This window comes from Comamonas sp. SY3, assembly GCF_041730275.1.
Taxonomy (GTDB): Bacteria; Pseudomonadota; Gammaproteobacteria; order Burkholderiales; family Burkholderiaceae_C; genus Comamonas; species Comamonas sediminis.
On the sequence record NZ_JBGTYN010000001.1, the window covers coordinates 230,687 to 345,197 of the forward strand.

Sequence of the window (114,511 nt, forward strand, 5' to 3'; positions counted from 1 at the left end):
AACGGGCACAAAAAAGCCCGGCTGTGGAGCCGGGCTTCAGTGTGAAGAGGTGCAAGCCATTGCGCGATCAGGAATCCACCCAATTGACCATGCCGCTGAAGGCCGTCACCAGCACGATGATGCCAAACACGATGCGGTACCAGGCAAACGGCACAAAACTGTTGGAGGCGATATAGCGCAGCAGCCAGCGCACGCACAGCCAGGCGCTGATGAAAGAGAAGATGAGACCAGTCGCGAACATGGGGATGTCGGCCATCGACAGCAGTGCGCGCTCCTTGTAAAGGCTGTAGACCCCTGCGCCGATCAAGGTAGGGATCGCGAGGAAGAACGAAAAGTCGGTGGCCGCCTGGCGCGACAGGCCCATCAGCATGCCGCCGATGATGGTCGAGCCGCTGCGGCTGGTGCCGGGGATCATCGCCAGACACTGCACCAGGCCCACCTTGAGCGCATCGAGCGGCGTCATCTCATCGACGGTCTGCACCCGCACATGGGCGGACTGGCGCTTTTCGGCCCAGAGAATGACAAAGCCGCCCAGGATAAAGGTGGTGGCCACCACGACCGGCGTGAACAAATGCGCTTTGATGTACTTGCCAAACAACAGGCCCAGCACCACCGCCGGCAAAAATCCGATGAAGACATTGAGCGCAAACCGCTGCGCCTGGCGGCTCGATGGCAGGGCCACCACGGTGCTGCGGATCTTTTGCCAGTACACCAGGATCACCGCAAAGATGGCACCGGTCTGGATCGCAATGTCGAACACCTTGGCCTTGGCATCGTCGAATCCCAGCAGGCTGCCCGCCAAAATCAAATGCCCTGTCGAGGAGATCGGCAAGAACTCGGTCAGCCCCTCCACCACGCCCATGATGGCGGCTTTGATCAACAGCAAGGTGTCCACAACAGTCTTTCCAAAAAATCGGTGTGCCGATTATCCAGCGGCCCAACACGCGTCACAGCGCTGGCCCCGTAGCGCGCACGAAAATTTACACAATGCAGCGCCCTCCCCTGCCTGCCTGCTATGGCGCCGGCAACGCCACGACCTGCACGGCCCCGCCTGCCGGCAGCAAGGGCTCGTAATGCGCCAGAACCAGGTAGCGGCACTGCGCGGCCAGTGGTGGGGCTGCCGCTTGCAAGGCCTCGCGCAGAAAACTCAGCGCCGGTTTGTCCAGCCCCGACGTAGGCTCATCGAGCAGCACCAGCCGGGCGCCACTGGCCAGGCCCAGCGCGATGACCAGCTTGCGCAGACTGCCGGTGGACAGCGCCAGCAAAGGCTTGGCGCCATGCGGGGCCAGATCAAAGCCCGCTTGCCATTGCCCAAAAAGTGCCTCATCCCAGCCCGGGCAGTCGCGGCGCATCTGCGCGATCCAATCCGCCACCACCGTCGTTCCGGCTGGCATCGTGGCAGGCAGGCGCGGCTCATGCCAGAACACCAGGCCAGCGCTGTTGAGCGCCTGCGCTGTCTGGCCATCGATCCGCAGACTGCCGCCGCTGGCCTGCAACTGCCCGGCCAGCAATTGCAAGGCGGTGGTCTTGCCGGCGCTCAAGCCGTCGACCAGCTGCACCAGGCCGGGGGCGGCCTGCCAGTGCCAGCCGGCCAGCAGCGGGCCCGCTTGCGGGTATGAAAAATCCAGCGCATTCCAATCCAGGCTCATAGGGGTATCCGGCTTGCTTGCTTAACTCCTAAAAACATAGCATAAAATCCCGCCATATCGATGAAAAACCCGCACATGCTCGACTATTTGGACTTTGACACCAGCGATGACGGCGAGGGCATCAGCAGCCTGGATGCGATGGCCTATGCCAAGGCCGCCCAATGGCCCGCGCTGGCGGCTGAAGTCACGCAGTTGCTGGCCTGGTGCAGCGATGCCTTTGGCGCCCCCGGCGCGCTGGAAGAGGGCCATGCCTGGGATCTGGACCTGCAGCTGCAAAACGATGCCGGTGATGCGCTGGCCTTGCACTGGGATGCGCGCCAACGCCAGCTGCTGGCACCCCAGGCCGCGCAGCAGCCCGCACTGCAACTGAGCCTGACCCTCAGCGGCCCCGATCCCTTTGCCCAACAGGTAACCGAGCAGTTTCTGGGCGATAGCGCGTAAATACGCGACGCGGACCTAGGCCGCCAGCATCAGGTCCAGGTTCTGCACCGCCGCACCCGATGCGCCTTTGCCCAGGTTGTCAAAAATAGCCGCCAGCAGCACCTGGCCCTGCGCCTCGTTATGGAAGACGCTGAGCTGCATGGCATTCGTGCCGTTGAGCCGTTGCGGATCCAGCTGCGTGAGCGCTTTGGCCTCGTCCAGCGACAAGACCTGCACATCGGCCGCCTGCGCATAATGCCGCGCCAGGCAGGCCTGCAGCGCAGCGGCATCCACACCGGGCGGCAGCAGGCGCAAGGCCAACGGCACCGTCAGCACAATGCCTTGGCGGTAGGCGCCATAGGCTGGCACAAACAGCGGGCGCGCGGCCAGACCGGCGTGCAGCGCAATCTCCGGCGCATGCTTGTGCGCCAGCTCCAGCCCATAGACCTGGAAGGCCGGTGCCGGGGTATCGCCACCGCCCTCATGCGCCTCCACCCCAGCGCGCCCGCGCCCGGAGTAGCCCGATACCGCATGCACGCTGATGGGGTAGCTGGCAGGCAGCAGCCCGGCCTGCACCAACGGCAGCAGCAGGCCCACCGCGCCGGTCGGGTAGCAGCCCGGGTTGCTGACCCGGCTGGCTTGCGCAATGCGCGCTGACTGCGCTGCCGACATCTCCGGAAAACCATATACCCAATCGGCCTCGGTGCGGTGCGCCGAACTGGCATCGATCACCCGCACGGCAGGGTTGACGATGGACTGCACCGCTTCGCGAGCGGCTGCATCCGGCAGGCAGAGGATGGCGATGTCGCAGGCATTGATGGCTTCGGCCCGGAGCTGGGCGTTCTTGCGCTCCGCTGCAGGCAAGGTCAGCAGGCGGATACCGGAGCGCCCGCGCAGCCGCTCATGGATCTGCAGGCCGGTGGTGCCCTGGTCGCCGTCGATAAAAACAAGAGGAGTGCGCATATGCAGATGACTTCCGTGAATGCGGGCGCTGGCCCATCGATGAAGCCGCTATGTTCCGCCGCGCTCTAGAATAATGAAAGTTGAATTTCATAAACCAGACATTCAGCTTTTCTGAATTTGGAGCCGCGATGCGAGAAATCAGCCTGGACCGTTTGCGCACGTTGGTGGCGATTGCCGACCAGGGATCGTTCATCAAGGCCGCCCACCGCCTGCATTTGGCCCCCCCCACGGTCAGCCTGCATATCGCCGAGTTGGAGGAGCGCATTGGCGCGCCGCTTCTGTCGCGCAAGCGTGGCCAGGTCAGGCCCTCGGCCATTGGGGAGGTGCTGGTCGCACGCGCCCGCCGTCTGCTGGGCGATGCCGAGCAGGCGTTGAGCGACATACAACGCCAGGTGCAAGGGCTGGAAGGGCGGGTGCGGCTGGGCGCCTCGACCGGCGTCATCGCCCATCTGCTGCCGCAGGCGCTCGCCGTGCTGCGCGACCAGCATCCCGGCATTGACGTACAGATCAGCGTCCAGACCTCGGAAGAAACACTGGCGCGGCTGGTCGATGGCAGCCTGGATGTGGGGGTGACGGCCCTGCCCCAGCCGGCCGTGGCTGGCCTGGTGATCAAACCCTGGCGACGCGATCCCGTGATGGCCTTTGTGCCTGCCGATTGGAAAAGCCCAGCCCGCATCACGCCCCAGTGGCTTGCCAGCCAGCCCCTGATCCTCAACGATGCCAGCACACGCCTGTCAGGCCAGACCAGCGAATGGTTTGCCGCCGGCGGCCACCACCCGGTGCCACGCATTGCGCTGAACTACAACGACGCCATCAAGAGCCTGGTCGCCGCCGGCTATGGCGCCACCTTGCTGCCGCACGAGGCCACCGCCCCTGCGCCGGATGCGCGCATCGCCATGCGCCCGCTGCGCCCAGCGCTGTGGCGCCGGCTGGGCATGGCCCACCGCGCCGGCTATGTGGAGCCTTCCACCCAGCATGTGCTGGACGTGCTGTGGGGGCTGCGCCTGGGGTGAGCGGCACACCGGCAAGGCCGGGCTGAAAAGCCAGGCCTGTGCAGCACCCCAGCCGCCAAGTCACTCGCGCGATCAACCGGTCCTTGCACTGCCTGGCGCGATGCGCTTTGGGCGCTGCGCCAGCCGCATGCGGCCCGCATTCATCAGCAGCATCCCGGCAATCGCCGCGCCACCGCCACGCAGCAAGGAAGCTGTGACCGGCTCAGCCAGCCACAGGCTGGACAGCAGCATGCCAAACAAGGGCACCAACGACATATAGGCGGCCGCTGCCCCGGCGCCCAGCTCCTGCACGCCCTTCAGGTACCAGGCATAGGCCAGCGCGGTGGCCCCCAGCGCCAGCGCGACCAGGCTGTACCACACCTCGGCGCGCACATGCACCAGGCCTGCCCAGGCGCTTGGTCCCTCCGCCACCAGACTGGCGCCCAGCAGCAACAGCGCGCCGATACTGGCGGTCGCAGCCGTCGTGGTGAGCGGATCGATGCTGGCCAGCACCAGGCGGCCCAGCAAGGTATAGCCCACCCAACAGGCCGCGCAGCCCAGCAGCAGCCACTCTCCAGCCCCCGCAGCGCTACCCTGGGCCCAGCCCCAATGGCCACCGCTCAGGGCATACAAGGCGCCGCCCACCGCCAGCCCCAGGCCGATAAAAATGGGCAGATTGATGCGTTCACGAAACAGCAGCACCGCCAACAGCATCGTCAGCACCGGATTGAGTGCGACCACCATCGCCGCTTTGCCGGCAGGCACGGTTTTGAGCGCCAGCAAGAAGAACAGCGAGTAGCCCAGCACCCCCACCGCCGACGCAGCCGCCAGCCCGAGCCACTGCCGCCACGCCAGATGCCACAAACGACCCATGCGCCCGGAATGGCCGATCCACAGCAGCAGCACGGCACTGGCCAGCAAAAAACGCAGACTGGCCGCAGCCAGCGGCGGCATGGCCTGCGCCACAACGCGGCCCCAGGGCCAGGATGCGCCCCACAGCGCCGCCATGCCGATAAGACCCAGATGGGTGGAGTATTTGGAGGAGTTCATGCGCTGTTACTATCCGCTAATCACCATTGATGGTCGAATGAGCAAATACTCATAGGCCATGTACCTGGTTTCCGCCATGACCTTCACCCAGCTCCACGTGTTTGCCACCCTGGCCAAGGTGGGCAGTTTTTCCCGCGCCGCAGCGGCGCTCGGCATCTCGCAAAGCGGGGTGAGCCATGCGATCAAGCAGCTCGAGGCTGCTTGGTGCGTCAGCCTGTTCAGCCGCGACGGCGCAGCGGTCAGCCTGACGGAGGTCGGCAGCCGCCTGCTGGTGCGCGCCCAGGACATGCTGCAGCAGCAAGAAGCACTGCTGCAGGAAGCACAGGCTGCGCAGGGCGTGGCACGCGGGCGCCTGCATATCGCGTCGTTTGGCGCGACCTCCTCGCTGCGCCTGCTGCCGCAGTTGCTGGCAGCCTTTCGGCAGGCGCATCCGCTGGTCGAAGTGCATATCGAAGAAGCAGTGGACAGTGTGGTGCTGCAGTGGCTGCTGGAGCGCCGCGTGGAGCTGGGCTTTGTGGTCTTGCCCGATGAGCGTTTTGACACCGTAGCGCTGCTCGAAGACGAGCTGGTGGCCGTGCTGCCTGCGGCGCACCCCCTGGCCCAGAAGGCCAGCATCAGCGCGCTGGATTTCCATGGCCAGCCCTTTATCCGCACCTCCGCAGGCTCGGGGCCCCGGGTCGATGCCTTTCTGGGCGAGGAGGGCTCGGTGCCCAACACCTTGTACCGGTTTGAACAACTCAGCTCGATGATGGGCTTTGTCGCCCAAGGCGATGCGCTGACGATTGCCGCGCGCCTGGCACTGCCTGCGCCACCGGCCGGCGTCGTCTACCGCCCGCTGGCGCCGCGCAACCACCGCCACATCGCGCTGGCAGCGCTGCGCTTTGACCGGCTATCGCCCGCAGCGGCAGCCTTCGTCGAGTCCACCCGAAAAGCCCGCAAGCGCCTGGTGATGGAGTAAGGCGCCTGGGTGCCAGGAGCAGGCCAGTTACTCCCCGCTCAGCGCAATCACCACGGCCGAGGGCTCCACCGTCACCTGCACCGCAGAACGCACACGCAGCGACGATGCCTGGCGGCTGAAACCCACCAGCTGCACGCCGGACTGCAGGCGCACGGCCAGCTCCTGGACCGTGCCACCCCTCGTGGCACGCGTGACGGCGCCCTGCCAGCCATTGCCGCCCGGCGCCAGCGCGGTGGCCCCGGATGCGGCCTGCACCGTCACTGCGGTGGCCTTGCACATGGCCAGCACCGGTAAGCCCTGGCGCAGGCCCAGCAGCTGCGCGCTCTCGTCGGTGATGTGGGATTGCAGACCAAACTGCGCCCCGGCAGCGGCGCCCTGCAGCTGGACCTGAACCAGCGGGCCGCTGCGGCTGAGCTGGGCCACCACGCAGGGCCATTGGTTGCGCATGCTGGTCATCACCTGCAAACGCGCCAAGGTGGTGGCGACGGAGATGCCTGCAGCCCCGGCAGTGCGCACCTGGGGGTCTGCGGCCACAGGCAGTTGCCGCGCATGCTCCAGCTGCACATGCAATTGCTCGCGGGCCTGGCCCATGGCATTGGCCGCTTCGAGCAGCAGCAACGCATCGGCCGTGAGCTGGGCGCCCCCGCCGCCCCTGCCACCCACGCTGCGCTGCACCAGCTCCACGCCTGCCAGGTTGGACAAGGTATCCAAGGCTTGCCAGGCCGCCTTGTAGCTGATGCCCACGCGGCGCGCGGCCTCCGAGATGGAGCCGCAATCCTGGATATGGCGCAGCACGTCGATGCGGCGGTCAGAGCGCTTCTCGGAGAGCGCGGCGGCGAGCGATGCTTGGGGAATCATGGCGCGAATCTTCGCATGCTTTACCACCCGGTGCAGATGCCCATATCGCCACACCAGAAATGCTACTCGCGCAATAGCGTGGCAACGCGGCGGCCTATGCCCCCCACCATTTGGCAGGTCCCCGCAATCTCGTTACACTCGCGCTATTCATTAACAGAATAGCGATTTGATGACTGCCATGACCGCACACCGCCTTGCCCCTCTCGCCCTGTCCCTGTTGGCAGCCTTCGCAACCGGTGCCCATGCCGACGAAGTCTCGGTGGCCGTCGCTGCCAATTTCACCGCGCCGATGCAAAAGATTGCCGCCGCGTTCGAAAAGGACAGCGGCCATAAGGCGGTGCTGTCGTTTGGCGCCACCGGCAAGTTCTATGCGCAGATCAACAACGGTGCGCCATTTGGCATTTTGCTGGCCGCCGACGACACGACACCGGCCAAGCTGGCCCAGGAAGGCAAGGGCGTGGCCGCCAGCCGCTTCACCTACGCGATTGGCCAGTTGGTGCTGTGGAGCAAGCAGGCAGGCTATGTGGACGACACCGGCGCCGTGCTCAAGACTGGCGACTACCGCCACATCGCCATCGCCAACCCCAAGCTGGCCCCCTACGGCCTGGCCGCGATGGAAACGCTCCAACACCTGGGCCTGACCGACGTGGTGACGCCGAAGATCGTGCAAGGCGAGAACATTGGCCAGACCTACCAGTTCGCAGCCAGTGGCAATGCCCAGCTGGGCTTTGTGGCGCTGTCGCAGGTGATGGAAGACGGCAAGCTGCGCGAGGGCTCGGCCTGGATCGTTCCATCGGCCATGCATGAACCCATCCGCCAGGACGCGGTCTTGCTCAACAGCGCCAAGGACAATGCTGCCGCTACTGCCTTGATGCAATACCTCAAGGGTGACAAGGCGCGCGCGATCATCCAATCCTACGGCTACGCGTTTTAAGAGACGGGTGGAGAACGCGGCCCGCCCGCACGCTGGCCGGTCCTGGTCAGCCAGACGGAAGCTGAGCGGCCAGCCCTTATGCCACCCGCGAGCCAGCGGCTTCAGCGCGTGGGCCCGGCTACACATTCCGCTTGCCGCGCCCGCGCTGAGCGTGCACCATGGGCGCAGCGCCCTCCCCCTTGTTGCCACCTTGCTAGCCCCCGCCTGCCGTGAGTACTTCCTTTCTCAGCCCCGACGATTGGGCCGCCATCTGGCTGACGCTTGAGCTCGCCAGCTTCACGACGATCTTGCTGCTGGTGCTGGCCACGCCGCTGGCCTGGTGGCTGGCGCATACGCCATCGCGCTGGCGCGGCCCCATCGGTGCGGTGGTGACATTGCCGCTGGTGCTGCCCCCCACGGTGATTGGCTTCTACCTGCTCATCACGATGGGCCCCAACGGCCCGCTGGGCCAGCTCACCCACGCGCTGGGCCTGGGCTATCTGCCGTTTACCTTTACCGGGCTGGTGGTGGGTTCGCTGGTCTATTCGCTGCCCTTCGCAGTGCAGCCGCTGCAGCGGGCATTCGAGGGCCTGGGCCGCCGCCCATTGGAAGTGGCCGCCACCCTGGGCGCAAGCCGCATCGACAGCTTCTTCAGCGTGGCGCTGCCGCTGGCGCGCCCCGGCTTCATCACCGCTGCCGTACTGACCTTTGCCCATACCGTCGGTGAGTTCGGCATCGTGCTGATGCTGGGCGGCAATATCCCTGGCAAGACGCGCGTGGTTTCGGTACAGATCTATGACCACGTGGAAGCACTGGAATACACCCAGGCGCACTGGCTGGCGGGTGGCATGGTGGTGTTTGCCTTTGTGGTGCTGGTGGCGCTGCAATGGCTGCAACCCCGGGACAAGAACCACGCGAGCCCGCTATGACGCAAGTCCAGAACACTGATAACGGCATTCACGCGCGCCTGCAGCTGCAGCGCGCCTCGTTCCAGCTGCAGGTCGATCTGCAGCTGCCCGGCCAGGGTGTCACCGCGCTGTTTGGCCCCTCGGGCTGCGGCAAGACCAGTTGCCTGCGCGCCATCGCCGGGCTGGAACGCGCCCAGGGCGAGGTCTCTGTCAATGGCGAGCGCTGGCAGGACGACGACAGCCACCACTGGCTGCCCACGCACCAACGCGCGCTGGGCTATGTCTTTCAGGAGGCGAGCCTGTTCCCGCACCTGAGCGCCCATGACAACATCCGCTACGGCCTGCGCCGCACACCGGCGGCGCGCCAGCGCGTGCAACTGGAGCGGCTGGTGGAACTGCTGGGCATTGGCCCGCTGCTGGCGCGCAAGCCCGCGACCTTGTCGGGTGGTGAGCGCCAGCGGGTGGCCATTGCCCGTGCGCTGGCCACCAGCCCGCGCGTGCTGCTGATGGACGAGCCGCTGGCCGCGCTGGATGCCGAGCGCAAGGCCGAGGTGCTGCCCTACCTCGACCAGCTCAGCGCGCAGCTCCAACTGCCGATTCTTTATGTCAGCCACTCGATCGACGAAGTGGGCCGCCTGGCCGACCAGGTGGTGCTGCTGCAGGCGGGCCGTGTGGTCGCACAAGGGCCGGTGGCAGAGCTGCTGAGCCAGCTCGATACACCGCTTGCGAAAACCTTGCCCGATGCACAGCAGGCCAGCATCCTGGAAGGCCTGGTCTGCGGCCACGATACGCAGGACCACCTGTGGTCGATGCAGATACCGGGCACCCCCCCACAGCAATTGCACTGGACGCAGGCCGATGCCCACTACCAGCAAGGTGAGCGCCTGCGTCTGCGGGTCATGGCACGCGATGTCAGCCTGTCGTTGATGCCACAGGCGGGCAGTTCCATCCTCAACAGCCTGCCGGCCGTGGTGACGGCAATGCAGGCCAGCAGCCCGGGCCAGGTGCTGGTGCAGTTGCGCCTGGCGCCCGGTGGCGCGGACGGCGCGCCCCATCTGCTGGCACTGGTGTCTGCCCGCTCGGCGCGCCTGTTGCAGCTGACGCCGGGCCTGCTCGTGCATGCCCAGCTCAAGGGCGTCGCGGTCTTGCGCTGACCGCAAGAGCCTCTGGCGCCTGGCGCCAACAACAAAAAAAGCCCGGACGCATCCGGGCTTTATCGTTCCAGGTGGGGCCGTTTAAGGGGCCAGCACCACTTCCACGCGGCGGGCTTGGGCATTGTTGCCAGCGTTTTCCACCGCTTCGGGCTTCTTCAGCTCCAGCTTGTCTTCGGTCACGCCCAGGGCCAGCAGCGCGTCACGCACGGCAAAGGCGCGTTGCTTGGCCAGCTCGGCGTTCTTGTCAGCGTCGCCGGTGGCATCGGTGTAGCCCGAGATAACCGCACGTTGACCGGCTTTGACGCCAGCGATCACGTCCACCAGCGCTTCGTTGGCGCCCGCAGCCAGCTCGGCCTTGGCCGTGGCGAAGTAGAACTTGACCACACCGTTTTCGATGACCACGGCGGCGGCGTCGTCGGCAACCACGGCAGAGCCGTTGGCAGCAGCAGCGCCAGCCGCGCCAGCGGCATTGGCCGCCTCAGCAGCACGTGCGGCAGCCACGGCTGGTACGGTACCGCCCAGCACCGCACCGCGCTTGGCGCCATCGGCCGTGGCGGTCACGGCGGCGTTGCCGGACTTGGCACCATGGATGCCCTTGTAAGCACCGAACCACACGACACCCAACACCACCAAAATGATCAGGGCAAAAACCAGGCCCAAGGCAAAGCGCTCATCACCGTCATTATTTTGCGAAGAACTCACGGTCAGACTCCAGGCACCCGTAGTGCGTAAAAAGACAGAAAAAGAAAATGTTTTGGCAGCAGGCCAAGCCCCCAAGAGCTCCGCCGCTGCTGCCAGGTACGCGCGAGATTGTACATGGCAGCACCGCGCCTGCGTGTCGAACCGGCAGCGATGGCGAACGCCCCCGGCGACCGCGATCTACGGGTCTGACCGGTGGCGAGTACATGCTGGTCGCTTGAAAATAGATAGCAGCACATGCCGACACCATGCCGCCCCACTAGTAGTTACCCTTGATTTTGCGGCAGGCGCACAAAAAAATTTTCTTCCTTGCTCCTGTTCGCAACATCGGCGCGTCAATTTGTAGGGCAAAAGGCATAGTTATTCGTAAAATCAGTGCTTTTCGAAAAAGTGCATTTGCTTACCAGCATTGAGCACTTATTACAGGACTAGCCAACCATTGGAGACACCATGCAGGCTTTACTCGCCCTATCCAGGGCCATAGACAGGCTCAACGCCTTCGTCGGCAAATATTCGATATGGCTGATCTTTGCCGCCACCTTCATCAGCGCGGCCAATGCCATTGTCCGCAAGGCCTTTGACGCCAGTTCCAACGCTTTTCTGGAAGTGCAGTGGTACCTGTTCGCGTGGTCCTTTCTGCTGGCCGCCGGCTACACCTTGCTGCACCGGGAGCATGTCCGCATCGATGTGATCAACTCGCGCCTGTCCAAGACCAAGCAGGTCTGGATCGACATCATCGGCTTTGCGCTGTTCCTGACGCCGCTGTGCCTGACCATTCTGTGGCTGAGCATGCCCGTGGTCATTCAGATGTACCAGTCCGGTGAAATGTCCGGCAACCCGGGCGGCCTGATCCGCTGGCCCGTATGGGCCGCCATTCCTGTCGGGATCACCTTGCTGATGCTGCAGGGCCTGTCCGAGCTGGTCAAGCGCATCGCCTTTTTGACCGGCGACGGCCCCGATCCAATGGGCAAGCTCAGCGACAAGAGCGCCGAGGAAGAGCTGGCAGAGGCACTGCGTGCCGAAGCTGAAATCAAGCAGGCGCAGGCCGCCGCAGCCCAAGCTGCCGCGCGCCAGGTCTAAGGCCGGCCAGAGGACCTCACATGGACTTTATCGTTACCAACTACGCCCCGATCATGTTCGCGGGCCTGATCGTCTTCCTGCTGCTCGGCTTCCCGGTGGCGTTCAGCCTGGGCGCTGCCGGCCTGATGTTCGGCTTTATCGGCATCGAGCTCAATGTCTTCCCCTCGTCGGTGATGGCCTGGCTGCCCCAGCGCCTGATCGGCATCATGGCGAACGACACCTTGCTGGCCGTGCCCTTTTTCACTTTGATGGGTTTGATACTGGAGCGCAGCGGCATGGCCGAGGACTTGCTCGACACGGTGGGCCAGGTTTTTGGCCCGATCCGGGGCGGTCTGGCGCTCGCCGTGATCTTTGTCGGCGCACTGCTGGCCGCCACCACCGGCGTGGTGGCCGCATCGGTCATCTCGATGGGCCTGATCTCGCTGCCCATCATGCTGCGCTATGGCTATGACCGGCGCCTGGCCTCGGGCGTGATTGCCGCCTCGGGCACGCTGGCCCAGATCATTCCCCCATCGCTGGTGCTGATCCTGATGGCCGACCAACTGGGCAAGAGCGTGGGCGACATGTACAAGGGCGCCTTCATCCCCGGCTTCATGCTGATGGGTCTGTATGTGCTGTGGGTGGCCTTTCTGGCGATCTTCAAGCCCAAGCTGGTGCCGGCGCTGCCCGTTGAAGCCCGCATCTACCGCGAAGCCAATGGCAACGCCGGCTACACCTCGCTGATCGTCGTGATGGGCCTGTCGACCATTGTGGCGATCTTCCTGGCCAACCATATGGCCGACATCCACACCTGGTGGGAAGGCAAGCTGGTCACCGATGTGGCCACCGACGAAAAGATCGTGACGGCCATGTGCGGCGGTACGTTCATTGCCTTCGTGATCGCGTCGATCAACCGCATCTTCAAGCTGGGGCTGCTGTCCAAGCTGGCCGAGCGCGTGACCTTTGTGCTGATCCCGCCACTGCTGCTGATCTTCCTGGTGCTGGGCACCATCTTCCTGGGCATCGCCACCCCTACCGAAGGCGGCGCGATGGGTGCGATGGCTGCCCTGATCATGGGCTTTGCCCGCAAGCGCCTGAACATGAACCTGCTCAAGCAGGCGCTGGGCTCAACCACCAAGCTCGCCAGCTTTGTGATGTTCATCATGATTGGCGCGACGACCTTCAGCCTGGTGTTCCAGGCCGCTGACGGCCCCAAGTGGGTGGAACATCTGCTGACCAGCCTGCCAGGCGGCCAGACCGGCTTCCTGATCGTGGTCAACATCATGATCTTCTTCCTGGCGTTCTTCCTGGACTACTTCGAGCTGTCCTTCATCGTTGTGCCGCTGCTCGGACCGGTGGCCGACAAAATGGGCATCGACCTGATCTGGTTCGGTGTGCTGCTGGCGGTCAACATGCAGACTTCGTTCATGCACCCGCCATTCGGCTTTGCACTGTTCTTCCTGCGCTCGGTGGCGCCGGACAAGCAGTATGTGGACCGTGTCACGCATAAGGTCATCGAGCCGGTGACCACGATGCAGATCTACAAGGGCGCCGTGCCATTTGTGCTGATCCAGCTGGTCATGGTGGGTGTGCTGATCGCATTCCCCGGCATCGTCACCGGCGCGCTCGACAAACCGGTGGTCGTCGACATGCAGAAGATCGACGCGCAGATGCTGGACCAGCTGGGCGGCCACGATGGCGGCTACGGCGCAGACAACCCGTTTGCGACCCCGGATGCCCCCGCTGACGCGGGTGCAGCGGGCGCAGCCCCTGCGCCAGCGGCAGAAGGCTATGGCTCGGACGACCCGGCCAAGGCCTTGCAGGACTCGCTGGGAGCCGCCCCGGCTGAAAGCAAATAAGGGCATTGGCCCCACACCCTTGGAACCCTGGCTTGCCAGGGTTTTTTTATGGCCGTCTCGGGCTGTGCATGGCTTCCATGTGCCGCACCGTGCCGGCTCCTGCGGCATGCAGAACATCCGGCACGAAGAACTGCTCCCGCTTGCTGTGCACCACACGGAGGCGGCCATGCCTTCCCGCCACAGACGCAAAAAAGCCGCAGCAAGCTGCGGCTCTCACCTTGCACTGCCAAGCCTCTAGAGGCCCGGCGCCAGCGGCTATCAGGGCAGTTTGACCTGGGCCATGTACTGGTTGAATGGGTACTCGGAGAAGCGGTTCCACAGGATCTGGTCCTTCTGGAAGGCGCGCATGTCCTGGTGGATCTTCTTGAACTCGGGCGAGCGGGCCTCATGCTCGGCAAAGGTTTCCATCGAGGCCTTGAAGCCGGCGTCCATCAACTCCTTCGAGAAAGGCTTGAGCTGGGTCTTGTTGGCGACCAGGTTCTTCAGCGCGATGGGGTTGAGCACCTGGTACTTGGCGGTCATGTCGGCCGCTGCCACGCGGGTGGCGGCATCCAGAATAGCCTTGTTCTCGGGCGACAGCGCGTTGTACTTCTTGATGTTGATGAAGAACTCCAGATCGGCCGAGCCTTCCCACCAACCGGGGTAGTAGTAGAACGGCGCGACCTTGTTGAAGCCCAGCTTTTCATCGTCGTAAGGACCGACGAATTCCACGGCGTCCAGGGTGCCCTTTTCCAGCGCCTGGTAGACGTCGCCGGCAGGCATGTTCTGCGCCACCACGCCCAGCTTGGCCATGGCCTCGCCGAACACGCCGCCGCCCATGCGCATCTTCAGGCCCTTCAAGTCGGCCACGGTCTTGATTTCCTTGCGGTACCAGCCGCCCATCTGGGTGGTGGTGTTGCCGGCCGATGCGGTCTTGAAGTTGTACTTTTCAAAGAACGCGTCGAGCAGCTTGCGGCCGTTGCCGTGGTCCTTCCAGCCCGCCATCTGCAGGGTGGTCAGGCCAAAGGGCACCGCGCAGCTGAATGCGAAGATCGGGTCCTTGCCGGTGAAGTAGTAGGCGGCCGTCTGGGCCATGTCGATGGTGTCGCCCTGCAGCGCATCAACCACGCCGAACGCGGGCATCAGCTCGCCTGCGGGGTGGACCGAGATTTCAAACTTGCCGCCCGACATGGCCTTGACGGCCGAGGACAGCTTTTCAGCAGAACCGAAGATGGTGTCAAGCGACTTGGGGAAGCTCGACGCCAGGCGCCAGCGCACTGCCGCCTGCGCATGCACCGCCGGCGCTACGCCAGCAGCCAGCACGCCAGCAATACCGGCATTTTTGATAAGCGAACGACGATCCATGTATGTCTCCAAGTATTTGTAGAAAGTAAAGGTAGCTATCCTGCCATAGGCGCATGCCGCTTTTAGCTTTGCAAATTGTAGAAATGGTTGCAGAAGTGACTTCAGCGGGTTTTCCCCAGCGTAGGACCTGGATTTTGTCCGCATTGCGCCACAAGCGAGGCAGACCCAGCGGCGGCGCCGGCGCACCGCTTTCGCAGGCAACAAAAAGCCCGGTACACCATGACCGGGCTTGCCGCTATGCGCCAGGCGCGGGCCTGGCGGCAGATCAGGCCGCAGCGGTCTGGCCGGATGCGGCCTGCGGCACCGCAAAGCGCTCGCGAATGCTGCGCTCGATACCGGCGGCATCAAGGCCCTGCATGGCCATCAGCTTGACGGGGTCGCCATGCTCGATAAAGACATCAGGCAGACCCAGCTGCAGCACCGGCACATCGATGTGCAGTTGCTGCAGCGCCTCGAGCACGGCGCTGCCGGCACCGCCCATCAGGCAGCCATCCTCGACGGTGACCAGGGCCTCATGGCTTTGCGCCACCTGCTGCAGCAGCTCGGTATCGAGCGGCTTGGCCCAGCGCATGTTCACCACGCTGGCGTTCAGCGCCTCACCCGCCTGCAAGGCCGGGTAGAGCAAGCTGCCAAAGGCCAGGATGGCGATGCGCGGACGGCCCGCCACAGCAGGCTGGGCCTGGCGGCGGATCTCGCCCTTGCCAAAGGGCAGGCCTTCCAGTGATTCGAGCGGGGCCACACCGGCCCCGGAGCCGCGCGGGTAGCGCACCGTCACCGGGTGGTTCTGAGCAAAAGCGGTGCTCAGCAGCTGGCGGCATTCGCGCTCATCGGCCGGGCAGGCCACGCTCATGTTGGGAATGGCGCGGGTAAAGGCGATGTCGTAATTGCCGGCATGGGTGGCGCCATCGGCACCCACCAGGCCGGCACGGTCCAGCGCAAACACCACGGGCAGGTTTTGCAGTGCCACATCGTGGATCAGCTGGTCATAGCCGCGCTGCAGGAAAGTCGAGTAGATGGCAACCACGGGCTTGAGCCCTTCGCAGGCCAGACCGGCGGCGAAGGTGACGCTGTGCTGCTCGGCGATGCCGACATCGAAATAGCGCTTGGGAAAGCGTTTTTCAAACTCGACCATGCCCGAGCCTTCGCGCATCGCCGGCGTGATCGACACCAGGCGCTCGTCCTGCGCTGCCATGTCACACAGCCAGTGGCCAAACACCTGGGTGAAGGTCGGCTTGGGTGGCGTCGCGGGCTTGACCAGGCCGATGGCCGGGTCGAACTTGCCTGGGCCGTGGTAGGCCACCGGATCGGCCTCGGCCAGCTTGTAGCCCTGGCCTTTTTTGGTGACCACATGCAGAAACTGCGGGCCCTTGAGCTGGCGAATGTTTTCCAATGTCGGGATCAGCGAATCGAGGTCATGGCCATCGATGGGGCCGATGTAGTTGAAGCCGAAGTTCTCGAACAACGTGGCAGGCACCACCATGCCCTTGGCCTGCTGCTCCAGGCGCTTGGCCAGCTCCAAGAGCGGCGGTACCTGCTTGAGCACGCTCTTGCCCACGTCGCGCGCCTTGGCATAGAACTGGCCGCTCATCAGTTGCGCCAGGTAGCGGTTGAGCGCGCCCACCGGCGGGCTGATGCTCATGTCGTTGTCGTTGAGGATCACCAGCAAGTTCGCATCACTGACCCCGGCGTTGTTCAGCGCCTCGAAGGCCATACCGGCGGTCATCGCCCCATCCCCAATGATGGCGACGGCCTGGTGATCGCTGCCCTTGATCTTGAAGGCCTCGGCCATGCCCAGTGCCGCCGAGATGCTGGTCGACGAGTGGGCCGTGCCGAACGCGTCGTATTCACTTTCGCTGCGCAGCGGGAACCCCGAGATGCCACCCCACTGGCGCAGACCCTGCATGCGGTCGCGCCGGCCCGTCAGGATCTTGTGCGGGTAGGTCTGGTGGCCCACATCCCAGACAAAGCGGTCGTGGGGCGTGTCATAGACGGCATGCAACGCGATCGTCAGCTCCACCGTGCCCAGGTTGGAGCTCAGGTGCCCCCCGGTCTTGGACACGCTCTCGAGCACAAACTCCCGCAGCTCACGCGCCAGCGTCTTGAGTTCGGCGCGCGACATCTTGCGCAGATCCGCCGGATCGTTGACGGTGGCTAGCAGGGGAAAGGTCTTCGTGGACATACTATGGTTTGGTCACTTGCTACGCATACCTCGGAAGCATCCGCGCAGTTTTTTTACTGGAATGGCAAGGGGCTATGTTAGCGCCTTGACGCCGGTTAAGCGGTCACAGGCGCATTTGGCCTACTCAATGGCTGCGGCGCACCACCATGTCGGCGAGCGCCGCCAGCGCAGCCGTCTGCGGCAGGCCGCTGCCCGCCAGCGCCTGCTGGGCCTCGGCCAGCAACTCATGGGCGTAGTCACGGGCAGCCTGCAAGCCCATCAGCGACACATAGGTGGGTTTGCCGTGGTCGGCATCCTTGCCGGCCGTTTTGCCCAGCGTCGCAGAGTCGGCCACCACATCGAGCACATCGTCGATCACCTGGAAGGCCAGCCCCAGCGCGGCGCCGTATTGCTGCAGCGCGACCAGGGCCGCGCCCTGGATACCTGCGCAGGTAGCGCCCATTTCGACGCTGGCCTGGAGCAGCGCACCTGTCTTGAGCTTGTGCATCTGCTGGAGCTGCTCGCGGCTGAGCTGCTTGCCGACGCTGGCCAGGTCGATCGCCTGGCCACCAGCCATGCCGTTGTAGCCTGCCGCCAGCGCCAGCTGCCGGCACAGGCGCGCCTGCACTGCATCGGGGATGGCACTGCCTTCGGGCACCAGCAGTTCAAAAGCCAGCGCCTGCAATGCGTCGCCGGCCAGCAGTGCCTGGGCCTGGCCGAACTGCACATGGACCGTTGGCTTGCCTCGGCGCAGCACATCATCGTCCATGCAGGGCATGTCGTCATGCACCAGCGAGTAGGCATGGATCAACTCTACCGCACAGCCAGCGCGCAAGGCCGCCTCGGCGGGGCCTGCGGCCAGGCTGCCAGCGGCCTGGGCCGCTGCCAGCACCAGCAGCGGGCGCAGGCGCTTGCCGCCATCGAGCACAGCGTAGCGCATCGGCTCGCCCAGGTTGGCCGGGGCATCGGCAGCAATCCACAGTGTGAGGGCATCCTCCACGCGGGCAAGTTCCTGGCTGCACCAGAGTGCAAAATTATCGTGCGGTGATGTCATTGTTAGCGCTTATTCCTCGCTGGTCCAGGGCTTGAGCTGGCCCTCATCCAGTACTTTGATCTGGTCCTGCACCGCTTCGAGCTTGCCCCGGCAAAAGGCCAGCAGCACAGCGCCCCGCTGGTAGGCGGCCAGCATGTCGCCCAATGGCAGCTGACCCGATTCGATGCGGGCGACCAGGCCTTCGAGCTCCTGCAGCGCACTTTCGTAGTTGTCGGGTTCGGGCAGGTCCGGCGTGGCAGACGTCTTGGGAGCAGTGGCCTTGGGCATGGGCAAAGAGGGCAAACAGCTTGCCCTGGTGCATGGATGTAAAGGCTCGATTTTAGGCGCAGCAGAAGCACACGCGGGCGCAGCCGCCGCCGCCCGCCTGACGGCGGACCCCAGGCCGGGGCCAATTCCCACAAAAGATCCCGGCGATCTATTGTGAAATATGAGGCCACAGCTATCAATTTGATAATATTGCCAGCCTGTCGATGGGAGGATGAAACGTGGCCGACCCAGGTCGCCATGGCTCAATTCACGCATGGACGGAACGGGAATAACCCCACTGGGTATAATCCCATTTTTCGCGAAACCGGCCATCCCTTGTTGTTGCTGCCGGTTTTATTTTTTCTCAGCGTGCGCACACGCACCCTCCCTGTGGGGAGTCTTTAGGTCAGGTCACCCATGTCTGATTTAAGTCTTCAACTGCAGCAGGCCGCAAGCCAACTTCCAGTTTCAAGCTACTTTGATCAAGCGCTGTTCGAGCGCGAGATGCAAACCATCTTCCAGAACGGTCCCAAGTATGTGGGCCACCAGCTGGCGATTCCCGAGATTGGCGACTACTACGCCCTGCCCCATGAGAAGGAAGGGCGCGCGCTGGTGCGCAATGCTGCGGGCCAGGCCGAGCTGATCTCCAACGTCTGCCGCCACCGCCAGGCGGTGATGCTAAAGGGCCGTGGCTCGCTCAATCACCAGCAAAAAGGCAGCGCCGGCGGCAACATCGTCTGCCCGCTGCACCGCTGGACCTACAGCCCCAGCGGCGAGCTGCTGGGCGCGCCGCATTTTGCCCAGGACCCCTGTCTCAACCTGAACAACTACAAGTTGCAGGAATGGAATGGCTTGCTGTTCGAGGACAACGGCCGCAACATCCAGGCAGACCTTGCCAACATGGGCCCGGCCGCTGCACTGAATTTTGACGGCTTTGTACTCAACCATGTCGAGATGCATGAGTGCAACTACAACTGGAAGACCTTCATCGAGGTCTATCTGGAGGACTACCATGTCGGCCCCTTCCACCCCGGACTGGGCAATTTCGTCACCTGCGACGACCTGAGATGGGAGTTTGCCAAGGAGTACTCGGTGCAGACGGTGGGCGTGGCGCCCACCTTTGCGAAGCCCGGCTCGGATATCTACAAGACCTGGCACGAGGTGCTGCTGAACTACCGTGACGGGAAAATGCCCGAACACGGCGCAATCTGGCTGACTTACTACCCGCACATCATGGTGGAGTGGTACCCGCATGTGCTCACGGTCTCGACCCTGCACCCGCTGAGCGTGGACCGAACCCTGAATGTCGTGGAGTTCTACTACCCCGAGGAAATCAGCGCCTTCGAGCCTGAGTTCGTGCAGGCCCAGCGCGCCGCCTATATGGAAACCGCCATCGAGGATGACGAGATTGGCGAGCGCATGGATGCCGGCCGCAAGGCCTTGTATGAGCGCGGCGACAACGAAGTGGGCCCCTACCAGAGTCCTATGGAAGACGGCATGCAGCACTTCCACGAGTGGTATCGGGGTATGATGCAGGCCGCTGTTCCAGACAAGTAATCTGCCACAGCCAGGCACTCCCAACTATCTAGACCGCTCTAGACCTATATAGCTGTCAGGGACGCTTTGCATAACCCTCGCCAAGCGGGATGGATGCGGATCGGGATGAGACGCTAGGCGTCTTTTGCAGTCAATAGCCGTAGCTATTGACAAGAAAGACAACGCAGCGGATCGCCCGAGACCGCGTTCAGACCACGGCAGGGAGTTTTGCAGAGGGTCCCTTCCGCTTTGCGATAGCAGCTTTTTTATTTAGAAGTTTCCCATGCAAGCCCTTTGGATGGTGGCCGCTGCGTTCATGTTTGCACTCATGGGCGTGTGCATCAAGTTCGCCTCTGTGTATTTCAACGCGGCCGAGATCGTGTTCTACCGGGGGCTCATCAGCATGGCACTGATCTGGTGGCTCACCCGGCGCCAGAATATCTCCCTGACCACCCGCTACCCCCGGATGCATGCCTGGCGCAGCTGCATCGGCGTCACGTCGATGGGCATGTGGTTCTATGCGATCGGCAAGCTCCCGCTGGCCACCGCGATGACCCTGAACTATATGAGCAGCCTCTGGGTAGCGGCCTTTGTCGTGGGCAGCGCCCTGCTCACCTGGCGCCCCAAGGGCGAGGGCGACCAGCCCGCGCTGAATATTCCACTGGTGCTGACGGTGATCAGTGGCTTTTGCGGCGTCATCCTGATGCTGCGCCCCAATATCGAGGCCGACCAGATGTTTGCCGGTCTGGTGGGGCTGATGTCCGGGCTGATTTCGGCCTTTGCCTATATGCAGGTGGTGGCCTTGTCGCGCATGGGCGAGCCCGAGCAGCGCGTGGTGTTCTACTTTGCCGTGGGTTCGGCCATCGCTGGTGGCCTGGCCACCTTGTTTGTCGGCACCTCCAGCTTCCCCGGCTGGCCCGCGCTGTGGCTGATCCCCGTCGGCATCCTGGCCGCCGGTGCGCAACTGGCGATGACGCGCGCCTACGGATCGGCCACGACGCGCCGCGCCACCCTGGTCGTCGCCAACCTGCAGTATTCAGGCATCGTGTTTGCGGGCCTGTTCAGCATCGTCGTCTTTGGCGACCAGATTCCGGCCATCGGCTGGATGGGCATGGCCTTGATCGTCGGCAGCGGCATCGTCGCGACGGTACTGCGCAAGCGCTGATCCGGGTCGGCAACCTGGGCTGCAGTGGCGCCGCCCGCGTTGGCTGCAGCGGGTGCGGCGCTGCCACATAATGTTTGCAAGATTCTTCCTGGAGCTCTGCCATGGCCACCACACCCCTTACCGCTGCCTACACCACCCTGATCACGGTCACCCAGCTGCAGGCGCTGCAGCAGTCCAGCCCGCAGCAGGTGATGGTGTTTGACTGCAGCTTTGACCTGACCAAGCCAACCGCTGGCGCCGAGCAGTTTGCCCAGGCCCATATTGCGGGCGCCGTCTACGCCAATCTCGACAAGGACCTGAGCGCCCCGCATGGCGCCCTGAGCCACGGCCAAAGCATTGCGGCCACCGACCTGGGCCCGCCAGCCTCCGGCGGCCGCCATCCGCTGCCCAGCCGGGAGCGCTTTGCGGTGTGGCTGTCGCAGGTCGGCTTTCGCAACGACATGCAGGCGGTCGTCTACGACCGCAATGGCGTGAACTATGCTGGCCGCCTGTGGTGGATGCTCAAATGGGCCGGCCACGATGCCGTGGCCGTGCTCGACGGCGGCCTGCAGGCCTGGCAGGCGGCGGGTGGTGCGGTGGAGGCGGGCGAGCCTGCCAGCCATTTTCAAAGCAATTTTGAACTGCGCCCGGCGCTGCGCACGCTCAAGACTGCCAGCGAGGTGCAGCAGGCGCTGGGCGCACAGCAGACTGTGATCGATGCGCGTGCGCCGGCGCGTTACCGCGGGGAAGTCGAACCGCTGGACCCGGTGGCCGGCCACATTCCTGGCGCGCTCAACCGCCCGTTCACAACGAACATCGGACCTGACGGCCGCTTCAAACCTGCTGCCGAGCTGCGTGCCGAGTTCGAGGCACTGCTGGCCGGGCACGATCCGCAGACGGTGGTGCACCAGTGCGGCAGCGGGGTCAGCGCATTGCCCAATTTGATGGCGATGGAGATTGCCGGCTACGCGCCGACGGCGCTGTTCGCCGGCAGCTGGAGCGAATGGTGCAGCGACCCATCGCGCCCCGTCGAGCGAGGCTGATGAATCGCTGCTGATTCCCAGCCTTGACCACCCTCCAGCCGGCGGTCAGGCGCGGTCGGTGCAGCCGCCTTACTGGCTGCCCCAGACGTAGTAGGCCACGCCCTCGAACCTGAACTGTGGATAGGTCCGCTCCACAAAATCACGCTCTGCGCTATTGGTGGTGTAGAAGTGCGCACCGGTGAGGGTATTGTTGAAACGGTACATGGGCACCGAGCCCTCTCCCGCTGCCTGGCGCGCATACCAGGCCTCCCCTTCTGCATTGAACTGCGGATAGTTCGCGATCACAAACGCCCGCTCGTCGGCGTTGATGGTATAGAAGTGCGAGCCCGAGAGGGTGTTGTAGAAGCGATAGACCGCCTGTGGCGCTGCAGCCGTCTGCGTGGACGCATAGAAGCCGATATTTTCATACTGGAAGCTCGGGGCACCTTGGATCAAGGCGTCACGCTCCTGCGCGTTGGCAGTGAAGAAGTGCGTGCCATTTTGCGTGTTGTAGAAGCGGTAAACCGGAATGCGGCCCGATGCGGGAGGGGTGGTCGCGCCACCACCGGCATCCACCAGCCATTTACGCAAGGCGGGCATCACGCTGTTCAGACTGGGGTAGAAGCTGTAGGCACCGGCACCATTGGCGCGGCAGCTCGCTTCCGATGCGCCGGTCAACACACCGGTCACGGCGCCGTTGTTGAACAGCGGCGAGCCGCTGCTGCCCTGCTGGGTCAGGCCCATGGACCAGGGCACATAGTAGTAGTTGCCGGAATTGGGTGCAGAGGTGCAGAACACACTCTGGCCATCAAGGTGGCAGTCATAGCGCGAGGACATGACCCCCATGCTGATTTTCTGCAAGCCGCCATCGGGGTGGTGCACACCGACCACAGGCGTGTTGTTCGGCACGATGCTGCTGTCCCAGCCCAGGAACACGGCGCCAGCCGGCGGCGTGTCATGGAGTTTGAGCAAGGTGACATCCGGGTTGGCGCTGCTGTAGAGCAGCTGGGCCCCATTGCGCAGGTTCACGCTGCTCGGGGAGAGGCTGTTGCTGGAGCAGCGGGTGGAGGTATAGAACCAGTCGGTCTCCAGCGCCGATGCCAGGGTCTGGGTCGACATGCAGTGCGCCGCCGTCAGGAAATACGGCGTCCTCGAGCTCTGGGCGTCATTGAGCAGGCTGCCGGTGCACAGCCCATAGTAGTAGCTGCCATCGGCCATGCGTTCGGTCACATAGGCCATGCGGGCCACGCCTTTGCGCTCCAGCTGCAGCTGGGGATAGCAGTTGACATCCAGATGGCAATCCACCGGATTGCCCAGCGGCAGGGACTTGGCGTCCTCTTGCACTGCATCCACCTCATCCGTGCCCTGCGGCAGCGACAGGTTCTCGTAGATATGCATGACCTGCGGCAGCGACACCTTGAGCTGCGCTGGCGAGGTGCCTGGAGGCAACTCGATCTCCAGGGTCACCTGCTCGCCCGAGCTGCTGGGTGTCCACCAGGTGCGGCCCGCTTCGCTGCGGTCACCCGCATCCAGGTTGGCCTGCAGGATTTGCATGACGCGCTGGCCTGCGATCTCGAAAACTGCCGAAGGCTGGTGGTCGGTATAGAGGCGCAGCATCGCGCTGCCAGGCAACTGCTCCACCACCAGGCCCAGGCGCATGCCCTGGGCACCGCCAGAGCGCACGCTCAAGGCCGCCACGGCGCCGCCGTTGGCCGATGTGCGCCATTGCAGCAGCTGCGCCGTCTGCGTGGCCGACTGGGCTTGCGGCACGGTGCGCGAGGCACCCATGATCCGCACAGGTAACTCAGGGGTGGATTTCAGGCCTGCCCACTCACCCAGGTCAATCGCGACGGGCTGGATGGCCAGACCGGCCTCCATGCTCTTGGTACGCACAAACTCCTGCGGCACACCCGCTGGCTGCTCCAGCGCCGGCACCTTGAAGACCTGATCGGTCTGGCCCGGCGAACCCGCCGCAGCAGCCAATCCCGCCATCGCGCCCCAGCTGACCAGACTGGCCGCCCCCATTTTTGCCATCCACCCCATGCCGGTACCCCTTCAGTGCTATCGATACAAAACCAAGCATTCTAAGATTTATTTTAGAAATCGCTAATGAAGTTTGCGAGTCAATAGCTGCGGCCAACGTATCCATGGACACCAAGCATCAATGCCCTGCCGACTTCGAGAACAGGTTGATCACCAGCACCCCGGTAATGATCAAGCCCATGCCCGCCATCGCTCCGGCATCGAGCTTTTGCCCATGCAAGGCCCAGGCGATCAGCGAGATCGCCACAATCCCCACGCCCGACCAGATCGCATAGGCAATGCCGGTGGGCACCGTCTTCAAGGTCTGCGCCAGCAGGTAGAACGACAGCACATAGCCAATGCCGCAAATCAGGCTGGGCACCAGGCGGGTAAAGCCCTCGGAGGACTTCATCGCGGTGGTGGCCATCACTTCCAGCGCAATGGCCCCACCCAGGTAGACATAGGCATTCATCACGATTCCTTTTTCGTTTCTCTTTCTGGTGGGCAGCTGCGCTGCAAAGGCAGACAAGCCAGCCGCCCCGTCAAAATAACAAAGGCCCCGGCGTGCCGCCAGGGCCTCGTCACGCTGGGGCAGACGCTTGCCAATGGCAAGGTGCCCCGCCCGGATCACCTCAACCGGTATTGCGCAGCGCAGCGGCAATGCCGTTGATGGAGATATGGATACCGGTCTTCACCCGCTCATTGTCCTCGCCATTGCGCCAGCGGCGGATCAGCTCGACCTGCAGGTGGTGCAGAGGATCGATGTAGGGAAAGCGGTGGCGGATCGAGCGCTCGAGCGCCGGGTTGTTGGCCAGGCGGTTGGCCTCCCCGGTGATCAGCGCCAGCGCTTCGGCGGTGCTCTTCCATTCGGCCTCGATGGCCTGGAACACGCGCTTGCGCAAACGCGTATCTGCCACCAGTTCGCTGTAGCGCAACGCCAGCGCCATGTCGCTCTTGGCCAGCACCATGTCCATATTGGACAGCAGGGTGCGGAAGAAGGGCCACTGCCGGTACATCTTCTGCAGCAAGGCCCATTGCAGCTTGGCGGTCTTGCCCTCCTGGCTGACAAAGGCCTGCACGGCCGAGCCAAAGCCATACCAGCCCGGCAAGGTCAGGCGGCACTGGCCCCAGCTGAAGCCCCAGGGAATGGCGCGCAAATCCTCGATGCGCTGGCTGGCCTTGCGCGATGCAGGGCGCGAGCCGATATTGAGCTCGGCAATCTCGCGGATCGGCGTGGAGCTGAAGAAATAACTCTCGAAGCCCTTGGTGCCGTACACCAGATCGCGGTAGGCAGCCATGCTGGCGGCCGACAGATCAGCGGCCGCATCCAGAAATGCCTGGCTGGCAGGCTTGGTGGGCTGCAGCAACGTGGCCTCCAACGTGGCGGCCACGAGCGTCTCCAGATTGCGCCGGCCGATCTCGGGGTTGGCGTACTTGGAGGCAATCACCTCGCCCTGCTCGGTCAGGCGGATCTGGCCGCGCACGGTGCCTGGCGGCTGGGCCAGGATCGCCTGGTAGCTGGGGCCGCCGCCACGCCCGACGGTACCGCCCCGGCCATGGAACAGGCGCAGCTGCACCGGGTTGGGCTGGCTCAGCTCGTCAAACAGCGCCACCAGCGCCAGCTCGGCCTGGTACAGCTCCCAGTTGCTGGTGAAGATGCCGCCATCCTTGTTGCTGTCGCTGTAGCCCAGCATGATGTCCTGCTCGGCACCACTGCGCTGGATCAGCGCGGCGATATGGGGCAGCGCATAGTACTCGCGCATGATGGTGGCCGCATGGCGCAGGTCGTCGATGGTCTCGAACAGCGGACTCACGATCAAGGTCGCGCGCGACTGGCCATCGTTGATGCGCCCACTCAGCAAGCCCACCTCTTTTTGCAGCAGCAGCACCTCAAGCAGGTCGCTGACCGACTCGGTGTGGCTGATGATGTAGTGCCGGATGGCGTCCTGGCCATAGAGCTGCACCGACAGGCGTGCACGCTCGAAGATCGCCATTTCGCTGAGGCAGCGCTCGCTGTAGCTGGCACCCACCACGCGCAGCGGGCGGGCATCGCTGAGCAACTGCAGCAGCAGCTCGCGCTTGGCTGTCTCGTTCAGTTGGCTGTAATCGGCCTGCAGCCCGGCCGTAGCCAGCAGCTCGCTGATCACGGCCTCGTGCTGGTCCGAGCTTTGCCGCAGATCGACCGTCGCCAGGTGGAAGCCGAACACCTGCACCGCACGGATCAGCGGTGACAGCCGCTGCTCGGCCAGTGCGCGGCCATGGTTGTCGCGCAGCGAGTCTTCGATGACGCGCAGATCGGCCAGGAACTCCTCGCTCGCCAGATAGGGGTTTTGCGGCGCCACCGCATGGCGTGCGGCCTCTCCGCCGCTGAGGTTCTTCAAGGTCGCGGCCAGGCGCGCATAGACGCCGATCAGCGCGCGGCGGTAGGGCTCGTCCTCGCGGTGCTGGCTGGTATCGGGGGAGCGTGACGCCAGCGCCTGCAACGCGGCGGTGGTGCCAGCCAGGCGCTGGGACATCGACAGCTCACCGCCCAGGTAGTGCACCTCGGTCAGGTAGTGGCGCAGCACCAGGTCGGACTGGCGGCGCAGCGCCTCCTGCAGGCTCTTGGCGGTGACATTCGGGTTGCCATCGCGGTCGCCACCAATCCACTGGCCCATGCGCAAGAAGGTGGCCAGGTCGCGCTCGCCCAGCTCGCGCTCCAGCGCGGCGTAGAGCTTGGGGATCTCGGTCAGGAACGTGGCCTGGTAGTAGCTCAGCGCGTTGTCGATCTCGTCCTCGACCGTCAGCTTGGAGTAGCGCAGCAGCCGCGTCTGCCACAGCTGGGTGACCTGCGCGCTCAGTTGCAGCTCGTTGTCGGCCAGCTGGCGCGGCGTCAACGTATCCTTGCTGCTGTTGAAGAGCTGGGCGCGCTGGGCAATATCATCGCGCTCCACCAGCAACGCGGCAATCGCACGCTCGGCATCCAGAATGCTCTTGCGCTGCACCTCGGTCGGGTGGGCGGTGAGTACAGGCGAGATCAGGCTGTGCGCCAGTGTCTGTGATACCGCCTTGACGGGAATGCCCGCCCAGCGCAGACGCGCCAACGCCACCTCGATGCTGCCTTCTTGCGTGTTACCGGCGCGCTCATGGATCTCGCGCCGGCGGATGTGGTGGCGGTCTTCGGCCAGGTTGGCCAGGTGCGAGAAATAGGTGAACGCGCGGATCACGCTGACCGTCTGGTCGCCTGACAGGCCTTTGAGCAGCGATTTGAGCGATTTCTCCGCATCCTGGTCGTCATTGCGGCGGTAGGCCACCGACAGCTGGCGCACCTGCTCGATCAGATCGAAGGCGGCCTGGCCCTCCTGCTCACGGATGACATCGCCCAGAATCCGGCCCAAAAGCCGGATGTCGTCCATCAAGGGCTGGTCCTTGTCGGCGCGGCGGGTGATGGCCTGGGTGGCGGCAGTGCTGCCCGCCTTGGTTTTGCGCGCCGGGGGCTTGGCGACTGCAGGGGTGTCTTTTTTGCTGGCAGTGGTCATGGGCGAAGAAGCAAAGGGCTGAAAGATCCACGCCGCCCCAAAGTCGCACTGCGCCAAAGAGCGGCGCTGCACATGCTAGCATCAGCCGCCTGTTGTGAACCGCTTGTTGACCACGTATCGTGCCCGCCGCCTGTAAAGCGCAGACCGGCCAGGCGTGGCGCCCCATCCCATGAGCTCCTTGTCCCTGACCATCGCCACCCGCGAAAGCCAGCTTGCCCTGTGGCAGGCTGAACATGTGCAACATATCCTGCAACGCCTGGGCCACCAGGTCGGCCTGCTGGGGATGACCACCCTGGGCGACCAGATTCTGGACCGCACCCTGTCCAAGGTCGGCGGCAAGGGCCTGTTCGTCAAGGAGCTGGAGACGGCGCTGGAGACCGGCCGCGCCGATCTGGCCGTGCACTCGCTCAAGGATGTGCCGATGGAGCTGCCCCCGGGTTTTGCGCTGGCCGCCGTGCTCAAACGCGAAGACCCGCGTGATGCCTGGGTCTCCAACCACTACGCCAGCCTGCAGGATCTGCCCCAGGGTGCGGTCGTCGGCACCTCCAGCCTGCGCCGCCAGGTGCTGCTGCGCGCGCTGCGGCCTGACCTCGATGTCCAGCCGCTGCGCGGCAACGTCAACACCCGCTTGCGCAAGCTCGACGAAGGCCAGTACGACGGTATCGTGTTGGCGGCGGCCGGCCTCAAGCGCCTGGCGCTGGATGGACGCATCCGCCACGCTTTCGGCACCGACACCATGCTGCCGGCCGCCGGCCAGGGCGCGCTGGGCATTGAGGTGCGCAGCGACCGGCAGGATCTGCTGGACCTGTTTGCCGGTCTGGCCGACCAGGCCACCTGGCAGACGGTGACGGCCGAGCGCGCCGTCAGCCGCTGCATGGGCGGCAGCTGCTCCATGCCGTTGGCGGCACACGGCGAATGGAAAGGCGAACAGCTGTGGCTGCGCGCCGCCTGGGGGGATGAAATCAACCCGAATGCGCCGCTGGTGTCTGCCCAGGCCAGCGCCGCCGTGACCGACCTGGCCAACGCCGATGCACTGGGCCAGCATGTGGCGTCCCTGCTGCAGCAAGCAGGTGCGCAGGTGCGCCGCTGAGCGCTGGCCCCGATTGCCATGGGTCAGCCGCAGCGCCGCATCATCATCACCCGCCCGCAGCCTGAAGCGGAAGGTTGGGTGGCCCAGCTGCGCCAGCGCGGATGGGCGGCTGACGCGCTGCCGCTGATCGACATTGCTGCGGCCGACAGCCCGGCCCACAAGGCAGCCCGCATGGATGCGCGTCAGCACTGGGCACGCTATGGCGCGCTGATGCTGGTCAGCACCAATGCAGCCCGTTTTTTTCTGGATCCGGCGCTGGTGCAGGCGCTGGCCGGGCAGCCGCGCAGCGCCTCCGCTACCCGGCTGTGGTGCCCCGGGCCCGGTACGGCACGCGCAGCCCAGGCACTGGGCATTCCCAGCGCGCTGATCGACCAGCCAGCGACCGATGCGCCGCAGTTCGACTCTGAATCGCTATGGGCCGAGGTGGGGCCCCAAGCCACCGCGATGGCGGCATCGGGCCGGCGCGTGCTGGTGGTGCGGGGTGCCAGTGCGGGCACTGCCATCGACCAACTGGTCACCGGCTCGGGCCGCGAATGGCTTGCCCGCCAATTGCAGAAGGCCGGTATCGGCGTGGATTTTGTTGGCGTGTACCAGCGCCAGGCGCCCGCGTGGACAGCGGCACAGCTGGCACTGGCCACCCAGGCGTTGGCCGATGGCAGCATCTGGCTGTTCAGCAGTTCCGAGGCAGTGATGCATTTACGCAACAGATTCGGCGCTGCCGCTCTGGCACCTGCCCAGGCGCTCGCCACCCATGCACGCATCGCCCAAGCCACCCGCGCGGCAGGATTTGTCCACATTCAGCAGTGCAGGCCTTCGTTGGAAGACGTGGTGGCGTCGTTAGAATCTGCGCTATGACGCTGCCCGAGCACGCACTGAACCCCACGCCTTCCCCAACGACCCCCGCCCCCAGCCCGGTCAGCCCTGCTGGTACCCGCCTGCCGCAAGCCTGGGTCTGGACGTCCGTGGCCCTGGGCGTTGCTGCAGCGATAGCGATCATCAGTGCGGCCATGCTCTGGCAACGGCTCAACAATATCCAGCAGCAGCTGGCACTGCAAAGCGCCGACTCACGCTCCCAGGCGGTGGAAGCCCGCACCCTGGCCCGCCAGGCTGATGACGTCTCACGCGATACCGCCTCACGCATGTCGGTGATGGAAGCGCGTGTCGGCGAAGTGGCGCTGCAGCGCGGCCAGCTGGAAGAGCTGGTGCAAAGCCTCTCGCGCAACCGCGATGACACGATGGTCGGCGACATCGAAAGTGCCGTGCGCTTTGCGATGCAGCAAAGCCAATTGAGCGGCAGCCCCGACCCGCTCGTCAGCGCGCTGAAGATCGCCCAGCAACGCGTGAGCGTCTCCGCACAACCAAGGCTGGCCCCGTTGCAGCGCGCCATTGCGCGGGACCTGGACCGCATCGCCACCAGCAAATCGCTCGACACCGCCGGTCTGCTTGCCCGCATGGATGATGTGCTGCGCCAGATCGATGATTTGCCGCTGCAAAACGATGTGCTGGATAAGAACGCGCGCCGTTCCGCACCTGCCCGGGGCCGGACGGGCCAGCCAGCGCCCGCCGCAGCCGCGACGGCCTCTGCCAGCGCCAATGCGACCGCGGACGATCCCGCCGCGCCTAGCTGGTGGCTTTCTGCGCTGTCCACCGCATGGGGCGTGGTGCATGAGGAAGCCCGCAGCCTGGTGCGCGTGCGCCGCATCGACTACCCCGATGCCGTGCTGCTCTCGCCTACCCAGGCATTCTTTGTCCGCGAAAACCTCAAACTTCGCATCATGAATGCCCGCATGGCCTTGCTGGGCCGCCAGATGAATGCGTCGCGCAATGACCTGGCCGCTGCCGCCGATGCAGTGCACAAGTATTTCGATGTCTCGTCACGACGTGGCCAGCAGGCGGCCCAGCAGATCAACCAGCTCCAGCAGGCGATGCAGGATGTGGAAGTGCCCCGCGCCAATGACACCCTCGCGGCGCTGGCCACCGCTGCCGCAGGACGTTAAGCGATGAGAGCCGCAATTTGGTTGATCGGTTTGTTTGCCGTTGCAGTGGCGGCGGCGCTGTTTGCCGGCAGCAACCAGGGCAGCGTCACCCTGCACTGGCCGCCCTACCGCATAGACTTCTCGCTGAACCTGGTCGTTGTGCTGCTGCTGCTGGCCTTTGTACTGGTCTATGGCGCGCTGCGCGGCGTCAGCGCGATGTTCGAGCTGCCGCGCCAGGCCAAGCGCTGGCGCATCCAGCAAAAGGAGCGGGCGATGCATGGCGCCGCGCTCGATGCCGTCACCCAGTTGCAGGCGGGCCGCTTTGTGCGGGCCCGCAAGGCCGCACTGTCGGCGCTGGCCCAGGAGCAAGCCTTGCAGGACAGCGGCGCCGCGATCCCCCATGGCCTGCAGCTGCGTGTGCTGGGCCATGTGCTGGCTGCCGAAAGCTCACACGCGTTGCAAGACCAGGCCCAGCGCGACCAGCACTGGGAGATGGCGATGCAGGAAGCCACCGCCCCCCGCGCCAGCCACCTGCCTGAGCTGGCCGAAGGCACCCAGCTGCGCGCCGCCCAGTGGGCGCTGGATGACCACAACGCCCACAGCGCGATCGAACAACTGGCGCGCCTGCCGCAGGGTGCAGCGCGCCGCACCCTGGCGTTGCGCCTCAAGCTCAAGGCCGCGCGCCAGCTGCGCCAAGCCTTGACCGCGCTGGACACCGCCCGGCTGCTGGCCAAGCACCGCGCTTTTTCTGCGGCTGCAGCGCAAAGCATCATCAAGGGCCTGGCTACCGAGCTGATCAACGACGCCCATGACCCCGAGCAGCTGATGCAGGCCTGGCGCAGCCTGGACACCGCCGAGCGCAATCTGCCTGAAGTTGGCATCCATGCGGCGCGGCGCCTGCAGCAACTGGGTGGCGACCCGCAGCAGATGCGCGAATGGCTGCTGCCGGCCTGGGAGCGTTACACCAACAGCAACAACGGCCTGCCCAGCCTGCAGGCCGAGCGTCTGGTGCGGGTGCTCGAAGACAGCATGGGTGCGCTCGATGCCAGTTGGCTGGCCCGCATCGAAGCGGCCCAGCAGCGCCGCCCGCACGATGCGTATCTGCAATACCTGGCCGGATGCGCCTGCCTGCAGCGCCAGCTCTGGGGCAAGGCGCAGCAATGGCTGCAGCAGGCAGCGCCTTCGCTGCAGGAGGAGTCGCTGCGCCGCCGCGCCTGGCAGCATCTGGCCCGGCAGGCCGAATACCGCGGCGATGCGGCGGCCGCCGCCCAGGCCTGGAAGCAGGCGGCACTAGCGGGCGAGCAAAGCTGAGGCACCGATCCTGCCGGGGCCGGTTTGCGCCGGCCGATGTACAAGGCGATACAAACTACCCGGTCTTAACTGTTGTAAGTACCGCGTTGAGAACTGCCTGTTTTTGCCTGCTCAGCATATGCTTATGAGGATTGGTTCTGGAACCATCCAGGACAAGGTCGATCAATTCAATTAATTTGAACTTCGCCATCAATCGGGCTGAACTTCTGCCGGTTGATCCGCTCCTACACTCGCTTCAAACAATTCCGCTGCATCCTTCGCTGCAGCGTTTTTTATGGCTACCACGACCAATAACACCCGCTATACCGGCACCGCGATTGCACTGCACTGGATTTTGGCCCTGGCCCTGATTGGCATCTTCGCCTTTGGCCTGTACATGACCAGCCTGCCCTTCTCCCCCACGCGCCTCAAATACTTCAATTGGCACAAATGGGCCGGCATGACGATCCTGATCCTGTCAGCCGTGCGCATTCTGTGGCGCTTTACCCACCGCCCACCAGCTCTGCCCGAAGCGACCGCCCGCGCGATGCCCGCCTGGCAACATGTCGCCCACCACGGCGTTCACCACCTGATGTATGCGCTGTTCTTTGCCGTACCGCTGGTCGGCTGGATCTACAGCTCTGCAGCCGGCTTTCCGATCGTGCTGTTTGGGGTGATGCCGCTGCCGGACCTGGTGAGCAAGAGCCCGGAACTCGCCGAGACACTCAAGCCCTGGCATGCTTACCTGGCCTACACGTTGGCGGCGCTGGTGGTCATGCATGTGGCTGCGCTGCTCAAGCACCAGCTGATCGACCGAGACGGCCTGCTCTCCCGCATGCTGCCCGGCCGCGCTTCTTGATTCGTACCGTTTTTTTACTGGAGTCTGATCCGATGTCCAAGCTCTCCCCAACCGCCCTGTTCGCTGCCGCGCTGACTGCGGCTGCCTTTGCCGCCCCGGTGATGGCCCAGCAAGCGCTGGTGCCTGCGCAAAGCGCCGTGAATTTCGAAGCCAAGCAAATGGGTGTGCCGATTAAAGGCCACTTCCAGAAGTTTGATGCCAAGATCGCGTTCGACACCGCCAAGCCCGAAGCCAGCAAGATCCATTTCTCGGTCGATACCGGCAGCGCCACGATGGGCGTCAAGGAAACCGATGCCGAGCTGCCCAAGGCAGAATGGTTCAATGTCGCCAAGTTCCCGCAAGCGACCTTTGACTCCACTGCCGTCAAGGCACTGGGCGGCGGCAAGTACCAGGTCGATGGCAACCTGACGATCAAGGGCAACGTCCAGAAGGTCAGCCTGCCCGTTACGCTGACCCAGTCGGGCACGACCACGACGGCCGCCGGCACCTTGCCGCTGAAGCGCCTGACCTATGCCATCGGTGATGGCGACTGGAAGGACACCTCGATGGTGGCCGATGAAGTGCAGGTGCAGTTCAAGCTCGCGCTGACCGGTGTTGGCAAGCTCTAAGCTTTTTTGTGTTTCCCTGTTCCTTTACCCCTTTAGGAGAAATCTGATGCGCACATCCCTGTTGGCCCTGGCCGCTGCTTCCCTGTTTGCCGGTGCTGTGCACGCGGCTCCAGCCACCTACGCGATCGACCCTACGCACACTTTTGCGACCTTCGAAATCGACCACAACGGCGCCACCACCAACCGTGCACGCTTCGACAAAAAAGAAGGCACCCTGACCTTGGACCGCGAAGGCAAGACCGGCTCCGTCGATATCAGCATCGACATCGCCTCGGTCAACTCCGGCACGCCCGGCTTTGACAAGCACCTGCAAAGCAAGGACATCTTCAACGTGGCCGAGCATCCCAAGGCGCGTTTCCAGTCCACCAAGTTCGTGTTTGACGGCGACAAGCTGGCATCGGTGGAAGGCAACCTGACCCTGCTGGGCAAGACCCAGCCCATCACCTTCAAGGCGAGCAAGTTCAACTGCTACCCCAACAAGATGCTGCAAGACCGCGAAGTCTGCGGTGGCGATTTCGACACCACGTTTGACCGCACCGCCTTCGGTCTGGACTACGGTGTGAACTGGGGCGCTGCGAAGAATGTGCGCCTGGTGGTACAGATCGAAGCGGTGAAGCAGTAAGCACGACGCGCGCGCACCCCTGTGCGCCACCGCATAGACTGCCAGCAGCCGATGGACGGCGGCTGGCAGTTTTTTTATGGGCGCGCCAGAGGCGCGGGCGGCGGAGATCGGTGCGACAAGCCCTCGCAGGCCAGTCATCGCTGCAGCCGGGCTAAAATCAGCTTATTCATTCCAAGCTATTCAACGGCATCCCGATCTGTGGTGCCGTTTTCCATTGATCACACCATGAGCGACACCAACAGCCAACCGATTTCCCAACCAGGTCTCGATAGCCTGTCCAAGTCTTTTGAGCCTTCGGCCATCGAGGCCCAGTGGGGCCCGGAATGGGAAAAGCGCGGCTACGGCAACGCCGGCTATCGCGGCACCGGTGCGCCCAATGCAGAATCGGTGGCCGCACACCGGAACTTCTCGATCCAGCTGCCGCCCCCCAATGTGACCGGCACCTTGCACATGGGCCATGCGTTCAACCAGACGATCATGGATTCGCTGACACGCTACCACCGCATGAAGGGCTACAACACGGCCTGGATTCCGGGCACCGACCACGCCGGTATCGCCACGCAGATCGTGGTGGAGCGCCAGCTGCAGGCCGCCGGCCAAAGCCGTTATGACCTGGGCCGCGAGAACTTTGTCGCCAAGGTCTGGGAGTGGAAGGAACAGTCGGGCAACACCATCACCACGCAGATGCGCCGCATGGGCGATACCGTGGACTGGAGCCGCGAGTACTTCACGATGGACGACAAGCTCTCCAAGGTGGTGACCGATACCTTCGTCAAGCTCTACCAGCAAGGCCTGATCTACCGAGGCAAACGCCTGGTGAACTGGGACCCGGTGCTGCAATCTGCAGTGTCCGACCTCGAAGTGGAAAACCAGGAAAAAGACGGTTCGCTGTGGCACATCGCCTACCCGCTGACCAGCGGTGAAGGCCAGCTGGTGGTGGCCACCACCCGCCCCGAGACCATGCTGGGCGACGTGGCCGTGATGGTGCACCCCGAAGACACGCGCTACCAGCACCTGATCGGCCAGACGGTGACCCTGCCGCTGGTGGGCCGCGAGATCCCGATCATTGCCGACGACTATGTGGACCGCGAGTTCGGCACCGGCGTGGTCAAGGTCACACCTGCGCATGACCAGAATGACTACCAGGTGGGCCAGCGCCACAAGCTGCCGATGATCGTGGTGCTGACCCTGGAGGCGAAGATCAACGACGAGGCGCCAGAAAAATACCGTGGCATGGACCGCTTTGTTGCGCGCAAGGCCATCGTAGCCGACCTGGAAGCCCAGGGCCTGCTGGTCGAGACCAAGAAGCACAAGCTGATGGTGCCCATCTGCGACCGTACCGGCCAGGTGATCGAGCCCATGCTGACGGACCAGTGGTTCATCGCGATGAGCAAGGTCAGCGACCAGGATCCCACAGGCAAGAGCATTGCACAAAAGGCCATCGATGCCGTGGCGTCGGGCCAGGTGCAGTTTGTGCCCGAGAACTGGGTCAACACCTACAACCAGTGGATGAACAACATCCAGGACTGGTGCATCTCGCGCCAGCTGTGGTGGGGCCACCAGATTCCCGCCTGGTACGACGAGGAAGGCAACATCTATGTCGCCAAGAGCGAAGCCGAAGCCCAGGCCCAGGCGCCGGGCAAGACGCTGCGCCGCGATGCGGACGTGCTCGACACCTGGTACTCCTCGGCCATGGTGCCGTTCAGCACGATGGGCTGGCCCGACCAGACGGACGCCGCCGATGACAACTACAACCTGTACCTGCCCTCGTCGGTGCTCGTGACCGGCTACGACATCATCTTCTTCTGGGTCGCCCGGATGATCATGATGACCACGCACTTCACCGGCCGCGTGCCGTTCACACATGTCTACATGCATGGCCTGGTGCGCGATGCGCAGGGCAAGAAGATGTCCAAGTCCGAGGGCAATGTGCTGGACCCTGTCGATCTGATTGACGGTATTGCACTGGAGCCACTGCTGGACAAGCGCACCGTGGGCCTGCGCAAGCCGGAGACCGCGCCGCAGGTGCGCAAGAACACGCAAAAGGAATTCCCCGAAGGCATTCCCGCCTATGGCGCCGATGCGCTGCGCTTTACCTTTGCCGCGCTGGCATCGCTGGGCCGCTCGATCAACTTTGACAGCAAGCGCTGCGAAGGCTACCGCAATTTCTGCAACAAGCTGTGGAACGCCTCGCGCTTTGTGCTGATGAACTGCGAAGGCCATGACTGCGGCCTGCTCGAGCACAGCAAGGACCAATGCGCCGCTGGCGACTACCTGCAGTTCAGCCAGCCGGACCGCTGGATCGTCTCGCAGCTGCAAAAGGCCGAGGCCGACGTGGCCAAGGGCTTTGCCGAGTTCCGCCTGGACAACGTGGCCAACACGATCTATGACTTCGTCTGGAACGAGTTCTGCGACTGGTACCTGGAAATCGCCAAGGTACAGATCCAGACTGGCAACGAAGCCCAGCAACGCGGCACGCGCCGTACCCTGATCCGCACCCTGGAAACCATTCTGCGCCTGGCCCACCCGATCATCCCGTTCGTGACCGAAGCACTGTGGCAAAAGGTCGCCCCGGTGGCCGGCCGCGAAGGCGCATCGATTGCGATTGCCGCCTATCCGCAAGCCCAGCCTGAAAAGATCGACAACGAGGCCATCGCCTATGTCGAACGCATCAAGCAGATGGTGGACGCCTGCCGTGCGCTGCGCGGTGAAATGGCTGTCTCGCCTGCCCAGCGTCTGCCTTTGCTGACGGTGGCCGGCACTGCCGATGGCGCTGCCTTCCTGCGCGCCAACGCCGATGTGCTCAAGAACCTGGCCAAGCTGAGCGAAGTCAAGGTGTTTGACGACGAGGCCACCTGGGCGGCAGAAGCCCAGCATGCACCGGTATCGGTGGTGGGCGATGCACGCCTGGCACTGTTTGTCGAAGTGGATGTGGAAGCCGAGAAGCTGCGCCTGAGCAAGGAGATCAAGCGCCTGGAAGGCGAGATCACCAAGGCCAACGCCAAGCTGTCCAACGAGGCTTTCTGCGCCAAGGCACCGGCTGCCGTGCTGGACCAGGAAAAAAAGCGCGTGGCAGACTTTGGCGCTTCGCTGGGCAAGCTGCAAGAGCAGCTCCAGCGCCTGGGCTGAAACGGCCGGGGCCGTGCAAAAATCAGCACATAATGCCCCTTGGCCCTGCACACAAAGGCGCAGCTTGCTGCGCCTTTGTCACATCCAAGTCCTGGAACCCAAGTATTTATGACTACACCGACCCGTGTCCGCAAAGCAGTTTTCCCAGTCGCTGGCCTGGGCACCCGTTTTTTGCCAGCCACCAAGGCATCTCCCAAGGAGATGCTGCCCGTGGTGGACAAGCCACTGATCCAGTACGCGGTGGAAGAGGCCTACGAGGCCGGTATACGGGACATGATCTTTGTCACCGGGCGTAGCAAGCGCGCGATCGAAGACCACTTCGACACCGCCTACGAGCTGGAAAACGAGTTGGAAAACGCCGGCAAGCAGGCCATGCTGGACCTGGTGCGCAGCGTCAGCCCCGATGACATGAACTGCCTGTTTGTGCGCCAGCCGCGTTCCCTGGGCCTGGGCCATGCGGTGCTGTGCGCCGAGCCGCTGGTAGGCAACGAGCCTTTTGCCGTGCTGCTGGCCGATGACCTGATGACCGGCGCGCCAGGCGGCCCGGGCGTGATGGCCCAGATGACGGCGGCGTTCTCCAAACAAGGCCGCTCGCTGCTGGCCGTGCAAGAGGTGCCGCTGGAACATACCAAGCGCTACGGCATCGTCAAGGGCGAGCCTGCCGGCGGCCCGCTGATGCGCATTGACGAGATCGTCGAAAAGCCCGCTCCGGAAAAAGCCCCGTCGCGCATGGGCGTGGCCGGGCGCTATGTGCTGACCCCCGGCATCTTCGACGAGATCCGCAACCAGCCCAAGGGAGTGGGTGGCGAGATCCAGTTGACCGACGCCATCGAGCGCCTGATGCACAGCGAGACGGTGTACGCCTATCGCTACAGCGGCAAACGCTATGACTGCGGGAGCAAGGAAGGTTTTCTGCAGGCAACGGTGGAGCTGGCGCTGCAGCACCCGGATGTGGGCGACGATTTCCGAGCCTTTCTGAAAGAGCTGCAGATCTGAGTCTGCGCGGAACCTCACGCACTAAAAAGGCCTGCTGATGCAGGCCTTTGTTTGGCAATAGGCGAGCGCCAGGCTAGCGGCGGCGCAGAATATGGATGAACTCCTCACCCACGGTCTGCTGCTCCACCAGCTCATTGCCGGTCTGCTTGGCAAAGGCTTGGAAATCCCGGATCGAGCCGGTATCGGTCGCCACCACCTTGAGCAGTTGCCCGCTCTGCATCGTGGCCAAGGCTTTCTTGGCCTTCAAAATCGGCAGCGGGCAGTTCAGCCCGCGCGTATCCACTTCCTGGTCAATATCCATCGTGCTCATTCGTTGTTGATCGCCAGACTCAGTCCAGGCGGGGTGCCACCACAAAGCGGGCATCCTCTTCCCAGTAGTTCACCGGCCATTTGGCAGGATCGGGATCCGGGTTGGGGTTGTTGGGGCGGAAGGCGCCAAAACGCACCGGCTCGCCCTTGCTCTTGACCCACTCAGCCATTGCATAGCCGGTGCCCGAAGGCCAGCACAGCACGTCCTGCGCGGTCTTCCACTGGTACTCCACGAGTTCGGGCGACAGGCGCACGTCCTCCGGCCGACCTGCCACGCGCACATGGTAGGCAATCAGCACCTGGTTCATGCGCAAAAACTCCCAGCAGCCAATCAGGCGCAGGGCCTTGGTCTGCAAACCGGTTTCCTCGAGCACCTCCCGCGCAATGCCGGCCTCGGGCGATTCACCCGCCTCCATAAAGCCGGTGATCAGGCCAAACATGCCCGGCTGCCACATGGCGTTGCGCGCCAGCAGCACCTGGCCCTGGTCATTCTCGACGACGGCAGCCAGTACCGGCGTGGGGTTGCCCCAGTGGGTCCAGCCGCAGGCGGGGCAGCGCAGCCGGCTGACCTCCCCGCTGTCCTCGGTCATCACTTTCCATTGCAGCGCCGTGGCGCAGTTCACGCAAAATTTCGTTTCGTATTGCATAAGGCTTTCGTGCCGGCACTCGCCGATCGGCGTGCGCGTTAGGCGGGAAATACGCCAGTGGACAGATAACGGTCCCCCCGGTCGCAGACGACGAACACAATGGTAGCGTTGCGTTCACGGCGCGCAATTTCCTGAGCGACATGGCAGGCGCCTGCGGCGGAAATGCCGGCAAAAATGCCTTCTTCGCAGGCGAGGCTGCGGGCCATGTCCTCGGCATCGTTCTGGGTCACGTACACCATCTCATCGACCGCGCTGGGGTCATAGATCTTGGGGAGGTACTCTTCAGGCCACTTGCGGATACCCGGGATGCGCGAGCCCTCGGTCGGCTGGGCACCGATGATGCGCACCGCCGGGTTCTTTTCCTTCAGGTAGCGGGACACACCGGTGATCGTGCCAGTCGTGCCCATCGCACTGACGAAATGGGTAATCTGGCCACCCGTCTGCTCCCAGATCTCGGGGCCGGTGGTCTCATAATGGGCGCGCGGGTTGTCCGGGTTGGCGAACTGGTCCAGCACAATGCCCTTGCCTTCGGCCACCATCTTGTCGGCCAGATCGCGCGCATATTCCATGCCGCCACTCTTGGGCGTCAGGATCAACTGCGCGCCATAGGCCTTCATCGTCTGTGCACGCTCGATGGACAGGTCCTCGGGCATGATCAGCACCATGCGGTAGCCCTTGATGGCGGCAGCCATCGCCAATGCAATACCGGTGTTGCCCGAGGTGGCCTCGATCAAGGTATCACCAGGCTTGATCTCGCCACGCTCCTGGGCGCGCTGGATCATCGACACCGCCGGCCGGTCCTTGACCGAACCGGCCGGGTTGTTGCCCTCGAGCTTGCCCAGCACCACATTGCCATTGGCCTCGTTGTAGTCAACACCAATGCGCTGCAGGGCCACCAGGGGGGTCTTGCCGATCGCATCTTCAATCGTTGGGTATTTATTGGAGCTCATTATTTGTGCCATAATTGCGAGCTGCGATACAGACACAGCCCGGGTGGTGAAATTGGTAGACGCAGGGGACTCAAAATCCCCCGCCGCAAGGCGTGCCGGTTCGATTCCGGCCCCGGGCACCACACTCAAAGCCGTTAAGTTTAAACAACTTAGCGGCTTTTTCTTTGTCTGTTGTGGAGTGCTGCATGGCTAGGCGTTCGCGGTTGAAACAGGTTGCGCTTGTATAAAAACTATAGCAGCCGACATTCTAACCAGAGGGCAAGCCCCTTGTTACGTTGGTGTTGGGGGGTGCGGTCAGCCGCAGCCTTGACACGGCACCAACGGAACCCGCTCTTCCCCTCCGAATCAGTGGGGTCATCGATCTTTGCGCCCCTTCAACGCAAAAAAAGCCTCCCCGGCAGCCGATGGCGCCAGAGAGGCTCTTTGCCTGAGGGATCAAGGGGCAGCGCAGGCTTTGTCGGTATCGTCGCCTCCCAGCCGGCGCTCTGTATTCACCTGACTGCACAGTGCAGCTACTTCCGCATCACGTCGCCTAAGATGGCCTCCGAGTTCTGCGACCACGCCGAGGCCTTGTGCAAGCTGTCGGTCGAGGGCTGCCGCTTTATCTGCAAGATCGCTGCGGGCAGCGGCGTCGGCCTGGGCTTGCGCACGATAAGTGGCGGCTCGGCTGTCGGTGTCGCGGTGCAGGCGCTCAGCGCGGGCAAGCTCAGCGCGCACATCCACATCAATGCCAGTCTTGAAGGCTGCCAGTTGGTCGGCGTTGTAAATCGTATCTTGGGCATGTTTGCTCTCCAGTTGGGCGGTATGGGCTTCGTCTTTGCGTGCAGCCTCGGCCCGCGCCGCCAGCGCTCGCATATGGTCTGCACGCAGCTCTGCAATGCGGGCGCTTGTCTGCCAGCCTTTGGCGATCCAGCCCGTCGAAAAGGCCAGCGCGGCCATGATGGCCGCCAGCAACAGCTTGATCTGCAAGGTCATAAGCCCTCCTCGCAGATCTCGCCGTTGGCATTGCCGCGGCTTTGCAGGCCAGGCAGCACTACCGACACCCCATGGACCGTGCCGCGGTTCCAGCGCAGGTTTTCTCGGCAGGCACCGGCCACATCACCGGCATTGGCCTTGCGCAGCAAGGTCGATCCCGCCAACGCGGCCTCGCCCTTGTTGTGGATGAAGTCGATAAACACCGCTTGCTGCAGCACCGTGTACCGGTCCCAAAAACGAAAAAGCCACTTTGCAGCGGCTTCTGATGCCAGGTAGCGGTTTTTTTCCAGTCCATAGCAGTCCACCGGTGAGTAATAGCGCCCGGCCACCACATCGGGCCCGGTGAGGCCATTGCAGACCGTCAGCGGCGCCCCCTTGCCCAGCCGGTCCACATAGGGCTTGCCGATATGGCGGTAACTGCTTTCGTAAAAACTGCCCATGACCAGAGCAATCTTGATGGCATCCGAGGTGCCCGTGTCGGCCGCAACGGCCTGGATATAGGGGTTTTGCGCAGCCATCGTGTGGGCGGCTACTTGGTCGCGCTCAGCCACCACATAGCCGCCACCACCGGCCAGCAGCACAGCCAAGGCCATCAAGCCGGTGCGCAGCGCATGGGGCACCCGGCTCATGGCTCCATCCTTGGTGTGTCACTCAGGTGCTGGAAGTCGTCGAGGGTCATGGTAACCAAGGGCTTGCGCGGCGCCAGCCACCCCCAGCGCTCGAAAGCGGGGCGCCAGAGCTTTTTCCAAAACCACTCGCAGATCAACAGCGAGGTGTAGAGCGCCGCCACGATCGACGCGATCGCGCCCCAGGGTATTGCATTGACCCAGTGCCAGGTCTGGGCACTGGTGTTGACAGTGGCGGCCTGAACCAGCTTGTCCGCCATGTCCGTTTGTGCTGCGGTGGCCAACGTGACCGCACTGGTCGCCTTGGCCATCGGCATGCTGATGTCTGTGCTTTGCATCAGGCCTCCTAGAAATAAAAAGACCCGCCGAAGCGGGTCATGGGTTGTGCAGCCAGGTCAGACGCGCTTTGCCGCGCGGTCAATGGCTGCGATCAAGCGGGCCGTCAGTCGGTCCGTCGCGTTCTGGCTGCGATGGATATGGTCGTCCTGCAGGTCCCCTTCGCCTTGGTACTCCTCGTCCCAATCAGCATGGATGACACCCTGCGATTCCGCGACATCGCGCATCACTTGCTGAAAGGCCAGAAGATTGGCATCTTGCCCAGGGTCGTAGTAGCCACTGGGGATGGGCACAAGGCCGGTGAACACCGGGACGGCGCCCGCACTGCGAATGACCGCCAGCGCATCCAGCAGTTGCTGCCGGTAGGCCTCCGGCGACAGATAGCCGTAGGAGTCGTTCAAGCCCAGACCAAGCACTATCACCTGAGCCTGGTGCAGGGCATCTTTGAATGCGGGCTGCGGACCTGCGGGATACATGTCGGGTGGCGCACCAGGAAATGGCTCCTGGTAGCCCTGCATGAAGTCCGCCATCCGCAGACCACAGGCATTGCGGTCCGTCAGCGTCCATCGAGGGCGCTGCGCGCGCATCTGCATTGCTGACGTGCTGTCGCAGCCCCAGCCAAACAGAATGCTGTCCCCGTTCAGTTCTACCGACAAGGGACAGCAACGAACGCAAAATTTGCGCAGGATTTTGCAGAGAAGTTCTTGGATTGTCATATTCTTTTCGTATTGGGCTCCTAGGAGGCCAGATGGCATGAGAGATGGGTACGGCAGCCCAGCCAAGCGATGCGGCAAACCGGTGCACCTTGGTATGAGGTCGGGTTCAGCACCCAATGCCATCAACGCCTTGGACAGTCGTCATCGAGCTACTTGACGATTACAGGTATGTTCACTTCACATCAACCTCAAAAAAGAACGCTTCTGGCGGGCCGTATCGGCTGTAACACCAGCCACTACAGTCCCCGTGCGGCGCGGAAAGCATGCTCCACCTTGGCTGGCGTATCCCAACCAATGCAAGCACCAAAGGCAAGTACATACCGGTGGTCGCTATCCCAGGTTGCAGAGCGAAAGTACAAGGTAGCCTCGTATCTGGTGTCTTCGTCTGCCAACGACTCCATCTGAATTTCCATATCCGCCTCAGTCACCCGCAACATGCGATAGATATAGATCAAACCTTGGGTGCGCGAAATCGTTATCCGATTTGAATCTAATGCGGTCTGCTCAGCAGCCAGGCGCTCGGCCTGAAGATGTGCAAGCTCCTTTTCATCCAGCTGCACGACCTGCCACTGCTGCAGATAGCCGCGCTCACTCCACAAAGGCTGCTGCTCCACTGCCTTGTGAGTCGCTGCGTCAAAAAAAGGCTGGGGTTGATCCGCCACCTGCGCGTATTGCTCAAGAGGGGAAAATGGATCAGGGAAAACTGTTAACGGGTGACGCTGCATGATTGCAGCTGGGGTCAGGCCCCATTCATTGGTAGTTGTGTCGATATACATGTCGATCCTCAGTTTGCTGCGTTACCTAGACGGGTGCCTTCTACGATCCAGGTGACGAAGCTAGCTCCGTCAACGTAAAGGCCTGCGGGTTGTCCCTGGCTGGGCTGGTAGACCTGAATCAAGGTGTAGTTCCCGCTCGCACTGCCATTAGAGCCAATGGACCCTGCCTGACCGAGGGAGCCGCCATATCCACCTCTGCCGCCGTAAGAAACACCAAGCGAGCCTGTTGATGGCCCCCCTAACTGTTGCGAGCTGCCACTGAACCCCGATTGCGCGTTGCTCATGGTCACCACACCCGAAGAACTGAACCCGGCGCCGTTGCCACCCGAGCCGCCATTGCCCGATGCCCGATAGCTCGAAGAATTGGGGTTCTGAATAAGGTATGACCCGCCGCCACCGCCAAGCCCACCTCCCCCAAATACCGTTCCGCTGGTGTTGTCGATGCGAATGCGAGTGCGTGTGTAAAGGGCGTTGCCGCCGTTGAGGACGCCACCAATGCGGCCCCGGTTGATGATCGTCAGGCAATCGTGGGGAATCCCCGAAATGCTGAGGGTGGCAATATCGACCCCTGAATTGATCGTGCAAATGATCGGGCTATAGCCATTCCACCCCCGCGCGCGGGCCAGGGCAGCAATGTCAGGGCTTCGCACGGTAGCTGCAAATGTGATCGAGGTGCTGCCGCCGCTCATTAGGAGGTTGCGCATCATCATGATTCATGCACCCCTGCAATAAACATGTCCCACACACCGATGTCATACCGTGGGATGAAGGTGAGCATCAATCTCTGCCAGGCAGCAACTGTCGGCAATGCTCCCCCCACAGGCAACCGCACCGGCACTCCCGCAAAACTCGCGGTAAACGCCCCGGTTGGCAAAACTTCAATAGTCAGCTGGTCGCCGATATCTCTGGGCACTGGCATGACGATGCTGGTGTTTTGATACAGAACCACAGTCTGAATCGATCCGTTTTTCTGATCGATGGGGGTGGTTGCGGATCTCGCATCAACAATGACCCGCTTCTCGATGACGGACCTGTCACCTATCACGCGCTGCCAAGGCCCCCAGGTAGTGTCGCGCTGACGCTCGTAAACCCAGCCCTGATATGCAGTAGCCAATGTCTGCGATGCGCGCTGCGTTACTTGGCCCAATTCCTCGCTGCCGAACGTAAAAACATTCCACCAATTGGTGTTTGGATGGGCAGGCGGCCAATCGGCCCCTACGCCAGTGTGGTCGTAGAACGCTGCCCACTGCCCTATCGGAGCATTAGCCATCAGCTGCGACTTGTTGCGCGTTGCGCCGATGCCAGCCTCGACCAATCCCGTGACGACACCAGTACGACCCATCACCGAGGCTACAGGACCGACTTGTATGGCATCCATCGCGTTACGAACGTCTTGAACAGCTATATCTACAGCTTGACGACTCGCGTCAGCTGCGGCAGCCGACTGGCCCGCAGCAGTGGCAGCATTCTGAGCGTCCAGCGATTTGGCCTGCGCCCATTCAGAATTAGTGTAGACCTGGCTGATTGCGGTATTAAATGCCACCCGCTGCGGCTCATAAGAAGCCGCCAGCGCAAAGGCCTTGGTGCTGAAGCTGACACGGTCATCCGTGGGCTGTGGCGCAGGGGGATAGGCGGGAATGGGGGTTGGAACGACTAAAGGCATCACACCTCCTCAAGTTGAATTGCAAACATCGAGTAGTCGTGGTACTCGATCGCGACGGACCAATCCTTGGCAATCCCAAACACGTTCAGGGCCTCAATGTCTTGAGAGCCTAGAAACAGGATGGGCTTGGCCCGGTTTTTGGTCATATAGTTTTTGATGGCCATGATTTCCGTGCGCCGGATGGGCACGGACATATCTGCCCATCCGATGTAGGTGCGCTCAACCAGCACGCGGTTGCCGAACTCATCGAGCTCCTTGCGGGAAAAGTCCTGGATGCCCACCGACGCACCGATCTCGACACCCAGGCCCCACTCCTTGGCATTGCCCAGAATCAGGTTCCCGACCTCCATGCCGGTCGTACCGACGAAGTCCACCAGCACATCCGCTTGCGGGAATGCCGGCAGCCCGGTAAAGAGCCCCAGCACACCTGTTGGCGTCCACTCGCCAAAGTGCCATTCCCACCAATCGGCAGTCTCTGGCGCAAGGCCGACCGTGAGCGCCTTGTCATAGACAGTGCCGTAAGTCGGGTCCAACACACGCACCCGCACGGAATGCACATCGGCCATACCTATGGCACACACCGCATCCACCGCGCGTCCAAATCGGAACCGGTAGGATGCCGTCGCATTGAACTTGGAGCTCTGCGACGTGCGCCCATTAAAAAGGGCCCACGTATTGGTGGGCCCGACCTTGATCCAGAGCGTTGGGTTGTCCGGCGGCGGAATGCTGTCGTTGACATCGGCACCCGCCTGGTAGACGAGGTGCTGGTAGCGCACCCTGGCCCCTCTGGGCCAGGCCCCCGCCACCCAGACAGCCGCCGTGTCCTCCACAGGCGGCTGCGCAACGATCACGCCATCGCTGATCTCCAGCGGGCTGACGGTTCTCAATCCTGTCATGCGTTTTGCTCCTGTTTTCGCGTTGCAGGCATTCCATCGGCGTCCCACATGCGCAGCGTCTTGTTGAGTTGCTGCACCGCAGGCACGACCACTGTCGCCTCAGCCTTGCGGTTGGCGTCATGGTTGTCCAGCGACAAGCGCAGGGCTCGCACTTCCGCCACCAGTACCGGGTTGTCAGTCGATGCCTGCAGCGCGCTCAGCAAAGCGGTGTTGCCACTCGCCTGAACCACACGCCCGGCAGTGGCAGCGCCCACCTCTGCGGTTTTCACATCGCCGATATCGACGCCGTATTTATGGGCGAGGAAGTTTCTCGTGTCCGCCAGCGATGCCAGCCAGGCTGACTGCTTGAGCAAGACATCGGCCTGGGACGTTGCACTGGCTTTTGCAAGCGCTTCCAGTGCCTGGATGATCGAGGGCAGCTCGTCAGCCGCGTCCTGATTGCCAGATCGGGCCTGGGCCGTCTTGATGGCAAAAAGAGACTCGTAGTAAGCCGCTCCCTGGTCCGGGCCAGAGCCCAGCAACTGCCCGCGCAGCCGCTTCATTTCATTGGCCATGGCGTCAATGGTTTTGGACCACTGGTCAGCCAACTTCTTGGCAGCATCAGCCGCAGAGTTAGCAGCCTTGGCTGACGAGTCGTATGAGCTACCCAAATTGGATACGCCTCCCTGGTAGCTGCGCATCTTGGGAACGCTCACGCCAATCGAGTTGCCCAACGATTTGACCGAGACCTTGAGCTTCTCCATGCCCTCCACGAACTCGGTGCTGGTGAGCAACGTGTTCAACGCCTGGATCGCCGCATTGGCATTGGAAATCATGTTGTCTATGGCTGCACCACTTACCGCATCCGCCACATTGGCTCCAGTAAGTGCCGCAGTCAGCATCGGCGTGATCATCCCATCGATCATGGACGACAGAATGGTGTTGATCGCCTGTTCGTACACGGCCTGTTCAAAGCCTGCCGAGATTTGGTTGGCCAACCAGCTGCCGGCTTCTGCACCCCGTCCCTCGTTGATCTCATTGATAAATCCATCAACCAGGCCGTCCATGGACAGCCCCAACGTCGACAGCGTCTCCTCACGGATCTGCTGAATCTCTTGCAGCTTCGCGGCAAGCGCGTTAGTTCCGTCTTCCAAGCTGGCAGTGACGGCATCAACCCCATTGGCAAAGTCATCCGCAAACTGCAACAGCCAGGCGAGCAGCTCCTCGTCCCTGTCAGCGATGGCTTTGTCTACCAGGGCGCGGTATTTCTTCTTCGCATCGACATCGCCGACACGCAGATCCAGCCCGCGCTCTTCCATACCATCATTGGCCACCTTGCTCGCACGGCTACGCTTCTCGTCATCGCTGTAATACAGATCGTAATAAGTGCTTGCGGCCTGTGTCAGCGCATCCATGCTGCCGACTGCATCCACCAGCTTGCTGGCCCAGTCACCAGCCGAAAGCGAGCCTTCGAGCAATGTGGAGCCAAACAGCTCAAAGATCTGATTGACACCCACCAGGCTGGAGGACATGCGGGTCAAGGCATCCACGGCCTTCTCACCTGTGCGCACATACTCGCTCATCACGAAGATCTGCTCAGTGACCGTCTCCGTCACCTGGCGGCCGACACGAGCCCATTGCTCGGTGTCACTGTCGCCAGCAACTTGCACGTTGTCCCATACCATGCGGGTCACTTCGCGCGTCTGCTCCTGCCAGCTGCCGAGCACACTGCGTGCCAGCTCCTCATTGGCTTGCGCGAGCGCCTGCTGGATCTTGGCCGATGCTTCCTCCTGCGACAGGCCCGTCAACTGCAAGCCCTTGCCACCCGTATCCGGATGGATCTCATCGAGCCCCAGCGCCACCTTCATGGCACGGATGGCGTCTCCATTCAGGCCCAGGGTATCCGCCTTTTTGGCCGTATCCTCCCGCATGTCCTTGAAGGCATCCTGCAGCACCTTAATGGGGCCTTTGGAGCCTTCAATCGCCGTGCCATAGTTCTCCTGGAGCATCTCGACGCGCGAATACAGCTGCTGCAGCTGGCGCTCACGGTAGCCATTTTCCTTGGCCTCCGGGTTCGCCGCGATCTGGCCTTGGAGCGTTTCGATCTGCGCATTGGCGTTCTCGATCTCCTTCTCCGCCGCCAGATACCGGTACTTCGGCCCCCCAAACAAGCTGCCGCTTTCGCGCATCAGCTGGTAGCCGTACATGTCTCCGCCGAGCTCGCCCATCAGGCCGCTGCCGACCTGCTTTTCTTCTTTAAACATGCCGCCTAGGTAAGCCGCGATGATTGGGATGCTCATCACCCAACCGCCGCCGGAAAACCAACTGCCCACCCCAGATCCGCCAGCTCCCGCGGCCTCCGAGCTTGTAGCCAGAAATCCAAGAGGGTCGCCGCCGGCCATACCTATTGCGTTTGCTGAGTTGATGGTATGTGCCGAAAAAGTCGAAGTACTACCCCAGCCAAGCATGCTGCCTACATAGCGAGAAGTCTGCCCCAGCAATCCTTCCCCGGTATAGAGGCTATAAGCATTTAACCCACCGCTCAGCAAGCTCATGGCGCCATCGCCTGAACCACCAAGGCCCGAGCTTCCACCAAACAAGCCAGAAAGCCACCCCACTCCGCTAGTAATCATCCCCGTGATATTCGCGCCAATGTTCATCACAAACTTCTGCGCGAATGCTTTGTACAAAGCATCCGAAATCGAAGTCAGTACCGTCGTCTTCAAAGACTTGCCCAAGTTCTTCAAACCCTGAGCACCGTTATTGAGAAAGTCGGCGAATCCCTGGCGGACGACATCTCCATACTTGCTCGCTTGCTGCGTAACGTATTGGTCCTGAATGCGCGCCAGCTCAGTCTGTAGCTTCGTCTCTGCAGTGAGTCGCGCCTGGGCGATCAAATCAGCTTCTTTGGTCGCGTTCTTTTCGCTGTTGGAATCGTAAGAACTCTTTTTGATCTGTTCAATCTCTCGCGCCAGCTGCAGCTCTGCCTTGCGCACAGCCAGCAACTTCTGGCGCTGGGTTTCTTCCACGCCCAGCAGCGACATGCTGTACTGCTGCAGTTCATATTCCTCTTTGGCGGCTTTCAACTGCTCTGCATACTTGCTGCTGGCCTCAATGTACGCACCTTCTTTCAGCGATTGCACATAGCGCTCATGCTGCTCGGCAATCTTGGCCAAACCTTCGCTGACCTCAGGTCTCCAAGGCACTCCGCTGGCATTGTTGGCTTCGGACCGGGCTTTCTCCATCGCCATTTCGGCAATGGCTATCTTGGACTTTCCAAAGTTGGCGTTGGCAGCCTCCTGCTTGTCTGCCATATCGCCAATCGCACTTGCTGACTTTTTCAGGTCGTCGATATATTTGAGATAGCTCTTTCTAGCTTCTTCCTGAGCCTGGATTTGCTTTTCCAGCTCAATACGACCTTGTTGGGTTGTTTGGTAGCGCTGGGCTTCAACCAGTTGTCCCTGTAGATTGGCTTTGGTGCGCTGATCGGTTGCTTCACTGATTTCCGTTTCCAGCTTCTTGACGAGCCGGTCCGATTCCGTCCTGCTGTCTGTCGCAGTGCCTCGCTCCTTGAGGCGATCAATCAAATCTTCTTCGGCCGCGATCCTCAACCTGATGCCGGAAATGGCGCTGTCCTGATCGCTCCCACCTGATTCGCGCCGGACATTGTTTGCCGAAGGGTTACCTGCAGAAGGCACTTGCCTGGGCATGAGCTTTGGTGTCTGCACGTTGACCGAGGGAAGCTCAACCGTGGGAGGCTGCATGGACGCCGTGATGCGTTGCATATTCGCAAGGTCAGCACGCATCGCGTCATAGTATTTCTGAGCTTCCTCTCTCCAGCGCTTGTTGCCAGGCTCAGCTTCTGCCAAGTCCTTAGCCTCCTCATACTTCTTCTTGTTCCATTCCAGGTTGGTACTGGCAGTCTTGTGTGAGGTCTCCTTGCGGCTTAGCGAGGCGGCATTGGCCAGCTGCCCAAGCGCGCTGATACCTTTGACGGCAAGCTCCACGACTTCAGCAATCGCGCCAATCACCGTCTGAAAGCCTGCGCGCGTCGCTTCGGAAGACAAGGTTTCGTTCAATGACTCAATGCTCTCGCGCATCCCTTGCAGGCTGCCGCTGTCACCTGTCATTGCGGTCGCAAAGCTGTTCTGCAGCGCCTCCAAGGCACCACCCAGCGTATCCCTTGCAGCAACCGCCGCACCACCATACGAGGTTTGCAGCGCATCCAGGATAACGGCCTGCGCCGCACCGACCTGGCCGGTTGCTTCCAACTGCGCAACCATCTCCTTTTGCTGGTCGGTGAATTGCACCCCCTTGTCCGCCAGCGCCTTGAGCCCTTCGGAAGGGGAATTCAACGCCTGCCCGATGGTCTCCGCAGAGCTGGTCACCGATGTGCCCATGCGCGACGACATATCCACCACGGCCTGCATGGCCTGCGGGAACTGTTGCCCCACGACATTGGAGTAAGTCAGCAGCTGCGTTTGTGCCTGGGTGATCTCCCCCGACGAGAACACGCTCGACTTCGACAGCGATGCGGCCATGCCGTTGAGCCGCTCCTGCGACCAACCCGCAGCCTCGCCGGTGGACTTCAACATGGCGGAGAGCTGGGCCTGCTGCTTCTCGGCGTTGATGGTTTCCGTAATGAATTTGCCAAAGAACGCAGGCGCCCCTTGCGCCAGGAGGCCGAACACCACCTTGGTGGACTCCACCCAACGCTTGGCAGCGCCGTTCGCGTTTTCTTGCTCTTTCTGCACCGTCGCCAGATCCCGGGTGTAGGAGGTGAGGGCAACCTGGCTCGTTTGCTGCACCTGAACAAAGGTTTCGGAGAAGCGCTGGGTATCCCGGATGCCCACCTGGATCACCGATGACTGGCTCTGAAACGCCGAGGTCATCATCTCGAACGATTGTGCGGAATTTCTGGAGCCGGCCTCGACCGAACTCCAGAAGCCCTGAATGCTGTTGATGGCCTCATGGACACCCAACTGGAGGTCCGAGAGGTCAACACCAATCTTGATATTTTTTTCTAGATCAGCCATAGCAGCACCAATAGAAATGGCCCGCCGAGGCGAGCATAGAAAAAGGAAAGCCCACCGAAGTGGGCTATTTCTGGCGGGATCGATCCTGCGCTTCCCTGCGCGCCTGCAGTGCTTCGAGCGCGCCGCGCTCCAGCAGGCCCACTTCGCGCAGCACCTGGTTGCGTTTGCGCTTGTTGATGCCCTCGGCATCCAGCCAGCGGTAGATCACGTTGTAGTCCAGGGCATAGATACCGCCCATGCCTGCTCGCCACTGGCTGGCGTTGTCGATGAAGCAGCGGTAGGCCAGCTCGTGGTCGGGGTAGCACACCAGGGGCTCGCGTTCCTTGATCATCTCGGCAGGAAAGCCCATGGCCACCAGTTGTTGGGGACTGGACCGTTCGCCAAACAGCGCCCGGCCCAGCTCCATCAGTTTTTTGTCTTGGCGCCCGAATGAGCCTGAAAGAAGCCAGTCACGATCGCACCGAAAGCGAACGCATGGGTCACAAAGAACTGCGTGATGTTCTCGACGCTGAACTCATCGGTGAACTCCCAGGCAGACACGATTTTCATCACCAGCTTGGCCTGGTCGGTACGCATGTCCTTTTCTTGCTCATCGCTGAGAGGGGCCTCGGCCGTCGCCTTGTACTTGTCCTGCAAGGCGGTGAACTCGGCGGACAGCGCCTTCATCGCTTCGGTATCGTGGAAGCGGAAGGTCAGGCCCAGAGGCTGCGGGCCCTTGCCGGCGACGGGCACATCGGCAGCGCCTTTGAAAGTGGGAGTGGGTGCAAACGATGCGAGAGACTTCGCCATGGTGGATATCCTTCTTCTGAAACAAAAAAACCCGTGCAGGTGCTACCTGCCGGGCATGGAAAACCCGCCTTGGGTCAACCAAGGCGGGCGTGGCGACCTTTACTTGTAGGTCTTGATGGGGCGCAGCATGGACAAGGTCAGCTTGCCGGTGGTCACGGCGTTGGAGGCCACCACAGGGGTCTCCTGCACGCTGATGTAGCCGTAGGCATAGCTGATCGAGCCACCGTTGGGCAGGGCCATGCGAATCGCCACCAGCCGGTTGGCACGCGATGCCTGGACAGCGGCCTTGTAGCCTGGCAGGGTGGGATCCCAGCCAAAGGTCAGCTCCCAACTCATCGCCGAGCGGGTCGTCGGGATCTTGATGCCGTACTTTTGCGACAGGGGCGCGAACTCCGCGTACTGCTGTTCGCCGCCGGTAGGGCTGATTTCGCTGACCTGCTGCAGCTCGGTCCAGCCAGTGATGGGGCGGACCGTGCCGGCGCTCGAACCGCTGGGGAACTGGATCAGGTCGGTGGTGTCCTCGTCTTCCAACGTAATGGCACCCGTGGTCGCCGAGCCAACCCGCAGGATGGAGTCGTTCATGTCTTCCCAGCCGGTATTGAGCAGGAAGGGGTCTTTGGCGCTCAGGCCATGGGCTGCCGCTGCGATCACGGGAGGTGCCGCATTGGAGATGGTGGTCACGGAGACGGGAGCGCCAAAACCGGTCGAGATTGCAAAACGGGTGCCGGTCGATACTTCATAAGCCATGGTTGGGCCTTTCAAAAAAAAGAAAATCCGCCTGCGTTGAGCCAAGGCGGATCGGTTTCGCCCTCGTCGGGCACAAAAAAACCGCCTCTCGGCGGAATGCAATGGTTGAAAAAGTCACAGCTGCTGGCGGCGTAGTGCACACCGGCAATCTGTGCTCTCTCCTCAAGGGCTGCGGGGCCGGAGCTCCAGCGGCATGGGTACGCATGCGCGCCGAACCTGCCCTGCAGTCACTGACCAGGACAGCGCAAACACTGGCCTTCAGATCCATGCCCCATCAGACAACCCAAGCGGGCTGGGGCTGCTGTTCGCTTCTGCAAGCACTGGGAAGCTCTCAGCAGGAGATACCGCACCGTCAAACCACTCGGGTGCGGACTGCGCTTGCTGCAGCTGATATGCCAAAGCCCGCATGCAGCGGGCATCGACGTTGGAAAAAAGCCTGCACTGGCATGCGCCAGCAGGCAAGCGCAACTGCAGTTATGGCTGACGTGACGCCACCACCTGATGGCAGCGCGCACAGCACGGAGGCCAACCTGCCCGGACATACCCCCGGCATGTTGACCCGCGCCAGAAACGCAAAAGCCCCGCACGGGGCGAGGCTTGAAAAGGCTGGTGGCATAGCTCTGCCATCAAAGGCCTTGCGCTGCCACAACAGCAGCGCAAGTGATTCATGGTTAAGGACATGGGCGGGCTTGCTTTCGCACCCTTCTCATCAATGTCTCAACGATTACGAGAATACCACACTTTTAGTCGGTTCGCAACAACTTATTCAAGTTATTGCTGTGCGTTCTTTTGCAGTCCATCACATAGTCGATCAGGAGCTGCACGTCCTTTCGGCTGGGCTCCTGGGCCAGCATCGCACCCTTGCATTTGAGGCATTTGTAGGTCTTGCCCTCCTTGGCCGTCAGGCCTGTTCCTTGGCATGGCTTGCATTTCTGGTCCAGCAACCAGGCCATGGCCTCCAACGCAGCATCCTGGGGGTCTGCCAGGTGTCCGGCCACTCCGTACTGGACCAAGGCGTTGTACATCCGCTCCATATCCACCCTGCTGGGCTTGGTGATGATCCGCAGGTAGTGCAAGGCCACATTGGCTTTGCTCATCCCGCTGGCCTTGATCAGGTCCACCTGTCCCACGCGGTGCGACTCATCGGACAGATCGCGGGCGCTCAACGCGACCATGTATCGCTCTGCTGTCATGCTCATGCTTGCTCCTTCAATGCCTTTGTGCCGGCAGGATTCCGTTGTCTGTGTCTGTCCGCGTACCACCGCATGCCGTCACGCCTAACCGGTCCGTCCTGGGTGGCATGCAACCGGCCATTGCTTTTGCCCCCATGTTGACGGCGAGCTGGTGCATCCCCAAAGGACCGGCATCAAGCAGAACGCCTCGCCCCTTGCGTCTTGGCAGCAGCATGCTCATACCGCCTCCCATACCCGGTAGCCGTCGCGCAGCAGATCCGCCCCCTCAAACTGCACCACCTGCGCGAGGCCGGTGCGCGCCAACTCGGGCAGGCGGCGGCAGATTTGCTCGACCGTCATGCCCGTGCATTCGGCCATCTCGCCCGCCGTCAGCGATTTCTCATCGTGCAGGGCCGCGAGAATGCGAGATGCATGTCCGCCTGCAAGCCGGGCCGAATGCTCCGGGGCACCGTAGCTGCTCAGAGGGTCACAGGTGCGGGCAAAGTTCATCGCAGTGTTCCTTTCAAAATACGTTGGGTTTTGTCGTGGGAAGCCTGTGCCTGTGTCCCACTTTCGATGACGTAGCCGAGATACCGGGGATGGCGCTCCGTGCTCCGGGATATCCGCTGCGGACCGAACTGAGACGCAATGGATTGCACCGGACGGCTAAATGCATTGGGTGGCTGCCCGTTGCTCTGAGGCGCAGCGAACGCGAGCCGATGGCTGGGGGCCCCGCCAACGCGCTCCGCCCTGCCTTCGTGGCTGCCCATGTTCGAACCCGCCGCCGGGCTTGCCACATCTGGCAGTGCCGCAGCGTCGAGAGCGCTCAGACCGGGGCTGGGTTGTGACTTTCGTATGAACATGCAATAATTAAACCATAGTTCAGACCAAAAAGCAACTATAGTTATCAAAATTTCCGCGAGAATTTAAACCATGGTTGAATACAAAGACCGCCTGGTTCAGGCGATGACGGCAGCAGAGATGAAAACCGCGGACCTGGCCGACCGGCTGGGGCTGTCCTACCAAGCCATCAAGAAGGTGGTGGACGGAAATACCAAGGCATTGACGGCAGAGAACAGCGCGCGCGCGGCGCAGTTGCTCAATGTGTCTTCGGACTGGCTGGCCCTGGGGGAAGGAACCATGGCGCGCTCCAGTACCGTGATGCCCTACAGCGACCTGTCCCCTGCACCCATTCCGGGGCGCCCCTCGATCGCAGTACCCGTGTTGTCCAACAGCGCATCGATGGGATCAGGGGCCGAGCTGCTGGAGCACGACGTGCTGACCGGCGATCTGAAGCTGTCGCAGGAATGGGTCACACAGCGGGTCAAACCCTCCAACGTCCAGGCGCTGCGCTTCATCCATGCCTATGGCGATTCGATGAAGGGCACTTTCAATGATGGCGATATCTTGCTGGTTGACACCGGCATCCGCCTGGTCGACATCGACGGCGTCTATGTGCTGTGCGCACATGACCGGCTCTTTGTAAAACGCGTGCGCCAGCGCTGGGATGGGCAGTTCGAGATCAGCAGCGACAACCCCAGCATCAAGACCTCTGACCTGCTCGATGGACGAGAGCAACTGGATGTCCGAGGCCGGGTCCTCTGGGCCTGGAACGGCCAGAAGCTCTGACGCCCTTCCGGGTCATCTGCAGTGAGGGCACGCGGGCCGGCGCAGGCATCTATCACTACGTTAACGACAGCATCATCCTGGAAGCAACAGGACGCGACGCCCTGCGCGAACCGGGATGCTTCAAGGTTGCGGATATGAAGATAAGTTCAGCCTTCAACCTAAACCATAGTTATATACCCATCTTAACTATGATTTAAGTGGATGCAGTGGACAGGTTACAAGGCGGAGCAGCGCAGCCACTTCACCGCCGACTGTGCTACAGGGGGGCAGCAATCACAGACTCAGCTGCAAATCCGTAGCCCAAGCGGGCCCGCTGGGCTTTCGCCCATGGGTCATTGGGCGGACCTGATGACACAGCGAAGATATCGTAAATGATCTTTTAATCATTTTTGATATCTACAGTACTCATCAAACACCAAACCCCAAGCGTCGATAGGTTTTCACCCGCTAGAACCCGGGATTTTGCGGGCACGCCGCAGCCGCGCATCCCGTTCAGCAACGGGCTATGCAGAGGGAGACCTTCCATCCATCCGAAGCGGTAAAGGCGTGGCGATGCATACCCCAGCGCCGGCTAGGAAACATAACGTCACATCAACAGACGCAATCTGTTAGTAGAAGTTTCTTTTTACACGTGCACTGCTGTGCATCGCTCCACGGATACCTGCCCATTTCCAACTGGGCTTTCATGGAGCCTGACAAGCAACAACACAGGCGGTGCCTATGCTGCTCCGCTTGACCCTTGAGAGCGCATGCGTGTGCGCCCGCCCCCCGATAGCAATACCCCCACACCACCCTCGGAGTTGCCTGCCCGCGCGTACCGATCTGCGCGTGCTCCGCATGCGCATCTCAATTCAGTACCGGTGTTTGCCAGGTAAGCAAGCCAAGCCGCATCAGAACAGGCGCTGCATTATCTCTGTGCAGGCTGCGAGCCATCAGATCCGGCCCGAATTACTCATTATCGGCAGGTTTGGAGCGTCCACCCATTTGCTCCTCATAGAACTGCCCCAGACCCAGGCTACCTACATCACGTCGCAATTGAATATCGTAGATGAATATCTTGTTGAATACCCGGTCCAGACGCACATACTGGTAGGTCGCCACCGTCGCTTCATTCACAACCAGCTTGATGGGATCGGTTCGGTACACACCAAAATGGCTGGTTGGCCTCAGTTTGATCTTGGAAAAAGGCTCCGACGATAAATACACATAGAAGGGGGTGTACATGGGAATAACTAATGTCCTTGCAAAGTATCGGCGGCCAACCCATTCACCCGAGCATTATCCGCATCGGCCATCAAACCCACTGTGATACAGCGGCCTATTCGATGCACTCCCGTTATTCAATCGCACTCGTACAATGCATGCCGCGCCAAAACTTAGCCATAATTGATAGCTATATCATATTCGATTAAATCTATTTGACCTTGTCAATAATTATTGGTTTGCAGTTGTTTGCTATCTGCGTCGCCGCTGGCTGTTTTTCTTGACAGGGCACGCTGCCCCGCAATGCAGATGCGGATCAGCCACTCGCGAAGCATCGCGACCTGGACGCAGGCATCCGCTGCGCAACTTGTGCCATATTTTTATACAGTACCTGCGATCCAGGCCGCCTCCAGGCATACAGACAGTATCCATCTACACTGCTTGGTGAATAGCTAAAAAATTCATAGCATCCAGCAAGCCACAGGTAGCAATTTGCGCCACAATAGAACGGTTGTTATGCGTGCTGGCTGACGCCGGCGCACCCGGTTGTCAAAGTTCATGGCTTGCCCTCCTTCCCGTTCTGCCAAGCGCTCAGCCCAAAAGAAAAAAGCATCCAAATCAGCCCCCGGCCTGCTGCGTGGGTTGTTGCGCAAGTTGGTAGGCCGGGGCGCACTCGCAGGCTACAGCGCAGTGGCGGCGCTGGGCTCGGCCGCCTATGTGCCCCAGCTGGACCACGTTCGCCAATGGGCCATCCACAGCACCACGCAGTGGCTGCAGCAACAAGACCCCGTCCAGACCGCGCAGCAGTGGTGGGGCGAGCTGCAATCCACTGCCGCAGACTGGCAAGCCCGCTTTGAAGACATTGTCCGGCAAAGCCGAGGCGGTAGCGCAGCGTCAGGCACTGGTCACGCGCCCTCTTCTGCACCGCCCTCGCCTCCAGTTGCAGGCCCGTCCAGCCCAGCCGCTTCGGACAAAGCCAGCCAGAGGTTTGCCGACTGCGCCGAGCAATTGCCGCCGGACGCCCCGCTCAGTGCGGCCAGCGTGGGCCGCAGCTGGATGCCCGTGACCTTGTGTTCCACAGGGTTCGCGGTGCTGTATTCGGGGCTGTCCAAAACGCCCATTGTCACGGTGGAACGCCTCAGCCGCCAGCGGCTGCAAAGTGCTGCCGGACTGCCCCGCACCGACCATTTTTATGCCGATGCGCGCCTGCGCGCTGCCTACAAGGCGGAGCTGTCCGATTACCAGGCCAGCGGCTATGACCGCGGGCACATGGCGCCGGCAGCGGACCAGAGCACCGCCACTGGCATGGCCCAGTCGTTTGCGCTGTCGAACATGGTGCCGCAGGACCCCACCCACAACCGCCAGGTCTGGTCCAAGCTCGAAGCCGATGTGCGCAAATACGCCAAACGCGCGCGCGGCAATGTGTTTGTCTACACCGGCCCGCTGTTCGAAGGCCAGACGCCGACGATTGGCCGCAACCAGGTCTGGGTACCCAGCCATCTGTACAAACTGGTGTTTGACGAACAGCAGCAGCGGGCCTGGGCCTGGGTGCTGCCCAACCAGGCCGACGTGCAACTGGGCGCGCCGATGAGCTATGCGCAGTTTGTGCAGCGGACGGGGCGCAATTTTCTGCCGCATCTGCACTGACGACGCGGGGAGACGTCCTCAGCCCGAAGCCAGAGCCAGGGCCATGTCCAGCCTTCAGGTGCCGGGGTTCATCCAATCGGCATGCCAGCCGCCACCCAACTCCTGGATGAGCTGGGCCGCCGCCAGTTGCTGGTTCAGCTGCAACTGGATCAGCGAGCGGCGTGCTGACAGCGCCGTAGCCTGGGCGGTCACCACATCGGTATAGGGCACCTGTCCTTCCTTGTAGCGGTTGAGCATTTGCTGCTCCACCTTTTCGGCCGAATCCAGGCTTTGCTGCAGCAGCGGCTTTTGGGCATTGAGCGCGGCCACATTGCTCAACACATCTTCGACCGCCTGAAAAGCCGCCAGCACCGACTGGCGGTAACTCGCGGTTCGGGCCGCATGGGCGGCGCGCGCAGAATCGACCTGAGCCGTGGTGGCACCGGCGTTGAAAATGCTCTGGCTCAGCGATGCGCCCAGCGACCACAGCAAACCGGAGGCACTGAACAGGTTGCCCAGGTTCGAGCCGGATCGGCTGAGCGAGCCGCTCAGGCTCAGGCTGGGGTAATAAGCGGCCTGGGCCACACCGATCTGGGCATTGGCCGCAGCCACCGCCCGCTCGGCCGCTGCAATATCGGGCCTGCGCTCGAGCAAGGTCGACGGCACCACCGCCGGGACCTCGGGCACCGTCACATTCCAGGCTGCAGGCGGCAGGTCGAACTGGGCCGGTGCCTGCCCGGTCAGCACCGCAATCGCATGCTCATAGGTCTGGCGCGACTGGCGCAGGGATTCGACACTGGCTTGCGTATTCGTCAACGTCGTCTGCGCCTGCAGCACCGCCGTGCGCGCCTCCACGCCGACGTCGTAGCGGTTCTGGGCAATCTGCAGGCTGCGCTGGTAGCCCTCGATCGACTGCTGCAGGATCTGCATCTCGGCATCGGCCTCGCGCAGCCTGAAGTAGTTCTGCACCAGGCTGCCTACGGCCGACAGGCGCGCGGCGGCCAGATCGGCCTCGCTGGCCTGGGCGCTGCTTTGCGCAGCACTGACCGATTCTCGCAGGCGCCCCCACAGGTCTGCATCCCAGGCGGCACTGATGCCCGGCGAGGCACTGCCATTGCCACTGGATTGGCCGCCACCCTGGCGCGTCTGGCCCAGCGTGCCATTGACGGTCGGCAGCAGGCCGGCCTGCTCCACGCGCAGCGCCGCCTGGGCTTGTTGCACGGCCGCTGCGGCCGCTGCGATGTTCTGGTTGTCCACCTGCACCCGGGCAGCGAGCTGGTTGAGCTGCTCGTCAGCAAACAGGGTCCACCAGTCGCCCCGGTCCACGGCATCGTTGGGTTGGGCGCTTTGCCACAGCGCGCCGGCTTCCTTGAAGCTGGCCGGCGCGGGGGTGCTAGGTACCTGGTAGACGGGGGCCACCGAGCAGGCACTCAACAGCCCGGCGCAGCACAGCGCCAATGCCAGGCTGCGCAGCACAGGCGCCGTCCGGGTCGGACGAAGGGAATGGGAAAAGGCGAGGGTTGGCATCATGGCGTATCAGTGTTCCAGAGTGGGCATGCCGTCGTTGGAGGCACGGCCCAGGTCGCGCTCGTTAGGGGCGCGGCGGCGCAGCTTGTCCAGCAGCACATAGACCACCGGCGTGGTGACCAGGGTCAGCACTTGGCTGGCCAGCAGGCCACCAATGATGGCAATGCCCAGCGGCTGGCGCAGCTCCGAGCCCTGGCCAAAGCCTATGGCCAGCGGCAAGGCGCCCAGCGCGGCGGCCAATGTCGTCATCAGGATGGGGCGGAAGCGCAGCAGGCAGGCCTCGCGCACCGCGTCGATCGCCGACAGGCCGCGTGATCGCTCGGCCTCCAGCGCAAAATCGATGATCAGGATGGCATTCTTCTTCACAATGCCAATGAGCAAAAACACCCCGATGAGCGCAATCACCGTGAACTGCATGTTGAACAGCATCAGCGCGATGACCGCGCCGACACCGGCCGATGGCAGGGTGGACAGCACCGTGATCGGGTGCACCAGGCTTTCATAGAGCATACCCAGCACGATGTAGATCACCACGATCGCGGCGAGGATCAGGTAGAGCTGCTGGTTCTGCGATTTCTGAAAGCTCAGCGCCGTACCCTGGAAGCTGCCGCGCACATTGATGGGCATGGCGATATCGGCCTCTGCCTGGGCAATCACCTGCTGGGCTTCGCTCAGCGCCACGCCATCGTCCAGGTTGAACGAGATCGTCGTTGACAGCTCCCCGTCCTGGTGGTTCACACTGGTGGGCGCGGGGCGCTCCACCACCTTGGCAAAGCTCGACAGCGGCACCATGGTAGCGACGCTGGTACTGATCACGTTGCCGGTCGATGCGCTGCGCTGCGCCGGGTTGGCGGCTGTGCCCTCGGTGCCCGTCAGATTAGATGGCACATAGATATCCTGCAACGCCGGTGGGCCGCGCGTGTACTCCGGCGCCCATTCCATGATCACCGAGTACTGGTTCAGGTCGCTGTAGATGGTGGCCACCGAGCGCTGGCCAAAGGCGTTGTAGAGCGCGTTGTTGATGGACTTGGAGTTCACCCCCAGCCGCGCTGCGGCCTGCTTGTCCACCTCGACATACACCTCTACGCCGCTCTCCGACTGGTCGGTGTCTACGTCCTGCAGCAAGGGCTCCTCTTTGAGGCGCTCGGCCAGGCGCGTGGCCCATTTCTTCATGTCGGCGGTGTTGTCGCTCTTGAGGGTGTACTGGTAGGTCGAATTGGACGAGCGCCCGCCCATGCGCAAGTCCTGCACCGGGTTCAGAAACACGCGCAGACCGGTGATCTGCGATAGCTGGGGGCGCAGGCGCGCGACCACCTGCAGGCTGGTCACATCGCGCTCGCTGACCGGCTTGAGGTTGATGAACACAAAGCCCCCGCCCGAGCGGCTGCCGCCGGCAAAGCCCACCACCGTGTCGATGGCCGGGTCCTGCTGGATGATCGACAAGGCTTCCTTGAGCTTGCCCGCCATGGCGGTCGACGAGATGCTCTGGTCCGCGCGCAGGCCGCCCGCCAGCTGGCCGTTGTCCTGCTGCGGGAAGAAGCCCTTTTGCACATGCATGAACAGATAGCCATTCATGCCGATGACGATCACCAGGATCAGCATCACGACAAGCTTGGCATGCAGCGCCCAATCGAGGCAGCGCTCGTAGACCCTCAGCATCGCGTTGTAGCCGTTCTCCAGCGCGCGGGCAACGCGGCCGCGCGGTGCCGTCTCGATGGCATCCTCGTTGCGCAGAAACCAGGCGCACATCATCGGCGTGGTCGTCAACGAGATGACCAGCGAGATCATCACCGCGACCGACAAGGTCACGGCGAACTCCTTGAACAGGCGGCCAATCTGGCCTTCCATGAAGAGCAGCGGTATGAACACCGCCACCAGGGACAGGCTGATCGACAGCACGGTAAAGCCCACTTCGCGCGCGCCCTGCAGCGCGGCGGCCATCTTGTCCATGCCCTGCTCGATATGGCGGCTGGTGTTTTCCAGCACCACAATCGCGTCATCGACCACGAAGCCGGTGGCCACCGTCAGCGCCATCAGGCTCAGGTTGTTCAGGCTGAAGCCCAGCAGGTACATCACGCCAAAGGTGCCCAGCAAGGACACCACGGTGGCCACGGCCGGAATCACCGTGGCGCGCGCCTTGCGGATAAAGGCGCCCACCACCAGCACCACCAGCACCACCGAGACCATCAACGTGGTCTCGATCTCATGCAGCGACGAGCGGATGGAGTTGGTACTGTCGCTGGCGACCTGGATCTTCACATCCTTGGGCAGCTGGGCCTGCAGCTCCGGCAGCAGCTTGCGGACGTTGTCCACGGTGTTGATGATGTTGGCGCCCGGCTGGCGCGTGATCAGCACCAGGATGGCGGGTTGGCCATTGAACAGGCCCATCGTGTAGACATTGGCCGGCCCGTCGATGACGCGTGCCACATCGCCCAGTTTGACAGCGGCGCCATCGCGCCAGCCCACCACCAGGCCCTGGTACCAGCTGGCCTTGCGCTCGGGCGCCGGGGTGTAGATCAGCAGACGGTTGCCACCACTCTCGATAGCGCCTTTGGGCCGGTTGGCATTGGCGGCCTGGATGGCGGCGCGCACATCCTCGGTCGCAATGCCGTAGTGGCTCAGTGCCTGGGGCAACAGCTCGACCCGCACCGCCGGCAGCGAGCCGCCGCCGATTTCGACATCGCCCACGCCATCAACCTGGGAGATGCGCTGGCTCACCACGTTGGAGACCTCGTCATACAGCTCGCCGGGCGTGCGCGTGGGCGAGGTCATCGCCAAGATGATGATCGGCGAATCCGATGGGTTCATCTTGCGGTAGGTAGGGTTGCTGCGCAGGTCCGACGGCAGGTCACTGCGCGCAGCATTGATGGCCGCCTGCACCTCGCGCGCAGCGCCATTGATGTCGCGGTTCAGGTCGAACTGCAAGGTCACATTGGCCGAGCCGGTCGAACTGCGCGAGGTCATCTCATTGACCCCGGCGATCACGCCCAGATGGCGCTCCAGCGGCGTGGCTACGCTGGAGGCCATGTTCTCCGGGCTCGCACCCGAGAGGCTGGCCGTGACCGAGATGACCGGGTAATCCACCTGCGGCAGTGGTGCGACCGGCAATGCAAAGAACGCAGCAATGCCGGCCAGCGCCATACCGATCGTCAGCAAGACGGTAGCGACCGGGCGTTTGACGAAGGGCTCGGAGAGGTTCATGCCTGCACCTCGGCAGGGCCGCCATTGCCACCCTTATCGCCGTTACTGCCGTTGCCGGGATGGGCGCCACCGTGCCCGGCTTGGCGGCGGCCCAGGCGGGCACCCAGGCGGTCAAACACCAGGTAGATCACCGGCGTGGTGAACAGGGTCAGCAACTGGCTGAGCATCAGCCCGCCAAAAATGGCCAGGCCCAGCGGGCGGCGCAGCTCGGCGCCCTCGCCCCAGCCAAACATCAGCGGCAGTGCAGCAAACAACGCGGCCAGGGTCGTCATCAGGATGGGTCTGAAGCGCAGCAAGGCTGCCTGGTGGATGGCCTCTTGCGGCCCCATGCCCTGGTTGCGCTCGGCATCGATCGCAAAGTCGATCATCATGATCGCGTTCTTCTTGACGATGCCGATCAGCAAGATGATGCCGATGATGCCGATCACACCCAGGTCGTTGCCGCTGATCATCAGCGCCAGCAAGGCGCCCACCCCCGCCGACGGCAAGGTAGACAGAATGGTCATCGGATGCACATAGCTCTCGTACAGCACGCCCAGCACGATGTAGACGCAGACCAGCGCCGCCAGGATCAGGACCAACTGGCTGGTGAGCGAGTTCTGGTAGGCGGCTGCCGCGCCGAGGAACTCCATGGTCAGCGACGCGGGCATGCCGATATCCTTGGCCGCCTGCTTGATGGCATCGACTGCGTGGCCGAGCGATACGCCGGGAGCGGTGTCAAAGCCCAGGGTCGCGGCGGGGTACTGCGACACGCGGGTCACCTGCAGTGGTGCCATCTGCTCCTCGATATTCGCTATGGCTGACAGCGGCGTGGCCCCCGTGCTGCTGGCACTGATGGCCAGGTTGCCCAAGGTCTGCACGCTGTTGAGCTGGTCTTGCTGCGCCTCCAGAATCACGCGGTACTGGTTGGTCTCGGTAAAGATCGTCGAGACAATGCGCTGGCCAAAGGCGCTGTAGAGGCTGTCATCAATGCTGCTGGCGCTGATGCCCAGGCGCGATGCGGTATCGCGGTCCACATTGACATAGGCCGACAGGCCCTTGCGCCCGGCATCGCTGGTGGCATTGCGCACCTCGGCCACGTTCTGCAGCTGGCTGACGAGCTTCTGCGTCCAGTCATTGACCTGGTCGGTGTTCACGCCGCCGATCGACAGGCGGTATTCGGTGGGGCCGGTTTGCGAGTCGATGGTCAGGTCCTGCGAGGGTTGCAGAAAAATGCGAACCCCCGCCACCTGGCTCACCCGCTCGCGCAGGCGCTGCATCACCGCATCCTGCGCATCATGCGGCCGGGTCAGGTTGATCGACAGGCTGCCGGTGTTGAGCATGGTGTTGTTGGCGGCATCCACCCCGACCACCGAGCTGACCGAGGCCACATCCTTGTCCTGCAGAATCGCGCTGACGGCCTGCTGCTGCAGATCGCTCATGCGGGCAAAGGAGACCTCTTGCGCGGCCTCGATCTGCGCCTGCAGCTGGCCGGTGTCCTGCGTCGGGAACAAGCCCTTGGGAATGGCGAGATAGAGCAGACCCGTCAACACCACGGTGGCCACCGCCACGACCAGGGTCAGCGCCTGGTGGCGAAACACCCAGTGCAGGCCACGGTCGTAATGGTGGATCACCTTGTCAAAACCGCGCTGCACCGATGCCGCCCAGCCGCGCGTGTGCGCACTGGTGTCCTCTTGCTTGAGCCAGCGCGCCGACATCATCGGCACCAGGGTGAGCGACACCACGGCCGAGATCAGAATGGTGATGGCCAGGGTCACCGCAAATTCGCGGAACAAACGGCCCACGATATCGCCCATGAACAGCAGCGGAATCAGCACCGCAATCAGCGACACGGTCAGCGAAATGATGGTGAAGCCGATCTGCGCTGCACCCTTCAAGGCAGCCGCCATCGGCGTCTCGCCCTCTTCGATGTAGCGCGCAATGTTCTCGATCATCACGATCGCATCGTCGACGACAAAACCGGTCGCAATCGTCAGCGCCATCAGGCTCAGGTTGTTGAGGCTGTAGCCCAGCAGGTACATGGCCCCGCAGCTGCCGATCAGCGAGATGGGTACGGCCAGGCTGGCGATCACCGTGGCACGCAGGCTGTGCAGGAAGAAGAAGATCACCAGCACCACCATCACCACAGCCAGCGCCAGCTCCATCTGCACATGCTCGACCGAGGCGCGGATGCCGGTGGTGCGGTCGGTCAGCACCTTGACCTCGACCGACGCAGGCAAGGACGCAGTCAGCTCAGGCAGGCGCTGCTTGATCGCATCGACAGTCGCAATCACATTGGCACCGGGCTGGCGCTGCACATTCAGGATGATCGCGGGCGTCTCATCGACCCAGGCGGCGAGCCGGTCGTTCTCGGCGCTGGCCACCACGCGTGCCACGTCCTTCATCAGCACCGGGGCATTGCCCTTCCAGGCCACGACCAGGTTCATGTAGTCATCGGTGGTCAGCAGCTGGTCATTGCTGTTGATCGAGTAGGAGCGCTTGGGTCCATCGAAACTGCCCTTGGCGCTGTTGGAATTGGCGTTGCTGATGGCGGTGCGCAGGCTGCTCAAGGTAATGCCATTGGCCGCCAGCGCCTGGGTGTTGGCCTGGATGCGCATTGCAGGCTTTTGCCCGCCTTCCAGGCTGACCAGACCGACGCCCGAAACCTGGCTGATCTTCTGCGCCAGGCGGGTGTTGACGATGTTCTGCACCTCGGTGAGCGGCAGCTCTTTGGAGGTGATGGCCAGGCTCATCACCGGCGTGTCGGCCGGGTTCACCTTGGCATAGATCGGGGGGGCGGGCAGGTCGGCTGGCAGCAGCGCACTGCTGGCATTGATTGCGGCCTGCACCTCCTGCTCGGCCACATCCAGCGACAGCCCCAGCTGGAACTGCAGGGTCACGATGGACACACCGGCAGCGCTGGTCGAAGACATGCGGTCCAGTCCGGACATCTGGCCGAGCTGGCGCTCCAGCGGTGCACTCACCGTGCGGCTCATCACCTCGGGGCTGGCACCGGGGTAGAGGGTCTGCACCTGGATCGTCGGGTAATCCACCTCGGGCAGCGCCGACAGCGGCAGCAGCCGAAAGCCCACCAGACCGGTCAGCACGATGGCCAGCATCAGCAAGGCCGTCGCCACCGGCCGCTGGATAAAGGGGCGGGAAGGACTCATCGCTCAGCCCGCCTTAATGGTTGGCGCGCTGGGCGGGTTGCACCGTCGTGGCCGCCGGTGCCATGCCCTTGGGTACTTCCTCCGGTTTAATGGCGGGTGCGGTCTGGCCTGAGCCGGTGGAAGGGGTGGACCTGCTCGAGCCACCCGAGCCGCCAGAACCACTGTTGCCAGCGGCAGGCGGCTCCGGGTTCACCGCAGGGGCTGCGGCGCTGGGCTGGCCGGCATTGGGCTCGACCGCTACCCCGCCGCCGCCACCGGCGGGCGCGCCATTGCCGGCCGCAGTTCCGGGTGCCGCCGCACCGGGTGCCGTTGCACCATTGGCCCCCCGGCCTTCGCCGTTGCCACGGCGTCCACCACCCTCGCGCGGGCTGCCCTCACGCGGGCCGCTCTCACGCGCACCGCGCCGGCCACTGCTGGCGCCATGCGCCTGGGTGGGGGTATCGCCTTGCAGCGCCACCACGGCGCCGTCCTTCAAGCGGTCAGCACCCTCGGTCACCACCAGCTCGCCCTCTTTCAGGCCGGAATTGATGGCCACCCATTCGACCGTGCTCATGCCCCGGATGACGGTGCGCTGGGTCACCGTGCGGTCTGCATTGATCACATAGACAAAGTCGCCATTGCCGCCAGTGCGGATGGCGGTGACGGGCACCACCAGCGCGCTTTCGTCCTTCAAGGTCAGGCGGGTGTTCACAAACTGGTTGGGGAAGAGCGCGCCATCGGTATTCTCGAAACGCGCTTTGGCCTTGACGGTGCCGGTGGCCGTGTCCACCAGATTGTCCAAGGTCAGGAACACGCCTTGGGCCAGTGTCTTGCTGCCTGCGCGGTCCAGCGCTGCGACCGGCAGGCGGGGGTCGGCCTTCTGCGCACCCAGCACCGAGGGGATGTGGTCCTGCGGCACGGTGAAGCTCACATCGATCGGTGCGACCTTGGTGATGACGGCGATGCCGGTAGTGCCCCCCGCACTGATGTAGTTGCCCGGGTCCATCGTGCGCAAGCCAATGCGGCCATCGATGGGCGAGGTGATGCTGGCATAACCCAGATTGAGTTGCGCGGTCTGCACCTGGGCCTGGTCGGCAACCACCGTGCCTTCGAGCTGCTTGGCCAAGGCGGCCTGCGTGTCCAGGTCCTGGCGCGCAATCGAATCCTGGTCCCACAAGGTCTGGTAGCGCTTGAGCGTCACGCGCGCTGCATCAAGCTGCGCCTGGTCGCGCGCCAGCTGCCCCTTGGCCTGTTGCAGCGCCTGCTCAAACGGGCGCGGATCGATCTGGGCCAGCTTCTGGCCTTTCTTGACCATCTGCCCCTCGGTGAACAGCACATCGCGCAATATGCCTGAGACCTGGGTGGTCAAGGTCACGGTGGTGGTGGGCACAACGGTGCCCATCGCCGTCAAGGTGACCGGCAAGGTCTGGCGCTTGGCAGCGGCACTGCCGACAGTGACGGCCATCGCGCGCATCGCCCCGGGACCCATGCCGGGAGGACCACCCATGCCCGGCGCACCGCCCGCCATGCCTGCGGGGGTCTTCTTGCTTTGCACCAGGTACCAGGCGCCGCCCGCCAGGGCCGCCACCAACGCAATCGCGATGGTGGAACCCAGCCAACGGCTCCGCCGTTTGGGCGTTGTCGCGGCACGCGCATCAGGCAGCGGTGCGCTGGCAGGCTGGGGGGTGGGACGGGTTGAATTATTGGAGTTATGGTCCATGGCAGCAATCGGTCTGAGGTGTGTTACAGCGGCGGGCTTCAGCGATCGATCACCATCGGGCACCGGCCTGTAAAGAATGACCGCATCCTAGTGCAGCCATGTTGCACCAGGCCTGTACCGACTGCGAAGATAAGTAAAAGCGGCCGCCGCCTGCCCCAGAGTCTACTGAGATTCCGCTGCGTCAGAGGGTTTGCGGGGCAGTTGAGCGCGTAGGCTGTGACGCCAGCTTTTGTTGGCGTCGAAAACCATCGGCCGCAGCATATTGCGTTGTTTTCTTCAGCGAGGTAGCGCCTGCATCTGGACCCGCACCGGGACAGGTAGCTGGGCCGCTGCCTCCATCCGCCGGGCTGCGACTTCCGCTCGCCAACACGCCAAGAGCCTTGTCCCCATTGCACGGGCACAATACTGTGGAAAGCTGTGAAGAATCTTGTAGATAAGCAATTCAAATTACTGATTTATAAGAAAAATTATGAACTTGCTGAAAATTGAGGCATCGCGGGTCCTGACAGGGCATTTGGGCAGCTACAGGCCTGCTCGGCAGCGGATGCGCTGCTGGGCAAGCACAGACAAGCGCCCTCTTTCAGCCCCTCGCACGGTTGTCCCCAGTCCATGGGCACAATCTTGTGGAAAGTTCTGTGCACAGCTGTAGATAAGCACTCCAAGCTATTGAAACCATGGCACAAAGTGATCCATGATGAAAAAAAAGGCAGCCTGCTGGGGCTGCCTGGGTGCGGTGGTCAAACGCGGGCCGGGTTTCAGGCGTCGTCGCGCTTGATCTGCTGCAGGCCTTGCGCGGTAATGGTCATGTAGCCGTCGCGCTCCACCACCATGCCACGCTCCAGCAGGCGCTTGGAGACATGCGCATGGGCAGCATCCTCGAGCGAAATCCTTTCTCCCAGTTCGAGCTTTTTCAGAACAGCCAACTCATCGACCGTAGGTTCAAACACGGGAGCGTGGTAAGCGGTGTGGGTGGTATTGGTAGACAACATGGCAACTCCTTGCATGGTTGCGATACGTGCGTGTAGGCCTCGGGCTTGCTCGGGGTCTGCGCTTGGCGCATCTGGTAAATGAATGCCACGAAGCGTAAGACCGTTTTTCGAAAGCGCCTGTAGGCGAATACCGCCAGCCTATCGCGCTGCACAGGCACATTGCATAACTTTACGACCGCAATGCCCGGTGTTTACAAGCGTTGCAGTTCAGCGCGTCGGCCAGCTGCCCAGTTGGTAGGCACTGTCCCAAAACATCCATTCCAACTCGGCGCTGTAGCGGTAGGCCTCGGCCATCCGCGTGCGGGTAGCAGTGTCAGGGCCTTCGGCCAGCCGGTCGATGGTGGCAATGACAGCGCGCACCGCAGCATGAAACTCCTCGCTGGCATAGGTATCCACCCAGGCCTGGTAGGGATTGCCGGGCTGCGAGCGGGCATGGATATCGCGCCCCACTTCGGCATAGATCCAAAAGCAGGGCAACAGGCCAGCCAGCGCCACCGGGTAGCTTTCCGCCCAGCTGTTGGCCAACAGAAAGCTGGTGTAGTGGTGGCAAGCGGGCGTCAGTGGCGTGGCGGCAAAGTCCTGCGCGCTGATGCCAAAGTCGCGCATGAAGCCATCGTGCAGCTTGCGTTCCTCGACCACGGCCTCGTTCGCCGCATTGGCAAACTGCACCACACCATCGGCATGGTCGGCCTTGGCTGCAGCCACCGCCAGCGCACGGCCATAGGCCACCAGGTAGTGCGCGTCCTGGATCATGTAATGGCGAAAACGCTCGACCGACAAACTGCCAGCCGCCAGTTCGCGGTTGAAGGGATGGTCCAAGGTGCGCTGGTACAGCGCCTGGTTGGCTTGCCACAAGCCCTGGCAAAACGACATGCAAACTCCTCAAGAGTGGGGAACAAGCACTGATTGTCGGCCAGCAACACAAGGCCCGGCGCCATCCGCCCCGATGGCAGCCAGGGCATGCAGCGCAGAACCGGCTACGATCCATCCACTGCATTCTGCGCAATCCCTAGCGAACCTGCCATGCCCATGCCAACTCCCGCACCCATGTTGACCAACGCCCAGCAGCAAGCGCTGCAGGCCGTACAGAGCCGAGGCGGGCCGGTGCGCGAGCTCGCGCCTGCACCCGCATCGATCCATGTGCACTTTCATCCCGACTGGACAGCGCAAGGCCAGCCGCTGCTGGCGCTGCTGTGCCAGCAGGGCCGCTACCAGTCGCAGTTTGAAAGCGGCAGCAGCAATGGCAGCTACAGCCCGCAGCCCCAGGGCGAACGCTGGCAGTGGGAGAACCAGTGGTTTGCGGGCGCTTACAACCAGGCCGCCCCTGCTGAGCGGCCCGTGTACGGCGCGGTGGATCTGGAGCCTTTGGGGTATCCGAGCCACCAAGGTTATGGCGCCGCACCCCGCTTTGGATCGGCGTATCTGCAGTTGCACAACTCTGCCACGGCACGCAGCAGCTTTTGCGACCCCGACAGCTACTGGCAGCCCCGCCATGTGGGCCTGTGGCAGCAAATGGACTGGCAGCAGCTGCAATGCCTGCAACTGGCCGACCCGCTGGACCACTATGTGGAAGCGCAAGTGCATGGCGGCCTGCTGCTGGCGCGCGACGTGGCTGCCCTCTGGCTGGACCCTTGCTACCGCGATACCCCGCTTGCGCAGACCGCACAGAACTCCGGTTGGCCCTTGCGCTTTCACCCCGGTTACCGCTTGCAGGAGAACCAGTTGGCGCAGGCCAGCCAGTACCGGGGCGCCGAGGTGGCCGAGGTGCTGGCCCATATGCTGCAGCTGGCGCCCGGCGGGCTCACGCCAGCCGATCTGGGCCAGGCCCAGGCCTGCCACCGCTACCCGGCACCGCTGCTGAAAAAGGCCTGGCATTGCATCGCCCACCTGGGCAGGCACTGCGTCGGCGAGCCGCATCACCGATAATCGCTGCTTTTGCCGGCGCAGGCACGCCACGCGCTGCCCGCCCATCACCCGGATCCGCATGTCTTCTCCCGCTCCCACCCACCGGTTTGATACCGTCATCCTTGGCGCAGGCGCAGCCGGCCTGTTTTGCGCGGCGCAGGCCGGGCAGCGCGGGCTCAAGGTGCTGCTGATCGACCATGCAGCCAAGGTGGCAGAAAAGATCCGCATCTCGGGCGGCGGGCGCAGCAACTTCACCAACCGCGATCTCGATGTGCGCCAGCCGCACAAGCATTTTGTCGGGCAGAACCCGCAGTTCTGCCGCTCGGCGCTGTCGCGCTTTGGGCCGGCCGATTTTGTGGCGCTGGTCGACAGGCACGGCATCGCCTACCACGAAAAGCACAAGGGCCAGCTGTTTGCCGACCACTCTGCTGAAGACATCATCGCGATGCTGATGGCCGAGTGCCGCGCCGGCCAGGTCAGCCACTGGCAACCCTGCGCCGTCAGCGCTGTCTCGGCGCTCGATACCGATGCCCATGGCCAGCGTTTCCAGGTCAGCACCGCCCAGGGCACGGTGCACTGCCGCCACCTGGTGATTGCTACCGGCGGCCTGTCCATCCCCAAGATTGGTGCCACCGACCTGGGTTACCGCCTGGCCCAGCAGTTTGGGCTGGCGCTGGTGCCGCGTGTGCCAGGCCTGGTGCCGATGACTTTTGATGGCAGCGCCTGGGCACCCTATGCGCAGCTGGCGGGCCTGGCCTTGCCGGTGGTGATCGGCACTGGCAGCAAGAAAACCCGCATGACTTTCAACGAAGACCTGCTGTTCACGCACCGGGGTCTGTCCGGGCCGGCGATCCTGCAGATCTCCAGCTACTGGACACCAGGCACGTCCATCGACATCAACTTGGTGCCCGAGGTGGATGTGGCCGCGCACCTGCTGGCGGCCAAGCAGCGCTCACGCAAACTGATCGCCAATGAGCTGGCCAGCCTCGTGCCCTCTCGCCTGGCCGATGCCTGGGTGGCGCAGGATGCCGATTGGCAGCGCCCGATTGCCGAGGCCAGCGACAAGGCCTTGCTGCGCCTGGCCGAGCGCCTGACGCGCTGGGAGCTGACCCCCACCGGCACCGAAGGCTATAAAAAAGCCGAGGTCACCGTCGGCGGTGTGGACACCAAGGAGCTGTCTCAGCAGACGATGGAAGCCAAGAAAGTGCCGGGTCTCTACTGCATTGGCGAGGTGGTGGACATCACCGGCTGGCTGGGTGGCTACAACTTTCAGTGGGCCTGGGCCAGTGCGGCGGCCTGCGCAGCGGGCATGGCAGACGGTCAGTAACGGACCGCGCACAAAGGCGCATTGAAACAACAGTTCAGGCGCTGGCACCCCGCTCCCGGCCGGCATCCCTATTGCCGTTTGATAAAAACCTGGTTATAATCCCACCTCTTTGCTGGCAAAGCCCTGTCTGCCAATACTAGTCAATATGACAGGGCAAAACCGCCATTCAAGGCTTTGGGGCCCGATCTTCCCCAAAACCCGCTGTTGGCACCAATGGAAACATTAGCTAATGACGACTATCCGTGTAAAAGAAAACGAACCATTTGACGTTGCGCTGCGCCGCTTCAAGCGCACCATCGAAAAGCTGGGCCTGCTGACCGACCTGCGCGCTCGCGAATTCTACGAAAAGCCAACCGCTGAGCGTAAGCGCAAGAAGGCCGCTGCCGTGAAGCGCCACTACAAGCGCGTTCGCAGCATGCAACTGCCCAAGAAGCTGTACTGATCGCAGCTCTCACAGGCCTGACGCACATTGCCCAGGCTGTGACACCACCCGCGCTCGGGACGCCAGGCGCGGGTTTTTTGTTTTCTGGCCATCGCCAGATTTTTTCAGGCAGACCGCTGCTTGCTTGGACGGCCTGCCAACAGGAGCATGTTATGAGCTTGAAAGCACAAATCACCGAAGACATGAAGAACGCGATGCGCGCCAAGGACACGGAACGCCTGGGCACCATCCGCTTGCTGCAAGCTGCGATGAAGCAGAAGGAAGTCGATGAGCGCGTCGAGCTCGACGACGCGATGGTGATCGCCATCGTCGACAAGATGATCAAGCAGCGCAAGGACAGCATCGCCGCCTTTGAAGGCGCAGGCCGCCAGGACCTGGCCGACAAGGAAAAGTCGGAAATCGAGGTCATCAAGGGCTACCTGCCAGAGCGCCTGTCCGCCGAAGAGGTGACGGCCGCCGTCAAGGCCATCGTGGCCGAACTCGGCGCCTCGGGCCCCGGCGATATGGGCAAGGTCATGGGTGCGGTCAAGACCCAGTTGGCAGGCAAGGCGGACATGGGCCTGGTGTCTGCCGCCGTGAAGGCCGCCTTGGCCCCCTGATCGGATCGATCGCACGGGTCCCCATTCCGGGCGCCCGCTGCGGGGGTCCGCGATAAAAAACCACTGCGGCATCGCGCTGCAGTGGTTTTTTTGTGGGTGCGCAGCGCTCAGCGGCGGCTGCGTTCGCGCCTTCTACGCAGTCCCAGTACCGCGGCGCCACCCAGCAGCAGCGACATCAGCCACTGCCCCGCCATCGTGAGCGTGGGCACCGCAACCGGCGCAGGCAACGGGCTGGGGTCAGGATCGGGCGTCGGCTCAGGCGTTGGATCCGGCGTCGGAGGATCCACATCGATGCCATGGCGGTAGACCAGGTCCTCATCCTCACTGCTGCAAGGCGCCGCGCGGCTGCACTGCGCCGCCCCGGTCACGCGGGCCAGGTTGCGAACGCGTGCAGGCGCGACGGCTGTCACTTGGGCCAACACCGCATAATGGATGGACTCGCCGCCCGCCAGCGTAACCCCGGTACAGCCCGCAACGCTGCAGACGCCGGCCACGCTGCCCGCTCCCACGTCGATTGCACGGATGTCCGTCACCTCCACGCCGCTGGGCACATCGTCCCACTGCAGCTGCACCGGCATGCCGCCCTGGTTGCTGAGCGTCACGACATAGCGCGTGGTGCCGCCTTCAGGCAGCTGGTCCACGCCATTGCTTTTGAGCACGGTGATGTGCGCGGGAGCCAGCACCTCGGTACGCGCCTGGGCACAACCATCCGTAGGCAGACAGGCCGCACCCGGCACCGGCGGCTCGCGCCTGCCCTGCGGATCCATCGCCGCATGGTTGGTGATCGCACCTGCCACGGCTGGCGCCATCGTATGCAGGGTAAAGGCGGCGCCAGCACCCTGCTCCAGCGCTGCATCGAGCACCACCTCGCACAGCAAGGGCTCCCCATTGCAGACCACCGAAGCCACGCCAGCACCCGGTGTGGCACCCGTCAAGCGCATCCCCTCGGGCAGAGCCTCGGCCACCGTCAGCGTTTGCCCGGCTGCAACCGCCGTCTGGCCACTGTTGGCAATGCGGAACTGGTAGTCCAGCGCATGGCCCACTTCCACCGTTGCGTCAGCTGTCTTGCTCAAGGTCAGATGCACGGGCGTGCGCAGAGCGTCGGTATCGGTGGCTGTGCAAGGGGCTGCCGGGCTGCAGTTCGCGCCCGTCACCGTTGCCGTATTGCGGACCACCGCATCGGCACGCCCCTCTACCAACGCAATGACACGCGCCAGCACCTGGTAGCTGATGCGGGCATTGGCAGCAACCGTGATGCCGCTGCAGCCGACGGGCGCTTGCAGGCTGCAGTTGCCGGTATCACTGGGAGCGGTAGCCGCCATCGGCGTGATCGCCTCGATCTCCATCCCCTCGGGGCTGTCGAGCCATGCCAGGCCGTTGGCAGGCATGCCGCCGCTGTTGCTGATGGTGACGGTGTAGGTGCTGCGCGCGCCTTCGCTCAGCGCATCCACGCCATTGCTCTTGGAGATGCTGACAGCAGCGGGCAGCACGATGGCATCACGGTCCTCGGCGCTGCAGCTGTTGCCGCCGCTGCAGGCAGCACCCGTGAGAGTCACCGTATTGCGCGCATTGTCCGCGCCGACCTCGCCCGTGACGGTCGCCTGCACCGCATACACAATGGATTCGCCAGCAGCGACTGCGATGTCCGAGCAACCACTGACGGTGCACAGGCCCGCCTCGCTGTTGGCCCCCACTGCCGTTGCGCTGATGCGGTCAATCCGCAAGCCCACCGGGCTCTCGGCCCAGCGCAGACCTGCAGCCGCACTGCCACCGGTATTGCGCAACACCACCTGGTAGACCGTGCTCGCACCCTGCGCCAGCACATCCACCCCATTGCTTTTGCTGATGTGCAGGTTGGCCGCTGTCACCACCAGGTCGGTGTCAGTGCTGGCACAGCCGGTCACCAGTTCGCTGCTGCAGGTGCCGCCCTGCACGACAGCCTTGTTGCTGACCGATGCACCCGCGGTCACGCCAGCGTTGACCTTTGCGCTGACGAGGTAGACGATGGATTGACCGGCAGCCAGCGTGATGCCCACACAGCCCGACGTAGAGCAAGTGCCCGCGACACTGTTGGCACCCACACTGCCGACACGTATGCCAGTGATGCTCAGACCGCTGGGGGTATCGGTCCAGCGCAGACCCGAGAATGCACTGGCCGCGCTGTTGCTCAGCGTCACGCTGTAGGTGGTCTCTGCAGCCACCGCCAGGCGATCCACACCATTGGTCTTGACAATGCTCACCGAGTCGGAGGCCACGATCAGATCCGCATCGGTGCTGGTGCAACTGCTGGGGCTGCCGCCGCTGCAGTTGGCGCCTTCCACCACGGCAGTGTTCGACGCCATGGTGCCTACGCCACCGGTGACCTCCGCCTCAACCTGGTAGCTGATCGACGCACCTGGCGCCAGACGCAGACCTGTGCAGCCCGTGCTGCTGCAGACGCCGGCATCGCTGCCAGCAGTCACTGCAGCCACCGCAATACCCAGCACGCGCAGGCCTTGTGGCCGGTCCAGCCAGGAGACATCGCTGGCCAGCGTACCGCCCGCGTTGCTGACCGTCACCGTGTAGAGCGTGCGTGTGCCTGCAGTCACTGTGGCCTGCGCATTGGTCTTTTGCACACTCAACGCTGCCGGGGTACTCACGGCCTCCTGGTTGTACGCCACGAAGGCAATGTCCGAGTCGCCGCTGAGCGATTGCACAAAACCCGCCACCCGCGCCATGTTCTCGGGCGTGATGCCAAAGTCCGAGAAGTGGTAGGCACGTATGCGCAGATCGCGGCTACCATCGGCCACGCTGGCTTTGGTGTGGTTGGGGTTCCAGAACTGCCAGTTCTGCCGCGCGACGACCGAGACACTGTTGAGCGCGATGGTGACGGAGTTGCCCACCAGCGCGCCGGTGTCGTCGATGAAATAAAACTGGTCCGTCCGGGTTGAAGGCTGCCCCACCTGGGTCACCAGCACATCGGGCACATCATCCGTGGTGGATTCGGGGTTGCCCACGCTGGCGCTGAAACGCAGCGACGTCGCAGGGATATTGAACAGCGCAGTACTCAGGTCCAGACCACGCACGCCATCCGAAAGATAGGACGCACGCGATTTGGAGATGTCATAGCTGCCGCTTTGGGCAATCGCATTGAGCCCGCCAGTGGCCGGCAGCGAGCTGGGGTTGGGCGTGAAGGCCTGGAACACCGCCGGCTGAAAACCCCCGACCAGCGCCGCATCGTTGACGCCTGTCGAGTAGCGAATACCGTTGGCCGTAAAAGCCAGCAAGTCGTTGTGCCCATTGGCCGCTGGCGCGCTGGCCGCATTGCCGGTGTTGGCCGTCCAGCTGTTGTTGTTGAAACTGCCCCAAACGGCGGTCACATCATCGGCGGCATGGGCCGATGCCCACCCGGCCAGACCACCCAGAACCACCATGCCGCGCGCCCATCGAGCAGCGGACGCCCATCTGTTCACTGAACCCATCACACCTTTCCCGTTGTTGTTGGAACACCCAGGCCCACATGCCAACGCCCTGCCTGCTTGCGCAGCCACAGGGCGTGTGTTCCATCGTTTGAATGACAAAAAATATATTAACTTAATCAATTATCAAAATTACGCATTCGAATCCCTGTATTCACGTTGTTTAACAAAGAGTGAAGCCGGGATGCGGAAAAATCTTGACGCACATCAACAAATGTCAAGGCGTTAGATTTGTATCATAACATTTCATAAAATCCATTTCTCTGCACCGGTATATAGTTTCTATCAGGCGTGTAGCTCCGTCCCTGCCCTGCGCAACACCGGCCATGCTGGTCCGACGCATGGCTCTATGTTTTTGGCACTGATGGGACGGCAATGCTCATCCCGTCACCGACTTATGTGGTGCGTACACATACTCTGATCTGCACGGTGGGTAGCCTCACCCTCTTCCGCTAAGACCCCGACTCCCTCGTTGCAATGGGACTTCCGGCCCCATGCCCTCTGCCTTCCTGAGCCATGCACCACACCGACGCCTCCACCGCACCGAACACCCCCCGCCACTCGCCGCCCACGAGCGCTGGATGAGGACCCATACCTGCTGGTCAGCGGTGGTCTCGCACCCGTGCATCTGAGCGATGGCGAGCGCAGGGCAAACGGCGCCCACCAACTTGCTGCCGCGGCGCATGGCAGGCAAACGCCTGGGTGTGCACATGGACCCGCCCCAACCGGGACAGCACACGCAGGAGCTGCTGCGCAGCCTGGGTTATGGCGATGACAGCATTGCCGCCCTGCGGGAGAGCCAGGCCATTGCAGTCTGGGCAAATGCAGCGCCAAATGTGAATATCGATGAACCAGGGCGAATGCGGCAGCCTGTCCTACAAGTCCATGCCCTTCCGCCACCTACGCTGTGGCTCTTTGTCGCAGCAGTTGGGGATAAGCTTGGCCATCCGATGCGGCTTGCCGGCGTTGCTGAAACTTGCAGCCCGCGTGGCACTCCAAGCCCGGTGACCTGGGCTCCCGCCATTTATTGGCAAGCCCTCCGCGACTGTTTTGAAGAAGGAGAATTTGATGAAAAAAATGCGCATGCTGGCGACCGCTGCCCTGATCGCCGCCACCCCTTTTGTAGCTTCCACCGCCATGGCCCAGAACCCCGCCCCCGCCGCTGCCAACATCGACAAGCGCCCCAGCCTGAACCTGGATGCCGAAGCAACCACCCGTGTGCCGGAAGACACGGCCTGGGCCCAGTTCAGCGTCGAGAAGGAATCCAAGGACCAGGCCCAGGCCCAGCAACTGGGCAAGACCGCGCTGGCCGATGTGCTGGCCACCGCCAAGAAGTCCTCGACCTTGCAGGTCACGACCGAGAACCTGTTCACCAGCCCCGTCTACAACAAGGATGGCAAGGTGACCAGCTGGCGCACCCAGTTCAATGTGCAGCTGGAGTCGACCGACACTGCCGCGCTCGGCCAGACGATGGCTGCGCTGATGGACAAGGCCCGGCTGACCGGTTCTGGCTTCCGCCTGTCGGATGCGGCGCGCAACAAGGCGCAGGATCAGCTGATCGCTGAAGCCGTCAAGAACTTCAACGCCAAGGCCAAGGTCACCGCCAATGCAATGGGATACGCACAGTACGAGTACGACACCATCCACCTGAACCAGAGCGGCACGAGCCAGCCGATGCCCCGCATGAACCGCGGCGTGGCCATGATGAGCAAGATGGAGGACAGCAGCGCCCCCGTGGGCTTGGAGCCGGGCTACACCACGGTGTCGGTCAGCATGTCCGGCGCGGTGCGTTTGATCAAGTAAGCCGCGCCTATTGAAACGCAGTGGCCCAGCGGATCAGCGCTGAGCCACACCAGAGCCAGGGAATGCCTTGCATCCTCTGGCTTTTTCACGCCCATGCTCTGGGCTGTCGCGGCTCAGCTCAGCCGCGCCAGAATCAGCACCACGCCGGCAACCGTGAGCAAGGCACCGGCCATCGCGCCCAAGGTGGGCGGTACCTTGGTCTTCCACCACAGCAGCGGCAGCAGCAGAATGGGCGAGACAGAGGACAGCATGCCCACCAGCCCGGCACTGCCGTACTTGAGGGCGGCCAGGATCAGGGTCATGCCCATGGCCATCGACAAAAAGGCACTGCCCGCCAACAGCTGCCAGTCGCGCGGCTCCATCACGGCGGTCAGGCGTGCTGGCTTCCAGCCCACCAGCAGCAGCACCGCATGAAAGCCAAAGCCCGCCGCCATGCGCACGGCCGATGCGGCCACCGGGTCCACATCGGGGCCCATCACCGGCTTGACCACCAAGGTGCCCAATGCCTGGCCCAAGGCGGCTATCAGTCCCAGGCTCACACCCACTGCGAGCCGGCCGCGCGTGGCCTCCAGGCTCGATTCGCTGCCAGCGCGCTTGCCAAAGGCAATGGCGCACATCACGCCGCTCAGCACCAGTGCACAGCCCAGCATCGCCACCGCGCCCATGCGCTCACCCAAAAAGAGCGCCGCCAACACGGCCGACATCATCGAATGCGTAGCAAACAAAATGCCCGATCGGCGTGGACCCAGCCGGTTCATGCAGGCAAACAGCACCGTGTCGCCAATGAAGATGCCGATAAAGCCCGACAACACCAGCACGCTCACCAGCGCCAGGTTCAGGCTGCCCCAGGTGCCCGCCACGGTGGCCCAGCCGCCCAGCATCACGGTGGCAAACACCATGCGCCAGCGGGTAAAGGCAAAGGCGCCCATCTTGCGCGCCACCGGGGCGGAAAACAGCGCGGCCAGCGCCCAGCAGGCGGCGGCCAATACGGCCAGGGATTCAGGGGGGAAAGGAAAAGGCGACACGGCAGGCGGCAAAATGAGGCGCCAGCGGTGCAAGCTGTCTCGCACCATGCTGCGCAGCTGCCCCAACAGCGCTAGGATGCCCATCCAGACATCCCAGCCCCGGCACCAGGTGCGAGGACGAGCGATTGTAGAGCCCAGCGATGGCCTTTGCGAGCGCTGCCAGTCACCCGGGCGGCCACCCTCCCCTTTTGACCAGACATTCAGGACCAGCATGAGCAAGAAACTACGTATCGCGGTATTGGCCGGCGACGGCATCGGCAAGGAAGTGATGCCCGAAGGCATCCGCGTGCTGGAGGCCGCTGCCAAGCGCTTTGACCTGCCGCTGGAGATGCAGCACTTTGACTGGGCGCATTGCGACTACTTTGCCGCGCACGGCCAGATGATGCCCGACGACTGGAAGGCTCAGTTGCAAGGCTTTGACGCCATCCTGTTCGGCGCCGTCGGCTGGCCGGCCACCGTGCCCGACCATGTCTCGCTCTGGGGCTCACTGCTCAAGTTCCGCCGCGAGTTCGACCAGTACATCAACCTGCGCCCGGTGCGCCTGTTTGACGGCGTGCCCTGCCCGCTGGCGGGCCGCAAACCGGGCGATATCGACTACTACGTGGTGCGTGAGAACACCGAGGGCGAATACACCGCGCTGGGCGGCATCATGTTCGAAGGCACGGACCGCGAGATGGTGCTGCAAGAGGCGGTGTTCACCCGCAAGGGCGCCGACCGCCTGCTCAAGTTCGCGTTCGACTTGGCCCAGAGCCGCAGCAAGAAGCATGTGACCCTGGCCACCAAGTCCAACGGCATTGCGATCAGCATGCCCTGGTGGGACAAATGTGCCGAAGCCATGGCCCAGAACTACCCCGACGTGGTGCTGGACAAGCAGCACATCGACATCCTGACTGCCAGCTTTGTGCTGCAGCCCGGCCGCTTCGATGTGGTCGCGGCGACCAACCTGTTTGGCGACATCCTCAGCGACCTGGGCCCGGCCACCACCGGCACCATCGGCCTGGCACCGTCGGCCAACCTGAACCCCGAGCGCAACTTTCCCTCGCTGTTCGAGCCCGTGCATGGTTCGGCGCCCGACATCTATGGCCAGAACATTGCCAACCCGATCGCGATGATCTGGTCGGTGGCGCTGATGCTGGACTTCCTGGGCAACGGCCAGGGTGCCTGGCGCAGCGCCCACGATGCCATCGTCGATGCCATCAGCCAGACCATTCTGAGCGGCCCGCGCACGCCCGACCTGGGCGGCCAGGCCAAGACCCCGGACGTGGGCAAGGCAATTGCACAAGTGCTGGCCTGAACGCCTGCCGCCTCAGGCAGCGCTTGCAGCGCTGGCCAGCGCCTTGCTGGCCTGGGCGCCGCTGGCGCACGCCCGGGGCTATACGCCCCAGGGCCGCTGCGGCGGCTATGAAAAAGTCAGCATCGGCAGCCCGGCCGGCACCTGCGTAGCCCTGGTGGCTGATGAGCGCGAAGGCCTGCGCGCGCCCCGCCGGGTGCTGGAGATCAGCCCCGGACGCCTGTGGATCATCGACATGGGCAGCTGGATGCCGCGCCAGGGCCGGCTGCTGGAGCTGAGCCTGCCGGCGCAGCCGTCTTCCAACCCCGCACAGCGCCCCCAGGTCCAGGTGCTAGCCGACAAACTCGACCGCCCGCTCGCACTGCTGCACGGGCCCGATGCGCAAATCTACATTGGCGAGGCCGGCCGTATCTGGCGCACACCGGTGCCGGCCGCCGGCCAGCCTATCCAGGCCCAGACAGTGCTTGACCAATTGCCTGATGACGGCGCCCACCCGCTCAAGGAAATCAGCTTTGGGCCCGATGGCAGCCTTTATGTCAACATCGGCTCGGCCAGTGACCGTTGCCAGGACGCGCAAGGCGCGCTGCCTTATCCCTGCCCCGAGCGCGGGGCGATGCAGTTCCGGGGCGCGGTATGGCGTGCGGTCCTGCGCAGCCCTGCGGTGCAAGGACAAGCGCCTGTGCAGCAGTTCGCGCCGTTTGCGCTGGGTCTGCGCAACTCCGTGGCCCTGGCCACCCTGCCCGACGGCCCCGCCAAAGGCAGCCTTTGGCAGGCCGAGAACAACATCGACTACCGCGACAGGAACGAGCCGCCCGAAGAACTCAACGAACTGCTGGAAGGCGCCGACTACGGCTGGCCCTATTGCGTGGGCGCACAGCGCCCGGCGCGCGGCTACGAGCAACGCGCGCGCTGCGCCGCCACCAAGCCGCCCCATATGCTCTGGCTCGCGCACACGGCGCCGCTGCACCTGCTGGCCACCCCACAGGCCAGCCCCTTCCAAGGCCAGTTGCTGGCCGCCTGGCATGGGCCGCAAGGCCACCGCGTGGTGGGCTTTGCGCGCCAGAAGGATGGCAAACCCGGCGGTAAGCCGATCGAGTGGCTGGGCAACTGGACGGCAGATGGCAAGACCCGGCCCCTGGGCCGCCCCACCGGCCTGGCACTGAACCATGCCGGCCAGCTGATGGTGGTGGAAGACTACAACCGCACACTGCTGATGCTGCTGCCAGATACCGCCAGCGCCAGCGCCACCGCCGCGCAGCGCTGACCCACGCGCTGGCCCGCCTGCCGCCAGCGCGACATCCAGCCGCGCGCCCCGCTTGCCCTTCCTGCGCCCCGGCCTATCATCGGCCCTACTACATCCCCATGTTGCGCAGGCCTTTTGACGAGCGCCTCGCGGCCACCGCGTCATGACAGCGCTCCCCACCTCTCTGCCTCCGGGCCCCACCCCACCGTCCGGCCTGTATTTCGGCTGGGTGATCGTCGCCGCTTCCACCATCCTCACCTTGCTGACGGTGGGCATGCGCATGGGGATCGGTCCCTTCATCGTGCCGCTGTCGCAGGACCTGGGTTTCAGCCGCAGCCTGCTGTCGTCCATCGTCGCGTTTGGCATGTTGTGCTACGGCCTGGGCATGCCACTGGCCGGCTGGCTCGTGGCGCGCCAGGGCACGCGGCGGGTGCTGCTGCTGGGCACCGTCATCGTGGTGCTGTCCTGCATCTGGGCCGTCAACGCCCGCACGCCATGGCTGTTTTTCTGGTCCTATGGCGTGGCGCTGTCGCTGGGCCTGGCCTTCACAAGCCCGGTGGCAGTCACGCCGATGATCAGCAGCTGGTTCACGCGCCAGCGCGGCATGGCGCTGTTCTTTCTGTCCACCGGCTCCATGGCAGGCATTGCAGTGATGACGCCGGTCTTCACCTTCACGATTGCGCGCTGGGGCTGGCAATACACGCTGCTGGGTTTTGCACTGGTATTTGCGCTGATCGTCACCGCGATGGCGCTGTGGATTGTGCGTGATGACGCGCCCGAGCACACCGACCTGACGCCCGCCGAGCAAGCCGCCCGCCGGGAGCGCCTGCGGACGATGGCGGGCCAGCCCGCTGCGCCCTCGCTGCGCTTTGCCCAGGCAGTGGCCACCGCGCCCTTCTGGCAGATCTTTCTGGGCCTGTTTGCCTGCGGCTTCAGCATGAACCTGCTGGGCACCCATGGCGTGCCCATGCTGATGGACCATGGCTTTGATGCCGGCAGCAGCGCCGGCGGCATTGGCCTGATCGGCCTGGTCGCCATCTTCAGCACCTTGGGCCTGGGCAAGCTGTCGGACATGGTGCCGCGCCGCTACATCCTGGCCGTCATCTACCTGGTGCGGGGCCTGGGCTTTGTCGGGCTGGTGGCCGTCATCCACCATTGGCAGCTCTATGCCGTGGCCGCGCTGGGCGGCATTGTCTGGGCCGGCTCGATCGCCGCATCGTCGGCCATCCTGGGCGATCTCTACGGCATCAAGCTCGTTGGCATGCTCTACGGCTGCGCCTACCTGGGCCACCAGATTGGCGCGATGATCAGCAGCTGGCTGGGCGGCTGGGCCTACGAGCAGTTCGGCACCCACTGGATCGCCTTTGGCGCCGCCGCAGCGCTGCTGGTGCTGGCCGCCGGGGTATCGCTGCTGCTGCCCGCGCGTCTGGCATCCAGCGCGCGCTAAGAACCTGTTCCAACGCAGCCTGGGCCTCAGTCGATCTTCAGGTGGGTGGCCTGCGCCACCTCGCCCCAGCGCTTGATCTCGCTGTTGAAGAAGCGCTGAAAACTGGCGGGTGAATTGGGCGCTGGCGGCAGCATAAAGCCATTGCTCTGGTACTTGGCCCGCACATCGGGGTTGGCATTCAGCGCGCGGTTGATGGCCTTGTTGACGGTCTCCACCACCTGGGCAGGCGTGCCGGCTGGCGCAAACACGCCAAACCAGGCGGCGACCTCAAAGCCGGGCACCCCGGACTCGGCGACGGTCGGAATGTCCGACGCAAAATCGACGCGTTCTGCGGTCGTCACCGCCAGGCCCTTGAGCTTGCCGGCACGGATCTGCGCCAGCAGCGGCGGCAGGTTGTCCATCATCGAGTCCACCTGCCCGCCCAGCAGATCCGACACCGCCGGGCCGCTGCCCCGGTAAGGCACATGCAGGATGCTGGTGCCTGTCTTGAGCTTGAACAGCTCGCAGCCGAGATGGGCCGAAGAACCACTGCCCGGCGATGCGCAGGTCAGCTTGTCCGGATGTTGCTTGCCATAGGCGATGTACTCGGCCACCGAGTTGACCGGCAGCTTGGCGCTCACAGCCAAGATATTGGGCACCACGTTGAGCTGGGCGACCGGCACCAGGTCCTTGCCGGCGTCAAAGGCCAGCTTGGTGTAGAGGCCCTGGTTGATCGCCGTCGAGATGGATCCGACAAACAGCGTGTAGCCATCGGCGGGCGCGCGCACCACATACTCGGCACCGATATTGCTGTTGGCGCCCGGGCGGTTTTCGACGATGAAGGACTGGCCCAGGTCCTTGCCCAGCGCATCGGCGATCAGCCGCGCGCCAATGTCGGTGGCGCCGCCGGGGGCATAGCCCACGACCAGTTTCACGGGCTTGCCGGGGTAGCCCGTGCCTTGGGCCTGTGCGGCGGGCAGCAGCGCCCATGCGGAAGCCACGGCCAGCGCGGCCTTGCTCAGTGTCATCATTTTTTTGTCTCCTTGATTGCAAATAGGTGCAGCGCTTTAGCGCTGACTGGGGGGCAGCGAAAAATCGCCCTGGATGCGCAGGCAGTCCGCCGTCAGCTCCTGCGGGCGGTTGATGCCCAGCAGCGCCAGGTTGGTCATCAGCTCCTGGCGGAACAGCTGCACGGCGTGGGCAATGCCCGCCTCGCCCGCTACCGCCGCGCCAAACAGCTGCGGCCGGCCGGTAAAGACCAGGTCGGCGCCCAGCGCCATCGCCTTGAGCACATCGCTGCCCCGGCGAAAGCCGCCGTCGATGAACACCGGATAGCCGGCAGGCACGGCCTGCCGAATCTCGGGCAGCGCCTGCAGGGGCGAGATGCAGGCATCGAGCTGGCGCCCGCCATGGGTGGAGACGATGACCGCATCGGCGCCATGGGCCACGGCAAGTCGGGCGTCTTCCGGGTGCATGACGCCCTTGAGCACCAGCTTGCCCTTCCAGGCCGCGCGTATCTGGTCTATGCAGTCCCAGTCGAGCTGATCACGCTCGCCCCGAAAGCCATGGGGCGGGTCGGCGGTGATGGCCGGCCCTGCCTCATGTGCCAGGTTGGCAAAGCGGGGCACGCCCTGGCTCAACACGGTGCGCAAAAACACATCGCAGCTCCAGCGCGGGTGGCGCAGGCCGTCGAGCAACAAGGTCCAGCTGGGGCGAAACGGCACGGTAAAGCGCAGGCGCTGCAGGTTCTCGCGGTTGGCGCCCACGCAGGTGTCGATGGTGACCACCAGCACGGGGATCTGGGCACGTTCCAGGCGCTGCAGCAGCGGCAGGATGCGCGCCATATTGCCCGGCAGGTAGGCCTGGTACCAGCAGCGCTGGCCATGCGCGCTTTGCAGCTGTTCCAAGGGCACGGTCGATGCGCCGCTGATGATGAAGGGCAGCGACTGCGCCTGCGCCACCTTGGCCAGCGCCGCGTCGCAGTCCTTCATCACGATGGCGGCAAAGCCGGTGGGCGCAAAGCCCATCGGCATCGCATAGGTCTGGCCCCACAAGGTGGTGGCCGTGCTGCGCTGGGCCACATGGCGCAGGCCGCGCGGCACAAAGCCCAGGCGCGAGAAGGCCTGCAGGCTTTGCTGCAGCGAGACGCCGTCTTCCGTGCCGCCGCAGACATAGCCGCGCACACAGGCGGGCAAGCGTTTGCGGGCAGCGCGCTCCAGGTCGGCAATCGAGAGGTAGTGGTGCAGCGCGGCCATGTGCGCGGTCTCCGTGGTTATTGTTTTTCCAACCACGCATTGTTGACAGCCGCCCGGCCCGGGGCAAACGAAATTAAATGATCGGGCTATTCCAAAATTTCATGCGGATGGCGGGCTGGCATGCGCCTGTGCCAGCACCCAATCGACAAAATGGCGGATCTTGGGCAAGGCCGCGCAGGGGCTGGCATGGGCCACGTAGTAGGCGCCGTCGCTGGGCTGCACAAAGGGCCAGGGCTGCACCAGGCGGCCCTGGGCCAGCGCCTGCTCGGCAAACATGCGCGGCATGATGGCCAGGCCAATGCCCTCTTGTGCGGCCTGCAGGCACATCGAGAAGGTGTCAAAACGCGGGCCCCGGTAGGCATCGGCCGGCACAAAGCCCTGGCAGGCAAACCAGTCGCGCCAGATCTCGGGCCGAAACGAGCACTGGACCATGGGCAACTGTTCCAGCTCAGCGAGCGAGGCCAGGCCCTGGGCAGGCAAGATGTCCGGCGCACAAACCACCGCCACATCGGCCTCGAACAGGCGGTGGCAGTCAGCGCCCGGCAGGCTGCCTTCGCCATAGAACAGCGAGATGTCGATGCGCGACTGCATCAGGTCAAAAGGCCGGGCATCGCCCTTGGTGACGACCTGGATGTGCGGGTAGGCCTGCAGAAACAACCGCAGGCGCGGCACCAGCCAAGTGATGCCAAAGGTGGGCTGCACGGCAATCGTCAGCGTTTCGTCCGCCTCGCCATAGCCCATCACATAGCGGGCCGAGGCATCGACCTGGTTCAGGATGCTGCGCACCTCGCCCAGGTACATGCGCCCGGCCGGGGTGAGCGACAGCCCGCGCGCCGAGCGGTGGAACAGCGCCTGGCAGACGGTGGCTTCCAGCTGCGCAATCTGCTTGCTGATGGCGCTCTGGGTCAAGAACAAATCCTGGGCCGCCAGGGTAAAGCTCATGTGGCGCGCCACGGCCTCAAAGCACTGCAGCGCCATCATCGACGGCATGATGCGTTTTTGCATGTCAGGCGCCCCCCTTGCGCGCCCGCTGCAGCGTCAGCTGCTGGTCCAGAATGCCGCCCAGGTGCTGCAGCAGCACGCGGGCCTGCGCCTCGGGACGGCGCTGGCTGACCAGGATCAGCGGCGCCACCAGGCCGGGCGCACCGCTCAGCCGCCGGTAGGCCAGCCCATCGCTGCGCAGGTGCTGCAGGGAGGCCGGCACAATGCTCAGGCCCAGGCCGGCGGCTACCAGGCTCAACGTGGCAGTCAGGCGCGGGGCCTCTTGCACCACCTGCGGATGAAAGCCCGCGCCCACGCAGGCAGCGACGATGCCATCGTGCAGGCCCGGGCCCGCTGGCCGCCGGTACAGCACCAGCGGTTGGCCCCGCAGCTGCGCCAGCGGCAAGGGGCGGCGCGACTGCATCAGTGCATGGCCCAGCGGCCCGGCCACGACCATCGGCTCGCTCAGCAGATGCCGGCTGCTGAGGCTGGGCTGCGCCTCCCAGGCCGAGCGCACCAGTGCCGCATGCAGGCGTTGCGCCAGCAGGCCGTCCAGCAGCTCGCCCGATCCCGCCTCTTCCAATGTGACCTTCACGCGCGGCCACTGCGCCCTGAAAGCCCGCAGCACCTGTGCCACCAAGGGGTGCAACGCCGCCGAGCTGGTAAAGCCAATGGCCACATGGCCACGCCCGCCCTGGGCGGCATCCTGCACCAGGCCGGCCATGGCCTCCACCCTGGCCAGCACCATGCGCGCCTCCTGCACCAGCGCCAGACCGGCGGCGGTGGGCCGCATGCCTCTGGGCAGCCGCTCCATCAACGGCGTGCCCATCTCGGCCTCCAGTTGCTGCAACAGGCGCGTCAGCGGTGGCTGCTGCATACCCAGTTGCTGGGCAGCGCGGGTCAGGTTGCCACACTCGGCAATGCAGACCAGGGCCCGCAGCTGTCTCAACTCCATCAAGCAATACCTCAAAAGTATGGTTGTGGTTTTTATAGCGTATTTGTCAGCATGGGTAAAGCGCACTACAGTGCCGGGCAAGACAGAAGGAGAACCCCATGACCTGGTCCGCCCAGCAGTACAGCCAGTTTGAAGCCGAACGCACCCGCCCCGTGCGTGATCTGGTAGCCGCCATTCCGAACACCGAGGTGCAGACTGCCATCGACCTGGGCTGCGGCCCTGGCAACTCCACCGAAGTGCTGCAAGCGCGCTACCCCGATGCGGCAGTGACGGGGCTGGACAATGACGAAGACATGCTGCGCGCTGCACGCGAGCGCCTGCCGCAGACGCCGTTTGCGCTGGCCGATATTGGTAACTGGCAGGCCGCACCGGCCGTGGATGTGATTCTGGCCAATGCCAGCCTGCAGTGGCTGCCCGACCATGCCCGCCTCTACCCACAGCTGCTGCAGCAACTGCGCGCCGGCGGCAGCCTGGCGGTGCAGACACCCGACAACCTGCAAGAGCCCGCCCATGTGTTGGCGCGGGAGGTGGCCGCGCAAGGCCCCTGGGCTTCGCGCATCGGCGCGGTGCGCCATCCGGACCGGCACAGCCTTGACTGGTACTACGCGCTGCTGCAGCCGCTGTGCAGCCGGGTCGATGCCTGGCGCACCACCTATATGCACCCACTGGCCAACCACGAGGCGGTGGTCGAATGGTTCAAAGGCTCGGCGCTGCGGCCGTTCTTGGCGCAGCTCGATGCACAGGAGAAGACGCAGTACCTGGCCGACTACCTGGCCGCCATCCGCCAGGCCTACCCGGCGCTGCCCAGCGGCACGGTGCTGCTGCCCTTCCCCCGGATCTTTATCGTCGCCACCCGCTAGGGATCCTCTGCACAACTCCCTGCCGTGGTCTGAACGCGGTCTCGGGCGATCCGCTGCGTTGTCTTCCTTGTCAATAGCTACGGCTATTCACTGCAAAAGACGCCTTGCGTCTCCTCCCGATCCGCGTCCATCCGATTGGGCGAGGGTCATGCAGAGGACCCCTATCCACGCCTTGGCCATCAAGCCTTGGGCAGTTGCGGCGGTGTAACCAGGTCTTCCAGGCTCAGGCCTTTCTCGCGCAGCAGCGCTTCGAGCAGGGGCTTGAGTTGGCCCAGCTTCTCGTCCACTGCCTCACGCACGGTGTCCACCACCACCTGGGTACTGCGCTCGATCTCGATGTTCAGGCGGTCACCGGCGCGCTTGTCGCCAAACACGGTCATGCGCAGCGTCTCGGGGATGAGCCAGACCTCGAACCAGCCTTCCTGGCGGTTGACCTCGGCAACGGTCAGGCTGGCGCCATTGATGGCGATATAGCCCTTGGCGAATACATAGCGGCGAAAGGCCTCGGGCACTGCGACCCGCATCACATGGTTGTTGTCGAACTGGCGCACCTGCACCAAGGTGCCGGTAAAGTCCACATGGCCCGACAGCGGGTGGCCGCCAATCTCGGCGCCATCCTTGGCCGCGCGCTCCACATTCACTGGCGAGCCGAGTTCCAGCCCGCCCAGGGTGGTGATGTTCAGGCTCTGCTGCATCACATCAAAGCGCGCGTGCGTGGGGTCCAGCAGCTCGGTCACCGTCAGGCATACGCCGTCGTGCGACACACTGGCCCCTATCGCCAGGTCATCGCAAAAGCCATCGGGAAAGGCCACGGTAAAGCTCCGCAGCCCCGGTTGGTCGTCAATCGCGCTGATGCGCGCCACTGCCTGAATAATGCCGGTAAACACAGCCCACTCCTTACAGCGCCGGCCCGCTTTGGCCAGCTGCCCAGTCAAAAAATAAAACCCGCCCGCCGCCCCTGGATTGGATGGCTCTGAGCGGGCTGGATGCTATTGAGCGGCGAGGGATCAGGACCCTGCCACCTTCATGCGGTTGATCAGGATACTGCCCAGGGTCTTGGAGCCGGCGTTGTAGGCATCGGCGCCCACGGCCTCGATGCCCTTGAACATGTCCTTGAGGTTGCCGGCAATGGTGATCTCTTCGACCGGAAAGGCGATCTGGCCGTTTTCCACCCAGAAACCACTGGCGCCGCGCGAATAATCGCCGGTGACCGGGTTCACGCCCTGGCCCATCAGCTCGATGACGAACAGACCCGTGCCCAGCTTTTGCAGCATGGCGTTGAGGTCGTCCGAAGGGCGGGTCTTGGTCGAGTAGAAATGCAGGTTGTGGGCGCCGCCGGCATTGCCGGTGGTGCGCATGCTCAGCTTGCGGGCCGAATAGGTGGACAGGAAATAGCCGGCCACCTTGCCGTCCTCGATCACCGAACGCTTGGACACGCGCACGCCTTCGTCGTCATAAGGCGCACTGCCCTTGCCGCCGATGATGAAGGGGTCTTCGACCAGCTGGATGTGCTTGGGGAAGACCTTCTTGCCCAGCGAATGCAGCAAAAAGGAGCTGCGGCGGTAGAGCGCGCCGCCGCTGATGGCCTGCACCAGCGAGCCCACCAGGCCGGCGGCAAGCGGGGCATCGAACAGCACCGGGCATTCGGTCGTGGCAATCTTGCGGGCGCCCAGGCGCGAGAGTGCGCGCTCGGCAGCATACCGGCCTACCACGGCAGGATCGGCCAGGTCGCTGGCGCGGCGCATGCTGCTGTACCAGGCATCGCGCTGCATGTCGGCGCCCTTGCCGGCAATCGGTGCCACCGACAGGCTGTGGCGCGAGCTGGCATAACCGCCGGCAAAACCGTTGGTGTGGGCGCTGTAGAAATGGCTTTGCTGGGCCGACACACCGGCGCCTTCGCTGTTGGTGATGCGCTTGTCGGTGGCAAAGGCCGCCGCCTCGCACTGCAGGGCCAATTGGGCCGCCGCTTCGCTGTCAATGGCCCAAGGATGGAATAGCTCCAGTTCGCGGTGCTCGGCTGCTGGCACAATATCGGCTGCGTCGGGCAGACCTGCGATAGGGTCCTCGGCGGTGAAGCGTGCAATGTCATAGGCCGCCTGCACGGTGCGCTGCACTGCTTCGGCAGAGAAGTCGGACGTGCTGGCATTGCCACGGCGCTTGCCCAGATACACCGTCACTCCCAGTGATTTGTCCCGGTTGCGCTCCACCGTCTCCAGCTCGCCTTTGCGCACACTCACCGACAGACCGGAGCCTTCGGAGGCATCGGCCCCGGCATCGGTCGCACCGAGTTTTTTGGCATGCGAGAGCGCCTGCTCGACGAGATCTTTGAAAAATGCGCGGCTGTAACTGAAGCCGGACTCGGCCTTGGCATCGCCTTGGCTGTTGGAGCTGGATACGGATTTATTCATACTGCCCGCTATGATACTGATAACCGCCATCGCCCAGGCACTGCGCCGGGCGATGGCCTTTTGAACAAAAGCATTTAACCATGTCACGCAAACCCAAAAAAGGCTATTTCGTTCGCGGCAAGTTCGTGGCCGAAGGCAGCGAGCTCGATATCGAACTCAAGGCCGAGCTCAAAGGCACCACCGAGTCGAGCAAGTCCGACCTGAAAAAGGAAATGGATGACCTGCAAGACCTGGGCAAAGAGCTGCTGACCTTGCGCAGCGACCTCTTCAAGCGCCTGGAATTGCCTGAAATCCTGGCCAACGCGCTGGCCGAGGCCAAGCGCATCACCAATTTCGAAGGCAAGCGCCGCCAGATGCAGTACATCGGCAAGCTGATGCGCAAGCTCGAAGACAGCGAAATCGCCGCGATCAAGGCAGCCCTGTCCGAGCAAAAGGAAGGCTCCAGCCTGGAAAAGGCCCTGCTGCATGCCGCCGAGCAGTGGCGCGACCGCATGATCGTCAGCGACGATGCGGTGGCCCAGTGGATCAACGAAGCCCCCGATACCGACATCCAGCAACTGCGCTCCCTGGTGCGCCAGGCCCGCAAGGACATGCCAGGCGCCCACGAAGCCCATGTGCAGGAATCCACCGGCCAGGCGCCCCGCAAGGGCCGTGCCTACCGCGAGCTGTTCCAGCTGGTGCGTGACCATGTGATGGCCGCCCACAGCGCCAGCCGCAGCAGCAGCGATACGGCTGCAGACGGCGAAGACGACGATGACCAGGCCTGATGGCAGCGCAACAGGGCAAGCGATGAGCAGCACCTACGACACCGTCAAGATAGGCCTCGTTTCGATCAGCGACCGCGCCAGCACCGGCGTCTATGAAGACAAGGGCCTGCCTGCCTTGCAGGACTGGCTGGGCCGCGCGCTGCGCAACCCGCTGCAGTACGAGACCCGGCTGATTGCCGACGACGAGGCACTGATCAGCCAGACCCTCATCGAGCTGGTGGACCTTGGCTGCGCGCTGGTGCTGACCACCGGCGGCACGGGCCCTGCACCGCGCGATGTGACGCCCGAAGCAACTCTGGCCATCGCAGATAAGGTAATGCCCGGCTTTGGCGAACAGATGCGCCAGATCAGTCTGCAGTTTGTACCGACCGCGATTCTGTCGCGCCAGGTGGCCGTCATCCGGGGCAGCAGCCTGGTCATCAACCTGCCCGGCCAGCCCAAGGCGATTGCCCAGACCCTGGAAGGCCTGAAGGACGCCGAAGGCCAGCAGCAGGTGCCGGGCATCTTTGCCGCCGTGCCGTACTGTGTGGACCTGATTGGCGGCCCCTATCTGCAAACCGACGAAGCCGTTTGCAAGGCATTTCGCCCCAAGGGCGCCGAGCGGCCCAGCGCGGGCTAGGCGTTCCACACCGCTGATAACCGCCCAGAGCGCGAAATGTGTACACAGTTTCGCGCTCTTTGCATTGCGGGCAGCCAATGTCCCAGCGCGTTTTGGCGGCGCGGGCCGTTGGCACAGGCAGCGGCAATTTTTGGTTAAATGCCTGCTTGCCGCCTTGCCTCTGCCATTTTTGTAGGGCGGTGGTTCTTCATTTCGGCGCCCTCGCCCCACCCGCTTCTTCCTCCATCCAAGCAATAGGCCCGCAGGGCCTAGCAGCGCTTGGTGATCGCGGCCCGGGCAGCGCGCCCAGCGCCCCATGCAAAAGTCACCCGTTACGCTCACCCTGCTGTTTGCCCTGTGCACCATGATTGGTCCGCTGGGCATCGATACCTACCTGCCTTCCTTCCATGCCATCGGGCAGGAGTTTGGCGCCTCACCCATTGCAGTTCAGCAAACCCTGAGCGTCTACGTGTTTGCGATGGCCAGCACCATGCTGTTCTACGGCACGCTCAGCGATACCTTCGGCCGCCGCCGCGTGTTGATGGTCTCGGCCATCGGCTACGGCATCACCTCGCTGGCAGCGGCCTTTGCCGGCTCGATTGAATCGCTGGTGCTGATGCGCCTGGTGCAGGGCCTGTGCGCCGGCTCGGGCATGGTCATCGTGCGCGCGATGGTGCAAGACCAGCACCAGGGTGCCGAGGCGCAGCGCATGATGGCGCTGGTGATGATGGTGTTTGGCCTGGCCCCTGCGCTGGCGCCCGTGCTGGGCGGCTGGCTGCAAAGCCATGGCGGCTGGCGCTACAGCTTCTATTTCCTGTCGGGCTTTGGCGTCTTGCTGGCGCTGCTGATCTGGCGCCAGTTGCCCGAAACCCTGCCGCCCGAGCGCCGCACGCCGCTGAAGCTGCGCATCATTGCCGGCAACTACCTGCAGGCACTGCGCAACCGCAAGTTCCGCACCATGCTGATCGGCCTGGCGCTGATGGCCGGTGCCAACTCGATCTACATCAGCTCAGCCGCCGAGTTTGTGATGACCATCCTCGGCATGGACGAAACCGCGCTGGGCTGGCTGTTCATCCCATTGATTGCCGGCACCATGCTGGGCTCGGCCATCTCCAGCGTGTTTGCCCGCCGCATTCCGCCCGCCGTGCAAAAGCGCATCGGCTACGCCTGCCTGCTGGTCGCCTGCGCCTGCAACCTGCTCTACAACAGCCTGACCCAGCAACCCACCGTCCCCTGGGCCGTCCTGCCGATCACGCTCTACACCTTTGGCATCTCGCAGCTGATGCCCATCCTGACGCTGGAAGCCATGGGCCAGTTCCCCCAGATGCGCGGCCTGGCTTCTTCTTTGCAGGGCTTTAGCCAGATGATGGTCTTCACCATCATCTCCGGCCTCGTGGCGCCGCAGCTCTTCCACAGTGGCCTGCTGCTGGCGCTGGGCCTGGCGGTGACGGTGCTGCTGGGGATGGCGGTGTTCGCCTGGGCATCGCGCATGCCGGATGCACGGGGGGTGGGACAGGTGGCTTGAGTCCGTCCTCAGGGATCAAAAGCTTGCGCTATCACCTCTGCGGATAGGGGTACACGTCATGGGCCAGGCTGATACCCAGCTCGGCCAGCTCTACAAGCAAATCGGGCGGCAACACGATGGCGTAGTTGCGCGCGCTGAAGCTACTGACCTGCAACACCAAGCGCCCACCTTGACCCTGCAACAGAAGCAGAAAGTTCTTGTGCGGACGCAGCAGTTCAAGCACTGCAGAAAGTGCATCCTCAGCAGCATCGTCGGAGGACATATATTCGCCTCGGCTGAATGGGTCCGCACTCCAGTAACTTTCAGCATGAATGCCACCAAGAAGACGCCCCTTGGGCGTTTTGCGGGGTTGCCCCGCCATGCAGAAATGCATCGGCTCCAGCCCCAGTGTTTTGGTGACTATCTGCGGGTCAATGCCTGGATGCCAAATTCGAAAATACAGCCTGAAGGAATAAAGTTGCATCGGATGCCAATCATCGAAATCAATAAGCAATCTAGCCGAATTTGCGATGCATCGGAAGTGCGCTGAAGCACTGCACCATACCTGCGCTTGCAAAAACCGCCAGGGCACCCCAAGGCACCACTGGCGGTCAACTACCTATCCAAGACCATAGCACTAGATCAAACCTGCCCCTCGCGCTTGCGGCGCCAGGCCAGCAGCCCCAGGCCGCCCGACAGCAGCGCGAGTGCTGCATGGCCCAAGGTAGGCACGGGGGTGGCGGTAGCGCCAGGGGTGCCAGGTGTGCCGGGGTCCTCCGCCAGCACGGCCACACCGCCCGGATCGCGGATGACGCCGTTGGCCTGCAGATCGTCATCGCCGGTCTGGCCGTCGGTCAGGGTCAGGACCACCTTGTTGCCGCTGATGCTGGCATTCGGATAGACATACCAGTGGGGCTGGTTGTTGTCGGCGGTCTTGCCGTACTTGTAGTACTTGGCGTTGGCGGGCAAGGCCTGCGGGTAGGTCATCTCCACCGTGGCGCTCTGCCCTGCCTGGCCGCCGGTCAGCTGCAGGCTGACGACGCCAAACGGAAAGCTCACGCCGCTGGGCGCCGCTGCTGCAGGGCTCACGGCCACCGCTTGCCCGGCATCGAAGGCCCAGAGACCGGTGCCGCCGCCGCGCACGGTGGCTTGCATCTCGCCTTGCTTGCCGACAGGCGCCAAGGATGCGCTGGCGGGCTTGGCTTCAAAGTCAAAGCGTAGCTGGCATTGCGCGGAGATCGTGCCGGTGGTGTAGGCCGTTTGATCGGCATTCCATTGGCCTGCCGGGCAGCTGCTGTCTGCAGCCAGGCCCACCAGCTGGTAGCCGGGTTGGGGCACGACCGCGCAGGTGCTGGTCTGGCCGGGCACCGCGCTGCTGCAGCTCACCTGGCCGGCTGCCGGTGCATTGGGGGTGCCTACCACGCCGTCGCTGCCGTCGCCCACCACCAGGGTCACCGGTTGGCCCATGATCACGTAGCTATAGGTGGCATCCATCTGGTGGCGGTAGCCGGGCATGACGATGGCGGTGCCGGCACTGCTGAAGCTGAGCGCCCCATTGCTACCGGGTACCGCGGTCGCAGTGCCGCCCAGGTAGACCAGCTCCGTGGCAACGGCATCGCGCTGTGCGCGCAGCTGGGTGGTCAGGGTCACACCCAGGCTCAGTGGCACATTCAAAGCCAGCGCAGCAGTTTGCGGCTTGGCTGCGATCTCGACCGGGAAGTTGCTGGCCAGGTAGGCATCGTTGGTGGTGATGCCATGGGTTCCCCAGCTGTAGTACTTGTAGAAGGTGGCCGGGTCGTTCACCGTCCAGGGCCAGAAGGTCACGCCACGGTGCTTGGCCGCTTCCATCGTGCTTTGGCGAATGGCGCCGTAGCTGGGATTGAAGGTGGAGGAGTTGGCCTGTGTGGCCTCCAGCACATTGCGCACGCTGGCGGGCACATCGGCGCTGTCGGCAATGCTGTTGAGGAAGCCCCCCGTCAGCTCGGGCATCTGCTCGCCGCTGCGCTTGAGTTGGTCGGCAATGAAGGAGATGGCCACAGACTGGTCCGCCACGCCCTCTTCGGCCATTTCCTTCTTGAGCTGGGCAATGATACGCGGGTTGCTGCTCTTGAGCTCGATCACATGGGTGATGGGATCGTTCTTGAACGCCTGGAAGTACTCACGCATCGTGGGCACCTGGTAGCCCTTGGTCTTGCTGGCAAGGGCCTTGACCTGTGCCAGGGTCATGCTCTCGATGGTGCCCGTGCCATTGGTGGTGCGGTCCACGGTGTCGTCATGCATGATGACCAGGTGGTCGTCGGTGGTGATGTAGATGTCGTTCTCCACGGCATCGGCTCCCACCGCCACCGCCGCCTTGGCGCTCTCCAGCGTGTTCTCGTCCTCGCGGCTGGGCATGCCTCGGTGGCCGATCACCAGCGGCTTGCGCAGCAAGGTGTTGGCAGGCAGCTTGCGCAGCACCTCGGCATAGGCCGCGCTGTTGGCAGAGACGACGCCATTGACACCGCTGACCAGCACCTTCGCCGCTTGCTCAGGCGTTGCAGCCTCGGCATTGGTCCACACCGTGATCAGCAGGCGCTGCAGATGGGCTACGAATGCGCGGTCGGTCAGGCGCTCGGGCAGGATGGCGATCTTGGCGCCTGCCCGGTTGGTATCGCCCACAATGGTCAGCAGATCGGCCTTGGACGTGGTCAGATTGCGCTCGCTGAAATCCACCGCAGTGCGCAGCTTGGGCAACGCGGCACGGGCTTGCTTGAGCAGCGCCACATCGCTGGACAACAAGGTCAGGTCGGCCAGATTGTGCACCTGGTCGGAGAAGGTCACCAACGCGTTCAAGGTGGCCTCGTCCTGGATGCGCAGCAGCGGGATGGTATTGCGCTTGGGCTGGGCAAAGTAGGCGGCGAGCGTGCCCACGTCGGCCCCGCTGGCATCGCGCAGATGCAGGCTGCTGTCCAGCGTCCACAGTGCATTGCTGGCGCCGCTGCCGTCCAGCGATTGCAGGCCTTCTGCGGCCTGCACGAGGGTAGGTGCCATTGCAGCAGGGCTGCCAGCGTCCTGCACCACCACGGGCATGTCCAACTCGGGCAGCGGCGTGATCTGCTCGGTCACCTTGATGCTCTTGACGCGCATGATCAGGCCTGCGGTCTGCATGCCGATCCCGCCCTTGGCCAGGTCTGCGCTCAGCAGGGCATCGTGCAACAGCACGCCATCGAGGTATTGGCGCACGCGCTTGCCATGCACCACCACGCTGGCGACGTAGGTCTTGGTGGCACTGATGGCCTCGGTATAGGGCTTGGTGCCCTGCACCGACCAGCCACCACCACTGCGGTACGCAAACTCCGTGCCGTTGTTGGCAGTGGCGGTCTGGCGGATCGCGAACTGGTAGTAGGGCTCATGCGCCGGCGTCGCGCTGGACGGCGACGTGCGGTACATCACGCTGCCCCAACGGGCCGAGTTGTTCGGCTGCTCGAAGCTGAACGCCATGTCCACACGGTAGTTGGAGAGGTTCTCGAACTCCGCAGGCAGCAGCACGGCAGTCATCGCAGTGCTGTCCGCCTTGCCATTGATCAGCAGATTGCCGGTGCTGGCCTCGATGGAGGCCGTGCCCTTGTTCCATGCAGCGGTGCGCCAGCCCGCAGGCAGGGTGGTCGCAGCCGTGTCGTTGAAGACATGCTCGACGTAGACCTGGCCCTGGGGATCGGCAGCAGCCAGCTTGGCTTCCAGCGCCTGCCGTGCGGGGGTATGGGTGGCCTGGTCGGCCGCTCGCGTAGTGTGTGTCGTGAGGATCAGCAAAGAGGCCATGGCGGCCACAAGGGGTAAGCGTCGCATAGGGTTCCCAAAAGAAAGGCGGAAGTGTTGCAACTGCAGGTGACAGCCTGATGAAAAAACGTGACTTCCCCTCTGCATCTGAGCGTGTCTCCTGGGCCGAAATCTCTGTTTATTATTTGGAATTTGTTTTTATTTATCTATTTATTAAATGCGCTTCGGCGCCACGGGCTCGGTAACGTGGGTGACAGACGCCGTGTGCTTGGGCGGTTTGCCCGCTGTCGCCTGGCAGCATCTGCTCTTAGCATGGGCTTTGCTGAACCCAGGCAAGCCACATAACAAAGGAGTCAACATGCCCCAGCCCTTTTCCCAGCACCGCCGCGTACATGCTTTCAGCGCCTGCGCGCTGGCTTGCAGCGCCATTGCCGGCGTTGCCCATGCACAGGCACCCGCCCCCGTGCGCCTGGGTTTTCTGACCGATATGTCCAGCCAGTATTCGGACGGCGATGGCAAGGGCGGCGTGACCGCCATCCAGATGGCCATCGAGGACTTTGGCGGCAAGCTGCTGGGCCGGCCGATCGAGCTGCTGTCAGCCGACCACCAGAACAAGGCCGATATCGCCTCGACCAAGTCGCGCGAATGGGTCGACACCCAGGATGTGCAGCTGCTGATTGCCGGCACCAACACCGCGACAGCGCTGGCCATGGGCCAGGTGGCCAATGAGAAAAAACGCGTGCTGCTGATCAACGGCGCCTACTCCTCGAACCTGACGGGCAGCCAGTGCTCGCCGTACTGGGTGCACTACAACAGCGACACCACGGCGATTGCGCGCGGCACGGGCCGGGCGGTGTCCGAGCAAGGCGCCAAGACCTGGGCGCTGCTGGTGGCCGATTACACCTTTGGCCACACCTTGGAGGCCGATGTGACCCAGGTGGTGCAGGCCCAGGGCGGCCAGATCGTCAAATCGGTGCGTGCGCCTTTCCATGCGAATGATTTTTCGTCCTACCTCGTGCAGGTGCAGGCCAGCAAGGCCGAGATCCTGGGCCTGGCCAATGCGGGTGGCGACTTCATGAACTCGCTCAAGGCCGCGCGGGAGTTTGGCGTCACGCCCAAGATGAAGCCGGTGGCGCTGATGGTGTTCGCCAACGAGGTCGAGAGCCTGGGCCTCAAGCTCGCCGGTGGCCTGATGTTCACCGACAGCTGGTACTGGGACCGCTCGCCCGAAGCCCGTGCCTGGACCGACCGCTACTACGCCCGCACCAAGAAGATGCCCACCTCGCTGCAGGCCTCCGACTACTCCTCGGCGATGAGCTACTTCAAGGCCGTGGAAAAGGCGCAGAGCCTGGATGCCGACAAGGTGATGCAGACCCTCAAATCGATGCCGCTGAACGACATGTTCGGCAAGGGCAAGATCGAGCCCAACGGCCGCTATGTGCACGACATGTACCTGCTGCAGGTCAAGACGCCCGAAGAGTCCAAGGGCAAGCATGACGCGTTCAAGCTGATCAAGGCCTTGCCGGGCGATACGCTGTTTGCCAGCAAGCAAGAGGCCCAGTGCCCAATCTGGAAGTGAGCCTCTGAACCGAGGAGGCAGCCCGCAGCCGGGCTGCGCCAATCCTTGGCAAGGTCTGAGGGATAAGGGTTAGCCCTATATTGCAGGGCTATCCCGCCTTTGCCAGGGCCTGGGGCGCATGCACGGCGCCCAAGCTGGCAGGACTCTTGCTTGCCCTTTCCCCATGACCCGATACCGCCTCTCCGCCAGCGCAGGCTTTGCGCGCGTGACCCAACTGACCTCCGGCAAATTCCGCTGGGCACTCAAGACCGGCTCCTCCGGCCATTCCTGGCTGGAGGATGGCATCGCGATGGCGGTCGGCATCTTGCTAATCTCCACCGCCTTGGTGCTGTACAAAAGCGCGGGGCTGCTGACGGGCGGCATTGCCGGTATTGCGCTGCTGGGGCACTACGCCACCGGCACGGATCTGGGCCTGCTGTTCTTCTGCCTGAACCTGCCCTTCTACTGGCTGGCGGCCAAGCGCATGGGCACCGCTTTCGTAGTCAAGACCTTTATCGCGGTGGTGGCCACGTCCTGGCTCACCGGGCTGCTGCCGGCGCTGCTGTCCATCGCTTATGTGTCCCAGCCACTGGCGGCCATTCTCGGCGGTGTGCTGCTCGGCACGGGCTTTTTGATTCTTTTCCGCCACCGCGTCAGCCTGGGCGGCTTCGGCATTCTGGCACTCTACCTGCAGGAGCGCCGAGGCTGGTCGGCTGGCAAGGTGCAGATGGGGCTGGACTGCACCATTGTGGCCTTTGCGCTGTGGCTGGTGCCGGCCGTGTCGGTCGCCTGGTCGATAGCCGGGGCGGTGATCCTGAACCTGATCGTGGCGATGAACCACCGCAAGGACCGCTATATCGCGGTCTGACCCCGTGGTCGAAAAGCCTTAGTCAAACCCGCGCATCTGCGCCCAGTCGCCAAAGGGCGCGCGGTCGGCACGCAGGCTGTTGATCGGCGCAAACGGGTCTTCGTACCCCAGCGCAATACCATAGGCCACCTTGTAAGGCTCAGGGGCCTTGAGCACCCGCTCCACGGTGTCACCATAGCGGCGCCAGTAGCCCTGGGCACAGGTGGCCAGGCCGCGCTCGGTGGCCAGCAGCATCAGGGACTGCAGGTAAATGCCCAGGTCCACCCACTGCGCATAGCCCATGCGCTCGTCGGCAAACACCAGCAGACCCACCGGCGCACCAAAGAAACGGCCATTCTTGGCCAGCTGCTCCAGGCGCGCGGCCTTGTCCTCGCGCGGAATGTCGATGGTCTTGTACAGGTCCTCGCCATTCTTGAAGCGGCGCGTGCGGTACGGCTCCCAGAGATTGGGCGGGTAGGTGTAGTTGTTGCCGCCCTCGGGCAGCGGCTGCGCATCCGCGATCGCATCGGTCAGCTCCTGCAAGGCATGGCCCGCCAGCGCCACCACCCGCCAGGGCTGCAGATTACCGCCCGATGCCGCCTGCGCCGCGTCGGCAATCAGGCTGTGGACTGCCTGGGCAGACGGTGCTTTGGGCAAAAAGGCGCGCACGGAGCGGCGCTCTTTCATGGCTTGCGTAACGTTCATGGCAAAGGGCTTTCTGGCGTGGAACGGGGCTGACACATTGCAGCCCGAAGTTTAGTGCAGCGCAGCAAACATCGCTGACACCGACGCGCCAATGCGGCCGCCGGGTGGCGGCCGCATTGTGCGTCAAGCGCTGCCTGCCCTTACCTGGCCGTGGTGTCGCTGGCGATCGGGATGTAGAAATCACCCCCTGCCCGGTTGAACTCCTCGGCCTTCGCCTGCATGCCCAACGCAATGCCCTGCTCCTCGGCCACGCCCTGGTGCTTGGCGAACTCGCGCACCTCCTGCGTGATCTTCATCGAGCAGAACTTGGGACCGCACATGGAGCAGAAATGCGCCACCTTGGCACTGTCCTTGGGCAGGGTTTCGTCATGGAAGGCGCGGGCCGTGTCCGGGTCCAGCCCCAGGTTGAACTGGTCCTCCCAGCGGAAATCGAAACGCGCCTGGCTCAATGCATCGTCACGCGCGCGCGCTCCGGGGTGGCCCTTGGCCACATCGGCCGCATGCGCGGCAATCTTGTAGGCAATGATGCCTTGCTTGACGTCATCGCGGTCGGGCAGGCCCAGATGCTCCTTCGGCGTCACATAGCAGAGCATGGCGGTGCCAAACCAGCCGATCATGGCCGCACCAATGGCACTGGCGATATGGTCGTAGCCCGGCGCGATGTCGATGGTCAGCGGGCCCAGGGTGTAGAACGGCGCCTCGTGGCAGTGCTTGAGCTGCTCGGTCATGTTCGCCTGGATCATGTGCATCGGCACATGGCCCGGGCCTTCGATCATGGTCTGCACATCGTGCTTCCAGGCCAGCTGGGTCAGCTCGCCCAGCGTCGCCAGCTCGGCAAACTGCGCTTCGTCATTGGCGTCCGAGGCGCAGCCCGGGCGCAGGCCATCGCCCAGCGAAAAGCTCACGTCGTACTGCTTCATGATGTCGCAGATGTCTTCGAAATGCTCGTAGAGAAAGCTCTCGCGGTGGTGGGCCATGCACCACTTGGCCATGATGGAGCCGCCGCGCGAGACAATGCCGGTGCGGCGCTGGGCCGTCAGGTGGATATAGGCCAGGCGCACGCCGGCATGGATCGTGAAATAGTCCACGCCCTGCTCGGCCTGCTCCACCAGCGTGTCGCGGAAGATCTCCCAGGTCAGGTCCTCGGCAATGCCGCCCACCTTCTCCAGCGCCTGGTAGATCGGCACGGTGCCAATCGGCACTGGCGAATTGCGCACGATCCAGTCGCGCGTGGTGTGGATGTTCTTGCCGGTAGACAGGTCCATCACATTGTCGGCCCCCCAGCGGATGGCCCAGACCAGTTTCTCGACCTCTTCCTCGATGCTGGAGGTCACCGCCGAGTTGCCGATGTTGGCATTGATCTTGACCTTGAAGTTGCGGCCAATGGCCATCGGCTCGATCTCGGGGTGGTTGATGTTGGCCGGGATGATGGCCCGGCCCCGCGCCACCTCGTCGCGCACAAACTCCGGCGTGATGATCTTGGGGATCGCCGCGCCCAGGCTGTTGCCCGCCAGGCGGGCTTCGCGCGCGGCATCGCGCTGGTACTCGGCCATCCATTCGCGGCGGCCGTTCTCGCGCAGCGCGACGTATTCCATCTCGGGGGTGATGATGCCCTTGCGTGCATAGTGCATCTGGGTCACGTTGGCGCCGCTCTTGGCGCGGCGCGGCTGGCGCTGCAGTGCGGCGGCCTCGGCACGCAGTTGGGCCACGCGCAGGTCTTCTTCGCCGCGCTTGCCGCCATCGTCGAGGGCCACACGCGGGCGCCCCACGTAGTATTCGCTGTCAGCGCGCGCGGCAATCCATTCGGCGCGCAGCGCGGGCAGGCCCTGGCGCACATCGATGGCCACGGCCGGGTCGGTATAGGGGCCGGAGGTGTCGTAGACGCTGACCTGCTCGCCGTTGGTCAGTGCAATATCGCGCACCGGCACCTGCAGCTGCGGGTGGATGGCACCGGGCAGGTAGGATTTGGTCGACGCAGGAAAAGGCTGGCGCGATCGGGCCAGCAGTTCGCTAAAGCGGGCGGCATCGGGGGCATCACCGGTGGCGGGGATGAACAGGGACTCAGGGGCGTTCATGGCAGTCTCCTCAAAGCGGTTGATTTCATCGAACGCTCCGGGACGTGCCGGCCCTGCTCTGTTGCAACACGCCAGGCATGGCTGCCTGGCCGCAACACGCCCATCGACTGCACCCCGGCCCGGCCGTACTGTGCGTTGCGCCAGGGCCGCTGTGGGGTGGCCATGGCGGCACCTGTTGCGCGCTGACAGGTGCCGTCCCCAAAAAAGACAAAACCCCAGTGCGCGAGGCGCCTGGGGTGTGCGTGGCGGAGGGCTGCAAGCGCGTGCCATGCAACGCTGCCTGCCTTCCACCGCTGTGCTTTCAGGGTCCCGCTCTTCTTCCGCCGGCATGAACCGGATCAAGTTCGTCGGGTTCGCTAATCAGCAGTCTTGCAACTGCCTTTCGCATCTCAGCGCTTTCGCACACCCCGGAGCTGCGAGCAGTATAGCCGGTTCGTGCCGCGCCTGCAGAGGCGTTTTTGCCGCGCTCTGGTGCTTACCCCAGTAGGCGCGCGCGAAGCAGCCTGCAACCATCGGGGCGCAGCCGCCCACCGGTGCGCCGCACCTGGCCGTCACGCTGTACGCATGTCCATTTGAACAAGGAGACCTCCCGATGCAAGTTCCTGCAATGCCCTCTTTGCGTTCTGCCCGGCCGCACCGGCGACGAGCGATTGCGGCCGCTGCCGCTGGCTGCGTGCTGGCCCTGCTTAGCCAAGGCGCGCTGGCGCAAGACAAGGTGCGGATCGGCTTCATCACCGACATGTCCAGCGTCTACGCCGATGTCGATGGCAAGGGCGGGGCCCTGGCCTTGCAGATGGCGATTGACGACTTTGGCGGCAAGCTGCTGGGCAAGCCGGTGGAGCTGATGGTGGCCGACCACCAGAACAAGGCCGACCTGGCCGCATCGAAGGCCCGCGAATGGTTCGACCAGCGCGATATGCAGATGCTGGTGGGCGGAACCACCTCCATCACCGGCCTGGCGATGGCCAAGGTGGCCGAGGAGAAAAAGCGCCTCATCATCGTGAACGGCTCGGGCACCTCGGCGCTGACCAACGACCAGTGCAGCCCCTACACCGTGCACTACGCCTACGACACCGTGGCACTGGCCAAGGGCACGGGCGGCGCGATTGTGGGCCTGGGCGACAAGGACTGGTTCTTCCTGACGGCCGACTACGCCTTTGGCCATGCGCTGGAGGCCGATACCACCAAGGTCATCAAGGCCGCCGGCGGCCGCGTGGTGGGCGCCGTGCGCCACCCGATCAATGCCTCGGATTTCTCATCCTTCCTGCTGCAGGCGCAGAACTCCAAGGCGCAGATTCTGGCCATGGCCAACGCTGGCGGCGACACCATCAACACCATCAAGGCTGCGCGCGAGTTTGGTGTCACCAAGACCATGAAGCTGGCTGGCCTGCTGCTGTTCAGCTCGGACATCCACAGCCTGGGGCTCAAGCAGACTGAAGGCCTGATGTTCACCGACAGCTGGCATTGGGATTTGAATCCCGAGAGCCGCAAGTTCTCGGACCGCTTCTTCGAGAAATTCAAGAAGATGCCGACCTCGCTGCAGGCGGCCGATTACTCGGCGATGATGACTTACCTGAAGACAGCGGACCGCATCAAGTCGACCGATTCGGACAAGGTGGTGGCTGCGCTGAAGGCCGAGCCCCTGTCTGACTTCTACGCCAAGGGCGTTGTCCGCCCCGATGGCCGCTATGCGCATGAGATGTACCTGATGCAGGTGAAGACCCCGGCCGAATCCAAAGGCGCCTGGGATTATTTTAAGGTGCTCAAGACGCTCAGCCCCGATGAGGTCTGGACCACCAAGGCCGAAAGCACCTGCAAGCTCTGGAAGTAAATCTTCCCGCCCCTGCCCAAAAACAAAGGCCTGCGCAATGCAGGCCTTTGACTTGGGCGGGTCTGCGACCCTCCGCTATTTCTTCTTGCGGTCCATGAAGGCGATCAACTCGCCCATGATGCCGCGGCGGAATGCCAGCACACAGATCACAAAAATCAGGCCGGTCACGATCGTCACCGACTCACCCAAGGTGTTGAACCATTCGACGCCCGTCAAGCGCGACAGCCAGGTGCCGATATCGCCGATTTTGTTCTCCAGCGCGACGATCACCGCCGAGCCGACGATCGGGCCGGACAGCAGGCCCAGGCCGCCCACCAAGGTCATCAGGATGACCTGGCCGGATGCCGTCCAGTGCACGTCCGTCAACGTGGCGAAGCCCAGCACCACCGTCTTGAGCGAGCCCGCCAGGCCAGCCAGCGCGGCCGAGATGACAAAGGCCAGCAGCTTGAAGCGGTTGACGTCGTAGCCCAGCGAGATGGCACGTGGCTCGTTCTCTTTCAGGGCCTTGAGCACCTGGCCGAAAGGCGAATGCACCGTGCGCATGATCAGCAGGAAGGCCAGCACCACGATGACCAGCGCCACGTAGTACATCGTCCAGTCGCTCTCCAGGCTCAGCAGGCCAAACAGCTTGCCGCGCGGTACCGCCTGCAGGCCGTCCTCACCCCCGGTAAAGGGCATTTGCAGGCAGGCGAAGAACAGCATCTGTGCGAGCGCCAACGTGATCATCGAGAAATAAATCCCCTGGCGGCGAATGGCCAGCCAGCCGAACACCACGCCCAGCAATGCGCCGAACACCACACCGAACAAAATGCCCAGCTCCGGCGTCAGGTGCCAGACCTTGATCGCATGGCCGGTGACATAGGCCGCGCCACCAAAGAAGGCGGCATGGCCAAAGGACAGCAGACCGGTGTAGCCCAGCAGCAGATTGAAGGCGCAGGCAAACAGTGCAAAGCACATCAGCTTCATCACGAACACCGGGTAGGCCCCCATGAACGGCGCCGCAATCAGGCCGAGCAGCAGCAAGCCGTATCCCAGTTTGGCAAACTTCTTGGAATTCATCCCCTCACCTCACTTCGCTTTGCCAAACAGGCCAGCCGGGCGTACCAGCAGCACGATGACCATGATCACAAACACGACGGTGGCCGAGGCCTCCGGGTAGAAGACCTTGGTCAGCCCTTCGATCACGCCCAGTGCCAGACCGGTGATGATGGCGCCCATGATGGAGCCCATGCCACCGATCACGACCACCGCGAACACAGTGATGATCAGGTTCTGTCCCATCAGCGGCGTGACCTGGTAGACCGGAGCGGCCAGCACGCCGGCAAAGGCGGCCAGGCCCACGCCAAAGGCATAGGTCAGCATGATCATCAGCGGCACGTTGACACCGAAGGCCTCGACCAGACGGGGGTTCTCGGTGCCGGCGCGCAGGTAGGCACCCAGGCGGGTTTTCTCGATCACGAACCAGGTGGCAAAGCAGACGACCAGCGAGGCCGCGACGACCCACATGCGGTAGTTGGGCAGCAGCATCACGCCGACGTTGGTGGCGCCTTCGAGCAGCTCTGGCGTGTCGTAACCCAGGCCGGAGACGCCATAGATCGAGCGGAACACACCTTCGATCAGCAACGACAGGCCCAGGGTCAGCAGCAGGCCGTAGAGGTGGTCGAGCTTGTAGATATGGCGCAGCAGGAAGCGCTCTATCAGCACCCCGATGATGCCCACCAGAATCGGTGACAGCAGCAGCATCACCCAGTAGTTGATCTGGAAGTAGGAGGCCGCCATCCAGGTGAACATGGCCCCCAGCATGAACAAAGCGCCGTGGGCGAAATTGATCACGTTGAGCAGGCCGAAGATCACGGCCAATCCCAGACTGAGAATGGCATAGAACGAGCCATTGACCAGACCCAGCAGCAGCTGGCTCATCAAGGCCGGTAATGAGATACCAAAGATTTCCATGAAAGGCTCACGAGTCGGTGAATGAACACAACACGCCTGGCGCCGTGCCAATGCTGCTTTTGGCACCCGGCCCATCAGCGATGGACGGGTGCCGCAGCAGGCGGCAAGGACGCAGGTTACGTGTGAGCGGTGCTTACTTCCAGAGCGCGCACTTGGATTCGGCCTTGGTCGTCCAGACCTGGTCTGCAGGCAAGGTGGACAGGACCTTCAGGTAATCCCAGGGCTTCTTGGATTCGGCGGGCGACTTGGCTTCGACCAGGTACATGTCGTGCGCGTAGCGGCCATCGGGACGGATGACACCCTTGCCGTAGAAATCGTTCAGTGGCGTGCTCTTGAGGTACGCCATGACCTTGTCGGCATCGGTGGTCTTGACGGCTTCCACGGCCTTCAGGTAGTTCATCGTGGCCGAGTAGTCCGCCGCATGCAGATCGGTCGGCATGCGCTTGGTCTTGGCAAAGAACTTGTCGGCGAACTTGCGTGTCTCGTCGTTCAGGTCCCAGTACCAGCTGGTGGTGTGCAGCAGGCCTTCGGTGTTCTTCAGGCCCATGCTGTGGATGTCGGACAGGAAGACCAGCAAGCCAGCGGTCTTCATGCTCTTGTTGATGCCGAATTCACGTGCAGCCTTGATGGCATTGATGGTGTCGCCGCCGGCATTGGCCAGACCCAGGATCTGGGCCTTGGAGCTTTGCGCCTGCAGCAGGAAGGACGAGAAATCGGAAGCGTTGAGCGGATGGCGCACCGAGCCGACGACCTGTCCGCCCTTGGCCTTGATGACGGCCGAGGTATCTGCCTCCAGCGAGTGGCCGAATGCGTAGTCTGCCGTCAGGAAGAACCAGGACTTGCCACCACGGTCCACCACGGCGCCGCCGGTGCCCTTGGCCAGGGCCACGGTGTCATAGGCGTAGTGCACGGTGTAGGGGCTGCATTGCTCATTGGTCAGCGCCGACGAGCCCGCGCCGCTGTTGAAGTAGACGCGCTTTTTCTCCTGGGCCACCTTCGCAGCGGCCAGCGCCGTGCCGGAGTTGGTGCCGCCAAACAGCATCGTCACGCCGGCGGTGTCGATCCACTCGCGCGCCTTGGAGGCGGCAATGTCGGCCTTGTTCTGGTGGTCGGCCGAGACCATCTCGATAGGCTGACCCAGCACCTTGCCACCGAAGTCGTCGATGGCCATCTGGATGGCGACAGCGCCGTTCTTGCCTTCCACGTCGGCGTAGAGGCTGGACATGTCCGTGATGAAGCCGATCTTCACCTTTTCCTGTGCCTGGGCAGCGCCTGCGGACAGGGCGACCAAACATGCCACTTGGGCAATGGCTTTGAGCTTTGCTTTCATCTTGTCTCCTAAAAAATATCTGTTCTCAATTCATGGCGGCAGTCTGCGCTGTGCCAGCGTTGCAAAAAGTGGGAGGCTAGACCCCCAGCAAGGTGTTGAGCAAAGGCATCTTGCCTTCGAGCTCGTCGGCACTGAACTGCTCGACGATCTGGCCGTGTTCCATCACATAGAGGCGATCGGCCAGCGGCGCAGCAAAGCGGAAGTTCTGTTCGACCATCACCACGGTGTAGCCCTTGGTACGCAGGCTCACGATCATGCGGGCCAGCGCCTGCACGATGACCGGTGCCAGGCCCTCGGAGATTTCATCGAGCAGCAGCAGCTTGGCGCCGGTGCGCAGGATGCGGGCCACCGCCAGCATCTGCTGCTCGCCGCCCGACAGGCGCGTGCCCTGGCTGTGGCGGCGCTCGGCCAGGTTGGGGAACATCTCGTAGATCTCTTCGACCGACATGCCGGCCGAGCCGGTTTTCAGGTCCGGCGGCAGCATCAGGTTTTCTTCGCAGGAGAGGCTGGCAAAGATGCCGCGCTCTTCCGGGCAGTAACCCAGGCCCAGATGCGCAATCTTGTGCGTAGGCATCTGGATGGTCTCGACGCCATGGATCTTGATCGAGCCCTTGCGCGACCCCGTCAGGCCCATGACGGCACGCATCGTCGAGGTGCGGCCTGCGCCATTGCGGCCCAGCAGGGTCACCACCTCGCCCGGCATCACGCGCATGTTCACGCCATGCAGCACATGCGATTCGCCATACCAGGCGTGCAGATCGCTGATCTCCAGGGCTGGCACTCCATTGTTCTCGTTCATGTCAGTGCGCTCCCTGCAGCTGGCCGTCGGTGGTTCCCATATACGCTTCCATCACTTGGGGGTTCTGCGACACCGTCTGGTAGTCGCCCTCGGCCAGGATGGCTCCGCGCTGCAGCACCGTGATGCGGTCCGCAATCGTCGAGATGACCTTCATGTTGTGTTCGACCATCAAGATGGTGCGGCCGGCCGACACCTTCTTGATCAGCTGGGTGACGCGCTCGACGTCCTCATGGCCCATGCCCTGGGTGGGCTCGTCAAGCAGCATCAGCTCGGGCTCCATCGCCAACGTGGTCGCGATCTCCAGCGCACGCTTTTGGCCGTAGGGCAGGTTCAGGGTGATCTCGTCGGCCAGGTGGGCCAGGCCCACTTCTTCGAGCAAGGCCACCGCGCGGCCGTTGAGCTTGTCCAGCGTGCGCTCGCTGCTCCAGAAGTGGAAGGACGTGCCCAGCTTGCGCTGCAAGGCGATGCGCACGTTCTCCATCAGGCTCAGGTGCGGGAACACTGCCGAGATCTGGAACGAACGGATCACCCCACGGCGGGCAATCTGCGCCGGCTCCTCGCTGGTGATGTCGGTGCCGTTGAAATGGATGATGCCCTTGGTGGGCGTCAGGAACTTGGTCAGCAGGTTGAAGCATGTCGTCTTGCCGGCACCATTGGGGCCGATCAGCGCATGGATCGAGCCCCGCTGCACCGACAGATTGACATTGCTGACTGCTGTGAATCCCCGAAACTCCTTGGTGAGATCTCGGGTTTGAAGAATGACATCACTCATGGGCACCGCACCGCTTCGCTGGAAAAAAGCGCGGCGCCTATTCCGGGTTGGAAATGCACGCCGCTTCGATGCTGCCAATACTAGGAAAGAATACTGCGATGCAACACTGGGGAAAGCCTGTAGGTGAGGCTGCGTACGCGTTAACCCGTGGGCTTTATGCGCTCACTTTTTGATAGTCGCCTGAGGGACAAGCGGCCGTCTTTTTGTCATCAGAATCAAAGACGGACGACAATGCAGACGCCCTGCCCTCAGCCATCGATAGGGACTGTGCATCCTCAGTGCGGCAGCATGCAAGCCCACCCGGGCTGCTGCCAAGGCGACAGAAGCGCCCTATTGCAGGCGGTGCTTGCTGGCTTCGGGCAGCAGCAGTGGCAGTACATCGATGCCGTCATCGGCCAGCGCGCGCTGCTCTTGCGGGGTGGCGGTGCCCCGGATGGGCCGGACATCGACTTCACCCTCGTGCATCTGCCGGGCCAGGTCGGCAAAGTCACTGCCTACATCGTCGGTGTTGGCAATGACCTGGCGCGACAGTTCCAGCCAGGCCTGTTGCAGGCGCTGGGCATCGCTGAGCGGGTTATGAGAAGGCTGCGATGGCGAGGACGCGGCCGGCGTGCTGCCGGGATGTGCGGCGGCTGCGGCCGATGAGGCCGGCGTGGCGGGCGCCGCTGCGGGGATGGAATTGGATTTGCGCGCCAGATGCGGGGCGCTCAGGCCTTTGACGATCTCGCGCGAATTGCACATCGGGCAACTGAGCCAGCCCTGGCTCTGCTGCTGCTCCAATGCGGCATCGGAGGCAAACCAGCCTTCAAAGACATGGCCCAACGGGCAGCGCAGGTTGAAAACCTTCACAGACTCACCCCGCTCGGCTCACCTTGCGCAGCAGGTACTGGTAGGCAAAGCCGGGGAAGGCAAAGGTCAGGAACAAGGTGCCGGTAACGGCATAGAACTCCCAACCCTGGCTGCTGCGCTGGCCGGCACGGCCTTCGAGCAGCATGGCAAAAGCGCCGACCAGGAAATACAGCACCACCAACTCGACCAGACGTATCCACAGCGCCTTGCCAACGCTGCCGCCGTCCTGGCAGACCGGCCCAGCGGCCAGAATGCGTTGGTTCAGAAACGGCAGATTGGCCGCAACAAAGCCCGCCACGATCACCAGCCAGATGGATGCGGTGATAGACATGCGGGCTTTGCAGAGTTGGAGGGCAGATGGTTTAGCTGGCGAGCGCGCGCAGCACGGCGTCAGAGCACAGCTTCATCAGACCGCCGGGCATGATACCCAGGATCAGCACCAGCGCGCCATTGACGACCAGCACGGCACGCACGTCCAGCGGTGCATGCACCTTGGCGGCAGTGATGGGCTTGTCGAAGTACATGACCTTGACCACGCGCAGGTAGTAGAAGGCGCCGATCAGCGACATGACCACTGCGAACACGGCCAGCGCAATGTACAGGCCGCTGCCCGATGCCACCAGCGCTTGCAGCACGGCCAGCTTCGAGTAGAAGCCCACCAGCGGAGGAATACCAGCCATCGAGAACAGGCAGATCGCCATCACGCCGGCGTACAGCGGGCTGCGCTGGTTCAGACCGGCGAAGTCAGCGATCTCCTCGCTCTCGAAGCCTTCGCGGGCCAGCAGCAGCACCACACCGAAGGTGGCCAACGTGGTCAGCACATAGCTCACCACGTAGAACATCGATGCGCTGTAAGCGTTGCCAGCCGTTGCGGCTTCCACATTGCCATTGACCACGCCAGACATCAGACCCAGCAGCACAAAGCCCATTTGCGAGATGGTCGAGTAGGCCAGCATGCGCTTGATATTGGTCTGTGCAATAGCGGCCAGGTTACCAATGAGCAGCGACAGGATGGCCAGCACGGCCAGCATCTGTTGCCAGTCGATGGCCAGCGGCAGCAGGCCGTCGACCAGCAGGCGGATCACGATTGCGAAAGCTGCCAGCTTGGGCGCGCCGCCGACGATCATCGTGATGGCGGTTGGTGCGCCCTGGTAGACGTCAGGCACCCACATGTGGAAAGGCACCACACCCAGCTTGAACGCGAGGCCCGCCACCACAAACACCAGACCGAACACCAGCACCTGATGGCGGATCAGGCCGGAGTTGACCGCCTTGAACACTTCACCGATGTCCAGCGAGCCAGTGGCACCGTAGATCATCGACAGGCCGTACAGCAGGAAACCCGACGCCATCGCGCCCAGCACGAAGTACTTCATGCCCGCTTCCACCGCAGCAGTGTTGTCACGGCGCAGGCAGACCAGCGCGTAGCTCGACAGGGTCAGCAGCTCCAGGCCCAGGTAGATGATCAGGAAGTTGTTGCCCGCGATCATCACGTTCATGCCCAGCAGTGCCAGCAGCGACAGGATGAAGTACTCGCCGCCCTTGAGCATGCCACGGTCACGCGAGTAGCCACGGCCATACACCAGGGTGACGGCCATGGCGATGGCCGCCGCGCACTTGAGCCAGTTGCCCATGGCGTCGGAGACGACCATGTTGCCGAAGGCGTAGAAGGTATTGCCATTGCTGGCGTAGATACCGGTGATCACCGCCACGACCACCAGGGTCAGCAGCGACAGAATGTAGGTGAGCGTGCGCCCTGCGCTCTTGACGCCCAGGTCCACGAGGGTGATGACGCAAGCCATCACCAACAGCACGATTTCAGGATAGATAGCCAGCCAGCTGATGTTATCAATCATCTCAAGTCTCTCAATTCTGTCCGACCATCACAGCTTGGACGCAGCGACATGCTTGAGCAGGTCGGCCACCGAGGCACCCATCACATCGGTGAACGGTGCGGGGTAGACACCCATGATCAGCACGGCAGCAGCCAAGATGCCCAGGATTAGGAATTCGCGGCAACCGATGTCCTTGAGCTCACGCACATGGTCATTGGTCACGGGGCCGAAGTACACGCGCTTGTACATCCACAGCGTGTAGGCCGCACCCAGAATCAGCGCGGTGGCCGACAGCACACCAATCCAGAAGTTGAACTTCGTGGCGCCCAGGATCACCATCCACTCGCCGATGAAACCGGCGGTGCCTGGCAGGCCGCAGTTGGCCATCGCAAACAGCAGTGCAAAGGCAGCAAACTTGGGCATGGTGTTGACCACACCGCCGTAGGCAGCGATGTCACGCGAATGCACGCGGTCATACAGCACGCCGATGCACAGGAACATCGCGCCCGAGACGAAGCCGTGGGCAATCATCTGTACCAGGCCACCCATGACACCGATGTCATTGAAGATGAAGAAACCCAGGGTCACAAAGCCCATGTGTGCGACGGACGAGTAAGCCACCAGCTTCTTCATGTCCTTCTGCACAATCGCCACCAGACCCACATAGATCACGGCGATCAGCGACAGCGCGATGATGAGCCAGGCCCATTCATGCGACGCATCGGGAGCGATCGGCATCGAGAATCGCAGGAAACCATAGGCACCCAGCTTCAGCATGATCGCGGCCAGCACCGCAGAGCCACCGGTAGGCGCTTCGACGTGCACGTCGGGCAGCCAGGTGTGGACCGGGAACATCGGCACCTTCACGGCAAACGCAGCGAAGAAGGCAAAGAAGATCAAGGTCTGCTCGGTCATCGTCAGCGGCAGCTGGTGCCAGGCCAGAATCTCGAAGCTGCCCGACTTGCTGTACAGGTACAGCAGCGCGATCAAGGTCAGCAGCGAACCCATCAGCGTGTACAGGAAGAACTTGAACGCTGCGTAGATGCGGTTCGGGCCACCCCAGATACCGATGATCAGGTACATCGGAATCAGGGTTGCTTCAAAGAACACGTAGAACAGCAGACCGTCCAGTGCGGAGAACACGCCGATCATCAGACCCGACAGGATCAGGAACGCGCCCATGTACTGGTTCACGCGCTCGGTGATCGACTCCCAGGAAGCCAGCACCACGATCACCGTGATGAAGGCGGTCAGCGGCACGAACCAGAAGGAGATGCCATCGACACCCAGGTAGTAGTTGATACCGAAGCGTGGAATCCAGGACGCCTTCTCGACGAACTGCATCGCCGACGTACCCAGCTGAAAGCCGGTGTACAGCGGCAAGGTGACCAGAAGGCCTATCAGGGCACCGACCAGTGCGATCCAGCGCACCATCTTGGCTTGCTCCTGCTTGCCAAAGGCCAGCAGGACCGTACCAAAGACGATGGGCGTCCAAATTGCAAGACTCAACAATCCCATTTTTCTTCTTCCTTACTTGTTGAGCAGCACGAAGTACGTCATGGCCAGGAAGATACCCAGAATCATGACCAATGCGTAGTGGTACACATAACCCGTCTGCAGCCAGCGCACCAGCGCGGAGATGCGGCCAACCACCTTCCAGGAACCATTGACGATCAGACCGTCGATCAGGCCTTGGTCGCCCACCTTCCAGAACAGGCTGCCCAGCACGCGCGAGCCGCGGGCGAAGATGTTTTCATAGACCCAGTCCACACCGTACTTGCCCTCCAGCACCTGGTACAGGCCGACCTTTTCGCTGACGCGCTTGATCGCAGCAGGAATTTCGGGCTTAAGCATGTAGAACACGTAGGAGGTCACCACACCGGCCAGGGCCAGCCAGAACGGCGCAGCGGTGAAGCCGTGCAGTGCCATCGGAATCCAGCCGTGGATCTTCTCGGCCAGCTCGGCCATCGCGCCGTGCTTGCTGCCATCGACATAGATGACGCCCTTGAAGAAGTCACCGAACAGCATCGGCATCAGCGCGATCGCACCGATCACCACCGAAGGAATGGCCAGCAGCACCAGCGGCAGGGTCACCACCCATGGCGACTCATGCGGCTTGGCATCGTGGCCATGGCCGTGGTGGTCGTCGTGAGCATGGTGGTCGTCGTGGTGGGCATCGGGGTTCTGGTCGTAGCGCTCTTTACCGTGGAACACGATGAAGTACAGACGGAACGAGTAGAACGCGGTGATGAACACACCCGCCAGCACGGCAAAGTTGGCAAAGCCGGCGGCCGGCAGGTTCGAGGCGTGCACCGCTTCGATGATCGCATCCTTCGAGTAGAAGCCCGAGAAGAACGGCGTACCAATCAGCGCCAGATTGCCCAGCAGGAAGGTGATCCAGGTGATGGGCATGTACTTGCGCACGCCACCCATCCAGCGGATGTCCTGGTTGTGGTGCATGCCCATGATGACCGAGCCCGCGCCGAGGAACAGCAGCGCCTTGAAGAACGCGTGGGTCATCAGGTGGAACACCGACACCGAGTAGGCCGACACGCCCAGCGCGATGGTCATGTAACCGAGCTGCGACAACGTGGAGTACGCGATCACGCGCTTGATGT

The 114,511-nt window shown here is 63.3% G+C and carries 96 protein-coding genes, 1 tRNA gene and 1 riboswitch (1 of these 98 only partly in view); of the genes, 38 read left to right on the forward strand and 59 right to left on the reverse strand.

From position 1 onward, the window contains the following. Positions 1-67: 67 nt before the first annotated feature. Positions 68-895, reverse strand: coding sequence for an undecaprenyl-diphosphate phosphatase (locus tag ACCQ08_RS00995; RefSeq protein ID WP_230771421.1), 828 nt, complete (start codon positions 893-895; stop codon positions 68-70). Positions 896-1,013: 118 nt separating this feature from the next. Then, positions 1,014-1,649 (reverse strand): ATP-binding cassette domain-containing protein, encoded by a 636-nt coding sequence (locus tag ACCQ08_RS01000; protein ID WP_239811377.1) that lies wholly within the window; start codon positions 1,647-1,649, stop codon positions 1,014-1,016. A gap of 75 nt (positions 1,650-1,724) precedes the next feature. On the opposite strand from ACCQ08_RS01000, the gene ACCQ08_RS01005 reads away from it, so the two are divergent. Then, a complete protein-coding gene (locus ACCQ08_RS01005) occupies positions 1,725-2,090 on the forward strand; it encodes a hypothetical protein (protein ID WP_239811376.1) in 366 nt (121 codons plus the stop codon). A gap of 15 nt (positions 2,091-2,105) precedes the next feature. On the opposite strand, the gene argC is transcribed toward ACCQ08_RS01005, so the two are convergent. After that, on the reverse strand, positions 2,106-3,032 hold the full coding sequence (argC, locus tag ACCQ08_RS01010; RefSeq protein ID WP_239811375.1) for an N-acetyl-gamma-glutamyl-phosphate reductase: 927 nt from the start codon (positions 3,030-3,032) through the stop codon (positions 2,106-2,108). Between the two features lie 128 nt (positions 3,033-3,160). Between argC and ACCQ08_RS01015 the strand changes: the two genes are divergently transcribed. Continuing rightward, positions 3,161-4,045: a LysR family transcriptional regulator gene (locus tag ACCQ08_RS01015; RefSeq protein ID WP_312461976.1), complete on the forward strand. Its 885-nt coding sequence runs from the start codon at positions 3,161-3,163 to the stop codon at positions 4,043-4,045. Positions 4,046-4,117: 72 nt separating this feature from the next. Here ACCQ08_RS01015 and ACCQ08_RS01020 read toward each other — a convergent pair whose 3' ends face one another. Further along, on the reverse strand, positions 4,118-5,074 hold the full coding sequence (locus ACCQ08_RS01020; RefSeq protein WP_373448602.1) for a DMT family transporter: 957 nt from the start codon (positions 5,072-5,074) through the stop codon (positions 4,118-4,120). Positions 5,075-5,150: 76 nt separating this feature from the next. Between ACCQ08_RS01020 and ACCQ08_RS01025 the strand changes: the two genes are divergently transcribed. Further along, positions 5,151-6,032 (forward strand): LysR family transcriptional regulator, encoded by an 882-nt coding sequence (locus ACCQ08_RS01025; RefSeq protein ID WP_373448603.1) that lies wholly within the window; start codon positions 5,151-5,153, stop codon positions 6,030-6,032. 27 nt (positions 6,033-6,059) lie between these two features. Here ACCQ08_RS01025 and ACCQ08_RS01030 read toward each other — a convergent pair whose 3' ends face one another. Further along, on the reverse strand, positions 6,060-6,890 hold the full coding sequence (locus ACCQ08_RS01030; RefSeq protein WP_373448604.1) for a TOBE domain-containing protein: 831 nt from the start codon (positions 6,888-6,890) through the stop codon (positions 6,060-6,062). Between the two features lie 178 nt (positions 6,891-7,068). Here ACCQ08_RS01030 and modA point away from each other — a divergent pair, with 178 nt between their 5' ends. From modA to modC, 3 genes are all read left to right on the forward strand, one after another. After that, positions 7,069-7,824 (forward strand): molybdate ABC transporter substrate-binding protein, encoded by a 756-nt coding sequence (modA, locus tag ACCQ08_RS01035; protein WP_373448605.1) that lies wholly within the window; start codon positions 7,069-7,071, stop codon positions 7,822-7,824. Between the two features lie 209 nt (positions 7,825-8,033). Beyond that, positions 8,034-8,732 carry a molybdate ABC transporter permease subunit gene (gene modB / locus ACCQ08_RS01040; protein WP_239811369.1) on the forward strand — a complete coding sequence of 233 codons (699 nt, stop codon included), beginning with the start codon at positions 8,034-8,036 and terminating at the stop codon, positions 8,730-8,732. Beyond that, the gene (modC, locus tag ACCQ08_RS01045; RefSeq protein ID WP_373448606.1) at positions 8,729-9,865 is read left to right on the forward strand and encodes a molybdenum ABC transporter ATP-binding protein; all 1,137 of its coding nucleotides are present in this window, start codon (positions 8,729-8,731) and stop codon (positions 9,863-9,865) included. The genes modB and modC overlap by 4 nt, the downstream gene beginning before the upstream one ends. An 81-nt stretch (positions 9,866-9,946) precedes the next feature. Here the strand turns inward: modC and ACCQ08_RS01050 are convergent, their stop codons facing one another. After that, positions 9,947-10,567 carry an OmpA family protein gene (locus ACCQ08_RS01050; RefSeq protein ID WP_373448607.1) on the reverse strand — a complete coding sequence of 207 codons (621 nt, stop codon included), beginning with the start codon at positions 10,565-10,567 and terminating at the stop codon, positions 9,947-9,949. A 447-nt stretch (positions 10,568-11,014) separates the two neighbouring features. Here ACCQ08_RS01050 and ACCQ08_RS01055 point away from each other — a divergent pair, with 447 nt between their 5' ends. Continuing rightward, positions 11,015-11,644 carry a TRAP transporter small permease subunit gene (locus tag ACCQ08_RS01055; RefSeq protein WP_230771442.1) on the forward strand — a complete coding sequence of 210 codons (630 nt, stop codon included), beginning with the start codon at positions 11,015-11,017 and terminating at the stop codon, positions 11,642-11,644. A gap of 20 nt (positions 11,645-11,664) precedes the next feature. Continuing rightward, complete coding sequence (locus tag ACCQ08_RS01060) at positions 11,665-13,482, forward strand: TRAP transporter large permease subunit (RefSeq protein WP_373448608.1); 1,818 nt, start codon at positions 11,665-11,667, stop codon at positions 13,480-13,482. A gap of 258 nt (positions 13,483-13,740) precedes the next feature. On the opposite strand, the gene ACCQ08_RS01065 is transcribed toward ACCQ08_RS01060, so the two are convergent. The 4 genes from ACCQ08_RS01065 to ACCQ08_RS01080 all read right to left on the reverse strand — a co-directional run bounded on the left by ACCQ08_RS01065 (position 13,741) and on the right by ACCQ08_RS01080 (position 18,305). Then, positions 13,741-14,826, reverse strand: a complete 1,086-nt coding sequence (locus tag ACCQ08_RS01065) for a TRAP transporter substrate-binding protein (RefSeq protein ID WP_133858059.1) — start codon at positions 14,824-14,826, stop codon at positions 13,741-13,743. Between the two features lie 265 nt (positions 14,827-15,091). Next, positions 15,092-17,005 (reverse strand): 1-deoxy-D-xylulose-5-phosphate synthase, encoded by a 1,914-nt coding sequence (gene dxs / locus ACCQ08_RS01070; RefSeq protein ID WP_373448609.1) that lies wholly within the window; start codon positions 17,003-17,005, stop codon positions 15,092-15,094. A gap of 124 nt (positions 17,006-17,129) precedes the next feature. Next, a complete protein-coding gene (locus ACCQ08_RS01075) occupies positions 17,130-18,038 on the reverse strand; it encodes a polyprenyl synthetase family protein (protein ID WP_239811364.1) in 909 nt (302 codons plus the stop codon). Positions 18,039-18,047: 9 nt separating this feature from the next. Then, a complete protein-coding gene (locus ACCQ08_RS01080) occupies positions 18,048-18,305 on the reverse strand; it encodes an exodeoxyribonuclease VII small subunit (RefSeq protein WP_239811363.1) in 258 nt (85 codons plus the stop codon). Positions 18,306-18,701: 396 nt separating this feature from the next. Between ACCQ08_RS01080 and ACCQ08_RS01085 the strand changes: the two genes are divergently transcribed. The 3 genes from ACCQ08_RS01085 (at position 18,702) to ACCQ08_RS01095 (ending at position 22,007) form a co-directional block, all read left to right on the forward strand. After that, complete coding sequence (locus ACCQ08_RS01085) at positions 18,702-19,841, forward strand: aromatic ring-hydroxylating dioxygenase subunit alpha (protein ID WP_239811362.1); 1,140 nt, start codon at positions 18,702-18,704, stop codon at positions 19,839-19,841. 262 nt (positions 19,842-20,103) lie between these two features. Then, positions 20,104-20,985, forward strand: a complete 882-nt coding sequence (locus ACCQ08_RS01090; protein WP_239811361.1) for a DMT family transporter — start codon at positions 20,104-20,106, stop codon at positions 20,983-20,985. A gap of 101 nt (positions 20,986-21,086) precedes the next feature. Then, positions 21,087-22,007 (forward strand): sulfurtransferase, encoded by a 921-nt coding sequence (locus ACCQ08_RS01095; protein WP_239811360.1) that lies wholly within the window; start codon positions 21,087-21,089, stop codon positions 22,005-22,007. Between the two features lie 69 nt (positions 22,008-22,076). On the opposite strand, the gene ACCQ08_RS01100 is transcribed toward ACCQ08_RS01095, so the two are convergent. The 3 genes from ACCQ08_RS01100 to ppc form a co-directional block, all read right to left on the reverse strand. After that, positions 22,077-24,011: a trypsin-like peptidase domain-containing protein gene (locus ACCQ08_RS01100; protein WP_373448610.1), complete on the reverse strand. Its 1,935-nt coding sequence runs from the start codon at positions 24,009-24,011 to the stop codon at positions 22,077-22,079. A gap of 136 nt (positions 24,012-24,147) precedes the next feature. Beyond that, on the reverse strand, positions 24,148-24,480 hold the full coding sequence (locus ACCQ08_RS01105) for an SMR family transporter (RefSeq protein ID WP_373448611.1): 333 nt from the start codon (positions 24,478-24,480) through the stop codon (positions 24,148-24,150). Positions 24,481-24,640: 160 nt separating this feature from the next. Further along, entirely contained in the window at positions 24,641-27,526 is a 2,886-nt protein-coding gene (gene ppc / locus ACCQ08_RS01110) for a phosphoenolpyruvate carboxylase (protein ID WP_373448612.1), read from the reverse strand. 169 nt (positions 27,527-27,695) lie between these two features. Between ppc and hemC the strand changes: the two genes are divergently transcribed. The 9 genes from hemC to galU all read left to right on the forward strand — a co-directional run bounded on the left by hemC (position 27,696) and on the right by galU (position 38,096). Further along, positions 27,696-28,616, forward strand: coding sequence for a hydroxymethylbilane synthase (hemC, locus tag ACCQ08_RS01115; protein WP_373448613.1), 921 nt, complete (start codon positions 27,696-27,698; stop codon positions 28,614-28,616). An 18-nt stretch (positions 28,617-28,634) separates the two neighbouring features. After that, positions 28,635-29,471, forward strand: a complete 837-nt coding sequence (locus ACCQ08_RS01120; protein WP_373448614.1) for a uroporphyrinogen-III synthase — start codon at positions 28,635-28,637, stop codon at positions 29,469-29,471. Beyond that, positions 29,468-30,613 (forward strand): uroporphyrinogen-III C-methyltransferase, encoded by a 1,146-nt coding sequence (locus ACCQ08_RS01125; protein WP_373448615.1) that lies wholly within the window; start codon positions 29,468-29,470, stop codon positions 30,611-30,613. Before ACCQ08_RS01120 ends, ACCQ08_RS01125 begins: the two co-directional genes overlap by 4 nt. A gap of 3 nt (positions 30,614-30,616) precedes the next feature. Continuing rightward, complete coding sequence (locus tag ACCQ08_RS01130) at positions 30,617-31,903, forward strand: heme biosynthesis HemY N-terminal domain-containing protein (protein WP_373448616.1); 1,287 nt, start codon at positions 30,617-30,619, stop codon at positions 31,901-31,903. 274 nt (positions 31,904-32,177) lie between these two features. Beyond that, the gene (locus ACCQ08_RS01135; RefSeq protein ID WP_239811354.1) at positions 32,178-32,741 is read left to right on the forward strand and encodes a cytochrome b; all 564 of its coding nucleotides are present in this window, start codon (positions 32,178-32,180) and stop codon (positions 32,739-32,741) included. 32 nt (positions 32,742-32,773) lie between these two features. Continuing rightward, positions 32,774-33,349 carry a YceI family protein gene (locus tag ACCQ08_RS01140; protein WP_239811353.1) on the forward strand — a complete coding sequence of 192 codons (576 nt, stop codon included), beginning with the start codon at positions 32,774-32,776 and terminating at the stop codon, positions 33,347-33,349. A 46-nt stretch (positions 33,350-33,395) separates the two neighbouring features. After that, positions 33,396-33,971, forward strand: coding sequence for a YceI family protein (locus ACCQ08_RS01145; RefSeq protein ID WP_239811352.1), 576 nt, complete (start codon positions 33,396-33,398; stop codon positions 33,969-33,971). A gap of 225 nt (positions 33,972-34,196) precedes the next feature. After that, positions 34,197-37,100 carry a valine--tRNA ligase gene (locus ACCQ08_RS01150; RefSeq protein WP_312834730.1) on the forward strand — a complete coding sequence of 968 codons (2,904 nt, stop codon included), beginning with the start codon at positions 34,197-34,199 and terminating at the stop codon, positions 37,098-37,100. 108 nt (positions 37,101-37,208) lie between these two features. Then, on the forward strand, positions 37,209-38,096 hold the full coding sequence (gene galU, locus ACCQ08_RS01155; protein WP_230771474.1) for a UTP--glucose-1-phosphate uridylyltransferase GalU: 888 nt from the start codon (positions 37,209-37,211) through the stop codon (positions 38,094-38,096). A gap of 73 nt (positions 38,097-38,169) precedes the next feature. Here the strand turns inward: galU and ACCQ08_RS01160 are convergent, their stop codons facing one another. Genes ACCQ08_RS01160 through cysM form a run of 3 tightly spaced genes read right to left on the reverse strand, consistent with a single transcriptional unit; the run spans position 38,170 to position 40,002 of the window. Continuing rightward, positions 38,170-38,397 carry a sulfurtransferase TusA family protein gene (locus tag ACCQ08_RS01160; RefSeq protein ID WP_027010629.1) on the reverse strand — a complete coding sequence of 76 codons (228 nt, stop codon included), beginning with the start codon at positions 38,395-38,397 and terminating at the stop codon, positions 38,170-38,172. A gap of 28 nt (positions 38,398-38,425) precedes the next feature. After that, a complete protein-coding gene (locus ACCQ08_RS01165) occupies positions 38,426-39,052 on the reverse strand; it encodes an NUDIX domain-containing protein (RefSeq protein ID WP_239811350.1) in 627 nt (208 codons plus the stop codon). A gap of 38 nt (positions 39,053-39,090) precedes the next feature. Beyond that, positions 39,091-40,002 carry a cysteine synthase CysM gene (gene cysM, locus ACCQ08_RS01170; protein WP_373448617.1) on the reverse strand — a complete coding sequence of 304 codons (912 nt, stop codon included), beginning with the start codon at positions 40,000-40,002 and terminating at the stop codon, positions 39,091-39,093. Between the two features lie 37 nt (positions 40,003-40,039). On the opposite strand from cysM, the gene ACCQ08_RS01175 reads away from it, so the two are divergent. Beyond that, positions 40,040-40,124: transfer RNA gene (locus tag ACCQ08_RS01175), tRNA-Leu, on the forward strand. A gap of 313 nt (positions 40,125-40,437) precedes the next feature. Here the strand turns inward: ACCQ08_RS01175 and ACCQ08_RS01180 are convergent. The 14 genes from ACCQ08_RS01180 to ACCQ08_RS01245 form a co-directional block, all read right to left on the reverse strand. Then, positions 40,438-40,977: a hypothetical protein gene (locus tag ACCQ08_RS01180; RefSeq protein WP_373448618.1), complete on the reverse strand. Its 540-nt coding sequence runs from the start codon at positions 40,975-40,977 to the stop codon at positions 40,438-40,440. Continuing rightward, on the reverse strand, positions 40,974-41,606 hold the full coding sequence (locus tag ACCQ08_RS01185; protein ID WP_373448619.1) for a glycoside hydrolase family protein: 633 nt from the start codon (positions 41,604-41,606) through the stop codon (positions 40,974-40,976). Before ACCQ08_RS01185 ends, ACCQ08_RS01180 begins: the two co-directional genes overlap by 4 nt. Then, entirely contained in the window at positions 41,603-41,941 is a 339-nt protein-coding gene (locus tag ACCQ08_RS01190; protein ID WP_239811346.1) for a hypothetical protein, read from the reverse strand. Before ACCQ08_RS01190 ends, ACCQ08_RS01185 begins: the two co-directional genes overlap by 4 nt. Positions 41,942-41,998: 57 nt before the next feature. Continuing rightward, positions 41,999-42,655, reverse strand: a complete 657-nt coding sequence (locus ACCQ08_RS01195; RefSeq protein WP_373448620.1) for a GDSL-type esterase/lipase family protein — start codon at positions 42,653-42,655, stop codon at positions 41,999-42,001. Positions 42,656-42,891: 236 nt separating this feature from the next. Continuing rightward, a complete protein-coding gene (locus ACCQ08_RS01200) occupies positions 42,892-43,431 on the reverse strand; it encodes a hypothetical protein (protein WP_312461946.1) in 540 nt (179 codons plus the stop codon). 8 nt (positions 43,432-43,439) lie between these two features. Beyond that, positions 43,440-44,141 carry a hypothetical protein gene (locus ACCQ08_RS01205; RefSeq protein ID WP_312461945.1) on the reverse strand — a complete coding sequence of 234 codons (702 nt, stop codon included), beginning with the start codon at positions 44,139-44,141 and terminating at the stop codon, positions 43,440-43,442. Continuing rightward, on the reverse strand, positions 44,138-45,094 hold the full coding sequence (locus ACCQ08_RS01210) for a hypothetical protein (protein WP_312461944.1): 957 nt from the start codon (positions 45,092-45,094) through the stop codon (positions 44,138-44,140). Before ACCQ08_RS01210 ends, ACCQ08_RS01205 begins: the two co-directional genes overlap by 4 nt. Then, positions 45,094-45,990, reverse strand: coding sequence for a hypothetical protein (locus tag ACCQ08_RS01215; RefSeq protein ID WP_239811343.1), 897 nt, complete (start codon positions 45,988-45,990; stop codon positions 45,094-45,096). The genes ACCQ08_RS01210 and ACCQ08_RS01215 overlap by 1 nt, the downstream gene beginning before the upstream one ends. Continuing rightward, the gene (locus ACCQ08_RS01220) at positions 45,987-51,005 is read right to left on the reverse strand and encodes a phage tail length tape measure family protein (protein ID WP_373448621.1); all 5,019 of its coding nucleotides are present in this window, start codon (positions 51,003-51,005) and stop codon (positions 45,987-45,989) included. Before ACCQ08_RS01220 ends, ACCQ08_RS01215 begins: the two co-directional genes overlap by 4 nt. Positions 51,006-51,069: 64 nt before the next feature. Beyond that, positions 51,070-51,411 carry a DUF1799 domain-containing protein gene (locus tag ACCQ08_RS01225; RefSeq protein WP_239811341.1) on the reverse strand — a complete coding sequence of 114 codons (342 nt, stop codon included), beginning with the start codon at positions 51,409-51,411 and terminating at the stop codon, positions 51,070-51,072. Beyond that, positions 51,411-51,794, reverse strand: a complete 384-nt coding sequence (locus tag ACCQ08_RS01230; protein WP_373448622.1) for a phage tail assembly chaperone — start codon at positions 51,792-51,794, stop codon at positions 51,411-51,413. Before ACCQ08_RS01230 ends, ACCQ08_RS01225 begins: the two co-directional genes overlap by 1 nt. A gap of 99 nt (positions 51,795-51,893) precedes the next feature. Then, positions 51,894-52,541, reverse strand: coding sequence for a phage tail protein (locus ACCQ08_RS01235; RefSeq protein WP_239811339.1), 648 nt, complete (start codon positions 52,539-52,541; stop codon positions 51,894-51,896). 743 nt (positions 52,542-53,284) lie between these two features. Then, positions 53,285-53,740, reverse strand: coding sequence for a hypothetical protein (locus ACCQ08_RS01240; RefSeq protein WP_373448623.1), 456 nt, complete (start codon positions 53,738-53,740; stop codon positions 53,285-53,287). 210 nt (positions 53,741-53,950) lie between these two features. Then, entirely contained in the window at positions 53,951-54,223 is a 273-nt protein-coding gene (locus ACCQ08_RS01245) for a hypothetical protein (protein WP_312461941.1), read from the reverse strand. Between the two features lie 423 nt (positions 54,224-54,646). Here ACCQ08_RS01245 and ACCQ08_RS01250 point away from each other — a divergent pair, with 423 nt between their 5' ends. After that, positions 54,647-55,342, forward strand: coding sequence for a S24 family peptidase (locus tag ACCQ08_RS01250; protein WP_239811336.1), 696 nt, complete (start codon positions 54,647-54,649; stop codon positions 55,340-55,342). 948 nt (positions 55,343-56,290) lie between these two features. Here ACCQ08_RS01250 and ACCQ08_RS01255 read toward each other — a convergent pair. Next, the gene (locus tag ACCQ08_RS01255) at positions 56,291-56,566 is read right to left on the reverse strand and encodes a hypothetical protein (RefSeq protein WP_239811335.1); all 276 of its coding nucleotides are present in this window, start codon (positions 56,564-56,566) and stop codon (positions 56,291-56,293) included. A 621-nt stretch (positions 56,567-57,187) separates the two neighbouring features. Between ACCQ08_RS01255 and ACCQ08_RS01260 the strand changes: the two genes are divergently transcribed. Beyond that, a complete protein-coding gene (locus tag ACCQ08_RS01260; protein ID WP_373448624.1) occupies positions 57,188-58,192 on the forward strand; it encodes a DNA/RNA non-specific endonuclease in 1,005 nt (334 codons plus the stop codon). A 54-nt stretch (positions 58,193-58,246) separates the two neighbouring features. On the opposite strand, the gene ACCQ08_RS01265 is transcribed toward ACCQ08_RS01260, so the two are convergent. From ACCQ08_RS01265 to tenA, 6 genes are all read right to left on the reverse strand, one after another. Then, positions 58,247-59,701 (reverse strand): efflux transporter outer membrane subunit, encoded by a 1,455-nt coding sequence (locus ACCQ08_RS01265; RefSeq protein WP_373448625.1) that lies wholly within the window; start codon positions 59,699-59,701, stop codon positions 58,247-58,249. A 6-nt stretch (positions 59,702-59,707) separates the two neighbouring features. Beyond that, complete coding sequence (locus ACCQ08_RS01270; RefSeq protein ID WP_373448626.1) at positions 59,708-62,899, reverse strand: efflux RND transporter permease subunit; 3,192 nt, start codon at positions 62,897-62,899, stop codon at positions 59,708-59,710. Beyond that, on the reverse strand, positions 62,896-66,048 hold the full coding sequence (locus tag ACCQ08_RS01275; protein ID WP_373448627.1) for an efflux RND transporter permease subunit: 3,153 nt from the start codon (positions 66,046-66,048) through the stop codon (positions 62,896-62,898). Before ACCQ08_RS01275 ends, ACCQ08_RS01270 begins: the two co-directional genes overlap by 4 nt. A 13-nt stretch (positions 66,049-66,061) precedes the next feature. Next, complete coding sequence (locus ACCQ08_RS01280; RefSeq protein ID WP_373448628.1) at positions 66,062-67,747, reverse strand: MdtA/MuxA family multidrug efflux RND transporter periplasmic adaptor subunit; 1,686 nt, start codon at positions 67,745-67,747, stop codon at positions 66,062-66,064. Between the two features lie 755 nt (positions 67,748-68,502). Further along, positions 68,503-68,736: a hypothetical protein gene (locus tag ACCQ08_RS01285; protein ID WP_312409773.1), complete on the reverse strand. Its 234-nt coding sequence runs from the start codon at positions 68,734-68,736 to the stop codon at positions 68,503-68,505. A gap of 207 nt (positions 68,737-68,943) precedes the next feature. Continuing rightward, positions 68,944-69,609, reverse strand: coding sequence for a thiaminase II (gene tenA / locus ACCQ08_RS01290; protein WP_373448629.1), 666 nt, complete (start codon positions 69,607-69,609; stop codon positions 68,944-68,946). Positions 69,610-69,759: 150 nt separating this feature from the next. On the opposite strand from tenA, the gene ACCQ08_RS01295 reads away from it, so the two are divergent. From ACCQ08_RS01295 to ACCQ08_RS01310, 4 genes are all read left to right on the forward strand, one after another. Further along, positions 69,760-70,662, forward strand: coding sequence for a DUF3626 domain-containing protein (locus ACCQ08_RS01295; protein WP_373448630.1), 903 nt, complete (start codon positions 69,760-69,762; stop codon positions 70,660-70,662). A 58-nt stretch (positions 70,663-70,720) separates the two neighbouring features. Beyond that, the gene (locus ACCQ08_RS01300; protein WP_373448631.1) at positions 70,721-71,968 is read left to right on the forward strand and encodes an NAD(P)/FAD-dependent oxidoreductase; all 1,248 of its coding nucleotides are present in this window, start codon (positions 70,721-70,723) and stop codon (positions 71,966-71,968) included. 229 nt (positions 71,969-72,197) lie between these two features. Continuing rightward, positions 72,198-72,410, forward strand: a complete 213-nt coding sequence (gene rpsU, locus ACCQ08_RS01305) for a 30S ribosomal protein S21 (protein ID WP_007833691.1) — start codon at positions 72,198-72,200, stop codon at positions 72,408-72,410. A 152-nt stretch (positions 72,411-72,562) separates the two neighbouring features. Further along, a complete protein-coding gene (locus tag ACCQ08_RS01310; RefSeq protein WP_239811326.1) occupies positions 72,563-73,009 on the forward strand; it encodes a GatB/YqeY domain-containing protein in 447 nt (148 codons plus the stop codon). A gap of 107 nt (positions 73,010-73,116) precedes the next feature. On the opposite strand, the gene ACCQ08_RS01315 is transcribed toward ACCQ08_RS01310, so the two are convergent. Next, on the reverse strand, positions 73,117-76,422 hold the full coding sequence (locus tag ACCQ08_RS01315) for a hypothetical protein (RefSeq protein ID WP_373448632.1): 3,306 nt from the start codon (positions 76,420-76,422) through the stop codon (positions 73,117-73,119). Between the two features lie 1,113 nt (positions 76,423-77,535). Here ACCQ08_RS01315 and ACCQ08_RS01320 point away from each other — a divergent pair. Then, entirely contained in the window at positions 77,536-78,270 is a 735-nt protein-coding gene (locus tag ACCQ08_RS01320) for an SIMPL domain-containing protein (RefSeq protein WP_312409784.1), read from the forward strand. 113 nt (positions 78,271-78,383) lie between these two features. Here the strand turns inward: ACCQ08_RS01320 and ACCQ08_RS01325 are convergent, their stop codons facing one another. Beyond that, on the reverse strand, positions 78,384-79,295 hold the full coding sequence (locus ACCQ08_RS01325) for a DMT family transporter (RefSeq protein WP_312409785.1): 912 nt from the start codon (positions 79,293-79,295) through the stop codon (positions 78,384-78,386). A gap of 211 nt (positions 79,296-79,506) precedes the next feature. Between ACCQ08_RS01325 and ACCQ08_RS01330 the strand changes: the two genes are divergently transcribed. The 3 genes from ACCQ08_RS01330 to ACCQ08_RS01340 all read left to right on the forward strand — a co-directional run bounded on the left by ACCQ08_RS01330 (position 79,507) and on the right by ACCQ08_RS01340 (position 83,276). Continuing rightward, positions 79,507-80,589 carry a tartrate dehydrogenase gene (locus ACCQ08_RS01330; protein WP_373448633.1) on the forward strand — a complete coding sequence of 361 codons (1,083 nt, stop codon included), beginning with the start codon at positions 79,507-79,509 and terminating at the stop codon, positions 80,587-80,589. Then, positions 80,570-81,850, forward strand: coding sequence for a sorbosone dehydrogenase family protein (locus ACCQ08_RS01335; RefSeq protein WP_373448634.1), 1,281 nt, complete (start codon positions 80,570-80,572; stop codon positions 81,848-81,850). The genes ACCQ08_RS01330 and ACCQ08_RS01335 overlap by 20 nt, the downstream gene beginning before the upstream one ends. A 142-nt stretch (positions 81,851-81,992) precedes the next feature. Beyond that, a complete protein-coding gene (locus ACCQ08_RS01340; RefSeq protein WP_373448635.1) occupies positions 81,993-83,276 on the forward strand; it encodes an MFS transporter in 1,284 nt (427 codons plus the stop codon). Between the two features lie 26 nt (positions 83,277-83,302). On the opposite strand, the gene ACCQ08_RS01345 is transcribed toward ACCQ08_RS01340, so the two are convergent. The 4 genes from ACCQ08_RS01345 to ACCQ08_RS01360 form a co-directional block, all read right to left on the reverse strand. Next, positions 83,303-84,286, reverse strand: coding sequence for a Bug family tripartite tricarboxylate transporter substrate binding protein (locus tag ACCQ08_RS01345; protein WP_373448636.1), 984 nt, complete (start codon positions 84,284-84,286; stop codon positions 83,303-83,305). Between the two features lie 36 nt (positions 84,287-84,322). Continuing rightward, entirely contained in the window at positions 84,323-85,510 is a 1,188-nt protein-coding gene (locus ACCQ08_RS01350; RefSeq protein ID WP_373448637.1) for an alpha-hydroxy acid oxidase, read from the reverse strand. A gap of 99 nt (positions 85,511-85,609) precedes the next feature. Beyond that, entirely contained in the window at positions 85,610-86,515 is a 906-nt protein-coding gene (locus ACCQ08_RS01355; RefSeq protein WP_373448638.1) for a LysR substrate-binding domain-containing protein, read from the reverse strand. A gap of 1 nt (position 86,516) precedes the next feature. After that, positions 86,517-87,446 (reverse strand): LysR family transcriptional regulator, encoded by a 930-nt coding sequence (locus ACCQ08_RS01360; protein WP_373448639.1) that lies wholly within the window; start codon positions 87,444-87,446, stop codon positions 86,517-86,519. 98 nt (positions 87,447-87,544) lie between these two features. On the opposite strand from ACCQ08_RS01360, the gene tam reads away from it, so the two are divergent. Continuing rightward, entirely contained in the window at positions 87,545-88,306 is a 762-nt protein-coding gene (gene tam / locus ACCQ08_RS01365; RefSeq protein ID WP_373448640.1) for a trans-aconitate 2-methyltransferase, read from the forward strand. 179 nt (positions 88,307-88,485) lie between these two features. Here the strand turns inward: tam and ACCQ08_RS01370 are convergent, their stop codons facing one another. Together ACCQ08_RS01370 and pmbA are read right to left on the reverse strand one after the other, a co-directional pair. Continuing rightward, the gene (locus tag ACCQ08_RS01370; protein WP_373448641.1) at positions 88,486-89,193 is read right to left on the reverse strand and encodes a riboflavin synthase subunit alpha; all 708 of its coding nucleotides are present in this window, start codon (positions 89,191-89,193) and stop codon (positions 88,486-88,488) included. A gap of 120 nt (positions 89,194-89,313) precedes the next feature. Then, positions 89,314-90,714: a metalloprotease PmbA gene (gene pmbA / locus ACCQ08_RS01375; protein WP_312409815.1), complete on the reverse strand. Its 1,401-nt coding sequence runs from the start codon at positions 90,712-90,714 to the stop codon at positions 89,314-89,316. An 80-nt stretch (positions 90,715-90,794) separates the two neighbouring features. Here pmbA and yjgA point away from each other — a divergent pair, with 80 nt between their 5' ends. From yjgA to ACCQ08_RS01390, 3 genes are all read left to right on the forward strand, one after another. Then, positions 90,795-91,481: a ribosome biogenesis factor YjgA gene (yjgA, locus tag ACCQ08_RS01380; protein WP_373448642.1), complete on the forward strand. Its 687-nt coding sequence runs from the start codon at positions 90,795-90,797 to the stop codon at positions 91,479-91,481. 22 nt (positions 91,482-91,503) lie between these two features. Further along, positions 91,504-92,100, forward strand: a complete 597-nt coding sequence (mog, locus tag ACCQ08_RS01385; RefSeq protein ID WP_373448643.1) for a molybdopterin adenylyltransferase — start codon at positions 91,504-91,506, stop codon at positions 92,098-92,100. A 295-nt stretch (positions 92,101-92,395) separates the two neighbouring features. Beyond that, positions 92,396-93,604 carry a multidrug effflux MFS transporter gene (locus ACCQ08_RS01390; protein WP_239811310.1) on the forward strand — a complete coding sequence of 403 codons (1,209 nt, stop codon included), beginning with the start codon at positions 92,396-92,398 and terminating at the stop codon, positions 93,602-93,604. Between the two features lie 31 nt (positions 93,605-93,635). Here ACCQ08_RS01390 and ACCQ08_RS01395 read toward each other — a convergent pair whose 3' ends face one another. Together ACCQ08_RS01395 and ACCQ08_RS01400 are read right to left on the reverse strand one after the other, a co-directional pair. Continuing rightward, entirely contained in the window at positions 93,636-94,067 is a 432-nt protein-coding gene (locus ACCQ08_RS01395; RefSeq protein WP_373448644.1) for a DUF4279 domain-containing protein, read from the reverse strand. A gap of 158 nt (positions 94,068-94,225) precedes the next feature. Beyond that, positions 94,226-97,381, reverse strand: coding sequence for an IPTL-CTERM sorting domain-containing protein (locus tag ACCQ08_RS01400; RefSeq protein WP_373448645.1), 3,156 nt, complete (start codon positions 97,379-97,381; stop codon positions 94,226-94,228). Between the two features lie 316 nt (positions 97,382-97,697). Here ACCQ08_RS01400 and ACCQ08_RS01405 point away from each other — a divergent pair, with 316 nt between their 5' ends. Together ACCQ08_RS01405 and ACCQ08_RS01410 are read left to right on the forward strand one after the other, a co-directional pair. Beyond that, the gene (locus ACCQ08_RS01405) at positions 97,698-98,918 is read left to right on the forward strand and encodes an ABC transporter substrate-binding protein (RefSeq protein WP_373448646.1); all 1,221 of its coding nucleotides are present in this window, start codon (positions 97,698-97,700) and stop codon (positions 98,916-98,918) included. Between the two features lie 163 nt (positions 98,919-99,081). Beyond that, positions 99,082-99,765, forward strand: coding sequence for a YitT family protein (locus ACCQ08_RS01410; protein WP_312409836.1), 684 nt, complete (start codon positions 99,082-99,084; stop codon positions 99,763-99,765). An 18-nt stretch (positions 99,766-99,783) separates the two neighbouring features. Here the strand turns inward: ACCQ08_RS01410 and ACCQ08_RS01415 are convergent, their stop codons facing one another. Together ACCQ08_RS01415 and thiC are read right to left on the reverse strand one after the other, a co-directional pair. Continuing rightward, positions 99,784-100,449, reverse strand: a complete 666-nt coding sequence (locus ACCQ08_RS01415) for a nitroreductase (RefSeq protein WP_312458826.1) — start codon at positions 100,447-100,449, stop codon at positions 99,784-99,786. Between the two features lie 140 nt (positions 100,450-100,589). Then, positions 100,590-102,524 carry a phosphomethylpyrimidine synthase ThiC gene (thiC, locus tag ACCQ08_RS01420; protein ID WP_373448647.1) on the reverse strand — a complete coding sequence of 645 codons (1,935 nt, stop codon included), beginning with the start codon at positions 102,522-102,524 and terminating at the stop codon, positions 100,590-100,592. A 298-nt stretch (positions 102,525-102,822) separates the two neighbouring features. Continuing rightward, a riboswitch (TPP riboswitch) is annotated at positions 102,823-102,944 on the reverse strand. Positions 102,945-103,131: 187 nt separating this feature from the next. On the opposite strand from thiC, the gene ACCQ08_RS01425 reads away from it, so the two are divergent. Beyond that, positions 103,132-104,355 (forward strand): ABC transporter substrate-binding protein, encoded by a 1,224-nt coding sequence (locus ACCQ08_RS01425; RefSeq protein ID WP_373448829.1) that lies wholly within the window; start codon positions 103,132-103,134, stop codon positions 104,353-104,355. Between the two features lie 75 nt (positions 104,356-104,430). Here ACCQ08_RS01425 and ACCQ08_RS01430 read toward each other — a convergent pair whose 3' ends face one another. The 10 genes from ACCQ08_RS01430 to nuoL all read right to left on the reverse strand — a co-directional run. After that, positions 104,431-105,414: a branched-chain amino acid ABC transporter permease gene (locus ACCQ08_RS01430; protein ID WP_312409845.1), complete on the reverse strand. Its 984-nt coding sequence runs from the start codon at positions 105,412-105,414 to the stop codon at positions 104,431-104,433. Positions 105,415-105,423: 9 nt separating this feature from the next. Then, the gene (locus ACCQ08_RS01435; RefSeq protein ID WP_239811301.1) at positions 105,424-106,308 is read right to left on the reverse strand and encodes a branched-chain amino acid ABC transporter permease; all 885 of its coding nucleotides are present in this window, start codon (positions 106,306-106,308) and stop codon (positions 105,424-105,426) included. Between the two features lie 133 nt (positions 106,309-106,441). Then, the gene (locus ACCQ08_RS01440) at positions 106,442-107,638 is read right to left on the reverse strand and encodes an ABC transporter substrate-binding protein (protein ID WP_373448648.1); all 1,197 of its coding nucleotides are present in this window, start codon (positions 107,636-107,638) and stop codon (positions 106,442-106,444) included. 76 nt (positions 107,639-107,714) lie between these two features. Then, positions 107,715-108,437 (reverse strand): ABC transporter ATP-binding protein, encoded by a 723-nt coding sequence (locus tag ACCQ08_RS01445; protein WP_312458841.1) that lies wholly within the window; start codon positions 108,435-108,437, stop codon positions 107,715-107,717. 1 nt (position 108,438) lies between these two features. Beyond that, positions 108,439-109,209 carry an ABC transporter ATP-binding protein gene (locus tag ACCQ08_RS01450; protein ID WP_021028573.1) on the reverse strand — a complete coding sequence of 257 codons (771 nt, stop codon included), beginning with the start codon at positions 109,207-109,209 and terminating at the stop codon, positions 108,439-108,441. Between the two features lie 330 nt (positions 109,210-109,539). Continuing rightward, positions 109,540-110,058, reverse strand: coding sequence for a DUF1178 family protein (locus ACCQ08_RS01455; protein ID WP_312409864.1), 519 nt, complete (start codon positions 110,056-110,058; stop codon positions 109,540-109,542). 4 nt (positions 110,059-110,062) lie between these two features. Further along, entirely contained in the window at positions 110,063-110,389 is a 327-nt protein-coding gene (locus ACCQ08_RS01460; RefSeq protein WP_312409867.1) for a DUF2818 family protein, read from the reverse strand. A gap of 31 nt (positions 110,390-110,420) precedes the next feature. Then, complete coding sequence (gene nuoN, locus ACCQ08_RS01465) at positions 110,421-111,914, reverse strand: NADH-quinone oxidoreductase subunit NuoN (protein WP_239811297.1); 1,494 nt, start codon at positions 111,912-111,914, stop codon at positions 110,421-110,423. Positions 111,915-111,941: 27 nt separating this feature from the next. Beyond that, the gene (locus ACCQ08_RS01470; protein ID WP_239811296.1) at positions 111,942-113,411 is read right to left on the reverse strand and encodes an NADH-quinone oxidoreductase subunit M; all 1,470 of its coding nucleotides are present in this window, start codon (positions 113,409-113,411) and stop codon (positions 111,942-111,944) included. 12 nt (positions 113,412-113,423) lie between these two features. After that, a protein-coding gene (nuoL, locus tag ACCQ08_RS01475) for an NADH-quinone oxidoreductase subunit L (protein WP_312409876.1) crosses the window boundary here: on the reverse strand, positions 113,424-114,511 show its 3' portion. The gene runs 952 nt beyond the window's last position; 1,088 of the gene's 2,040 nt are visible here — the last part of the coding sequence; its start codon lies off the right edge, out of view — the gene reads right to left on this strand; the stop codon is at positions 113,424-113,426.

What these genes read in the sequence shown, in the direction of transcription:
- ACCQ08_RS01295 (WP_373448630.1), top strand. Translation starts at nt 69,760, where the DNA reads ATGCCCATGCCAACTCCCGCACCCATGTTGACCAACGCCCAGCAGCAA.
- ACCQ08_RS01435 (WP_239811301.1), bottom strand. Translation starts at nt 106,308, where the DNA reads ATGGAAATCTTTGGTATCTCATTACCGGCCTTGATGAGCCAGCTGCTG.
- modC (WP_373448606.1), top strand. Translation starts at nt 8,729, where the DNA reads ATGACGCAAGTCCAGAACACTGATAACGGCATTCACGCGCGCCTGCAG.
- ACCQ08_RS01390 (WP_239811310.1), top strand. Translation starts at nt 92,396, where the DNA reads ATGCAAAAGTCACCCGTTACGCTCACCCTGCTGTTTGCCCTGTGCACC.
- ACCQ08_RS01430 (WP_312409845.1), bottom strand. Translation starts at nt 105,414, where the DNA reads ATGAATTCCAAGAAGTTTGCCAAACTGGGATACGGCTTGCTGCTGCTC.
- ACCQ08_RS01315 (WP_373448632.1), bottom strand. Translation starts at nt 76,422, where the DNA reads ATGGTGGTTCTGGGTGGTCTGGCCGGGTGGGCATCGGCCCATGCCGCC.
- ACCQ08_RS01195 (WP_373448620.1), bottom strand. Translation starts at nt 42,655, where the DNA reads ATGACAATCCAAGAACTTCTCTGCAAAATCCTGCGCAAATTTTGCGTT.
- ACCQ08_RS01180 (WP_373448618.1), bottom strand. Translation starts at nt 40,977, where the DNA reads ATGACCTTGCAGATCAAGCTGTTGCTGGCGGCCATCATGGCCGCGCTG.
- ACCQ08_RS01210 (WP_312461944.1), bottom strand. Translation starts at nt 45,094, where the DNA reads ATGCCTTTAGTCGTTCCAACCCCCATTCCCGCCTATCCCCCTGCGCCA.
- ACCQ08_RS01055 (WP_230771442.1), top strand. Translation starts at nt 11,015, where the DNA reads ATGCAGGCTTTACTCGCCCTATCCAGGGCCATAGACAGGCTCAACGCC.
- ACCQ08_RS01060 (WP_373448608.1), top strand. Translation starts at nt 11,665, where the DNA reads ATGGACTTTATCGTTACCAACTACGCCCCGATCATGTTCGCGGGCCTG.
- ACCQ08_RS01015 (WP_312461976.1), top strand. Translation starts at nt 3,161, where the DNA reads ATGCGAGAAATCAGCCTGGACCGTTTGCGCACGTTGGTGGCGATTGCC.
- ACCQ08_RS01250 (WP_239811336.1), top strand. Translation starts at nt 54,647, where the DNA reads ATGGTTGAATACAAAGACCGCCTGGTTCAGGCGATGACGGCAGCAGAG.
- ACCQ08_RS01280 (WP_373448628.1), bottom strand. Translation starts at nt 67,747, where the DNA reads ATGGACCATAACTCCAATAATTCAACCCGTCCCACCCCCCAGCCTGCC.
- ACCQ08_RS01080 (WP_239811363.1), bottom strand. Translation starts at nt 18,305, where the DNA reads ATGCCCAAGGCCACTGCTCCCAAGACGTCTGCCACGCCGGACCTGCCC.
- ACCQ08_RS01075 (WP_239811364.1), bottom strand. Translation starts at nt 18,038, where the DNA reads ATGACATCACCGCACGATAATTTTGCACTCTGGTGCAGCCAGGAACTT.
- ACCQ08_RS01360 (WP_373448639.1), bottom strand. Translation starts at nt 87,446, where the DNA reads ATGGAGTTGAGACAGCTGCGGGCCCTGGTCTGCATTGCCGAGTGTGGC.
- ACCQ08_RS01125 (WP_373448615.1), top strand. Translation starts at nt 29,468, where the DNA reads ATGACGCTGCCCGAGCACGCACTGAACCCCACGCCTTCCCCAACGACC.
- ACCQ08_RS01355 (WP_373448638.1), bottom strand. Translation starts at nt 86,515, where the DNA reads ATGCAAAAACGCATCATGCCGTCGATGATGGCGCTGCAGTGCTTTGAG.
- ACCQ08_RS01205 (WP_312461945.1), bottom strand. Translation starts at nt 44,141, where the DNA reads ATGATGATGCGCAACCTCCTAATGAGCGGCGGCAGCACCTCGATCACA.
- ACCQ08_RS01460 (WP_312409867.1), bottom strand. Translation starts at nt 110,389, where the DNA reads ATGTCTATCACCGCATCCATCTGGCTGGTGATCGTGGCGGGCTTTGTT.
- ACCQ08_RS01145 (WP_239811352.1), top strand. Translation starts at nt 33,396, where the DNA reads ATGCGCACATCCCTGTTGGCCCTGGCCGCTGCTTCCCTGTTTGCCGGT.
- ACCQ08_RS01200 (WP_312461946.1), bottom strand. Translation starts at nt 43,431, where the DNA reads ATGTATATCGACACAACTACCAATGAATGGGGCCTGACCCCAGCTGCA.
- ACCQ08_RS01405 (WP_373448646.1), top strand. Translation starts at nt 97,698, where the DNA reads ATGCCCCAGCCCTTTTCCCAGCACCGCCGCGTACATGCTTTCAGCGCC.
- ACCQ08_RS01400 (WP_373448645.1), bottom strand. Translation starts at nt 97,381, where the DNA reads ATGGCCTCTTTGCTGATCCTCACGACACACACTACGCGAGCGGCCGAC.
- ACCQ08_RS01330 (WP_373448633.1), top strand. Translation starts at nt 79,507, where the DNA reads ATGAGCAAGAAACTACGTATCGCGGTATTGGCCGGCGACGGCATCGGC.
- ACCQ08_RS01020 (WP_373448602.1), bottom strand. Translation starts at nt 5,074, where the DNA reads ATGAACTCCTCCAAATACTCCACCCATCTGGGTCTTATCGGCATGGCG.
- ACCQ08_RS01245 (WP_312461941.1), bottom strand. Translation starts at nt 54,223, where the DNA reads ATGAACTTTGCCCGCACCTGTGACCCTCTGAGCAGCTACGGTGCCCCG.
- ACCQ08_RS01300 (WP_373448631.1), top strand. Translation starts at nt 70,721, where the DNA reads ATGTCTTCTCCCGCTCCCACCCACCGGTTTGATACCGTCATCCTTGGC.
- ACCQ08_RS01085 (WP_239811362.1), top strand. Translation starts at nt 18,702, where the DNA reads ATGTCTGATTTAAGTCTTCAACTGCAGCAGGCCGCAAGCCAACTTCCA.
- ACCQ08_RS01025 (WP_373448603.1), top strand. Translation starts at nt 5,151, where the DNA reads ATGACCTTCACCCAGCTCCACGTGTTTGCCACCCTGGCCAAGGTGGGC.
- ACCQ08_RS01285 (WP_312409773.1), bottom strand. Translation starts at nt 68,736, where the DNA reads ATGTTGTCTACCAATACCACCCACACCGCTTACCACGCTCCCGTGTTT.
- rpsU (WP_007833691.1), top strand. Translation starts at nt 72,198, where the DNA reads ATGACGACTATCCGTGTAAAAGAAAACGAACCATTTGACGTTGCGCTG.
- ACCQ08_RS01440 (WP_373448648.1), bottom strand. Translation starts at nt 107,638, where the DNA reads ATGAAAGCAAAGCTCAAAGCCATTGCCCAAGTGGCATGTTTGGTCGCC.
- ACCQ08_RS01220 (WP_373448621.1), bottom strand. Translation starts at nt 51,005, where the DNA reads ATGGCTGATCTAGAAAAAAATATCAAGATTGGTGTTGACCTCTCGGAC.
- ACCQ08_RS01165 (WP_239811350.1), bottom strand. Translation starts at nt 39,052, where the DNA reads ATGCAATACGAAACGAAATTTTGCGTGAACTGCGCCACGGCGCTGCAA.
- ACCQ08_RS01425 (WP_373448829.1), top strand. Translation starts at nt 103,132, where the DNA reads ATGCCCTCTTTGCGTTCTGCCCGGCCGCACCGGCGACGAGCGATTGCG.
- ACCQ08_RS01410 (WP_312409836.1), top strand. Translation starts at nt 99,082, where the DNA reads ATGACCCGATACCGCCTCTCCGCCAGCGCAGGCTTTGCGCGCGTGACC.
- ACCQ08_RS01140 (WP_239811353.1), top strand. Translation starts at nt 32,774, where the DNA reads ATGTCCAAGCTCTCCCCAACCGCCCTGTTCGCTGCCGCGCTGACTGCG.
- galU (WP_230771474.1), top strand. Translation starts at nt 37,209, where the DNA reads ATGACTACACCGACCCGTGTCCGCAAAGCAGTTTTCCCAGTCGCTGGC.
- cysM (WP_373448617.1), bottom strand. Translation starts at nt 40,002, where the DNA reads ATGAGCTCCAATAAATACCCAACGATTGAAGATGCGATCGGCAAGACC.
- ACCQ08_RS01340 (WP_373448635.1), top strand. Translation starts at nt 81,993, where the DNA reads ATGACAGCGCTCCCCACCTCTCTGCCTCCGGGCCCCACCCCACCGTCC.
- ACCQ08_RS01345 (WP_373448636.1), bottom strand. Translation starts at nt 84,286, where the DNA reads ATGATGACACTGAGCAAGGCCGCGCTGGCCGTGGCTTCCGCATGGGCG.
- ACCQ08_RS01265 (WP_373448625.1), bottom strand. Translation starts at nt 59,701, where the DNA reads ATGATGCCAACCCTCGCCTTTTCCCATTCCCTTCGTCCGACCCGGACG.
- nuoN (WP_239811297.1), bottom strand. Translation starts at nt 111,914, where the DNA reads ATGATTGATAACATCAGCTGGCTGGCTATCTATCCTGAAATCGTGCTG.
- ACCQ08_RS01225 (WP_239811341.1), bottom strand. Translation starts at nt 51,411, where the DNA reads ATGGAGCTGGGCCGGGCGCTGTTTGGCGAACGGTCCAGTCCCCAACAA.
- ACCQ08_RS01150 (WP_312834730.1), top strand. Translation starts at nt 34,197, where the DNA reads ATGAGCGACACCAACAGCCAACCGATTTCCCAACCAGGTCTCGATAGC.
- yjgA (WP_373448642.1), top strand. Translation starts at nt 90,795, where the DNA reads ATGTCACGCAAACCCAAAAAAGGCTATTTCGTTCGCGGCAAGTTCGTG.
- ACCQ08_RS01235 (WP_239811339.1), bottom strand. Translation starts at nt 52,541, where the DNA reads ATGGCTTATGAAGTATCGACCGGCACCCGTTTTGCAATCTCGACCGGT.
- dxs (WP_373448609.1), bottom strand. Translation starts at nt 17,005, where the DNA reads ATGTCCACGAAGACCTTTCCCCTGCTAGCCACCGTCAACGATCCGGCG.
- tenA (WP_373448629.1), bottom strand. Translation starts at nt 69,609, where the DNA reads ATGTCGTTTTGCCAGGGCTTGTGGCAAGCCAACCAGGCGCTGTACCAG.
- ACCQ08_RS01395 (WP_373448644.1), bottom strand. Translation starts at nt 94,067, where the DNA reads ATGCAACTTTATTCCTTCAGGCTGTATTTTCGAATTTGGCATCCAGGC.
- ACCQ08_RS01415 (WP_312458826.1), bottom strand. Translation starts at nt 100,449, where the DNA reads ATGAACGTTACGCAAGCCATGAAAGAGCGCCGCTCCGTGCGCGCCTTT.
- ACCQ08_RS01120 (WP_373448614.1), top strand. Translation starts at nt 28,635, where the DNA reads ATGGGTCAGCCGCAGCGCCGCATCATCATCACCCGCCCGCAGCCTGAA.
- ACCQ08_RS01450 (WP_021028573.1), bottom strand. Translation starts at nt 109,209, where the DNA reads ATGAGTGATGTCATTCTTCAAACCCGAGATCTCACCAAGGAGTTTCGG.
- ACCQ08_RS01160 (WP_027010629.1), bottom strand. Translation starts at nt 38,397, where the DNA reads ATGGATATTGACCAGGAAGTGGATACGCGCGGGCTGAACTGCCCGCTG.
- mog (WP_373448643.1), top strand. Translation starts at nt 91,504, where the DNA reads ATGAGCAGCACCTACGACACCGTCAAGATAGGCCTCGTTTCGATCAGC.
- ACCQ08_RS01230 (WP_373448622.1), bottom strand. Translation starts at nt 51,794, where the DNA reads ATGGCGAAGTCTCTCGCATCGTTTGCACCCACTCCCACTTTCAAAGGC.
- ACCQ08_RS01445 (WP_312458841.1), bottom strand. Translation starts at nt 108,437, where the DNA reads ATGAACGAGAACAATGGAGTGCCAGCCCTGGAGATCAGCGATCTGCAC.
- ACCQ08_RS01255 (WP_239811335.1), bottom strand. Translation starts at nt 56,566, where the DNA reads ATGTACACCCCCTTCTATGTGTATTTATCGTCGGAGCCTTTTTCCAAG.
- ACCQ08_RS01310 (WP_239811326.1), top strand. Translation starts at nt 72,563, where the DNA reads ATGAGCTTGAAAGCACAAATCACCGAAGACATGAAGAACGCGATGCGC.
- ACCQ08_RS01270 (WP_373448626.1), bottom strand. Translation starts at nt 62,899, where the DNA reads ATGAACCTCTCCGAGCCCTTCGTCAAACGCCCGGTCGCTACCGTCTTG.
- argC (WP_239811375.1), bottom strand. Translation starts at nt 3,032, where the DNA reads ATGCGCACTCCTCTTGTTTTTATCGACGGCGACCAGGGCACCACCGGC.
- ACCQ08_RS01000 (WP_239811377.1), bottom strand. Translation starts at nt 1,649, where the DNA reads ATGAGCCTGGATTGGAATGCGCTGGATTTTTCATACCCGCAAGCGGGC.
- thiC (WP_373448647.1), bottom strand. Translation starts at nt 102,524, where the DNA reads ATGAACGCCCCTGAGTCCCTGTTCATCCCCGCCACCGGTGATGCCCCC.
- ACCQ08_RS01100 (WP_373448610.1), bottom strand. Translation starts at nt 24,011, where the DNA reads ATGGGGGCGGCCAGTCTGGTCAGCTGGGGCGCGATGGCGGGATTGGCT.
- modA (WP_373448605.1), top strand. Translation starts at nt 7,069, where the DNA reads ATGACCGCACACCGCCTTGCCCCTCTCGCCCTGTCCCTGTTGGCAGCC.
- ACCQ08_RS01095 (WP_239811360.1), top strand. Translation starts at nt 21,087, where the DNA reads ATGGCCACCACACCCCTTACCGCTGCCTACACCACCCTGATCACGGTC.
- ACCQ08_RS01130 (WP_373448616.1), top strand. Translation starts at nt 30,617, where the DNA reads ATGAGAGCCGCAATTTGGTTGATCGGTTTGTTTGCCGTTGCAGTGGCG.
- ACCQ08_RS01240 (WP_373448623.1), bottom strand. Translation starts at nt 53,740, where the DNA reads ATGAGCATGACAGCAGAGCGATACATGGTCGCGTTGAGCGCCCGCGAT.
- ACCQ08_RS01190 (WP_239811346.1), bottom strand. Translation starts at nt 41,941, where the DNA reads ATGCAAAGCACAGACATCAGCATGCCGATGGCCAAGGCGACCAGTGCG.
- ACCQ08_RS01470 (WP_239811296.1), bottom strand. Translation starts at nt 113,411, where the DNA reads ATGGGATTGTTGAGTCTTGCAATTTGGACGCCCATCGTCTTTGGTACG.
- ACCQ08_RS01030 (WP_373448604.1), bottom strand. Translation starts at nt 6,890, where the DNA reads ATGATTCCCCAAGCATCGCTCGCCGCCGCGCTCTCCGAGAAGCGCTCT.
- pmbA (WP_312409815.1), bottom strand. Translation starts at nt 90,714, where the DNA reads ATGAATAAATCCGTATCCAGCTCCAACAGCCAAGGCGATGCCAAGGCC.
- tam (WP_373448640.1), top strand. Translation starts at nt 87,545, where the DNA reads ATGACCTGGTCCGCCCAGCAGTACAGCCAGTTTGAAGCCGAACGCACC.
- ppc (WP_373448612.1), bottom strand. Translation starts at nt 27,526, where the DNA reads ATGACCACTGCCAGCAAAAAAGACACCCCTGCAGTCGCCAAGCCCCCG.
- ACCQ08_RS01185 (WP_373448619.1), bottom strand. Translation starts at nt 41,606, where the DNA reads ATGAGCCGGGTGCCCCATGCGCTGCGCACCGGCTTGATGGCCTTGGCT.
- ACCQ08_RS01065 (WP_133858059.1), bottom strand. Translation starts at nt 14,826, where the DNA reads ATGGATCGTCGTTCGCTTATCAAAAATGCCGGTATTGCTGGCGTGCTG.
- ACCQ08_RS01215 (WP_239811343.1), bottom strand. Translation starts at nt 45,990, where the DNA reads ATGACAGGATTGAGAACCGTCAGCCCGCTGGAGATCAGCGATGGCGTG.
- ACCQ08_RS01135 (WP_239811354.1), top strand. Translation starts at nt 32,178, where the DNA reads ATGGCTACCACGACCAATAACACCCGCTATACCGGCACCGCGATTGCA.
- ACCQ08_RS01005 (WP_239811376.1), top strand. Translation starts at nt 1,725, where the DNA reads ATGCTCGACTATTTGGACTTTGACACCAGCGATGACGGCGAGGGCATC.
- ACCQ08_RS01105 (WP_373448611.1), bottom strand. Translation starts at nt 24,480, where the DNA reads ATGAATGCCTATGTCTACCTGGGTGGGGCCATTGCGCTGGAAGTGATG.
- ACCQ08_RS01090 (WP_239811361.1), top strand. Translation starts at nt 20,104, where the DNA reads ATGCAAGCCCTTTGGATGGTGGCCGCTGCGTTCATGTTTGCACTCATG.
- hemC (WP_373448613.1), top strand. Translation starts at nt 27,696, where the DNA reads ATGAGCTCCTTGTCCCTGACCATCGCCACCCGCGAAAGCCAGCTTGCC.
- ACCQ08_RS01320 (WP_312409784.1), top strand. Translation starts at nt 77,536, where the DNA reads ATGAAAAAAATGCGCATGCTGGCGACCGCTGCCCTGATCGCCGCCACC.
- ACCQ08_RS01350 (WP_373448637.1), bottom strand. Translation starts at nt 85,510, where the DNA reads ATGGCCGCGCTGCACCACTACCTCTCGATTGCCGACCTGGAGCGCGCT.
- ACCQ08_RS01275 (WP_373448627.1), bottom strand. Translation starts at nt 66,048, where the DNA reads ATGAGTCCTTCCCGCCCCTTTATCCAGCGGCCGGTGGCGACGGCCTTG.